The 113,757-nt window shown below is 64.9% G+C and carries 103 protein-coding genes and 2 tRNA genes (2 of these 105 only partly in view); 68 read left to right on the top strand and 37 right to left on the bottom strand.

Annotated elements, in window-relative coordinates:
• From minC to BLQ76_RS22060, 4 genes are all read left to right on the top strand, one after another.
• On the top strand, nt 1–11 hold the 3' portion of the coding sequence (gene minC / locus BLQ76_RS08235) for a septum site-determining protein MinC (protein WP_090672644.1). The gene continues 730 nt to the left of window position 1, outside the view; only the last 11 of its 741 coding nucleotides appear in the window; its start codon lies beyond the left edge, outside the window; the stop codon is at nt 9–11.
• A gap of 78 nt (nt 12–89) precedes the next feature.
• The gene (gene minD / locus BLQ76_RS08240; protein WP_090672647.1) at nt 90–908 is read left to right on the top strand and encodes a septum site-determining protein MinD; all 819 of its coding nucleotides are present in this window, start codon (nt 90–92) and stop codon (nt 906–908) included.
• The gene (minE, locus tag BLQ76_RS08245) at nt 905–1,183 is read left to right on the top strand and encodes a cell division topological specificity factor MinE (protein ID WP_090671742.1); all 279 of its coding nucleotides are present in this window, start codon (nt 905–907) and stop codon (nt 1,181–1,183) included. Before minD ends, minE begins: the two co-directional genes overlap by 4 nt.
• Before the next feature lie 83 nt (nt 1,184–1,266).
• Nucleotides 1,267–1,431: a hypothetical protein gene (locus BLQ76_RS22060; RefSeq protein WP_170842519.1), complete on the top strand. Its 165-nt coding sequence runs from the start codon at nt 1,267–1,269 to the stop codon at nt 1,429–1,431.
• A gap of 76 nt (nt 1,432–1,507) precedes the next feature.
• On the opposite strand, the gene osmF is transcribed toward BLQ76_RS22060, so the two are convergent.
• Complete coding sequence (osmF, locus tag BLQ76_RS08250; RefSeq protein ID WP_342028252.1) at nt 1,508–2,389, bottom strand: glycine betaine ABC transporter substrate-binding protein OsmF; 882 nt, start codon at nt 2,387–2,389, stop codon at nt 1,508–1,510.
• Between the two features lie 255 nt (nt 2,390–2,644).
• Between osmF and BLQ76_RS22065 the strand changes: the two genes are divergently transcribed.
• The 6 genes from BLQ76_RS22065 (at nt 2,645) to BLQ76_RS08275 (ending at nt 7,639) form a co-directional block, all read left to right on the top strand.
• Nucleotides 2,645–2,821, top strand: a complete 177-nt coding sequence (locus BLQ76_RS22065) for a hypothetical protein (RefSeq protein ID WP_170842520.1) — start codon at nt 2,645–2,647, stop codon at nt 2,819–2,821.
• A gap of 100 nt (nt 2,822–2,921) precedes the next feature.
• The gene (locus tag BLQ76_RS08255) at nt 2,922–3,656 is read left to right on the top strand and encodes a pyridoxine 5'-phosphate synthase (RefSeq protein WP_090671748.1); all 735 of its coding nucleotides are present in this window, start codon (nt 2,922–2,924) and stop codon (nt 3,654–3,656) included.
• Nucleotides 3,657–3,949: 293 nt separating this feature from the next.
• Complete coding sequence (cysC, locus tag BLQ76_RS22340; RefSeq protein WP_244519531.1) at nt 3,950–5,131, top strand: adenylyl-sulfate kinase; 1,182 nt, start codon at nt 3,950–3,952, stop codon at nt 5,129–5,131.
• Between the two features lie 74 nt (nt 5,132–5,205).
• Nucleotides 5,206–6,072, top strand: a complete 867-nt coding sequence (rfbA, locus tag BLQ76_RS08265; protein ID WP_090671755.1) for a glucose-1-phosphate thymidylyltransferase RfbA — start codon at nt 5,206–5,208, stop codon at nt 6,070–6,072.
• Nucleotides 6,073–6,074: 2 nt separating this feature from the next.
• Nucleotides 6,075–6,872, top strand: coding sequence for an ABC transporter permease (locus BLQ76_RS08270; RefSeq protein ID WP_090671758.1), 798 nt, complete (start codon nt 6,075–6,077; stop codon nt 6,870–6,872).
• Between the two features lie 5 nt (nt 6,873–6,877).
• The gene (locus BLQ76_RS08275; RefSeq protein WP_090671761.1) at nt 6,878–7,639 is read left to right on the top strand and encodes an ABC transporter ATP-binding protein; all 762 of its coding nucleotides are present in this window, start codon (nt 6,878–6,880) and stop codon (nt 7,637–7,639) included.
• Nucleotides 7,640–7,762: 123 nt separating this feature from the next.
• Here the strand turns inward: BLQ76_RS08275 and BLQ76_RS08280 are convergent.
• Both BLQ76_RS08280 and BLQ76_RS08285 read right to left on the bottom strand, forming a co-directional pair.
• Nucleotides 7,763–7,837, bottom strand: a tRNA-Val gene (locus BLQ76_RS08280).
• Between the two features lie 64 nt (nt 7,838–7,901).
• Nucleotides 7,902–8,570: an HAD-IA family hydrolase gene (locus BLQ76_RS08285; RefSeq protein ID WP_170842521.1), complete on the bottom strand. Its 669-nt coding sequence runs from the start codon at nt 8,568–8,570 to the stop codon at nt 7,902–7,904.
• A 273-nt stretch (nt 8,571–8,843) separates the two neighbouring features.
• Between BLQ76_RS08285 and rpiA the strand changes: the two genes are divergently transcribed.
• From rpiA to BLQ76_RS08305, 4 genes are all read left to right on the top strand, one after another.
• Nucleotides 8,844–9,542 (top strand): ribose-5-phosphate isomerase RpiA, encoded by a 699-nt coding sequence (gene rpiA, locus BLQ76_RS08290; protein WP_090671767.1) that lies wholly within the window; start codon nt 8,844–8,846, stop codon nt 9,540–9,542.
• A gap of 84 nt (nt 9,543–9,626) precedes the next feature.
• A complete protein-coding gene (locus BLQ76_RS08295; RefSeq protein ID WP_090671770.1) occupies nt 9,627–10,148 on the top strand; it encodes a DUF2059 domain-containing protein in 522 nt (173 codons plus the stop codon).
• Nucleotides 10,149–10,222: 74 nt separating this feature from the next.
• Nucleotides 10,223–11,623 carry a glutathione-disulfide reductase gene (gene gor, locus BLQ76_RS08300; protein ID WP_090671772.1) on the top strand — a complete coding sequence of 467 codons (1,401 nt, stop codon included), beginning with the start codon at nt 10,223–10,225 and terminating at the stop codon, nt 11,621–11,623.
• 137 nt (nt 11,624–11,760) lie between these two features.
• Nucleotides 11,761–13,140, top strand: coding sequence for a class II 3-deoxy-7-phosphoheptulonate synthase (locus BLQ76_RS08305; protein WP_090671774.1), 1,380 nt, complete (start codon nt 11,761–11,763; stop codon nt 13,138–13,140).
• A gap of 80 nt (nt 13,141–13,220) precedes the next feature.
• On the opposite strand, the gene BLQ76_RS08310 is transcribed toward BLQ76_RS08305, so the two are convergent.
• Nucleotides 13,221–13,865 carry a DedA family protein gene (locus BLQ76_RS08310; protein ID WP_090671777.1) on the bottom strand — a complete coding sequence of 215 codons (645 nt, stop codon included), beginning with the start codon at nt 13,863–13,865 and terminating at the stop codon, nt 13,221–13,223.
• Nucleotides 13,866–14,012: 147 nt separating this feature from the next.
• Entirely contained in the window at nt 14,013–14,579 is a 567-nt protein-coding gene (locus BLQ76_RS08315) for a DUF1003 domain-containing protein (RefSeq protein ID WP_090671780.1), read from the bottom strand.
• A 168-nt stretch (nt 14,580–14,747) separates the two neighbouring features.
• Between BLQ76_RS08315 and BLQ76_RS08320 the strand changes: the two genes are divergently transcribed.
• The 3 genes from BLQ76_RS08320 to gltX are packed head-to-tail and all read left to right on the top strand — an operon-like array spanning nt 14,748 to nt 17,787.
• Nucleotides 14,748–15,086, top strand: a complete 339-nt coding sequence (locus tag BLQ76_RS08320) for a hypothetical protein (protein ID WP_090671783.1) — start codon at nt 14,748–14,750, stop codon at nt 15,084–15,086.
• Complete coding sequence (locus tag BLQ76_RS08325; RefSeq protein WP_090672649.1) at nt 15,083–16,378, top strand: MFS transporter; 1,296 nt, start codon at nt 15,083–15,085, stop codon at nt 16,376–16,378. Before BLQ76_RS08320 ends, BLQ76_RS08325 begins: the two co-directional genes overlap by 4 nt.
• A gap of 35 nt (nt 16,379–16,413) precedes the next feature.
• Nucleotides 16,414–17,787 (top strand): glutamate--tRNA ligase, encoded by a 1,374-nt coding sequence (gene gltX / locus BLQ76_RS08330; RefSeq protein ID WP_090671786.1) that lies wholly within the window; start codon nt 16,414–16,416, stop codon nt 17,785–17,787.
• Here the strand turns inward: gltX and BLQ76_RS08335 are convergent.
• The gene (locus tag BLQ76_RS08335) at nt 17,784–20,108 is read right to left on the bottom strand and encodes an NADP-dependent malic enzyme (protein ID WP_090671788.1); all 2,325 of its coding nucleotides are present in this window, start codon (nt 20,106–20,108) and stop codon (nt 17,784–17,786) included. The genes gltX and BLQ76_RS08335 overlap by 4 nt on opposite strands.
• A gap of 148 nt (nt 20,109–20,256) precedes the next feature.
• Between BLQ76_RS08335 and BLQ76_RS08340 the strand changes: the two genes are divergently transcribed.
• Nucleotides 20,257–21,120, top strand: coding sequence for a UDP-2,3-diacylglucosamine diphosphatase (locus tag BLQ76_RS08340; protein ID WP_090671791.1), 864 nt, complete (start codon nt 20,257–20,259; stop codon nt 21,118–21,120).
• Complete coding sequence (locus tag BLQ76_RS08345; RefSeq protein ID WP_090671794.1) at nt 21,108–22,145, top strand: glycosyltransferase family 4 protein; 1,038 nt, start codon at nt 21,108–21,110, stop codon at nt 22,143–22,145. Before BLQ76_RS08340 ends, BLQ76_RS08345 begins: the two co-directional genes overlap by 13 nt.
• A gap of 3 nt (nt 22,146–22,148) precedes the next feature.
• Here the strand turns inward: BLQ76_RS08345 and dgcA are convergent, their stop codons facing one another.
• The gene (gene dgcA, locus BLQ76_RS08350; protein WP_090671796.1) at nt 22,149–23,138 is read right to left on the bottom strand and encodes an N-acetyl-D-Glu racemase DgcA; all 990 of its coding nucleotides are present in this window, start codon (nt 23,136–23,138) and stop codon (nt 22,149–22,151) included.
• A 151-nt stretch (nt 23,139–23,289) separates the two neighbouring features.
• Between dgcA and BLQ76_RS08355 the strand changes: the two genes are divergently transcribed.
• The 4 genes from BLQ76_RS08355 (at nt 23,290) to BLQ76_RS08370 (ending at nt 27,632) form a co-directional block, all read left to right on the top strand.
• A complete protein-coding gene (locus BLQ76_RS08355) occupies nt 23,290–24,471 on the top strand; it encodes an ABC transporter permease (RefSeq protein WP_090671801.1) in 1,182 nt (393 codons plus the stop codon).
• Nucleotides 24,452–25,288 (top strand): ABC transporter ATP-binding protein, encoded by an 837-nt coding sequence (locus tag BLQ76_RS08360; protein ID WP_090671804.1) that lies wholly within the window; start codon nt 24,452–24,454, stop codon nt 25,286–25,288. Before BLQ76_RS08355 ends, BLQ76_RS08360 begins: the two co-directional genes overlap by 20 nt.
• Nucleotides 25,288–26,961 carry an MCE family protein gene (locus BLQ76_RS08365; RefSeq protein WP_090671807.1) on the top strand — a complete coding sequence of 558 codons (1,674 nt, stop codon included), beginning with the start codon at nt 25,288–25,290 and terminating at the stop codon, nt 26,959–26,961. Before BLQ76_RS08360 ends, BLQ76_RS08365 begins: the two co-directional genes overlap by 1 nt.
• A gap of 74 nt (nt 26,962–27,035) precedes the next feature.
• Nucleotides 27,036–27,632 carry an ABC-type transport auxiliary lipoprotein family protein gene (locus BLQ76_RS08370; protein ID WP_090671809.1) on the top strand — a complete coding sequence of 199 codons (597 nt, stop codon included), beginning with the start codon at nt 27,036–27,038 and terminating at the stop codon, nt 27,630–27,632.
• A 292-nt stretch (nt 27,633–27,924) separates the two neighbouring features.
• On the opposite strand, the gene BLQ76_RS08375 is transcribed toward BLQ76_RS08370, so the two are convergent.
• Nucleotides 27,925–35,055, bottom strand: coding sequence for an apolipoprotein A-IV repeat region-like domain-containing protein (locus tag BLQ76_RS08375; RefSeq protein ID WP_090671812.1), 7,131 nt, complete (start codon nt 35,053–35,055; stop codon nt 27,925–27,927).
• Nucleotides 35,056–35,559: 504 nt separating this feature from the next.
• Between BLQ76_RS08375 and BLQ76_RS08380 the strand changes: the two genes are divergently transcribed.
• Both BLQ76_RS08380 and BLQ76_RS08385 read left to right on the top strand, forming a co-directional pair.
• Nucleotides 35,560–35,826 (top strand): Hpt domain-containing protein, encoded by a 267-nt coding sequence (locus BLQ76_RS08380; RefSeq protein WP_244519533.1) that lies wholly within the window; start codon nt 35,560–35,562, stop codon nt 35,824–35,826.
• A gap of 9 nt (nt 35,827–35,835) precedes the next feature.
• Nucleotides 35,836–36,156, top strand: coding sequence for a 2Fe-2S iron-sulfur cluster-binding protein (locus tag BLQ76_RS08385; RefSeq protein ID WP_090671815.1), 321 nt, complete (start codon nt 35,836–35,838; stop codon nt 36,154–36,156).
• Between the two features lie 5 nt (nt 36,157–36,161).
• Here the strand turns inward: BLQ76_RS08385 and BLQ76_RS08390 are convergent, their stop codons facing one another.
• Nucleotides 36,162–36,764, bottom strand: a complete 603-nt coding sequence (locus BLQ76_RS08390) for a DUF922 domain-containing Zn-dependent protease (protein WP_090671818.1) — start codon at nt 36,762–36,764, stop codon at nt 36,162–36,164.
• A gap of 88 nt (nt 36,765–36,852) precedes the next feature.
• On the opposite strand from BLQ76_RS08390, the gene folP reads away from it, so the two are divergent.
• Nucleotides 36,853–37,740 (top strand): dihydropteroate synthase, encoded by an 888-nt coding sequence (gene folP, locus BLQ76_RS08395; protein ID WP_090671821.1) that lies wholly within the window; start codon nt 36,853–36,855, stop codon nt 37,738–37,740.
• Nucleotides 37,737–38,237 (top strand): 2-amino-4-hydroxy-6-hydroxymethyldihydropteridine diphosphokinase, encoded by a 501-nt coding sequence (gene folK, locus BLQ76_RS08400; RefSeq protein WP_090671824.1) that lies wholly within the window; start codon nt 37,737–37,739, stop codon nt 38,235–38,237. Before folP ends, folK begins: the two co-directional genes overlap by 4 nt.
• Here folK and BLQ76_RS08405 read toward each other — a convergent pair.
• The 4 genes from BLQ76_RS08405 to BLQ76_RS08420 all read right to left on the bottom strand — a co-directional run bounded on the left by BLQ76_RS08405 (nt 38,234) and on the right by BLQ76_RS08420 (nt 41,919).
• The gene (locus BLQ76_RS08405; RefSeq protein WP_090671826.1) at nt 38,234–38,767 is read right to left on the bottom strand and encodes a hypothetical protein; all 534 of its coding nucleotides are present in this window, start codon (nt 38,765–38,767) and stop codon (nt 38,234–38,236) included. The two genes, folK and BLQ76_RS08405, sit on opposite strands and share 4 nt — an antisense overlap.
• Before the next feature lie 80 nt (nt 38,768–38,847).
• Nucleotides 38,848–39,912 (bottom strand): YcjF family protein, encoded by a 1,065-nt coding sequence (locus tag BLQ76_RS08410; protein WP_090671829.1) that lies wholly within the window; start codon nt 39,910–39,912, stop codon nt 38,848–38,850.
• On the bottom strand, nt 39,909–41,363 hold the full coding sequence (locus BLQ76_RS08415; protein ID WP_090671832.1) for a YcjX family GTP-binding protein: 1,455 nt from the start codon (nt 41,361–41,363) through the stop codon (nt 39,909–39,911). Before BLQ76_RS08415 ends, BLQ76_RS08410 begins: the two co-directional genes overlap by 4 nt.
• Nucleotides 41,364–41,430: 67 nt before the next feature.
• Nucleotides 41,431–41,919 carry a SixA phosphatase family protein gene (locus BLQ76_RS08420; protein ID WP_090671835.1) on the bottom strand — a complete coding sequence of 163 codons (489 nt, stop codon included), beginning with the start codon at nt 41,917–41,919 and terminating at the stop codon, nt 41,431–41,433.
• A 328-nt stretch (nt 41,920–42,247) separates the two neighbouring features.
• On the opposite strand from BLQ76_RS08420, the gene dksA reads away from it, so the two are divergent.
• Both dksA and cckA read left to right on the top strand, forming a co-directional pair.
• A complete protein-coding gene (dksA, locus tag BLQ76_RS08425) occupies nt 42,248–42,664 on the top strand; it encodes an RNA polymerase-binding protein DksA (RefSeq protein ID WP_090671839.1) in 417 nt (138 codons plus the stop codon).
• 1,774 nt (nt 42,665–44,438) lie between these two features.
• Complete coding sequence (gene cckA / locus BLQ76_RS08435) at nt 44,439–46,982, top strand: cell cycle histidine kinase CckA (protein WP_425285148.1); 2,544 nt, start codon at nt 44,439–44,441, stop codon at nt 46,980–46,982.
• A 6-nt stretch (nt 46,983–46,988) separates the two neighbouring features.
• Here cckA and BLQ76_RS08440 read toward each other — a convergent pair whose 3' ends face one another.
• Both BLQ76_RS08440 and BLQ76_RS08445 read right to left on the bottom strand, forming a co-directional pair.
• Nucleotides 46,989–47,900: a pseudouridine-5'-phosphate glycosidase gene (locus tag BLQ76_RS08440; protein WP_090671848.1), complete on the bottom strand. Its 912-nt coding sequence runs from the start codon at nt 47,898–47,900 to the stop codon at nt 46,989–46,991.
• A complete protein-coding gene (locus tag BLQ76_RS08445; RefSeq protein WP_244519534.1) occupies nt 47,897–48,775 on the bottom strand; it encodes a PfkB family carbohydrate kinase in 879 nt (292 codons plus the stop codon). Before BLQ76_RS08445 ends, BLQ76_RS08440 begins: the two co-directional genes overlap by 4 nt.
• Nucleotides 48,776–49,000: 225 nt before the next feature.
• Between BLQ76_RS08445 and recA the strand changes: the two genes are divergently transcribed.
• Nucleotides 49,001–50,071 carry a recombinase RecA gene (gene recA / locus BLQ76_RS08450; protein ID WP_090671854.1) on the top strand — a complete coding sequence of 357 codons (1,071 nt, stop codon included), beginning with the start codon at nt 49,001–49,003 and terminating at the stop codon, nt 50,069–50,071.
• A gap of 262 nt (nt 50,072–50,333) precedes the next feature.
• The gene (alaS, locus tag BLQ76_RS08455) at nt 50,334–52,988 is read left to right on the top strand and encodes an alanine--tRNA ligase (RefSeq protein ID WP_090671857.1); all 2,655 of its coding nucleotides are present in this window, start codon (nt 50,334–50,336) and stop codon (nt 52,986–52,988) included.
• Between the two features lie 97 nt (nt 52,989–53,085).
• Here alaS and BLQ76_RS08460 read toward each other — a convergent pair whose 3' ends face one another.
• Both BLQ76_RS08460 and BLQ76_RS08465 read right to left on the bottom strand, forming a co-directional pair.
• A complete protein-coding gene (locus tag BLQ76_RS08460) occupies nt 53,086–53,454 on the bottom strand; it encodes a hypothetical protein (RefSeq protein ID WP_090671860.1) in 369 nt (122 codons plus the stop codon).
• Between the two features lie 134 nt (nt 53,455–53,588).
• On the bottom strand, nt 53,589–54,803 hold the full coding sequence (locus BLQ76_RS08465) for an NADP-dependent isocitrate dehydrogenase (RefSeq protein ID WP_090671863.1): 1,215 nt from the start codon (nt 54,801–54,803) through the stop codon (nt 53,589–53,591).
• Nucleotides 54,804–55,114: 311 nt separating this feature from the next.
• Here BLQ76_RS08465 and BLQ76_RS08470 point away from each other — a divergent pair, with 311 nt between their 5' ends.
• Nucleotides 55,115–55,261, top strand: coding sequence for a hypothetical protein (locus BLQ76_RS08470; protein WP_244519535.1), 147 nt, complete (start codon nt 55,115–55,117; stop codon nt 55,259–55,261).
• A gap of 104 nt (nt 55,262–55,365) precedes the next feature.
• Here the strand turns inward: BLQ76_RS08470 and BLQ76_RS08475 are convergent, their stop codons facing one another.
• Together BLQ76_RS08475 and BLQ76_RS08480 are read right to left on the bottom strand one after the other, a co-directional pair.
• Nucleotides 55,366–56,748 carry a sensor histidine kinase gene (locus BLQ76_RS08475; protein ID WP_090671868.1) on the bottom strand — a complete coding sequence of 461 codons (1,383 nt, stop codon included), beginning with the start codon at nt 56,746–56,748 and terminating at the stop codon, nt 55,366–55,368.
• The gene (locus BLQ76_RS08480) at nt 56,745–57,410 is read right to left on the bottom strand and encodes a response regulator transcription factor (RefSeq protein WP_090671871.1); all 666 of its coding nucleotides are present in this window, start codon (nt 57,408–57,410) and stop codon (nt 56,745–56,747) included. The genes BLQ76_RS08475 and BLQ76_RS08480 overlap by 4 nt, the downstream gene beginning before the upstream one ends.
• Nucleotides 57,411–57,568: 158 nt before the next feature.
• Between BLQ76_RS08480 and BLQ76_RS08485 the strand changes: the two genes are divergently transcribed.
• On the top strand, nt 57,569–58,417 hold the full coding sequence (locus BLQ76_RS08485) for a hypothetical protein (RefSeq protein WP_090671874.1): 849 nt from the start codon (nt 57,569–57,571) through the stop codon (nt 58,415–58,417).
• Between the two features lie 83 nt (nt 58,418–58,500).
• Here the strand turns inward: BLQ76_RS08485 and BLQ76_RS08490 are convergent.
• A tRNA-Gln gene (locus BLQ76_RS08490) sits at nt 58,501–58,574 on the bottom strand.
• Nucleotides 58,575–58,841: 267 nt separating this feature from the next.
• On the opposite strand from BLQ76_RS08490, the gene BLQ76_RS08495 reads away from it, so the two are divergent.
• The 3 genes from BLQ76_RS08495 to BLQ76_RS08505 all read left to right on the top strand — a co-directional run bounded on the left by BLQ76_RS08495 (nt 58,842) and on the right by BLQ76_RS08505 (nt 61,389).
• A complete protein-coding gene (locus BLQ76_RS08495; protein ID WP_425285155.1) occupies nt 58,842–60,227 on the top strand; it encodes a Ppx/GppA phosphatase family protein in 1,386 nt (461 codons plus the stop codon).
• A complete protein-coding gene (locus tag BLQ76_RS08500) occupies nt 60,224–60,928 on the top strand; it encodes an RlmE family RNA methyltransferase (protein WP_090671879.1) in 705 nt (234 codons plus the stop codon). Before BLQ76_RS08495 ends, BLQ76_RS08500 begins: the two co-directional genes overlap by 4 nt.
• Before the next feature lie 113 nt (nt 60,929–61,041).
• A complete protein-coding gene (locus BLQ76_RS08505) occupies nt 61,042–61,389 on the top strand; it encodes a GNAT family N-acetyltransferase (protein ID WP_170842524.1) in 348 nt (115 codons plus the stop codon).
• A 10-nt stretch (nt 61,390–61,399) separates the two neighbouring features.
• On the opposite strand, the gene BLQ76_RS08510 is transcribed toward BLQ76_RS08505, so the two are convergent.
• Nucleotides 61,400–62,788 carry an MFS transporter gene (locus BLQ76_RS08510; RefSeq protein ID WP_090671885.1) on the bottom strand — a complete coding sequence of 463 codons (1,389 nt, stop codon included), beginning with the start codon at nt 62,786–62,788 and terminating at the stop codon, nt 61,400–61,402.
• Between the two features lie 219 nt (nt 62,789–63,007).
• Here BLQ76_RS08510 and BLQ76_RS08515 point away from each other — a divergent pair, with 219 nt between their 5' ends.
• Nucleotides 63,008–63,967 carry an MBL fold metallo-hydrolase gene (locus tag BLQ76_RS08515; protein WP_244519536.1) on the top strand — a complete coding sequence of 320 codons (960 nt, stop codon included), beginning with the start codon at nt 63,008–63,010 and terminating at the stop codon, nt 63,965–63,967.
• Nucleotides 63,968–64,086: 119 nt separating this feature from the next.
• A complete protein-coding gene (gene guaB, locus BLQ76_RS08520) occupies nt 64,087–65,592 on the top strand; it encodes an IMP dehydrogenase (protein ID WP_090672655.1) in 1,506 nt (501 codons plus the stop codon).
• Here the strand turns inward: guaB and BLQ76_RS08525 are convergent.
• Nucleotides 65,571–66,614 carry a hydrogen peroxide-inducible genes activator gene (locus tag BLQ76_RS08525; RefSeq protein WP_244519537.1) on the bottom strand — a complete coding sequence of 348 codons (1,044 nt, stop codon included), beginning with the start codon at nt 66,612–66,614 and terminating at the stop codon, nt 65,571–65,573. The two genes, guaB and BLQ76_RS08525, sit on opposite strands and share 22 nt — an antisense overlap.
• Here BLQ76_RS08525 and BLQ76_RS08530 point away from each other — a divergent pair.
• The 4 genes from BLQ76_RS08530 (at nt 66,589) to BLQ76_RS08545 (ending at nt 70,647) form a co-directional block, all read left to right on the top strand.
• Nucleotides 66,589–68,097, top strand: coding sequence for a catalase (locus BLQ76_RS08530; RefSeq protein ID WP_090671893.1), 1,509 nt, complete (start codon nt 66,589–66,591; stop codon nt 68,095–68,097). The genes BLQ76_RS08525 and BLQ76_RS08530 overlap by 26 nt on opposite strands.
• A 362-nt stretch (nt 68,098–68,459) precedes the next feature.
• Entirely contained in the window at nt 68,460–69,569 is a 1,110-nt protein-coding gene (locus BLQ76_RS08535) for an RsmB/NOP family class I SAM-dependent RNA methyltransferase (protein WP_342028247.1), read from the top strand.
• On the top strand, nt 69,566–70,015 hold the full coding sequence (locus BLQ76_RS08540) for a TspO/MBR family protein (protein WP_090671895.1): 450 nt from the start codon (nt 69,566–69,568) through the stop codon (nt 70,013–70,015). Before BLQ76_RS08535 ends, BLQ76_RS08540 begins: the two co-directional genes overlap by 4 nt.
• Nucleotides 70,003–70,647 (top strand): 5'-methylthioadenosine/S-adenosylhomocysteine nucleosidase, encoded by a 645-nt coding sequence (locus tag BLQ76_RS08545; RefSeq protein WP_090671899.1) that lies wholly within the window; start codon nt 70,003–70,005, stop codon nt 70,645–70,647. Before BLQ76_RS08540 ends, BLQ76_RS08545 begins: the two co-directional genes overlap by 13 nt.
• Before the next feature lie 19 nt (nt 70,648–70,666).
• Here the strand turns inward: BLQ76_RS08545 and BLQ76_RS08550 are convergent, their stop codons facing one another.
• A complete protein-coding gene (locus tag BLQ76_RS08550; RefSeq protein ID WP_090671902.1) occupies nt 70,667–72,025 on the bottom strand; it encodes an esterase-like activity of phytase family protein in 1,359 nt (452 codons plus the stop codon).
• Nucleotides 72,026–72,184: 159 nt separating this feature from the next.
• On the opposite strand from BLQ76_RS08550, the gene guaA reads away from it, so the two are divergent.
• The 9 genes from guaA (at nt 72,185) to BLQ76_RS08595 (ending at nt 80,017) form a co-directional block, all read left to right on the top strand.
• Nucleotides 72,185–73,741, top strand: coding sequence for a glutamine-hydrolyzing GMP synthase (gene guaA, locus BLQ76_RS08555; RefSeq protein ID WP_090671905.1), 1,557 nt, complete (start codon nt 72,185–72,187; stop codon nt 73,739–73,741).
• 118 nt (nt 73,742–73,859) lie between these two features.
• The gene (locus BLQ76_RS08560) at nt 73,860–74,627 is read left to right on the top strand and encodes a tetratricopeptide repeat protein (protein ID WP_090671908.1); all 768 of its coding nucleotides are present in this window, start codon (nt 73,860–73,862) and stop codon (nt 74,625–74,627) included.
• Nucleotides 74,624–76,045 carry a ribosome biogenesis GTPase Der gene (gene der / locus BLQ76_RS08565; protein WP_090671911.1) on the top strand — a complete coding sequence of 474 codons (1,422 nt, stop codon included), beginning with the start codon at nt 74,624–74,626 and terminating at the stop codon, nt 76,043–76,045. The genes BLQ76_RS08560 and der overlap by 4 nt, the downstream gene beginning before the upstream one ends.
• Before the next feature lie 118 nt (nt 76,046–76,163).
• Nucleotides 76,164–77,261 (top strand): cell wall hydrolase, encoded by a 1,098-nt coding sequence (locus tag BLQ76_RS08570; protein WP_244519538.1) that lies wholly within the window; start codon nt 76,164–76,166, stop codon nt 77,259–77,261.
• 66 nt (nt 77,262–77,327) lie between these two features.
• Entirely contained in the window at nt 77,328–77,657 is a 330-nt protein-coding gene (locus tag BLQ76_RS08575; RefSeq protein WP_090671914.1) for an AtpZ/AtpI family protein, read from the top strand.
• A 124-nt stretch (nt 77,658–77,781) separates the two neighbouring features.
• Nucleotides 77,782–78,531, top strand: coding sequence for a F0F1 ATP synthase subunit A (locus tag BLQ76_RS08580; protein ID WP_090671917.1), 750 nt, complete (start codon nt 77,782–77,784; stop codon nt 78,529–78,531).
• A gap of 71 nt (nt 78,532–78,602) precedes the next feature.
• On the top strand, nt 78,603–78,830 hold the full coding sequence (locus BLQ76_RS08585; RefSeq protein WP_062011335.1) for a F0F1 ATP synthase subunit C: 228 nt from the start codon (nt 78,603–78,605) through the stop codon (nt 78,828–78,830).
• A gap of 79 nt (nt 78,831–78,909) precedes the next feature.
• A complete protein-coding gene (locus BLQ76_RS08590) occupies nt 78,910–79,524 on the top strand; it encodes a F0F1 ATP synthase subunit B (RefSeq protein ID WP_090671920.1) in 615 nt (204 codons plus the stop codon).
• Between the two features lie 10 nt (nt 79,525–79,534).
• Complete coding sequence (locus tag BLQ76_RS08595; protein ID WP_090671923.1) at nt 79,535–80,017, top strand: F0F1 ATP synthase subunit B; 483 nt, start codon at nt 79,535–79,537, stop codon at nt 80,015–80,017.
• 62 nt (nt 80,018–80,079) lie between these two features.
• Here the strand turns inward: BLQ76_RS08595 and BLQ76_RS08600 are convergent, their stop codons facing one another.
• Both BLQ76_RS08600 and BLQ76_RS08605 read right to left on the bottom strand, forming a co-directional pair.
• Nucleotides 80,080–80,712: a ribonuclease HII gene (locus tag BLQ76_RS08600; protein ID WP_090671926.1), complete on the bottom strand. Its 633-nt coding sequence runs from the start codon at nt 80,710–80,712 to the stop codon at nt 80,080–80,082.
• 59 nt (nt 80,713–80,771) lie between these two features.
• Complete coding sequence (locus BLQ76_RS08605) at nt 80,772–81,920, bottom strand: PA0069 family radical SAM protein (protein ID WP_090671929.1); 1,149 nt, start codon at nt 81,918–81,920, stop codon at nt 80,772–80,774.
• A 119-nt stretch (nt 81,921–82,039) separates the two neighbouring features.
• Here BLQ76_RS08605 and BLQ76_RS21680 point away from each other — a divergent pair, with 119 nt between their 5' ends.
• On the top strand, nt 82,040–82,522 hold the full coding sequence (locus BLQ76_RS21680; RefSeq protein ID WP_139183962.1) for a glycosyltransferase family protein: 483 nt from the start codon (nt 82,040–82,042) through the stop codon (nt 82,520–82,522).
• A 17-nt stretch (nt 82,523–82,539) separates the two neighbouring features.
• Here the strand turns inward: BLQ76_RS21680 and moaB are convergent, their stop codons facing one another.
• From moaB to BLQ76_RS08630, 4 genes are all read right to left on the bottom strand, one after another.
• Complete coding sequence (gene moaB, locus BLQ76_RS08615) at nt 82,540–83,085, bottom strand: molybdenum cofactor biosynthesis protein B (protein ID WP_090671935.1); 546 nt, start codon at nt 83,083–83,085, stop codon at nt 82,540–82,542.
• Complete coding sequence (locus tag BLQ76_RS08620; RefSeq protein ID WP_210184156.1) at nt 83,075–83,980, bottom strand: 4-(cytidine 5'-diphospho)-2-C-methyl-D-erythritol kinase; 906 nt, start codon at nt 83,978–83,980, stop codon at nt 83,075–83,077. Before BLQ76_RS08620 ends, moaB begins: the two co-directional genes overlap by 11 nt.
• A 5-nt stretch (nt 83,981–83,985) precedes the next feature.
• Complete coding sequence (locus tag BLQ76_RS08625) at nt 83,986–85,815, bottom strand: tetratricopeptide repeat protein (protein WP_090671938.1); 1,830 nt, start codon at nt 85,813–85,815, stop codon at nt 83,986–83,988.
• Nucleotides 85,816–85,953: 138 nt separating this feature from the next.
• Nucleotides 85,954–86,967 (bottom strand): polyprenyl synthetase family protein, encoded by a 1,014-nt coding sequence (locus BLQ76_RS08630; RefSeq protein ID WP_244519540.1) that lies wholly within the window; start codon nt 86,965–86,967, stop codon nt 85,954–85,956.
• Between the two features lie 141 nt (nt 86,968–87,108).
• Between BLQ76_RS08630 and BLQ76_RS08635 the strand changes: the two genes are divergently transcribed.
• The 12 genes from BLQ76_RS08635 to BLQ76_RS08690 all read left to right on the top strand — a co-directional run bounded on the left by BLQ76_RS08635 (nt 87,109) and on the right by BLQ76_RS08690 (nt 99,635).
• Entirely contained in the window at nt 87,109–87,336 is a 228-nt protein-coding gene (locus tag BLQ76_RS08635) for a putative signal transducing protein (RefSeq protein WP_090671941.1), read from the top strand.
• On the top strand, nt 87,326–88,084 hold the full coding sequence (locus BLQ76_RS08640) for a tRNA1(Val) (adenine(37)-N6)-methyltransferase (RefSeq protein WP_170842526.1): 759 nt from the start codon (nt 87,326–87,328) through the stop codon (nt 88,082–88,084). Before BLQ76_RS08635 ends, BLQ76_RS08640 begins: the two co-directional genes overlap by 11 nt.
• Before the next feature lie 79 nt (nt 88,085–88,163).
• A complete protein-coding gene (locus tag BLQ76_RS08645) occupies nt 88,164–89,021 on the top strand; it encodes a S49 family peptidase (RefSeq protein ID WP_090671946.1) in 858 nt (285 codons plus the stop codon).
• Between the two features lie 62 nt (nt 89,022–89,083).
• Nucleotides 89,084–89,266: a hypothetical protein gene (locus BLQ76_RS08650; RefSeq protein WP_244519542.1), complete on the top strand. Its 183-nt coding sequence runs from the start codon at nt 89,084–89,086 to the stop codon at nt 89,264–89,266.
• A gap of 95 nt (nt 89,267–89,361) precedes the next feature.
• A complete protein-coding gene (locus BLQ76_RS08655; protein WP_170842527.1) occupies nt 89,362–90,300 on the top strand; it encodes a glycine--tRNA ligase subunit alpha in 939 nt (312 codons plus the stop codon).
• 95 nt (nt 90,301–90,395) lie between these two features.
• Nucleotides 90,396–91,301, top strand: coding sequence for a KPN_02809 family neutral zinc metallopeptidase (gene ypfJ, locus BLQ76_RS08660; RefSeq protein WP_090671956.1), 906 nt, complete (start codon nt 90,396–90,398; stop codon nt 91,299–91,301).
• Between the two features lie 86 nt (nt 91,302–91,387).
• The gene (gene glyS / locus BLQ76_RS08665) at nt 91,388–93,517 is read left to right on the top strand and encodes a glycine--tRNA ligase subunit beta (RefSeq protein WP_090671959.1); all 2,130 of its coding nucleotides are present in this window, start codon (nt 91,388–91,390) and stop codon (nt 93,515–93,517) included.
• A gap of 13 nt (nt 93,518–93,530) precedes the next feature.
• Nucleotides 93,531–94,610, top strand: coding sequence for an acyltransferase family protein (locus BLQ76_RS08670; protein WP_090671962.1), 1,080 nt, complete (start codon nt 93,531–93,533; stop codon nt 94,608–94,610).
• Nucleotides 94,611–94,901: 291 nt separating this feature from the next.
• Complete coding sequence (locus BLQ76_RS22735; protein WP_342028249.1) at nt 94,902–96,353, top strand: GH25 family lysozyme; 1,452 nt, start codon at nt 94,902–94,904, stop codon at nt 96,351–96,353.
• A gap of 93 nt (nt 96,354–96,446) precedes the next feature.
• A complete protein-coding gene (locus tag BLQ76_RS08680; protein WP_090671965.1) occupies nt 96,447–97,415 on the top strand; it encodes an L-threonylcarbamoyladenylate synthase in 969 nt (322 codons plus the stop codon).
• Between the two features lie 37 nt (nt 97,416–97,452).
• On the top strand, nt 97,453–98,883 hold the full coding sequence (locus BLQ76_RS08685) for an FAD-binding oxidoreductase (protein WP_090671968.1): 1,431 nt from the start codon (nt 97,453–97,455) through the stop codon (nt 98,881–98,883).
• Nucleotides 98,884–99,059: 176 nt separating this feature from the next.
• The gene (locus tag BLQ76_RS08690) at nt 99,060–99,635 is read left to right on the top strand and encodes a DUF6101 family protein (RefSeq protein ID WP_090671972.1); all 576 of its coding nucleotides are present in this window, start codon (nt 99,060–99,062) and stop codon (nt 99,633–99,635) included.
• A 6-nt stretch (nt 99,636–99,641) separates the two neighbouring features.
• Here BLQ76_RS08690 and ubiA read toward each other — a convergent pair whose 3' ends face one another.
• Nucleotides 99,642–100,637, bottom strand: a complete 996-nt coding sequence (gene ubiA, locus BLQ76_RS08695) for a 4-hydroxybenzoate octaprenyltransferase (RefSeq protein WP_090671976.1) — start codon at nt 100,635–100,637, stop codon at nt 99,642–99,644.
• A 133-nt stretch (nt 100,638–100,770) separates the two neighbouring features.
• Between ubiA and purD the strand changes: the two genes are divergently transcribed.
• From purD to BLQ76_RS08715, 4 genes are all read left to right on the top strand, one after another.
• A complete protein-coding gene (gene purD, locus BLQ76_RS08700; protein WP_090671979.1) occupies nt 100,771–102,021 on the top strand; it encodes a phosphoribosylamine--glycine ligase in 1,251 nt (416 codons plus the stop codon).
• Between the two features lie 84 nt (nt 102,022–102,105).
• Nucleotides 102,106–104,361 (top strand): acyl-CoA dehydrogenase, encoded by a 2,256-nt coding sequence (locus BLQ76_RS08705; protein ID WP_090671982.1) that lies wholly within the window; start codon nt 102,106–102,108, stop codon nt 104,359–104,361.
• 76 nt (nt 104,362–104,437) lie between these two features.
• Nucleotides 104,438–106,228 carry an acyl-CoA dehydrogenase family protein gene (locus BLQ76_RS08710; RefSeq protein WP_090671985.1) on the top strand — a complete coding sequence of 597 codons (1,791 nt, stop codon included), beginning with the start codon at nt 104,438–104,440 and terminating at the stop codon, nt 106,226–106,228.
• Entirely contained in the window at nt 106,228–106,971 is a 744-nt protein-coding gene (locus tag BLQ76_RS08715) for a crotonase/enoyl-CoA hydratase family protein (RefSeq protein WP_090671990.1), read from the top strand. The genes BLQ76_RS08710 and BLQ76_RS08715 overlap by 1 nt, the downstream gene beginning before the upstream one ends.
• Here BLQ76_RS08715 and BLQ76_RS08720 read toward each other — a convergent pair.
• The 7 genes from BLQ76_RS08720 to aroC all read right to left on the bottom strand — a co-directional run.
• Nucleotides 106,930–107,586 (bottom strand): DedA family protein, encoded by a 657-nt coding sequence (locus BLQ76_RS08720; protein WP_090671993.1) that lies wholly within the window; start codon nt 107,584–107,586, stop codon nt 106,930–106,932. The two genes, BLQ76_RS08715 and BLQ76_RS08720, sit on opposite strands and share 42 nt — an antisense overlap.
• 8 nt (nt 107,587–107,594) lie before the next feature.
• On the bottom strand, nt 107,595–108,821 hold the full coding sequence (locus tag BLQ76_RS08725; protein WP_090671995.1) for a class I SAM-dependent RNA methyltransferase: 1,227 nt from the start codon (nt 108,819–108,821) through the stop codon (nt 107,595–107,597).
• Complete coding sequence (locus BLQ76_RS08730; RefSeq protein WP_090671998.1) at nt 108,818–109,579, bottom strand: TlyA family RNA methyltransferase; 762 nt, start codon at nt 109,577–109,579, stop codon at nt 108,818–108,820. Before BLQ76_RS08730 ends, BLQ76_RS08725 begins: the two co-directional genes overlap by 4 nt.
• Nucleotides 109,576–111,483 carry a 1-deoxy-D-xylulose-5-phosphate synthase gene (gene dxs / locus BLQ76_RS08735; RefSeq protein WP_090672002.1) on the bottom strand — a complete coding sequence of 636 codons (1,908 nt, stop codon included), beginning with the start codon at nt 111,481–111,483 and terminating at the stop codon, nt 109,576–109,578. The genes BLQ76_RS08730 and dxs overlap by 4 nt, the downstream gene beginning before the upstream one ends.
• A gap of 112 nt (nt 111,484–111,595) precedes the next feature.
• On the bottom strand, nt 111,596–111,865 hold the full coding sequence (locus BLQ76_RS08740; RefSeq protein ID WP_062011279.1) for an exodeoxyribonuclease VII small subunit: 270 nt from the start codon (nt 111,863–111,865) through the stop codon (nt 111,596–111,598).
• A 19-nt stretch (nt 111,866–111,884) separates the two neighbouring features.
• A complete protein-coding gene (locus BLQ76_RS08745) occupies nt 111,885–112,811 on the bottom strand; it encodes a histone deacetylase family protein (RefSeq protein ID WP_090672005.1) in 927 nt (308 codons plus the stop codon).
• Between the two features lie 43 nt (nt 112,812–112,854).
• On the bottom strand, nt 112,855–113,757 hold the 3' portion of the coding sequence (aroC, locus tag BLQ76_RS08750; RefSeq protein ID WP_090672008.1) for a chorismate synthase. Its footprint extends 192 nt past the window's final position; only the last 903 of its 1,095 coding nucleotides appear in the window; its start codon lies beyond the right edge, outside the window; it ends in the stop codon at nt 112,855–112,857.

The following is a 113,757-nucleotide window of genomic DNA, read 5'->3' on the forward strand; positions in this document are numbered from 1 at the left end:
TGCCCGCATGATGCGGCGGAGGATACGCGGCGTGCAACTCAGGCAGCCCGAGCGTCTGGGCCTCGACAACAAGGGAAGGAATGGCCTCCATGGCTGAAGTGATGGTTGTGACATCGGGCAAGGGAGGCGTCGGCAAGACGACCTCGACCGCAGCATTGGGTGCGGCGTTGGCCCAGGCCGGCCAGAAGGTCGTCGTGGTCGACTTTGACGTCGGACTGCGCAATCTCGACCTCGTCATGGGTGCCGAGCGTCGCGTCGTGTATGACCTCATCAACGTCGTGCAGGGCGATGCCAATCTGAATCAGGCGCTGATCCGCGACAAGCGCGTCGACACGCTGTGCCTGCTGCCGGCCTCCCAGACCCGCGACAAGGACAACCTCACGCAGGACGGCGTCGACCGTGTGATGGATCAACTCCGCGCGCAGTTCGACTGGGTCATCTGCGACAGCCCGGCCGGGATCGAGCGCGGTGCGACTCTCGCCATGCGCCACGCCGATCTCGCGGTTGTCGTCACCAACCCGGAGGTCTCCTCCGTGCGCGACTCGGACCGCATCATCGGCCTGCTCGACTCGAAGACTCTGCGTGCCGAAAGCGGCAACCGTATCGAGAAGCACCTGCTTCTCACACGCTACGACGCCGCGCGGGCCGAGCGTGGCGACATGCTGAAGATCGACGACGTTCTCGAGATCCTGTCGATCCCGCTGCTCGGGATCGTCCCGGAGAGCCCGGAAGTGCTGCGCGCGTCGAACCTGGGGACGCCGGTGACCCTGAGCGACGCGCAGAGCGCGCCCGCACGTGCCTATGCCGACGCAGCCCGCCGTCTGATGGGTCAGACCATTCCGATGACCGTGCCGGCCGATCGCAGCAAGGGACTCCTTAACAAGTTCTTCGGCCGGAGGGCTGCATGAACCTTTTCAACCTTTTCCAGAAGCGGTCCGCCGCTTCGTCCAGTGCGCCGGCAGCGCGCGAACGCCTTCAGGTACTGCTCGCCCATGAACGAGCGGAGATCGGTCAGGCGGATCTCGTATCGGTCCTGCGCGAGGAGATCCTCGCGGTCATCGCCAAGCACGTTCCCGTGAATCGGGACAAGGTGAAGGTGAAGATGGATCGCGGCGATCAGATCTCGATGCTCGAGGTCGATATCGAGCTGCCGCAGATCGCAGGCGCGGCTCTCGCCCATTAGCCATCGGCGGCGTCTTGACGCCGCCGTCGTCGTGCCGCTTGGGCGATCTCCCACCCGGCGGCGCCTTTCCCAAGGAGAAGCATATGAGCCGAGCCGAACTCCTGGTCCGCCTTCAGCGCGTGCAGGACATGCCGCAGATGCAGGGTCGCAACATTCGCTCCGTCGCGGCCATCCTGTCGATCGACGCGCTTCAGAAGCATGTCGAAGTCTGCGAGGCGCAAGCCGAGAAGGCGGCCCTCAAGCAGTAGGAAACCCAGACCCCGTGAGAAGGGCCGCCGCTTCCCGGCAGGAAGCGGCGGCCCTTTTTGATGAAGCGTCGACGCTTTAGCGCAAAAGGTTGTTGCTGGTCAGGAAGTCCTCCGCGACCGCCCGCGCGGGTTCACCGCCCACCTGCACGCGACCGTTCAGATCTTGCAGCGTTTCAAGATCCAGCTTCTCGAAGATCGGCTTCAAGACGTCGGCGATCTTCGGGTTGGCCTGCAGAACCGCTTCGCGCACGATCGGGGTCGGCTGGTAGATCGGCTGAACGTTCTTGTCGTCATCGAGGACCTTAAGGCCGGATGGCGCGATGCCGCCGTCGGTCCCATAGACCATAGCGGTGTTGACACCGCTCGTTCCTTGCGCCGCCGCAGCGATGGTCGCCGCCGTGTCGCCGCCTGACAGCGTCAGCAGCTGCTCGGGCTTCAGCGTGAACTGGTAGGTCGTCTGGAATGCGGGCAGAGCGGAGGGCGAGTTGACGAACTCGGCTGAGGCAGCGAGCTTGGCGTCGCCCCCACCTGCGACCCAGCGCCCGAAATCGCTCAGCGACGTCAGCTTGTTCGCTGTCGCGACGTCGTCGCGAACCGCCATGCCCCAGGTGTTGTTGGCGCTTGCGGGCGTCAACCAGACGATCTTGTTGGCCTCGTAGTCGAGCTTCTTGGCTTCTTCATAAGCGGCCGCCGCGTCCTTCCAGATCGGAGCGTCCGCCTTGTTGAAAAAGAATGCCGCGTTGCCCGTGTACTCGGGATAGATATCGATTTCACCGGCCGTGATCGCCTGACGCATCACGGGCGTGCCGCCGAGTTGCAGGCGGTCCGTTGTCTCGATTCCGGCGTTCTGGAGGGCCAGCAACATGATGTTGCCGATGACGCCGCCTTCCGTATCAATCTTCGAGGAAACGACCACAGGCGCCGCGAATGCGGACCCAGCGAGCAGGACGCCCGTCAGGGCGGCTGAGAGGAAGGTTGGCAAACGCGGCACGAGCGATCTCCTGAGATTGAATCGACGCTATGATGTCGATCCAGAGGCGGCAATCCTGCGTTAATCCACTAATTTCGCAAGGCGTTTTTGCCGATTCGACGCGTGCGGCGACAGGACGTGGAAGGCGAAACGTCGAATTCGTTAAATTTCTTTGAACTTCAAGGGAACCAACTTCACGTTCGTTCGTATCACGAGCTTGCGGCAACAAGCTGGGGGACGGTGATGACCGCTTCCGAAATCGTGACGGCCTTCGAGGCTGGCTTCATCACGGAAAACGAGGCTACGGAGCAGGGGATGGTGGAGACGCTCGACGATCTCTACTCGCGTCTCTCGCGCGAGCGGACCTACCGTTCGCATGCCTCCAGCCGACATGGCGATCTGCAGCGCCGCCACGGCTAGGTTTCACGGCAGGGTCGCGTTGCTGGCGGCTTGATCGAGCGCGGCGTTACTCATAACCACGGCATCAGGAATTTCCTCCCGTGCCGGATTGTGGGCCTGTATGACCGTCTTGTCCGTCAATGTGAATGCGGTGGCGATGCTGCGCAATCGTCGCGATTTGCCATGGCCCGACCTCACCCATATCGGTCGCCTTGCCTTGCAGGCAGGGGCTGGAGGACTGACGGTTCATCCTCGGCCTGATCAGCGTCACGTGCGTTTCACGGACCTTCCGATGCTGCGCGAACTCATCGACGAGTTTCCGGGCGCGGAGTTCAACATCGAAGGTTATCCGACCGAGCAGTTCCTGCTGTTGTGCGAGGATGCGCGGGCGGATCAGGTCACGCTGGTCCCGGACGATCCATCGCAGGCCACATCGGATCACGGCTGGGATTTTGCAGCGTCGCGTTCCTTGCTGGCGCCGATCATTGATCGCCTGCGTGCTCGAGGCATCCGAGTTTCGCTGTTCGCTGATCCTTCGCCCATCGGCCTTGATCTGATCGCGGATTTGGGAGCTGAGCGGATCGAGCTTTATACCGGCCCGTACGGCGCGACCTATGCGAATGCCGAGGCGCGACGTCGCGAGCTCGAGCGGCTTCGCGAAACCGCCGAACGGGCGTTCGCGCTCGGACTGGATACGAACGCTGGCCACGACCTGACTGTCGAAAATCTGCCCGCTTTGAAGCAGGCCGTGCCGCGTCTCGCAGAAGTCTCGATAGGCCACGCCTTGACGGCCGACGCGCTGGAGTTCGGCATGGAGGAGACGGTTCGTCGCTTCCACGCGGCCTTGGCGTCGTGACCCAAGCTCGACGCCTGCATGTCACCGTCGTCGGCGACGGGCGGGGGATTGAGAGCGCCCTTGACGCCTGTGTCGTGGTACCAGCCTCCGAGGTAAACGAGGACCGTACGGCTGATTGCGTCATCCTCCTCTCGCCGACGCTCCCGGACATCGCGGCAGCGCGGCGGCTGGCATCGTCCGGAGCGCCGACCGCGGTGCTCATCGACGATGCAGCAGCCAGTAGGAATCAGGACTTAGCTGGCTTGGGGTTCCGGGACGTCCGATATGCGACGGTTGCGTCGCTGCCGACCATATTGGCGCAGATCGCGGCAGCCAACACGTCCGGACGCCTGCGTGCGATCGTTCGAGCGGCTGACTCCGGAACGCAGTTCGAGGTCGTCGTGGCGAGCGGAAGCGTGCGGCAAGACGATCTGATCTGCGAAGCACGAGATGGCCTTGAGGCTCGCGTCGAGAGCGTGGTTGATCTGGGCGAGGGCTCTGTGCGGATCCAACTCGACCGCGCGATCCGCTGTGACGTCGGCGATCTTCTCTGCCACCCATCCGAGCGACCCGAGGTTGCCGATCAGTTCTCGGCGCGGCTGACCTGGCATGACGGGCATCCGCTGATCGCGGGCCGCTCCTACCGGTTCGTGGTCGGCGAAAAGATCGTGGCCGGCAGCGTCACCACGATCAAGCACCGCATCGAACCCGACATGGCGGGACCGCTTGCCGCCCGCACCCTGCAAAGGGGTGAAACCGGATCCGTGAACATCTCGCTGCGCCGACCAGTCGCGTTCGACCTGTCCGAGGGTAGCGGACAGCTGCGCCGCCTTCGTGTGCTGGACGCAGTGAACGATCTGAAGCTCGGTACCGGTACGCTCAGTTTCGCGTTGCGACGGGCGTCCAACATCCATTGGCAAAGTGTCACGGTCTCCAAGACGCAGCGTGCTGCGATCAAGCAACAGAAGCCCGTGCTGGTGTGGTTCACCGGATTGTCCGGATCGGGCAAGTCGACCATCGCCAATCTGCTCGAGTCCCGCCTGCTGGCGGAGGGCTGCCACACCTACCTTCTCGATGGTGACAACGTCAGGCACGGTCTCAACCGGGATCTCGGGTTCACCGACGCCGACCGCGTCGAGAACATCCGGCGTGTCGGTGAGATCGCGAAGTTGATGGTGGATGCGGGATTGATCGTTCTAGCATCGTTCATCTCTCCGTTCGAGGCCGAACGAGCGCTGGCACGGGAACTGCTCGGCGAGGGGGAGTTCGTCGAGGTGTTCGTCGATGCGCCGCTCGCCGTCGCCGAGGAGCGGGATCCCAAGGGGCTCTATCGACGGGCTCGTCGTGGCGAGTTGCGCAACTTCACGGGCATCGACAGCCCCTACGAGCGTCCCGGCAACCCTGAGATCCGGCTCGATACCGCGACGACACCGGCCGAAGCGCTGGCACAGCAAGTCTTCGACTACCTGGCGAAACGCGGGCATCTCGCGTTGTAGGCGCCGGTAGCGCATTCCGGCGGCTGCCGATATAAGCCGACCGAACCGCAATCGGATCAGGAAGCGTCGGAGACATGAAGGGTATCGTACTGGCCGGTGGCAGCGGGACGCGGTTGCATCCCATGACCTTGACCGCGTCGAAGCAACTGCTGCCGGTCTACGACAAGCCGATGATCTACTATCCGCTGACGACGCTCATGCTCGCCGGTGTTCGCGACATCCTGATCATTTCCACCCCTCACGACCTCCCGCGCTTCCGGGACCTTCTGGGTTCGGGCGAAGATTGGGGCGTTCGCTTCACCTATGCCGAGCAGCCAAGCCCCGATGGCCTGGCACAGGCCTACCTGATCGGCGAAGAGTTCGTTGCGGGCGAGAGTTCCGTGCTGATCCTCGGCGACAACCTGTTCTACGGTCACGGTCTGCCGGAGCTTCTGTCGCGAGCCGCGGATCGTCCGACTGGTGCCAGCGTCTTCGCCTACCATGTCGCCGATCCGGAGCGTTACGGCATCGTCGCCTTCGACAAGGATGGACGCGCGCTGTCGATCGAGGAGAAGCCTGAGAAGCCGGCCTCGAGCTGGGCGGTTACAGGGCTCTACTTCTATGACGGTCGGGCCTCGACCCTGGCCCGGAGCCTCAAGCCATCGCCTCGCGGCGAGCTCGAGATCACGGATCTGAACCGTATCTATCTCGAAGAAGGCAGCCTCAACGTCGAGACGATGGGCCGAGGCTTCGCCTGGCTCGACACGGGAACGCCCGACTCCCTTCTCGAGGCTGCGGAGTTCGTGCGGACGCTGGAACACCGCCAGGGTTTCAAGATCGCCTGTCCCGAGGAGGTCGCGTTCCAGAAGGGTTTCATCGACGCTCAGCAGCTTCTGTTGCTCGGCAAGCGTTTGGGGAAGAGCACCTACGGCCGCTACCTCCAGCGGATCGCGGAGAACTGACAATGAATCGGCGTGCCCGGCTCGCAGCCGGTTTGGCGGACCTGCGAGCCGGTGTCCGGCGGCGCGAGCTCTGGCTCTATCTCGGCTGGCGCGACGTCCAGAAGCATTATCGTCGTTCGGTGCTGGGTCCGTTCTGGCTGACGCTGTCCATGGGCATCATGGTGGCGGGGCTCGGGGTCCTTTATTCGCAGATCTTCAACATGGAGATCGCGACGTATTTGCCCTTCCTGGCCCTCGGATTCATCCTTTGGGGACTGATCGGAACATCGATCACCAACGCCTGTACGGTGTTCACGTCCGCAGCGAGTTCTGTCCGGCAGATCCATATGCCGCTGAGCATCTACGTGTTCCAGTTCGCCTGGTCGCAGCTGATCACCTTCGCCCATAATTTCGTCATCTATATCGCGGTCGCGCTCATCTTCTCGATCAAGCCGTCGTGGACGACGCTTCTGGTGTTTCCGGCAATCGCCCTGTTCACGCTGAACGCGATCTTCTGCGCCATGATCCTCGGACCGCTCTGCGCAAGGTTCCGCGACATTCCGCTGATCGTCGCCAGCTTGATCCAGGTCGCGTTCTTCATGACGCCGGTTCTTTGGAGCGCGGAGCAGATCCCGCAGCGCGCTCACTTCGTGAACCTCAACCCGTTCTATCATTTCATCGAGATCGCCCGCGAACCGCTTCTTGGCGAGCCGATCAGCCTCCTGCACTGGCTCGTGGCGCTCGTCCTGACCGCGAGCCTCGGAACGGTTTCTTTCCTCTTCTACGCGCGCTTTCGCTCGCGCGTTGCCTATTGGGCCTGACGAGCATGGCAAGCGTTCTCTTCGAGGATGTCGTCGTCGATATCCCGATCTTCGACGCGAGCAGCCGTTCGCTGAAGAACAATGTCCTGGCAGCCGCGACAGGGGGGCAGATCCGACCGCGGGAAGGGCGTGGCAAGGTGTCGATCCGGGCCATAGACCGCATGTCGCTGCAGTTCGACCACGGCGAGCGGATCGGTTTGATCGGGCATAACGGTGCCGGAAAGTCGACGATTCTACGCGTCATCTCGGGCATCTACGAGCCGACAGGCGGACGCGTGAGCGTCGAGGGCGATGTCGCGGCCATGTTCGACATCGGGTTCGGCATGGATCCGGAGGCGACCGGATGGGAGAACATCACCCTACGGGGGATGCTTCTGGGTTATTCGCGCCGTGAGATCGAGCGGCGGGCTCCGCAGATCGCGGCCGAGACGGGGCTCGGCGAGTTCCTCGACATGCCGCTGCGAACCTATAGCGCCGGCATGGCGACCCGCCTGGCCTTTGCGGTCTCGACGTCGATTCGTCCCGAGATCCTTCTGATCGATGAGGGCATCGGCGCCGGCGATGCGGCCTTCATCGAGCAGGCTCAGCAACGCCTGCGAACCTTCATCGGTGAAGCCGGGCTTCTCGTCATGGCGTCGCATTCCAACTCGTTGCTGCGCGAATGGTGCCGGACCGGGCTCTGGTTGGAGCATGGGCGCATTCGTATGCGCGGTGCCATATCCGAGGTCATCTCGGCCTATGAGGCGCACGTCGCCGCATCCGCTTGAACCATTCGGGAACGAGACATGGCGGGCGCCTAGCGATGCGGGAGCCCGCAGCGTCTAATGAACGATCGGGGACTTCGCCCTCGTTCCTTTGTCCGCTGCAAGAGTCTGGAAGTTGTCAGAGAATGGTGGGCGCGACAGGGATCGAACCTGTGACCCCCTCGGTGTGAACGAGGTGCTCTCCCGCTGAGCTACGCGCCCTTGCGACCGGTGCGCCGTGGCGCCCGTCGGGTAGAAGGGTGTTTAGGCAAAAGGCCGCGTCCCGTCAATCGGCCGACACGGTTTCGATAAGACGCAAGAGCGTAGAAGCGTCGATCTCGCTGAAGCGGGAAACGACGAGGTCCGCCTTTTCATGGGCCGCCGGACACGGATCGTATCCGAAATCGACGAGTACGGACCGCAGACCGGCACGACGGGCGGCTTCCATGTCCGTATCCGTGTCACCGACCATGATGCTGACAGGCGCAGATCCACCCGCAAGCGAGACCGTCCCGAGAAGGTGCACGGGATCGGGCTTGCGTCCAGCGAACGTATCGCTGCCACAGATCGCCGAAAAATAACCTGCGATCTGCAGCTCGACCAGGAGGCGCCGAGCCAGCGCTTCCATCTTGTTGGTGCAGATGGCAAGTTTGAAGCCGGCCCCGCGCAGCCGCTCCAGTGCGTCCACCGCTCCGGAAAACGGCATGGACGCGTCCGCGATATGGGCGTTGTAGCGGTCGAGAAAGCGCGGCAACTGGTTAGTGAGGCAGGTCTCGTCCGCCGTGATGCCAGCCGCGCTGAAGCCGAGCTGCAAGATGGCGCGCGCGCCCCGCCCGGCATGTGGACGAACCGCATCAACGTCCAAGCTCGGTAGTCCTGCCTCCGCCAGACAGTAGTTGAGCGCGCCCGTCAGATCCGGCGCCGTATCGACGAGCGTGCCATCGAGATCAAACACGACAAGGGGTGTCGCATCCCGTGGGATCGGATCGAAGGTGGCGGAATGGATCCGGGGAGGCTGAGCGTTCATCTAGGGCGACTTTGGCCGGGACGGTCGACGAATCAAGCCGCTGCAGGCACAGCCGTCCCCATTCCGGTTCGAGCGACGCAACAGGGCAACACGGGACCGGATGGTGCCGCGTGAATGGTTTCCAAGCCGTTTCGAGCGTCGCCGTTTCCTTCTGTCCGAAGGCGTCGTAAGGGCGGGGTGCCGGATAGGGAGGTTGGGTTGATGGATGCGGCGGAAGGAAAGCGGCGGGCGGCGGCGGCGGCGCTGGCAGAGGTCCAGGCGGGCATGCGCCTCGGCATCGGTACCGGATCGACCGCGGAAGCTTTCATCCACCTGCTTGCGGTTCGCGTCAGAGACGAGGGACTGCGCGTTGTGGGCGTGCCGACCTCCGAGCGGACCGCTGCGTTGTGTCGCGACCTCGGCGTGCCGCTGACGACGCTCGACGAACTGCCGGAACTCGATCTCACGATCGACGGCGCCGACGAGATCGACGGTGCGTTGCGTCTCGTCAAAGGCGGCGGAGGAGCCCTGCTGCGCGAAAAGATCGTCGCGGCTAGTTCGGCCCGTATGATCGTGATCGCCGACGGCAGCAAGACCGTCGAGGCCCTTGGCGCATTCCCGTTGCCGATCGAGATCAATCCGTTCGGTGCGGTCGCCACGCGTCTGCAGATCGAAAAGGCGGCCTCGCGCCTCGGTCTCAACGGGCCGTTGGCGTTGCGCAGGCGTGACGATCGTCCCTTCGTGACGGACGGTGGCCACCACATTTTGGACGCATCATTTGGCCGTATTCCCGATCCAGAAGCGCTGTCCGCGTCCCTGCATGCCGTTCCTGGCGTCGTCGAGCACGGGCTATTCATCGGAATGGCCACGGCGGCCGTGATCGCGCGCGGCGAGGACATCGAAGTTCGAGGGGCGCTGTAGCGTCCGGGGCTTGCGACGACGCGCGGAGTTTGGCACCTGCAGCCCGAACGACCGCCGGTCGGTTTGAACGAGGAAGAGATCTCAATGGTCAGCACTAGCTTGCGTCGTGGGATGCTTCCCATCGCCGCCGCCGTTCTTTGGTTCGCGACGCCTGCGATGGCTCAGGACATCAGTCCCGCCCATCTGGCGGCGGCCCGCGAGGCGGTCGATGCGATCGACGCCACGGAGCAGTTCGATCAGATCCTTCTGAACGCCGCGACGCAGATCAAGGCCGAACTGATCGTCAACAACCCGAACCTCCAGAACGAAATCTCCAACATGGTGGACGAGAACGCCCTGGCGCTCGCCCCGCGGCGCGGCGATCTGGAGAACGAGGTGGCTCGCATCTATGCCAAGCTCTTCACCGAGCAGGAACTGCGCGAGATCGGGCAGTTCTATCAGTCCGAGGCGGGCCGCAAGCTGATCTCGCAGGGACCCGCGGCCTCGCGCGACATGATGCAGGCGGCCGACGTCTGGTCGAACGGCATCGTCCGCGATCTGCGCAACAGCGCTCAGCAGGGCATGCGGCGTTTGGCGCCCCCGGCCGAGGCCAGCAGCGCACAGTGACGATGGGCGGTTACGCTCTATAGATACAGAGGCGGCCGCAACGGCCGCCTTTTTCGTGTTGGGGACTGAAAACCGTGGCGTCGAGCGAATACGACTACGATTTTTTCGTGATCGGTGGTGGTTCGGGCGGTGTCAGGGCCGCCCGGCGCGCCGCCGCGCTCGGCCTGCGAGTCGGCATCACGGAGGAGTATCGCTATGGCGGCACGTGCGTCATTCGCGGATGCGTACCCAAGAAGATCATGGTCTACGCCTCTCGCTTCTCGGAGGAGTTCGAGGACGCGTCGTCCTTCGGATGGAGCGTCGGCGAGACCCGTTTCGACTGGTCGGCGCTGATCGCTGCGAAGGACAAGGAGATCGCACGGCTGGAGTCCATCTACCGTGCAAACCTGGAGAAGGCGGGCGCCGAGGTCCTGGAGGGGCGAGCCGTTCTGGAAGGCGCGAACCGCGTTCGACTTCTGGCACAGGACCGCGTCGTTACCGCGGAGCGCATCCTCCTTGCGGTCGGAGGACGCGCCGATGCCTTCGCCACCATGCCCGGTGCCGAGCATTGCATCACGTCGAACGAGGCCTTCCACCTGGAGGCGCTCCCGCAGGACATTGCCATTCTCGGCGGCGGATACATCGCGGTCGAGTTCGCCAATATCTTCCACGGTCTCGGGTCCAAGGTGACCTTGGTGATGCGGGGAGACAAGCTTCTCAAAGGCTTCGAGGAGGATCTTCGAACCGAACTGCAAGAGCAGATGATCGCCAAGGGCATCACGGTGAGGACGAGTGACACGTTCACCGCAGTCACGATGGCCGAGAACGGGCGAATGGCGGTTGCCTTGCAGAGCGGCGAGCAACTCATCGTCGACCAGGCCATGCTGGCCGTGGGCCGGAAGCCCAACACGATCGATCTCGGCTGCGACCAAGCAGGCGTCGAACTGGACGACAAGGGCGCAATCCGGATCGACGACTACTCGCGCACGACAGCCTCCGGCGTCTTCGCTATCGGCGATTGCACGGATCGTCTGCAGCTGACGCCGGTCGCGATCCACGAGGCGATGTGCCTCATAGATACCGAGTTCATGAATCGTCCGACGAAGCCGGACCTCGACTTCGTGCCAACCGCCGTCTTCTCGCAACCGGAACTTGGAACGGTCGGTTTGACGGAAGCGGAAGCTATCAAGCGCTTCGGGGACATCGACGTCTTCCGAGCCCGCTTCAAGCCGCTCAAGCATACGGTGACGGGGCGTGAGGAGCGCACCCTGATGAAGCTCGTCGTCGCAGCCGATGGTGGACGCGTCGTGGGCGCCCACGTCCTCGGGGGAGACGCGGGTGAGTTGGCGCAGATACTGGGGATCTGTGTGAAGGCCGAGCTGACCAAGGATGCCTTCGATCGAACCATGGCCGTGCACCCGACGGCTGCGGAGGAACTGGTCACGCTTTACGAGCCGAGCTACCGCATTCGAGGTGGGCAGCGGGTCGAGGGTTGACGCCGGCTCGCGCGCTCGGGTGACAAGCTACGGACTTCCTGCTTATAAGCCGCGCATCGTTCGCTCCGACGGGCGGCCGGGCCATTCCTTCGCCGGTCGAACGTCCGGAGGCCGCATGGCGCGGCGAAGGAGGTCACATGGTCAAGGATTGGAATCCCACAAGCTGGCGCGCGAAGCCTATCCAGCAGGTTCCGGCCTATCCTGATCTCAATGCGTTGGCCGAAACCGAAAGGCGTCTTGCGTCCTTTCCGCCGCTGGTATTTGCAGGTGAGGCGCGCAAGCTGAAGCGGGCGCTTGGTGATGTTGCGGAAGGACGCGGCTTCCTTCTGCAAGGCGGCGACTGCGCGGAGAGCTTCGCCGAGCACGGTGCCGACAACATCCGCGACTTCTTCCGCGCCTTCCTTCAGATGGCCGTGGTTCTGACGTTCGCCGCGTCCTCGCCGGTGGTGAAGGTCGGTCGTATCGCCGGCCAGTTCGCCAAGCCGCGCTCGTCTGGCGACGAGACCAAGAACGGCGTGATCTTGCCGTCCTACCGGGGCGACATCATCAACGGCATCGAGTTCGACGAGGCGTCGCGCATTCCCGCACCCGAGCGGCAGGAGATGGCGTATCGCCAGTCGGCGGCGACGCTCAACCTGTTGCGGGCCTTCGCGCAGGGCGGCTATGCGAACCTCGATAATGTCCACCAGTGGATGCTCGGCTTCGTGTCCGGCAGTCCGCAGGCCGAGCGCTACGGCCAGCTCGCCGATCGCATCTCCGAGACCATGAACTTCATGCGTGCGATCGGCATCAACTCCGAGTCGCATCCGTCGCTCCGCGAGACCGACTTCTTCACGAGCCACGAGGCGCTTCTCCTGGGTTACGAGGAGGCTTTGACGCGCGTCGATTCCACAAGCGGTGAATGGTACGCGACGTCCGGACACATGATCTGGATCGGCGATCGAACCCGTCAGATCGACCACGCTCACGTCGAGTACTGTCGCGGCATTCGCAACCCGATCGGCCTGAAGTGCGGGCCGTCGCTGGCTGGGGATGACCTTCTGCGGCTGATCGATGTGCTCAACCCCTCGAACGAGGCGGGACGCCTGACGCTGATCACGCGGTTCGGCCACGAGAAGGCGGGCGAGCATCTGCCACGTCTCGTGCGAGCCGTGGAGCGGGAGGGGCGCAAGGTCGTCTGGTCGTGCGATCCGATGCACGGCAATACGATCACCGTGAACGACTACAAGACCCGTCCTTTCGAGCGCATTCTTGCAGAGGTCGAGACCTTCTTTGACGTGCACCGGGCCGAGGGCACCCACGCGGGCGGCATTCACATCGAGATGACCGGCAAGGACGTCACGGAGTGCACGGGCGGTGCGCGTCCCGTTTTGGCCGAAGACTTGTCGGATCGCTATCACACGCATTGCGACCCCCGGCTGAATGCCAATCAGGCGTTGGAACTCGCGTTCCTTGTCGCCGAGCGCATCAAGAAGGAGCAGGAAGCCCGGCCGCCGCGGCAGGTCGTGAACTTCTAGAACACAACAGCCAGCTGCGATGTCGGAGAGGGGCGGGCCATTGCGGCTCCGCCCTTTCCCGTTTTCGGGCGGGCGACCGCTTACTCGCCGCCGCGCTTGCCCGGCTGACGGGACGGCGCGAGGTCCTCGTCGCACCGGTCGCGTCGGAACAGCCGATCGCGTAGCAACGATCCGCCCTGCTGCCACATGATGAAGGCGACGAGCAGGACGAGCAGCACGCCGACGATCACCATCACCCAGTGCTCCATTTGCTCGAGTCGCGCGAAGACGCCGGTGATGGAATACCCGAACACGTAGCCGATCGTCGTGAACAGGCCCGCCCAGATAAAGGCGCCGATCGCATTCAGGACGAGGAAGCGACGAACGCTGATCGACGACAGTCCGAGAGCGATGAGGCCTGGGACGCGCAGACCGTAAACATAGCGGTTCACGATCACGAAGTAGGCCTGGAAGCGGTCCACGAGGCGTAGCGCCTTCGCGAACTTGGGCTTCTTCGTCCAGCGCCGGACCCAGCGGCTATCGGAGAAGTATCGCGAGAACAGAAAGACCGCGAGATCGCCGCAGAACGATCCGATCAACGCCAGCGTGGCCATCAACTGCCACGGATAGGTGCCGCGATAGGCCAGGAATCCGCCGATGATCGCGAAGACCTCGCCCTCGAAGAACGTTCCGATGAAGACGATGATCGGACCGAACCGGTCGATCAGGCCGAGAATTTCATACACGCGCGACTCCAAAAAGCGCTGCCCCGGATGGAGCGCACCTGGCGCACGCTATGTCGGGCTTGCGAATGAATTTGCAAACCCAAAAGGTTTCCCGGGACGATTGCGCCCATCTCTGTTGCGATCAAACGTCGCCTGCGTTGGATGCGCTCAAGCACTGGGATGTCGCAGGCCCGTCTCGATGCGGGCCAAGCGTGTCTCGATTGCGAGAAGCGTGTCGCGCAACGCCCCATCCATCGCCTCTCGCCGCATGTCGTCGAGCTTTTCGTGCAACGCCATGATCTCGATCTCGGCCTTCAGGTTCACCTCGTAGTCGAGGCTCGCATCCAGCCGATCGCGCTTGGCCGCCCGGTTCTGCGACATCATGATGATCGGCGCCTGAATGGCCGCAATCATCGACAGGACGAGGTTCAGGAAGATGTACGGATAGGGGTCGAACGCCTCCCGAACGAGAAGGACGGAGTTCAGGAGCACCCATACCGCCAGAAACAGCAGGAACGCGAGAATGAAGGACCACGACCCGCCGACTCGTGCGATCGAATCGGCCAATCGATCGCCGAACGTCGACTCGTCCTGAACCTTGTCGTTGACGTCGCTGGAGATCGGATGCCCCTGGCTCGAACTCTCCAGGACGCGTCGTTCGACCGGCTTCAAACGCTCGAGTGGGCGTCCAAAGATACGCAGGGCCAGGCTACGGCCGTTCCGAATCGGGTCCATCGTTCGCCTCCAAACCTGGTTGAGGGTCGTGCCGCACGTTTCACGCTTCGGTGCGGATCGTGCTATCGCCGAAGATAACGCGCCTGCGAACACCGTCCGCCGTGCGCTCCCATTAAGAATCGGAAAGCTCGCACGGGATCTCGGTGCCGGCAGCTATGAGCGTATGCCATGCGGAACGAACTCCCCGCGCTTGCGGATCTGGCGGCGGCTGCGTTGACGGTCGGCGTACTCTTCGTAGCCCGTTTCGCCTTTGCGCTTCGCCGGTTGCGTATGGGTGGCGAGGGTCCTGGTGGCACCATCCGCAACGCGTGGGGCGTTCGCACGGCCGGCTACTTCGGCGACGACCGGGAGCCGGAGCGGCGTCACGCGTCTTGGCAACTCACGATCGGTTTTGCTTTGCTGGCCGTCGCCATCGCGTTGTACGGCTGGCTCGTCTCGGCATCGGTGCTCGAGCCGTTCTTGGCGCAGGGAGGGCTCGCCTGGCTCGGATGGGAGTGGTCGGCATGACTGGCTTCCTGGATTTCGCGCGCCGCAATGCTCGTTGGCTCGGCGGTGCCTTTCTCCTGTGCTTCGGTTCGTCGTTCGGGCAAACCTTCTTCATCTCCCTGTCGGGTGGTGAGATCCGGCGTGAACTCGCCCTATCGAACGGGGCCTTCGGGTTCATCTACATGGTCGCGACGCTGGGCAGCGCCGCGACGCTTCCCTTTGCCGGACGCTTGCTGGATCGTTTCTCGACACGCCAGGTCGCCGCCGTGGTGATCCTGGGTCTGGCGCTGGCATGCCTCTTGATGGCGAGCGTTCAGAACGTCGCGATGCTCGTCATCGCCATCTACCTGCTGCGATTCTTCGGGCAGGGGATGATGTCCCAGATCGCCTTCACCGCCGTCGGGCGCTGGTTCATCGCCAATCGCGGGAGAGCCGTGTCGATCGCGACGATCGGCAATCAGGCGGGTGAGGCGATCTTTCCGCTATCCTTCGTGACGCTCGCCACGTGGCTGGGTTGGCGCGGCAACTGGATCGCATCGGCCGCGATCCTTGCTCTCGTCGCGCTTCCCGCCATCACGACGTTGGTGCGTCTTGAGCGGGATCCGTCATCGGGGCAGCGTACCGCTCTGCGGCCGGCAGCGCGAGACTGGACCATCGGCGAGGTCCTGCGCTCGTGGGCATTCTACGTGCTGTGCCTGGGCGTCCTTGCTCCGCCCTTCATTGCCACCAGCATCTTCTTCCATCAGGTCTTCCTGACCGAGGAGCGCGGCTGGCCGCTCGAACTGTTCGCTTCATCGTTCATCGTCATGTCGGCCGTTACGGCAGGCTTTGCCCTTGTCTGCGGCTGGATGATCGATCGCTTCACGGCGTTGCGGATCCTGCCGTTCTTTCTGGTTCCGATGACGCTGGCCTGCCTCGTGATCGCCAACGCGACCGAGATCGGCTTCGTTTTCCTGTTCATGGCGCTGCTCGGCATCTCCAACGGCTTTTCCGCGACGCTGTTCGGGGCCCTGTGGCCGGAAGTCTACGGTACGAAGCACCTGGGACAGTTGCGATCCGTCGTCCTGGCGGCCATCGTCTTCGGGTCCGCGCTGGGGCCAGGCCTCACAGGCGTCCTGATCGATCGGGGCGTGCCGCTCTCGTCGCAGATCAATGCCATGGCGCTTTATTGCCTCGTGGCGACCATCCTCATGACGTTCGTTTCGCTCCGTCTGCGCGGAAGCGCTCATCTGCGTCCGCTCGATCCGCCGCTGCCGGAGCCCATCGTCGACCGGATCGACCCCGATCCGGAGATGTCCCGGCCGCGAGCATGATTGCGCGGTCGCGGCGCGCGGTCTAAGCGCGACGTATGGCTCCCATCGTCCGCTTCGCCCCGTCGCCTACCGGCTACCTTCATATCGGCAACCTACGCCCCGCGCTCTTCAACTGGCTGTTCGCCCAGCGGGAGGGTGGGCGCTTCATCCTGCGCTACGACGACACGGATCTGGAGCGATCGAAGCGCGAGTATGCCGACGCCGTGCTCGAAGACATCGCTTGGATCGGCATTCATCCCGACGAGATCGTCCGGCAGTCGGACCGTCTCGACCGATATGACGCAGCCTTCGAACGGTTGCGTGCGTCGGGGGCGATCTACCCGTGCTTCGAGACGCCTGACGAACTGGAGCGCGCGCGTCGTCGTCGGCTCGCCCGCGGTCTTTCGCCGGTCTATACACGCGACGCGCTTCGGCTCGGCGACGAGGAGCGGAGCCGACTGGCAGGCGAGGGACGCCAGCCCTACTGGCGTTTCCGTCTTCCCAATGCGCCCGCCGGCTCGCTCGATCCGGTTCGTACGGAGATCCGCTGGACGGACCTTGTCCGGGGCGAGGAGGTCGTCGATCTTTCGTCGCTATCCGATCCCGTGGTGCGGCGCGAGGACGGAACCTACCTCTACACGTTCACCTCGGTCGTCGACGATGCCGACATGGGGGTCACGCATATCCTGCGCGGCGACGACCACGTCACCAACACCGGCGTCCAGATCGCGATGTTCGAGGCGCTCGGGGTCCAGGTCCCTCGCTTCGGGCACTTCAACCTTCTGACCACGATCGACGGCGAAGGTCTATCGAAGCGAAGCGGGGCGCTGTCGCTTCGCACGCTGCGGAGCGAAGGCTACGAGCCGATGGCAATTGCGTCGCTCGCGGTCCTCACCGGCCTGTCGGGATCGATCGAGGCCGTGCCGGACCTCGAATCGCTCGCACGACGGCTCGACTTCGACGCCGTTTCCCTGTCGAGCGCCAAGTTCGATCCGGCAAACCTCCTGCGCCTCAACGCGGAGCTGGTTCACGCCAAGCCGACGAGCGACGTGGCTTCCGCGCTGGCCGACATGGGCGTCCCGTCCGAACAGACCGACGCTTTCTGGCTCGCGGTTCGCGGCAATTGCGAGCGCGTGTCGGACGCGCGAGACTGGGCGGACATCGTATGGCGACAGCCGGCAGGCGATGCCCTCTTGCAGGAGGGTGACCGTGCCTTCGTCCGCGAGGCTCTGGATTTGCTTCCGTCGGACCCCTTCGAAGAGGCGACGTGGAAGCGATGGACGGACACCGTGAAGGCGCGGACGGAACGCAAGGGACGAGCTCTGTTCCTGCCGCTTCGGGTCGCTCTGACAGGGCGTGAGCACGGACCCGACATGTCCGCGCTTCTTCCCCTCATCGGCCGCCAGCGGGCGTTGGAGCGACGCCCTTAAGGAGTTGGCGAGCGCCCTTCCTCCTTCTGGACTGCCTCGGCTACCGCGATGGCGGCCATGTTCACGACGCCGCGGGACGTTACCGACGGCGTCAGGATATGGGCCGGGCGCGCGGTGCCAAGGAGGATCGGCCCGACATGAAGCGCGTCGGTCGTGACCTTCACGACATTCATCGTGATGTTGGCGGCGTCCAGCGTCGGGAAGAGAAGCAGGTTCGCATCGCCCTTGAGCGAGGTTTCCGGCATCACACGGCGGCGCAGTTCTTCGGACAGGGCGGCGTCGCCATGCATCTCGCCGTCGATCTCCATGTCGATGCCGCTTTCCTGAACCAAGGCCAGCGCCCGTCGCAGCTTGCCCGCGTCCTCCATGTCGCTCGTTCCAAAGTTGGACGAGGACAGGAGGGCCGCGCGCGGCTTGATGCCGAAGCGGTGGATCTCAACCGAGGCCAGCTTGGCGATCTCGGCCAGGCATTCCGCCGAAGGGCTCTCCTGAACGTAGGTGTCGGCGAAGAAGAGCGTTCGCTCAGACGAGATCAGGAGACTGAGCGCCGACAGATTGCGCACGCCGGGCGCCTTGCCGATGACCTGTCGAATGTCACGGATGTGGCGTGAGAAGCGTCCGCCCAGTCCGCAGATCATCACGTCCGCATCGCCCCGCGAGACCGAGACGGCCGCGATCACGGTTGTGTTGGTGCGAACCAGCGCGCGGGCGGTGTCGGGGTTCACGCCCAGACGGCCGACCTTTGCGAAATAGTGGTCGACATAGTCGCGATACCGCGGATCGTCTTCCGGGTTCACGACCTCGAAGTCCGTTCCCGGGCGAATGCGCAGACCGAAGCGCTCCAGACGCGACTCCAGGACGCTGGGACGCCCGACAAGGATCGGGACGCCGATCCGCTCTTCCAGCATGACCTGCGCGGCGCGCAGGACCCGCTCGTCCTCGCCGTCCGCGAAGATCACACGCTTGCCGGAATCGCGGCCGATCGCGAAGATCGGCTTCATCACGAGACCCGAGCGGAACACGAAGCGGTTCAGGCGATCGAGGTAGGCGTCCCAGTCCGTGACCGGGCGCGCGGCAACGCCGGTCGCCTCGGCGGCCCGTGCCACGGCGGGTGCGATCTTGAGAATCAAGCGCGGATCGAAGGGCGACGGTATGAGATACTCGGGGCCGAAGATCGGCGTTTCCGACCCGTAGGCCTTCGCCGCGACCTCGGACACCTCCTCGCGGGCGAGCGCTGCGATCGCATCGACGGCGGCGACCTTCATCGCCTCGTTGATGGCGGTGGCGCCGCAATCCAGTGCGCCGCGGAAGATATACGGGAAGCAGAGGACGTTGTTGACCTGGTTCGGGAAATCCGATCGGCCGGTGCAGATCATCGCATCCGACCGCACCGCACGGGCAAGTTCCGGCATGATCTCGGGTGTCGGGTTGGCAAGAGCGAGGATCAACGGGCGCGGCGCCATCTTCTCCAAGAGCTCCGGCTTGAGCACGCCGCCCGCCGAAAGCCCCAGGAAGATATCGGCGCCGTCGATCACCTCGGCCAACGAACGGGCCTCGGTCTTGCGCGCATAGACCGCGAGCCAGCGATCCATGCGCCCGGGCCGACCTTCGTAGACGACGCCGTCGATATCGGTACAGGTGATGTTCTCAGGCTTCGCGCCGAGCGAGACCAGAAGGTTCAGGCACGCCAGAGCCGCCGCCCCCGCGCCCGACGTGACGATCCGGACGTCTTCGATCCGCTTGTCGGAGAGCAAGAGAGCATTCCGCACCGCCGCCGCCACGATGATCGCGGTGCCGTGCTGGTCGTCGTGAAACACCGGGATCCCCATGCGGGCCCGCAGCTTCTCCTCGACCTCGAAACACTCGGGCGCCTTGATGTCCTCAAGATTGATGCCGCCGAACGTCGGCTCCAGCGCTGCCACGACATCGACGAGGCGGTCGATCTCGACGGCGTCGACCTCGATGTCGAAGACGTCGATGTCGGCGAACTTCTTGAAGAGGACCGCCTTGCCTTCCATCACCGGCTTCGAGGCGAGCGGACCGATGTTCCCAAGGCCGAGCACCGCCGTGCCGTTGGATACGACCGCCACGAGATTGGCCCGTCCCGTGTAGTCGGCCGCAAGACTCGGATCCCGTTCGATCTCGAGGCAGGGCGCGGCAACACCCGGCGAATAGGCGAGGGCGAGATCGCGCTGGTTGCCGAGCGGCTTGGTCGCTTGAACGCCGAGCTTACCGGGCTTGGGATGCCGGTGATAGAAGAGCGCTTGGGCATCGAGGTCGTTGCGCGCCGGGCCGGGTCGAGGGGAATCGTGATCGGCCATGGGGCGGCTCCGTTCGAACGCTGTTGTCGCATGCCTCCTAAAGCACAAGCTCCGGCAGGGGCAACGCGTGAATGCACGGTCGTCATACGCATGCAACGCGACTCGGGCAGGAACTGGCGCACCAGAGGCATTTCGATGGTGCATGCCCATGACACATCATGCCCCGATCCCGATGTACCGGACGCTGTTCCTGTCGGACGTGCATCTTGGCTCTCGCGCCGCACAGGCCGAGCTGCTGATCGACTTTCTCGACCGGCATGATGCGGAAACGATCTATCTGGTCGGTGACATCGTGGACGGCTGGCGCCTGAAGCGGTCCTGGCATTGGCCCCCGTCCCACAACGATGTGGTGCGCAAGATCCTTGGCAAGGCGCGCAAGGGTACGCGGGTCATCTACGTGCCCGGCAACCACGACGAATTCGCGCGCGACTTCCTGGGACGGCACTTCGGAGACATCGAGGTCAAGCTCAACGACGTCCACGAAACCGCGGATGGACGCCGTTTCCTGGTCATGCACGGCGACGAGTTCGACGTCGTGGTGCGCAACGCGAGGCTGCTCGCGTATCTCGGAGACTTTGGCTACGACGCCGCCATTGCGATCAACCATGTCCTGAACATGGTCCGGCGACGGATCGGCTTCGGCTACTGGTCCTTCTCGTCCTGGGTCAAATTCAAGGTCAAGAACGCCGTCGCCTTCATCGGCGCCTTCGAGACCGCTCTGGCGAACGAAGCAAGCCGCTGGAACTGCGATGGCGTCATCTGCGGGCATATCCATCACCCGCAGATCGCGATGCGGGGCGGCATCGAATACGTCAATACGGGCGATTGGGTGGAAAGCTGTTCCGCTGTTGCGGAGCGGCATGACGGACAGCTCGAACTCATCCGCTGGACCCATGTCGGAGACGCACGCAGACCGGACCTTGCGATGCCGCCATCGGGTCGTCGAATGTCGCCGTCGACCGAACCGGACCTCGTTTCGATCGCTGCGGAGCGTGTCCGTTGCGCATCCTGATCGGAACCGATGCCTGGCTGCCGCAGGTCAACGGCGTCGTTCGAACGCTCGCCAACCTCGCCGCCGAGTTGAGGGCGATGGGCCACGAGGTCGACCTTGTGACGCCGGCCGAGTTTCGTACGATCGCCTGCCCGACCTATCCGGAAATCCGCTTGGCATGGGCTCGGAGGCAGGCCTTGCACGAGCGTCTGCGCCGGTTCGATCCCGATATCGTCCACCTTGCGACCGAGGGGCCGATCGGCGTTCAGTTGCGCGCGGTCTGCCTCGCCTCGGGAACCCGCTTCACGACGAGCTTCCATACGCGCTTCCCGGAATACGTCCGGAGCCGCGCGCCGGTGCCGCTGGGTTTGTCCTACGCTCTCCTGCGCCGTTTCCATGCGCCGGCAACGACCTGTCTCGTGACAACCGGCGCGATGCGAAACGACCTCCTGGCTCGAGGCTTCGGTCGGCTGACCACATGGAGTCGCGGTGTCGATCTCGCGCAGTTCCGCCCGGTCGAGCCGGTCGCGCTAGACCTGCCTCGTCCTGTCTTCGTTACCGTGTCGCGGTTGGCGCCGGAGAAGAACATCGAGGGCTTTTTGAACCTTGATTTGCCGGGATCGAAGCTCGTCGTCGGCGACGGCCCGGCGCTGGTGTCGTTGCGGCGACGGTATCCGAAGGTTCATTTCGCCGGAGCGCGGACGGGCGACGATCTCGTACGCCACTATGCGGCAGGCGATGTCTTCGTGTTTCCATCGCGGACCGACACGTTCGGGATCGTCCTGATCGAAGCGCTCGCCTGCGGGCTCCCGTTCGCGGCGTTTCCGGAACCAGGCCCGGTCGAGATCGCGGGCGTCAGCGGAGCGGGCGTGATCTCGACCGACCTGCGCGCGGCCTGCCTGGCAGCGCTGCGCATCGATCCGGCGCGCGCCGTGGAACGTGCCCGCGACTTCACGTGGCGTGCCTGCGCGGAAGGGTTCCTGGCGGCCGCAGAAAGCTGCCGCAGGACCCGTCCGCTCCCGGAGATGGCCGTGCTGGCCGCTTGAGCGTCAGCCCCACAGCGCGGGATCTGGCGGAAAGACGCGCGAGGCCTTGTAGCGCAGTCCCGGCTCACGATCCCGCGCCAGAAGAAGGGGGCCGTCCAGATCGACATAGTCCGCCTCCTGAGCCAGCAAAAGCGCCGGTGCCATCGACAGCGATGTCCCCACCATACAACCCACCATCACACCGAACCCGCGCGCCTGCGCCTCGCGCAGGAAGCGCAGTCCCTCGGTGAGACCTCCGGTCTTGTCGAGCTTGAGATTGAGGTAGTCGTAGCGACCGGTCAGCGCTGCAATACTATCCGCTCCATGGACGCTCTCGTCCGCACAGACCGGAACCGGATGCGGCAGTCGAGCCAGCGATCCGTCCTCGGCCGCCGGAAGCGGCTGCTCGACGACGACCGCCCGTATGCGCGCCGCCTCGCGCAGGCTCGCGACGATCGTGTCCTCGCGCCAGCCCTCGTTGGCATCGATCAGCAGTCTTGCGTTCGGGGCCGCAGCACGCACCGCCCGCATCCGCTCACCGTCGTACCCATCGCCGGCCCCTAGCTTGATCTTCAGCACAGGGCGCGTTGCCGCAATCCGCGTCGCTTCCGCCATGGCGTTCGGGCTCGCTAGCGAGATCGTGAACGCCGTCTCGACCGCGCCAGGCTCCTTAAGGCCGGCCAGCTTCCAGACGGGCGTGCCCGTCAGCTTCGCCTCCAGGTCCCACAGCGCGCAATCGACCGCATTGCGAGCCGCGCCGGGCGGCAGCCGCGATTGCAGTTCCGTTCGCCCCAGTCCGGCCTCGAGCGACGCGCGCATCGTCTCGATCAACTCCACTACGCGCTCCGGCGTTTCGCCATAGCGAAGGTAGGGAACACATTCCCCTTGGCCGGAAGCGCCGTCTTCATCGATCTGGCAGCGGACCACGACGGCTTCCGTTTTCGACCCCCTAGAAATCGTGAAGGCGGCTGCCAGGGGCCAGCGTTCCACTGTGACCGAAAGACGACGGCGCATGATAATCCTTCACGATCGATCAACGACTCTATGCCCGCCCCGTGGCGTCCACTAGGTCTACGACCAGCGAGCCGCTCCGTTCGGCAGCAGGTGCCTGCCCGCAACCTACGCTCCGAACGGCCCCCGAAAGCAAGGATCCCGACCCTCCCGCATGCTCGACGTGCCGCAATCCGAACAGCGTCAGCCCGGCCGTGAGGCTGCCGCTCCGACGATCGACGCCGACAAGGACGGCGGCGGTCTGACGTTGCGGTTGGGCGGCGATTGGCTGGCTCGCACCGTGGGTGGCATCGAGAGCAAGGTCGAGGAAACTGGGAAGGCCGATCTCGGCAAGACGGTCACGATCGATTGCTCCGGGGTCGGACGGTTCGATACGTCGGGCGCCTACCTCGTGGAGCGACTGGCGCGGCGTCTGGGCGGCAACGGTGGCAACGTCGACTTCCAGGGAATCGCGGACACCGACCAGACGCTATTCGACGCTGTGCGCAAGGCGCTCGACGTCAAGCGGCCGGAACCCAAGAAGGCTGCCAAGACGCCGCTGACGGACTTTTTCGCCGCGATCGGTGCGAACGTCTTCGCGGTCGGGCGCGAAAGCCTGTCGGGATTGAATATCGTCGGCGCCGCGCTGTACGGCGCCGGACGCCGGCTGACGGGGCAGACGCGCTGGCGGCCGGCCGCCATCGTCAATCAGATGGATCGCATGGGCGTGCGCGCCGTGCCGATCATCGCGCTGATGAGCTTTCTGATCGGCGCGGTCATCGCGCAGCAGGGCGCTTTCCAGCTTCGCAACTTCGGCGCCGAGATCTTCGTGGTCGATCTCGTCGGCATCCTCCAGCTCCGCGAGATCGGCGTTCTCTTAACGGCGATCATGATCGCCGGCCGTTCCGGCTCCGCGATCACCGCCGAGATCGGCTCGATGAAGATGCGCGAAGAGGTCGACGCCCTTCACGTGATCGGCCTCAATCCGATCGGCGTGCTCGTATTCCCGCGTCTCGTGGCCCTGATCATCGTCCTGCCGCTGCTCGCGTTCATCGCCGATATCGCGGGCCTCCTCGGCGCGATCGCCATCACGTGGATCTATTCCGGCATTCCGCCCGAGGCCTTCATCACGCGCATGCGCGCCGCCGTGACCGTCGGGACGGTTTTTGCGGGCCTTCTCAAGGCGCCGTTCATGGCCATCCTGATCGGCGTCGTCGCATCCATGGAGGGGCTGAAGGTCGGCGGTAGCGCCGAGAGCCTCGGTCAACACGTGACCGCCTCCGTTGTGAAGTCCATCTTTCTCGTGATTTTCCTCGATGCCGTCTTCGCGATCTTCTATGCCGCCATCGGATACTGAAACGTCCCGACCGAGGTCCGGCGGCACAGACGACGTGATCATCCGCGCGAGCGACGTCACGGTCCGGTTCGGGTCGAAGACGATTCTCGACGGGCTCTCCCTGGACGTACGCCGTGGCGAGATCCTCGGTTTCGTCGGAGCGTCGGGGACCGGCAAGTCGGTTCTGTTGCGCACGATTCTCGGCCTGAACGCCAAGCAGGGCGGGACGATCGAGGTCTTCGGCATCGATTACGAGCGCGCTCCCGAGGAGCAGCGCTTGTCGGTGGAGCAGCGTTGGGGCGTCCTCTTTCAGCAAGGCGCGCTGTTCTCGTCGCTAACGGTGCTGGAAAACATCCAGGTACCGATGCGGGAGTATCTCGACCTGTCGCCGCCGCTCATGGACGAGCTGGCCCGGCTCAAGATCGATCTCGTCGGCCTCGCGCCGGATGCGGCGGAGAAGTACCCCTCGGAACTCTCCGGCGGCATGATCAAGCGCGCGGCTCTAGCCCGGGCGCTGTCGCTCGATCCGGACATCGTGTTTCTCGACGAACCGACCTCGGGTCTCGATCCGATCGGCGCCGCCGAGTTCGACGAGCTCATCATGACGCTGCGCGACACGCTCGGTCTGACGGTCTACATGGTGACCCACGATCTCGACAGCCTTTACCAGGCCTGTGACCGCATTGCGGTGCTCGGCAAGAAGAAGGTCCTCGTCGAAGGGCCGCTCCAGACCATGCTCGACAACGACGACCCCTGGGTCCGATCCTATTTCCACGGCAAGCGCGCCCGGGCCATCGTGGTCCCGGACGACGACACAAATACCGACGAGAAGCACTGATGGAAAACCGGGCCAACTACGTTCTCGTCGGCATCTTCACGGTCGTCGTTCTCTTGGCGAGCTTCGGTTTCGTCTACTGGACCGCCAACGTATCGGACCGCGACACGCGCACGACGCTGCTTGTCCGCATCGAGGGCTCGGTCTCCGGTTTGAGCCAGGGCAGTCAGGTGCTCTTCAACGGCCTGGCCGTCGGGTCGGTCACGAACCTGCGCATCGATCCCAACAACCCCCGGGTCGTGATCGCGACGACGCAGATCGATCGCACCACGCCGGTGACGACCTCGACCACGGCCTCGCTCGGCTCCCAGGGCCTGACCGGCATCAGCTTCATCGGCCTGTCGGGCGGCAACGTGAACGATCGCAACATCATCGCATCGGCGGCGGAGCAGGGCGCCGTTCCCGTAATCGTCGCCAATCCGTCCGACGTCACCGATATTCTGGCGACGGCCCGCGATATCGCGGAACGCGCCAACAACATCCTCAGCCAGTTCGAAAGCATCGTCCAGGCGGTTGGCCCGGCCGTCCTGACCACGGCGCAGAACGTCAGCCGCACCTCCGAGAACGTCCAGACGTTCACCGCGAGCCTGGCCGCGAACGCCGACCAGATCGACGATTTCCTCGGCAGCCTTGGCCGCTTGTCGGAAAGCGCAAACAACGTCGCCTTGCGTTTGCCTCCCATCCTCGATCAGGTCGGCAACTTCGTGGGCGCACTCGATGTCGCCTCCGTCAACCAGTCGATCCAGAACGTCGCGGCGATCACGCAAGCCGTTCGCGACGAGACGGGCGACATCGTGGCCGCGATCGACTCGATCACATCGACCGCCCGCAGCTTCGGTGGCGTCGGGCAGACGATCAACGACAGCCTGCCTAGCGTTCAGGCCTTCCTCGGACGCCTTGGACCCCTGTCGGAGACGGCGACCAGCGTCGCCTCGCGCCTCGACACGACCCTGGCCGACGTGAAGGAGATCACAGCTGCCGTCGATCCCCAACAGATCCGGCGAACGGTCGACGGCGTGAGCAGCTTCGCCGGGGCGCTGGACGCGCAGTCGGATCGCGTGGGCTCCGTGATCGCCGGCGCCGACACGGCTCTCGCAACGCTGAACGGAGCCTTGTCCGGCTTGAACGGCACGCGTGCGCGTGTCGACGAGATCCTGGCGGGTATCGATCCGGCCGATGTCGGCGACGCCATCAACAACGTGTCCTCGGCGACCACCAACATCGCTGCTGCAGCGGACTCCGTTCGAGGCGTCGCCGACGACATCGGCAACCGTCGCGAGGACATCAACCAGTTCATCACCAATGCCCGGGACACGAGCGCCAATCTGCGGGTGGCGTCGGCTCAGGTCCAGGGCCTGATCCGCTCCGTCGACGGGCTCGTGAACAGCCCGGACGGACAAGGCCTGACGGCGGAGGCTCGGACGACGCTGCAATCGATCCGGCAGACCGCCGAGACGATCCAGCGCTCGGTCGGGCCGATCACGGCCAACATTCAGAATTTCTCGGGTCAGGGCCTGCAGGAAGTCCGCAACCTGATCCGAACGACAACGGAAGCCGTCCGCCGCGTCGAGACCGCCATCGTCGATCTGACGAACGACCCCAGTCGCGTTCTGTTCGGTGGAAGCGGTAGCGGTTCCGGTCAGGTTCGCGAGTACGACGGCCGGGTGCGCCGTTGACGACGGACGGGAAGAAGACTGTCGGCAAATGCGGGTGTGTGCCCGCTTCGCCATTCGACTGCGTTGAGGGGACCATGCCGCGTTTCGCCATATCGAAGTTTCTCGTTCTCGGCGCCGCGGCGGCGGTTCTGGCAGCCTGCGGTTCGACCCGGCAGCCGCCCGCCACCTTCGAGCTTTCGCCGCCGCCACCCGCCCAGACGAGACGGGCTTCGACACGCGCGCAAATCCTGATACCCGAGCCGACGGCGACCAAGACGCTCGACAGCCAGCAGATCGTGGTCAAACCGACTGCGCAGACCGTCGAATACCTGGGCGACAGCCAATGGACCGATCGCCTGCCGCGCCTCGTTCAGTTGCGCTTGTTGCAGGGTTTCCAGAATACCGGACGCGTCGGTGCGGCCGGCGTTCCCGGGCAGGGATTGGCGATCGATTATCAGGTCGTCATGGAAGTTCGCCGCTTCGAGATGGCGCTGACGCCGAGCCCGACCGCGATCGTGGAGATTTCCGCTAAGGTCCTGAATGACCGGACCGGTCAGGTGCGAGCAACGCGCATCTTCCGTGGTGAGCAAGCGGCGCGTGGCACCGGCAACGCAGCCTATGTCGAGGCAATCGACGACGCCTTCGGCTCCGTGGCGGACGAAATCGTAGCGTGGACAATCGGCCTCGTCTGAACGGTCGGCGACGGACGTTCATAAAAAGGCCCGCCTGTCCCAGGCGGGCCTTTCTCGTTTCAGGGTTGGTGCGCCGCGGTTTGCCGGACGTCGCTTGACGGGTTGGGCGAACTCTTGCTGCGACTGAGCGACAGCTTTCTGTGAAGCGTTTTGTTCGAGGCAAAGGCCGGCGCGCACAGCCTTGGTTTCCGTAGCGGACCTACTGTGACTGACTGTTGGGGAGGCCTCGGCAACGAAAACGGGCCGACCCCTGGGGAGTCGGCCCGTTTCGATCAACCGGAAGACGAACGGATCAGTCGAAGCGACCGGAGGCGTGCGCGAGCATCGTATAGACCTTGCCGGTGTCGGAGGTCAGATACCCCTTGGACCGTGTGTTGTCCGGATCCTTGCGGGCCGCATCCGCCAACAACAGTTCGAAGTCCGCGATGTAACGATCCACCGCCTTCCGGAACTCCGTGTCGCGCTGATACTTGCGCCGGATCTCGTCGAAGGTCTGCTGCCCCTTCATCGTGTAGAGCCGGCGCGTGAACACGTTGCGCTCGCCAGCCCGGTATCGGTCCCACAACTCCACCGAGGCGTTGTGGTCGATGGCCCGTGCGATATCCACCGACAGCGAGTTCAGCGAGTCGACCACGTGAGCCTGGCTGCGCTCGGCTTGCATCGGACGCCGCTCGCCTTCCGCCTCGCGGGCAGGGGCGGCCTCGTCCTCGTCTTCCGAAGCGCGACGCAGAAGGTCGGATACCCATCCACCCTGCCGTTCGGCCTGCGCCGCCGGTACCGCTGCTGGCGTCGCCGGACGCAAGGTAGAAGCCGCGCGCGCCGGGGCCGACTGAACCGGCGGCGTGGCCGGACGAGTCTCGGAGCGCGCCGCAACCGAGTAATCGGTGTTGCGCATGTCACGCGCCAGGTTGCCTTCGGCCGCCAGGTTGCCGGCCAACCGGTTCTCGATCTCCTCGTCGGTGATCGTTGCGGCGCGAGGTGCGGCGGCAACCCGTTGCGGCTGCGCGTCGACCTGCACGCTGCGGCGAACGGACTGCGGGACCTGCGCGTCGAGGGCACGTCCCGACTGGGACACGATCTCGCTCAGCTCGCGCAGGGCACGGATCTGATCCGACACCGCGCGCCGCATGGCGCGGGTGCTTTCGCGTGTCTCGTCTGGCAGTTCGAATACGCCGCGACGGATTTCGCCGCGTGCGTTCTCGAGTTCCTCGCGAATGTCCTGTGCCGCGCGACGCAGATCGCCGGTCGCCGACGAGAAACGCTCGGTCGCTTCCTCGATCACGCTTTGAACCGACTCGCGTACGTGCTCCGACGCCTCCTGCGACCGGCGTTCGGTCTCTTCGAGCTGGCGTCCGGTCTCGGACAACGTCGCAGACAGGCCGTCCGTGAGCGATTGCGTCAACCGCGAGCTGCGCGCCTCGACATCGGAGAACAGGCCTCCGACCACGCCTTCGAACGAGCGAAGCATGCCGTTGATCTCGCCGGAGCGTTGCGTCAGACCTTGGGCAAGGGTGTCGAGCGCCTCGCGCCGTTCGTCGAGCGTCAGCTGCAGGTTTGATTGCGTCGAGTCCAGGAGGCTAGCGACCTCACCAAGGGTGCGACCGTGCTGATCGAAGCGATCGAGCAGGGCGGAAAGACGCTCTGCGGAACCGCTGGTCGCCTGGCCGAGCTGCGTGACGTTCCTCTCGAGTCTGTCGGAGGACGCTGCGATCTCGTCGCCAAGACGCTCGGCCTGTTCGCGGAAGCGACCGCCGGTGTCGTGCAGCGTGCTCTCTGCCCGCCCCAGGCTCCCGTTGGCCTCCTCCAGCAGTTCCTGAAGCGCTGCGTTGCCCGACGCAAGCCGATCCACCAGCTGAGCAACCTCGCTCACGAGGATGGACCGGGTACCCTCGATGGCACCCGTCGCATCGTCGGTCTTGCGGCCGATCGCCTCGACCAGTTCCTGAGCCGAGCGGCCCAGTTGCAGGATCGTTTCCTGTGCGCGGGCCGAGAAGGCCTCCGCGGCCTGCGCGTTCTCGTCGCGGATACGGGCCGCAACCTCGCGCGATGCGGTTTCCAGGGCGCGGACCGCTTCCGATCCACTCGCGCCCAGTCGGTCGACGATCGGGCGGGTTTCCTCCTCGATCAGACGCGCAATCTCGGCGTTGCGCTCTCCGAGCAGGTCGGACAGCGCGCGGGTCCGTTCGTCCATGCGCTGCCCGACGTCGTCCGCCCGTAGCGACAGGATGCGGTCCGCACCCTCGACCTGCCGTTCGATCTCCTGCCCAAAGGTCGACGTGTCGGCCAGCAGGCGCTCGCGAGCCTGCTCGGCCTCGATCCGGATCGCATGGGCCGCGTCGGCAAGGCGTTGCGCGATCTGCGAGCCTTCCTCGACCATGGATCGGCGCGTCGCCTCCGCGTTGCGCAAGATGTTGCCCGATACCTCGCCGCTTTCCTCGCGGATCGCGACGGCGATGCCGGCAAAATCGTTACGGATGCCGGCGGCGGCGGCGTCGACCTCGCTGCGCAACTGGCTGGCCGCTGCCGCCAGTTCGTCCCGCATCCCGCCGTTCGCACCCGACAAGGCGTCGCCGATCAAAGACGACAGGCCCGAGAGTTCCTCGACAAACCGCGTCGCCCGCGTTTCGAGGGCCTCATGACCACGATCGGTCTCGGCCGCGACGGTTTCTGCGGCCTCCCGCACCTTCAACGCGAACGCTTCAGCATCGGCGTTGATGCGGGTGCGGGCTTCCTCGGCCTGTTGGCCCAGCGCGGCGGATGCAGCAGCCAAGCTCTCGACCAGACGCCCGGTGTCGCCACCGATGCGCTCATGCGCGTCTTCGGTGGCGGACTGGAGGAGGGCGGTTGCCTCCTGCATGCCGGTCACGACCCGCTGCGCATGCGCCTCGATCTCGCGCTTGGCGACGTCGGTCTCGCCGCGCATCGCGAGCGCCAGATTGCCGACGTCGGTCGCGATGCGCCCGGCATCCTCGCGGATGAGGCGACGAGCCAGATCGCCCGCCTCGCGGAGGCGGTCGTTTGCGCTCGTGAAGTCGGTCACGAGAGCGTTCGTATGCTCGCCCACCTCGCGACGCATGGCATCCGCCTGATCGCGCATGCCAATCGACGCTGCCGCCATTTCCTCGCGAATCTGCGCCGCATCGGTCACGAAGCGCTCGCGAGATTGATCTCCGACGATCCGCAGGCGCTCGCCCGCGGCATCGACCTCACCCGCGAGAACCACCGCTTGGTCTGCCACCTTCTGACGGGCGGCGTCGGCCTCCTCGCGTAGCCGCTCCGCCATGGCTTCCAGGCTGCCCGCGAACTCGCCGGCGACCTCGGCCAAGCGTTCGCGCGCTGCTTCCGCCTCGCTGCGCATGGCCAACGACGCGCCGCCGATCTGAGTGGTGAAGGCGTCGCCTTCCAGGGCCAGCGCCTCGCGCAGTTCCTCCGTGTCACCCTTCATGCGGGCCGTGACATCCGCCACGTTGCGGCCCAACGCTTCGACTTCCTGCGTGAAGCGCTTCCGCGACTCCTCGCCGGCGGCGCGAATCGCTTCCGCCGAGGCCGCGATGTCGCGAGCGACACGCTCGGCTTCGCCGGTCAGGGTCTGGCGAGCCGTCTCGGACGTCTCGGCAACGGATGCCTGGACGTTGAGGAGGCGCTCCTCGAAGCGGGCCGCTTCATCAGCGAAGCGCGCTCGTGCCTCCTCCGACGATGTCTGGAACGCGCGGCCGATGTCGCCGACGATCACCGAGAACCGCTCGGTCTCGCCCTGCAATCCGGTGCGGGCACGGTCGGCCTCCTCGCCGAGATTGGCGGTCGCGGCGACGATCGATTCGCGCAACGTATCGGCAATCAGCGATGCTCGGCCGTTCAGCGTGCGCTCGATGTTGGCAAGGCCGCGATCCAGCGTCGCCGAGATCGTCTCGGTCCGCTGATCGACCGCCTGGGCGAGCGCCGTGGCGCCGCCTTGCAACGCCGTTTCGATCTCGGTCCGCTTTTCCTCGAGGGACTGGGTGACGAGACCTGCGCTCTGTTCCAGCGCGCGGCGCACGTCGTCGGCACGGTCGCCTAGGGTCGCGGCCAGCGAGCTGGCCACATCCTCGATCGCCGAGGTGAGGTTGTCGCGGCGCTCGTCCATGGCGGTCGCCAGCTGCCCATCGGACTCGATGAGCGCTGCGCGAAGGGCTTCCAAGCGACCGTCGAACGTCGTCAGGATGCCGCTGCGGCCCCGGTCGAGTTCGGTCGCAAGCTTCTCGGTTCGAGCATCGAGGTCCGTCAGAAGCGACGTGCCGGTGCTGTCGGACAGGTTGCGTAGCGCATCGATCCGCTGTTCGAGGCCGTCGAAGATCGCAGCGCGGGCCGCTTCGACGTTGTCGCGCAGGGTCGAGCCGCGCGACTCCAGGCCTTGGGTGAGAAGTTCCGACGCGCTCTCGATGGCGGCCAGAACTGCCGAGGCACCGATGCCGAGCTCGGTCGAAAGCTCCCCGGTGCGCTCGTCGATCAGCGAGGCGATCGAGCTACCGGACGATTCGAGCTGGCCCCGCAATTCCGTGACCCGTGCGTTCAGCGTTTCCGCGACCTGACGGACCGCGGCCTCGAAGGCGTTCTCGATCACGGCTGTCTGACCGCCGAGCCGTTCAACGAACTCTTCGCGACGTGTTTCGTCGGCCAAGAGCACGGCTTCGAGGCGCGCGATGACGTCACCATCGAGTCGCGACGTGTAGTGTTCCAGCGTCGTGGCGAGGCGGTCGCCGCTCTCGCGCATCAACGTTTCTCCGGACGCGAGGCGATCCGCGACGTTCGTCGAAAGCGCACGACTGCGATCGTCCAGATCCGCCAGGAAGCGGCCGGTTCGTCCATCCAGGGTTCGCGTCAGTTCACCGCGCTGCAGTTCGATCGCTTCGCCGATCGCGCGCGATTGGCCCTCCAGCGAGACGTTGATCGCCGAGGAACGCTCGGCCAGAAGCGCGTTGATGCGCTCCAGACGGTCGGCGAAGACACCGCCGAGGGTTTCCTGACGCGCGTCCATGACTCCCGTCAATCGCTCGACGCCTTGGTCGAGAACGATACGCATCGCCTCGGTCTTCGCGGCCACGCCCGCAGCCAGGCGGCCATCGGCCCCATCGAGAGCAGCCTCGATACGAGCAGTGTTCCCGTCCAGGGTTTCGGTTATGGCCTGGGCGCGCTCCTCCAGCGAAGCCAGAAGGTTTTGCTGGGCAAAAGCCAGCGACGTATCGATCTCGGCGGCGCTATCGCTCAGAACCGAACCGAGCGAACCGATGCGTGCGTCGAAGAGGGCGCGCAACTGATCGCCCTGGCCGACGAGGATTTCATCCACGCGACCGACCGCAGCCGATGCCGTGCTCTCGATATGCGACTGTCCGGAAGCAAAGGTCGCAGCAATCACGGCGGTACGCTCCGCGAGCATGCGGTCGAACTCACCGGCCCGATTGCGCAGCGTGGCGTCGGCCTCGTCGACCGAGCGCTCTAGCGCCGCACCGCGCTCGCCAAGCGTCTCGACAATGGCACCGGCACGAACGCCGACCAGCGTCTCCAGCGTCGCCAGGCGCGCATCCAGAGCCCGCAGGACTTCTCCATTGCGCTCGCCGAGAAGCGAATGGGCGCGCTCGATCCGTTCGCCGAGGTTCTGATCCAAACGGTCGATGAAGCGGTCGCCGTCGCCGGTAAGGCGTTGCGTACGCTCATCGAGTGCGGAGGTTAGACGCGCGACGAGAGCCTCGCCATCCGCCGTCGCGCGTTGAGTACGCTCGTCAAAGACCGCAGCCAGATTGCGGTCGAAGGTATCCGTTCCATGGGTGAGAAGCGCGGCACGCGTCTCGAGAAGCTCGGAAAGGGTGGCATTCGACGCCCGGACACGCTCGTCCGCTTCCGTACCGGCAACCGCGAGACGCTCGACCATGGCATCGGTTCGCGCCTGCAGTTCGGCAGCCTGCCGCTCCATCGTCTCCGCCAAGTCGCGCGACGCCGCCTCGAACTGCCCCGTCGTTTCTCCGGCGGCGCGTGCGATGCGCTCCAGAACATCCTGACTCGATTGTTGGAGCGCGCCGTCGACCTCGCGGCTTCGCGCATCCAGGCGGCCTGCCAGGTCCTGGCTGCGCTCGTCGTAGGCCGCCGACAGCGCGCGGCTTCGCTCGTCCATCAGCGTGTGCAGTCGGGCCGTGGCATCCTCGATCTGCGCGAGAATGCGCGTGGACGCTCCGTCGACGTCGTGAACGAGGCGCTCATGCGACCCGATCACCGATGTGCGCAGATGCTCGGCGTGTTGCAGCATGGCTTCACGCTCGGTCGCCAGATCGGCGACGAGCGCACGGATCTTGACCTCGTTGTCGGCATAGGCGCGTTCCAGCGACGAAACCTCGGTCTGCACCAAGCCTTCCAGTTCGCCCATTCGGCCCAGTGCTCGCTCGACGCCTTCACCCAGCGCCGAAACCTCGCGCCGGATTGCCTGCGCAACGCTTGCGACACGCTCCGAGGCGATGGACTCCGGCTCCGCGAGACGCAAGGCGACCTCGGCGAGCGAACGGCTCATCAAGCGAAGATCGGCAGAACGGCGCATCATCAGCGCGAAGGCGACGATCAGCAGTGCCGGGAGGGCGACAGCCACCGCTGCCATGGTGAGCGAAAGACTGGACCGGCTGAGTGAGAACCCGCCGGCCTGATCGTTGAGCATGGCGACAACCGCAGCACCGGACAGCGCGACCCAGGCCAGGGCGACGACGCTGCCGATCACCACCGTGCGTCGGGAGGCACGTCGACTGAGCAGCGCATCGGCCATCACAGCCGCCGAGCGTTTCTCGTCGTTCGCGACGCGGGAGCGAACGGTGTCGACCACAGGCTCCGACTTGGCCGAGGACCGACGGGGCGTTTCGAGCCTGTCCGTGGCGGTTGCGGTCGAGGCGGCAGGCGTGACCACTTCGCGTTCGTCGCCCGTGCGCTCGGCGCGCAATCGGGAGGAGGCCAGCTGAGCGGCCGTGAAACCCGCCGCTGCGCCTGCGGCAGCCGCGCCGGGAACATCGGATGCGGGCGGGATGTCGGAAACGAGCGCGACCGGTGGCTCTACGGCGGGAACCGCCGACGACGGAGGATCCAGAAGGTCTTCGTCGGTCAGCGAGAACTCCGGGAGTTCGTCCGCCTCGTCCGTCACAAGCTCGCCGGCTTCGGGCGAGGCCACAGCCTCGACCTCCGGCTCGTCGCGATGGGCGTTGGTCGCTTCCTCGACGCTTCGTTCGAACTCGCTGAGCGCGAAGTCGATCGACACGTCCTCGGCCTTGAGTTCAGCCTCTTCGACATGACCGGCGGCAAGTCCCGCGGTCGTCACCTGATCCGGGTCGCCCAGAAGGTCCGTGTCCTGCAACGCGGCTTCCAACTCGTTGACCGCCTCGTCGGAAAGCTGTTCGGCCGTCTTGATGTTCGACATGGTTTGCCGCGCCTCGTACTCGTTACCTGGATCCTGACGCCGACAGCCGCGTCGTCGCCGATCCCGATCCGCCCGAACTCATCCGTCGTGCAACACGGAAAGGCGGAATTTCGCTGCGATAAATGGTAGATAGCGCGTGGAGTTTAGGAAACCTCAAATCCGCGGACTGCCTACAAGTTTAAACATTTGGTTAACGCTGATTCATGTTCAGAACGCGCTGAACCGCAGTTCGAAACACCAGCCCGTTCAGAAACGGGTCATGTTTCACCCAGCATGATGTGGGGACAAGCCGACGATCGGTAGGGCAAGCCCGCACTGCGGAAGACTTGTCCCCGCCTTTTGCACCCGGCACCTCTCGATGGATGCTCGTCTCACGCAATGACTGCGACCCACATGCAAGCCGATCTGTCACGATGCCCTTCGAGGGGGCGGCCGATCGATCTCGTTCATCTGGCTCGTCAGACAGGGGGCAGTCAGTCTCTCGAACTCGAGGTTCTCGGCATCATGGCCCGCCAGATCGGGGATGCCCTGACCGTATCGGACCACCCTGACGCGCGGACCGATCTTCGCTCCCTAGCGCACGGCGTGTGCGGAGCGGCACGCAACCTCGGCGCCTTTCCTTTGGCGCAGGCGGCCCGTGATCTGGAAGCGAACCCGTCGGACCGGAACGCGCTGGTCGGGTTTCGACACGAGTTGCACCGGGCACTCGTTTTCATCCGCGCGCTGACGGTGATGGAAGATCACGTTGACGCTCGCCGACGCGCCCACTAACTGCGCGGCATGACCACGATCGCCTTTATCGCTCCGGACGGAACCCGTTACGACATCGACGCGCCGAATAACTCCAGCGCCATGGAGAACGCGATCCGTCACGACGTGCCGGGCATCGACGCCGACTGCGGAGGTTCCTGCGCCTGCGCCACCTGTCACGTCTACGTCGATAGCGCGTATGTTTCGCGCCTCGCCGCGCCCGAGGCGATGGAAGAGGACATGTTGGACTTCGCGCTCGACGTTCGTCCCGAGTCGCGTCTGTCCTGCCAGATCCGGATCCGTCCGGACTTGGAGGGGCTCGTCCTCCGCGTGCCGGAGCGTCAAGCCTGAGGGGATCAGCGGTCGGCTGATGCCAAGTTGCGACGCAGCTCGCGGGCCAGCCGCGCGTCGATCGCACGCGACTCCGATCGATCGAAGGCCAACTGGTCTCGGTCGTGTCGTTGGATGATGGAGCGAACGGCGGCGTTCACCTTCGACTCCATCTGAGCGCAGTCCGCCATCGGTGGGAGTTCCCGGACGGTATCCTCGATCCGCTTCAGAGCCGACTTGGCGATCGTCGAGTGTTGGTTCTCGTGGGTCACGACATCGTCGCGGAAGGTCTTCCAAAGGACCTTCGTTCTGGCGTCGGCACCTTTCGGAGCGTTCCAACGCGGAAGCGTCTGATGCAGGGACAAGCGGTAGCTCGCCCGATCGACGGCACAGCGTCCATTGACCGTCCGATAAGTGGCATTGCCGTCGAACGACACTTCGGTCGAGCCGGCATGACGCTCGCCACCGCTTCGAAGCTGCGGCCCCTGCATGCCCATCGCGTGTTCGAGTTCATCGAACGTGGACCCGCGAACCATGAAGTAGGTGGTGCGCTCCTTGACCTGACCGGCCATCGCAGGCACCGCCACGCTCATGGCGACGATCGAGGTCATGACGACCGCAAACTTCATGCATCTCTCCCGGGACACTTGAAAGGTTCGGCTCCAACGCTAACGAATCGAGCGTGCCGCACAAGGGGGCTTGAATGAAATTCGTGCAATGTTGGTCGTAGCTGAAGAAATCCGCAGCTTGCCTGACGATCGGCAGGCTATCGAATGGCGGGTCGGACGCGGCCGAGTTCTACGCCTTGGCGATACTGGAACCCTGATGGGGATCCTGAACTGCACTCCGGACAGCTTTTCGGACGGAGGCCGTTACGGAGAGAACGTCGACGACGCCGTCGCTGCAGGGCTGCGCATGGTCGCCGACGGTGCGTCGATCATCGATGTCGGCGGTGAGTCGACCCGCCCCGGCGCAGACCCTGTTTCGGCGGAGGTCGAACAGGCCCGTATCCTTCCGGTGATCAGTGCGCTCGCTTGTGCTTCCGACTGTCTGATATCGGTCGATACCTACCGAGCGCAAACGGCGCAGCGAGCCGTCGCGGCTGGCGCGCATATCGTCAACGATGTCTGGGGTGCCCAGCGTGAACCTCTGATCGCCGAGGTCGCGGCGCGAACGGGCGCGGGGTTATGCCTGATGCACACGGGGCGCGAGCGCGAAACGGATAGCGATCCGATCCGTGATCAGTTCGCGTTTCTCCGTCGCTCGCTCGACATCGCCCGTGCGGCGGGCGTCGCGGACGAGGCGATCGTGCTTGATCCGGGTTTTGGATTTGCGAAGGACGCTGCGACCAACTTCGCGTTGATGAGGCGCTTCCGGGAGTTGCGCGCTCTTGGACGCCCGTTTCTGGTCGGCACCTCGCGCAAGCGTTTCGTTCGCGCGGCAGTCGGCGAGGCCGGCGACCAGGATCGGGCGACCGCTGCGACAACCGCGCTCCTGCGCGTGGCTGGCGCTTCGATCTTCCGCGTGCATGACGTGGCCGCCAACCGCGAAGCTCTTCGTATCGCGGATGCCACGATGCGATCCGACACAGGAAGTCAGGGATGAGGGCCCTACTTGGGTTGGGCGGCAATATCGGCAATCCGCGCGTCGCCATGGCGGGAGCGTTGGTCCAGCTCGATGAATGGGCTGGCCGCGTCGTTTGCGTCTCGCGCCTGTACCGCACGCCACCTTGGGGGCTGACGGACCAGCCCGATTTCCTGAACTGCTGCGCGTTGATCGATGCGGCGCTCTCGCCGGAGTCCTTGCTGCAGTGTTGCCTCGGTATCGAGCAGGGCCTGCAGCGCGTCCGCGACATCCGCTGGGGACCGAGGACGATCGATATCGATCTGGTCGACATGGAGGGCGAGCGGCGGGATACGGCAGCGTTGACGCTTCCGCATCCGCAGGCGCACCGCAGGGCGTTCGTGCTTGTTCCGCTCGTCGAGATCGCACCCAGGACCCAGCTTTCCGGTCGGGATGCGACGGCTTGGCTGCGAGAACTGGATGTCTCGGCGATCCGAGCCGAGACGACCGACGGGAACTGGTGGCGCGAGACCGCCTAGCGCTCGTTGGAGGCCTTGCGCACGCTGCCGTCGCGCTTCAGCGTCATGCCGATAACCGGGACGAGCTCACCGGCAACCTGAACGGAGATCGTGACCGCAAGCTTGTCGGCGTTGTCGAGTCGAGCGACCATGGCGCCCTTCAGTTGCTTGCGGTCGAGGCCGACCACGACGCGATTACCGTCGACATTGCCCGAGATGATGTCGAGCCCCTTGCCTTGCGAGCCGTCCAGGAAGGCACCCTTGTAAGACGACCCACCGCGCACGAAGCGAGCGCTCATCGGCTGAGAGAACAGGCCGACGCGGCACGTTCCGTCAAGCGACATGCCAACCTCGCGGTCGGGCCGTGCACCGGCCAGATCGCAGGTGAACTTGGTGCCCTTGTACTTTCCGGCAACGATCTCGCCCGGCCCGGTCCAACGTCCGAAGACTTGGTCGAAGAACACGGCGTCCGGGTCGGCTGCCGAGGCAGGCGCCTGAGCCAGCAGCGACGCGGTGAGACAGATTCCGGCAGCAAGAGCGCGGCGGAGCATGGGCGACCATCCGAGAAAGGCGACAAGTGCGTCTCCCTCGTTTATCGCCGCGAACGGTTAATCGATCCTTGCCGGACCGCTCATCCGGTCGCGTCCGTGTTCGCATCGCCGCGTGCCAGATCACCCAGGAAGTCCCCAGCCTTCGGCCGCTGGATTGTCAGAAACGGGAGGGGACGGCACAGATCCATGGCCGCAAGCCCAATCCTGGCCGTAAGAAGACCGTTGACGACGCCTTCGCCGAGGCGAGCCGACAAGCGTGCTGCGACACCGTGCCCAACAACCTGTCCGATCAGACTATCCCCAACCGAGATCGTGCCGGTGACCGCGAGGTGCGCGAGTACGTCGCTGGTCAGACGTGCGAGGCCGATCGCGCCGGGCCGCGCGCCGTAGAGTTCCGACATGGCACGGATCAACCGCACGGTCTCGAACAGCACGAAGGCCAGATCGACAATCGCTCGTGGACTGACCGCCGTGACGACGGAGACGCGTTTCGAAGACGCCGCCACGAGCGCGCGGGCGCGGGCGTCGAGCGGCAGTAGCAGCTCGCGTTCCGCCAGCGCGACGAGATCGCGTCCGTCGATGACATCGTCTCGCAGTTCGGCGAGTCGTGCACGGCCGCGCGCCGTTTCGCTGCGATCAGCAAGCAGCGTCCGCAGTCGTGCAACCACGGCGGTGGCCGCCGCGGCGTCGTTCGCTTCGAACGCCCTCCGGCCATCACGGCGCTCGCGCTCGACCGTATCGAGGCGCATCAAGCCCAGCACCTCGCGCAGCACGATGCCGCCGACGCCCACCAGAAGCAGGATGGTCAGCCCGATCGCCAGCCAGCCGAGCCAGTCCGCGCGCGCGAACAGTTCGGAGATCAGGCGATCGACCGACAGCGCCAGGGCCAAAGAGGCTAGCGAGCTGAGGGCGATGGTCGCCAGTTTGCCGAAGGATAGGCGGCGACGCGACGGCTGACGGCGAGCGGGTTCCGCATCGAGGGCCTCCAGCGCCTCGCGCTCGAGAGTGTCGTCGGCTTCGATTTCGACGCGCGTCATGTCCGCCACGGCGCGCGGTGCGCGAGGCGCGGAGATCTTCTGTTGGGCCGGTTGGGACGAGGGAAGATCATAGGCACCGGGGCGACGACCGGTCGGGCGCTCGCTCATGCCAGCTTGTCTCCGATCAGAAACTGAAGCGCCCGGTCGAGGCGGATGTGCGGGAGCGAGAGCTTCAGGCCGGCCTCGTTGCGCTCGAGGCGGGGCGGACGAAAGCGGACGAACGTGAGCGGGTCGAGTCGGTCGCCGCTTTCGTCGGCTTTGAGGAGCCGCGAAACGTCCTCCGGTAGGTCGCCCGGGAAGACGGCGGTTTCGGTCTCGCCGTCGAAGCGTTGGCCGCCGATGGTCTCGCCGGCGATGGGTGTGCCGACGATCACGGGCAGACGGTCAGCTCCTTCCGTCACGCTCGCCTCGCGCGTCGCCCGAATGGCCGCCATGGCGACGACTTCGGTACGCGCACCCGAGAATTGCGCACGCTCGATCGCGTCGTCCACCAGACGCCGCACCACAGCTTCGAGCCGCCCGTGACTGTCCCGGTGCAGGTGGTCGGCCTTCGTCGCGGCCACGAGGAGGCGATCGATCCGGCGGGTCACCAGCGAGCCCAGCCACGACGAGCGCCCCGGCCGGAAGCAGGACAGGATGTCGGTCAACGCCGCTTCGAGATCCACAACCGCTTCCGGACCGGCGTTGATCGCCTGCAGTGCGTCCACCAAGAGGATCTGTCGGTCGAGCCGGGCGAAGTGCTCGCGGAAGAACGGCTTGACGACGATCGTCTTGTAGGCCTCGAACCGGCGGCCATGAATGCCGGCGAGACTGTCTCGATCGTACGCGCGGTCGGGTTCCAACGGCAGGGGGGCGAAGGTAAGCGCCGGGGAGCCTTCGAGGTCGCCCGGCATAAGAAACCGTCCGGGGGGCAAGGTCGAGAGAGCCGTCCGGTCCTCGCGACAGGCGCGCAGATACGCGGCGAATGCCGCGCTCAACCGCTGACTGGTCGGCTCGTCGGCCGGGCGCGACACGTCCAGTCCAGCGAGCAACGCAAGAAACGGCTCGGCCATCTTGGCGCGCGAGGGGAGACGCGCCCGCTCCAAGGCTTCACGGCTGAACGTGGCGTAGTCTTTTTCCAGAAGCGGTAGATCCAGCAGCCATTCGCCGGGGTAATCGACGATGTCGAGGCTGAGGCGACCCGGCGCAAACAAGCGCGACCAGCCGGACGCGGACTGGTATTCGATCGTGAGTCGCAGTTCCGATATGGCGCGCGTCGATTGCGGCCAAAGCCGATCTTCCAGAACGGTACGGATGTGCTCCTCGTATTGGAAGCGCGGGACGCCAGCGTCCGGCTGCTCCTGAAGGTACGAGCGCGCGATTCGTCCGCCGCTTTGCGCATCGAAGAGCGGTAGCCTCCCACCGTGAAGAAGGTTGTGCACGAGCGACGTAATGAAGACCGTCTTGCCGGCGCGCGACAGGCCGGCCACCCCAAGGCGTAGGGTCGGGTTGAAGAGGTGGGCACCACGATCGGCAAGGTTGTCGAGTGCGATCCGCGCTTCGTCGGCAAGGGTCGTCATGGGTTCCGATCGGCTGTCGTGGCCACGGCTATATAAGGTCGTGGGGTCCTGAACGACAGGCGCGTGGTCAGGTCGGCGCGATCAAGGTCACGAGTCGGCCCGGCCCAAGACGACCGCCGGGATCAACGCCCAGCCGCAAGGTGATCCAGGTCGCAGGCTTGATGCCGGTTCGAAACGCGTCTCCCTCCTGCAAGGCGTAGCGGGCTACGAAGGATGCGATCGTCGGGTTGTGTCCGACGACCAGGACGGGGGATGCCGCGCCATCTGCGACGCAAGCTGCCTCGTACGCTTCCAACCCAGCAGCATAGAGGTGATCGTCATATCGCAGCGGTACCTCACCCAGCACGGGAAGCAGCGACTCGAGGGTCAAGCGAGCCCGCCGCGCGGTCGAGCATCGAATCCGCACGATCCCGACCGGCTGCCGGAGCAGGCGCAGGCGGATGGCCTCGACCTCCGCATGGCCGCGCTCGTCGAGACCCCGATGGTGATCGCGCTCGCCTGGGATCGCATGCGACGAATGGGCATGGCGCAACAGATGAACGGTGATCTCGGCCATGAAGCGCAGCTTCTCCCATGTCGTAGAAGCGAGACGTTCGCACGCTATCGGCGTTCCACCACGAACGCGTCCAGCCATGGGAAAGGCGTCCACGCTAGTTGTTGCGTTGAAACTGCGGGATGTGAGGAAGAGGGTTTGCACTCGCGCCGCGCGCATGGCCCGGACGTTCGGTCGCGTCCCGTTCAGACACGGTGCACAAGCAAATCCAGCGCATTATCAGGCGGTTGTGAGTGATATGATCTCGGTGCGACCTGTCGATCCCGTAACTTGTTCCCCTCTGCGTGCATCGCTATAAGCACGCGCAACCGCCGCCTTCGGAGAATGCGACATGAGCGAAACCCTTCCCCTCGGTCAGGGCCTCCCCGAGGACGGGCCGTTCATGAACGACCGTCAGAAGGAATACTTCCGCAAGAAGCTTCTGGCCTGGAAGTCGGAGATTCTCCGTGAGGCCAAGGAAACGCTTGAGGCCCTGGCAAGCGACAACGCGAACCAGGCCGATGCCGCCGACCGAGCTTCGTCGGAGACCGATCGGGCGATCGAACTGCGTGCTCGCGATCGTCAGCGCAAGCTGATCTCGAAGATCGACGCAGCGATCGAGCGCATCGACGACGGAACCTACGGTTATTGTGAGGAAACCGGCGAACCCATCAGCTTGAAGCGTCTGGATGCCCGCCCGATCGCGACCTTGTCGCTCGAGGCACAGGAGCGGCATGAGCGGCGTGAGAAGGTGTATCGCGACGAATAAGCGAAACGCTGTTTCTGGAATGAGGAAGGGCCGCAAGATGCGGCCCTTTTTGGTTTCAGCGACGATCGGATACGTCGAGCGTAAAGTCGTGAAGGAGACGTTCCATCTCCTCTTCAAGGGTCAGCGTTCGAGCCGCTGGCGCCTTGGAAGCTGGCTCTGCCGTCGCCGGAGCGGGGCCCGTTGGGGCATCGTCGGATCCTGGCGTCGACGAGTTCGGCGTCGTGTCGGTCGGAACCGCAGGCGTGCGTGCTTGTGCGGGACCGGCGTCCGGACGAACAGGCGCTCGCTCGATCATCGGCTCAGCTGTGATCGTCGGGGATGCGGGTGCCGCAGGCGGGGCAAGCGGCGTTGCACGGCGAGCCTGAATCGTTGTCGCGAAGCTGCGAACCGAAAGCGGTTGCCGCTCACCGGCAGCTGGAGCGTCGTCCGATGCGTCCTTCGGGGTGTGGACGTCATCATCATCCGCGCGAACGGGAGGCGACGACCGCATTGGAGGAACGATCGGCGGGATCGGGTCACTGGTCTGTGTCGGGCTCGTGTCCTGATACGGCGACCGCACGGGCTGCGGTGCCGCGCGATGCGGCAGGAGCGCTTCGTCCTCGAGCCGGAATGGCTCGGGGGTCGCTGACGCTTCCGGCTCGCTCGGCCTTGGTGGGATGACCACCGCAGGCGGAAGGGTCGGGGTGGCCATCGAACGTGGTTGCGCGATCGGAGCGGCGCTGGCTGGTGGCGGCGGGTTATCGCTCGGTTGCGTCATCCCTCGCTGGCCCTCCGACCCGGAACGGGCACTTGGCGCCGCCGGCGTAGGCGCAGTCTGAGGCCGGACAACCGGTTGCGGGCGACTGGCCATGACGCCCAGAAATGCCGGGAGCGCAGGCGCGGAGGCCTCGGGCGGCGGCGAACCGCGATCCTCGCTCGGAGCCCGAGCGGGAAGAGGACGCTCGCCCGTGCGATCACTTGCCGTCTCTTGGGACAGCGCCCGGGTCGCTGCGGGTGTGATGCTCAGGTCGGCCGGTTCGGTCGATGCGTCTCGAACCGGGTTCGCAACGGGACGGCGCGCGGGGACCTGCACCTCACGAGATGCCGGAACCGGCGGCTCGACTAGGGTCTCCTGCGGAGGCGTCCGTCGCTGGGGCAACGGCGCCCGAGGCTCGGGCGCAACCTCGGGCTCCGTCCGGACGGCCGACGGCCCATCCACTCGCCGGGTGCGAACGCGCTGGATGCCGCTCTCCACCACCAGATCGTTCTGTCCGCCAATCAGAAGCAGGTGCTCGGTATCGTCTCGTCGTACGAGAACAAGCTTTCGCTTCGGATCGACCGGCGACACGTCCAGAATCGCAAGACGCGGAGCTCTGGAGCGGCCGCCCATGCCGCCCGTCCCGGCGAAGACGCGCTTGGCAAGACCGATGATCACCAGCGCAAGCAGGATCACGATCGCGGTCGAAACCACGACGCTCACGACGGGGGCCAGACTGTCGCCAACCAGGCCGGCAAGCCACTCACGCATATGCTCTTCCTTCGAATGGGACCGGGGGCCGCATGGCGGGTTCCGCGGGGCCATGACTGTTGCCGACGAGACGGACGCGACTCGAACGCCGCAAGGTCCGCGTCAGCCTCGATCTTCACCTCCCGTGTATCATGCAGAAGCCGACGGGTTGGCGCAAATTCGACGAAATTGCATGCGCATGGCGCCGTCTGCTCGTAAACCGCTCGGTGATGGCCCCGCATGGCCGATCTGGGCAGATGGAGCGAGTCCTTGGAACAGCCGAGCCCCGTGGCTTCGACACGAGACGAGAAGCCCTTGATCGACCGTGATTCCACGCCTGGCGGATTGCGGCGGCTCCTCTTCCTGGCGGGCTTTCTGTTCGTGCTTGCAGCCGCCCTTGCGCTGTCGCGTCACGCCTATGGCGCACCGGCCCTGGTGGCGATCTTCGGGCTGCTCGCCATGGTCGGGATCGCGTCGGTCTTTGCCCTGGCGCTTGGTGTCATCCGGTTCGGCGATGTCGATCGTACGAGCGGTATCGGCAAGGATTTCCTGGACGACCTTCCGACCGGGACCCTGATCACCGATCGGAAGGGCCGGATTATCTACGCCAATCGCGCGTATGGCGAACAAACGGGCGCCGTCAGTTCGACGGAGGTGCGTACGCTCGAGCGTCTCCTGTCGCGCGAGCCCGAAGCGTCCGAAGCGATCTACCGCTTGGCGAATCTGGCGCGGGAGCGAATGTCAGGCGAAGAAGAGTTTCGCCTGAGCCGCGACCTGCGGCATGGCGTGACGCCAAGTCCTCGGTGGTACCGCGCCACGGTGCGTGCGTTAGGTCGAACGGGCGAGCCCCTGCTGGCGTGGACGATCGCCGACATCACGAACGAACGCGAACAGCAGGAAACGTTCTTTCGCGATCTGCAGCACGCCATCGACTACCTGGATCACGCGCCGGCCGGTTTCTTCGCGTCCGATGAAGACGGCCGCATCACCTATCTGAACGCGACGCTGGCGGCATGGCTCGGCGTCGATCTAACCGAGTTCCGCCCGCAGACGCGATCGATCAGCGAGTTCCTGACCGAAGAGGGACGTCTGATTCTGTTGAGAACGCAGGCCGGCTCGACGAACAGCGATGTCGTAACGCTGGACCTCGACCTCGTGACGGCCGGCGGCCAGCGCCTGCCGGTGCGCCTTCTCCGCAATTCCAGCCGACGGGTCGACGGGCGCAGCAAGCTGACCCGCACCCTTGTCCTGAATCAGCGGCCGAGCGGCGAGGGAGATCCGGCCCGGGCAGCGGAAGTGCGATTCGTCCGCTTCTTCAACTCGTCGCCGATGGCGATTGCGGCTCTCGACGCGATGGGACGTGTGCTGCGCGCCAACGCGGCCTTCACGAAGCTTTTCGGAGATGCGGCGGCGCTAGGCGGTGTCATGATCACCGACTGCGTGCGGGATCAGAATCGGGAAACGATTCGGCAGGCGCTTCTGGCCGCCGTGCGTGGCCAGGCCGGCATTCCCGCGCTGGATGTGCAGCTCGCCGGCGAGGCCGCGCGCGCCGCCCGTTTGTACGTCAGTGCGAACTCCGACATCCACGACGGTTCCGGCGAGGTCGCGATCCTCTACGGCGTCGACATCACGGAACAGCGCGCGCTGGAAGAGCAGTTCGCGCAAAGCCAGAAGATGCAGGCGATCGGCAACCTGGCTGGCGGCATCGCGCACGACTTCAACAACGTCCTGACCATCATCACGGCGTCTGTCGACTTCCTGCTTCTGAATCATCCGACCGGCGATCCGTCATTCCAGGATCTCATCCTCATCAAGCAAAGTGCGAACCGCGCCGCGTCGCTGGTCCGGCAGTTGCTGGCCTACTCGCGCCGTCAGACGATGCGCCCGAAGATGCTGAGCCTCACCGATGTGATCGCCGACATGCATCTTTTGCTAAAGCGCATCTCCGGCGACCTCGTGAAGCTCGAACGCCGACATGCTCGCGACCTTTGGCCGGTCATGGCCGATATCGGACAGTTCGAGCAGGTCATCACCAATCTCGTCCAGAACGCGCGCGACGCCATGCGGGAGAGCGGGACCGTGACGATCAGTACCCGTAACGTCGAGGCGGCCGAGACGGCGGGCTTCGGATACGCGGAGTTGATCCCGGCCGACTACGTGCTGGTCGAGGTCGCCGATACCGGGTCGGGCATGCCGCCGGAGGTCGCGGAGCGCATCTTCGAGCCGTTCTTCACGACCAAGGAGATCGGCAAGGGAACGGGTCTCGGGCTTTCCATGGCCTACGGCATCATCAAGCAGTCGGGCGGGTTCATCTTCGTCGACTCGGTGATGGGCGAGGGGACGACCTTCCGCATCTTCCTGCCGCGCCATGTGCCGACGGAGGCGCCGATCTCGCTCGAGGTGTCGGCGGGCAGTTCGGGTCAGTCTTCGGCCTCGGCCGCAAAGGATCTGTCGGGCACGTCGTCTATCCTTCTCGTGGAGGACGAGGACAACGTTCGCTCCGGCAACGTGCGCGCTCTCAAGATGCGCGGTTACGAGGTGCATGAGGCGTCGAGCGGCCTTGAGGCGCTCGATGTCATCGACGAGATCGAGGCCGAGGGCGGGCACATCGACCTCGTGGTTTCCGACGTCGTCATGCCGGAAATGGACGGTCCAACGCTCCTGCGGGAGATGCGCAAGCGCCGGCCCGACCTGAAGTTCATCTTCGTGTCGGGCTACGCCGAGGATGCCTTCGCAAAGAACCTGCCCGATGGCGAGAAGTTCGGCTTCCTGCCGAAACCCTTCTCGCTTCGGGAACTGGCGGTCGCCGTGAAGACGGCACTCGACGAGTAGGCGCCGTCAGCGCGACGCGAGAGCGACCGCGATCGCGGAGGCCAGACGCGCGTTGGAGCGCACGAGCTCGATGTTGCTCGCGAGCGAGCGGCCCTGGCTCAACTCGAAGATGCGCTTCAACAGGTAAGGCGTTGCAGCCTTTCCGGAGATGGCGTTGCTCGACGCGTCGGCCAACGCCTGACCGATCCAGCTGCCGATCGTCGCGCTATCGATCTCGTGTTCCTGCGGCAGCGGATTGGCGACTAGCATACCGCCGTCGATGCCCAGCGCCTCGCGCGTCGCTTGAAACCGCGCGATCGCTTCGGGGCTGTCGAGGCGGATCGGCGTCGCGATCCCGGAGTCGCGCGACCAGAAGGCCGGAAGTTCGTCGCATCCATACCCGACGACGGGAACACCCTTTGTTTCAAGGACTTCGAACGTCTTTTTGAGATCGAGGATGGCCTTTGCGCCCGCCGATACGACGATCACCGGCGTTCGTGCGAGTTCGTCGAGGTCTGCCGAGATATCGAAGCTCGTCTCGGCGTCGCGGTGAACGCCGCCGATCCCTCCGGTCGCGAACACGCGAATACCGGCAAGGTGTGCGCCGATCATCGTTGCGGCAACGGTTGTGGAGCCGGTCCGACCCGAGCTGACGCCATAGGCCAGATCTGCGCGCGACAGTTTGAGTACATCGCGAGCTTGAGCGAGCTTCTCGAGGTCGCCGTCATCGAGGCCGACCCGCACTTCCCCGTCCATCACCACGATCGTGGCCGGCTCGGCACCGTTCTCGCGAACGAGCGATTCGACACCGCGCGCCATGGCGAGATTGTCCGGCCAAGGCATACCGTGCGTGATGATGGTCGATTCAAGAGCGACCACCGGGCGGCTTTCGGCAAGCGCGGCGGCAACCGCCGGAGACGGGCGAACGATGGGGGTCATGCAACGGTGTCCTTGCTCAGTCGGGTGGGAGGAGGCAGGGCGAGGGCCATATGCTCGACCCGCCAAGGGCTGTGTTGGTCGAGGCCGTCCGTGATGCGTAGCGCTGCGGCAGCCAGGCCGAGGCATATCGCATGCTGGAGAGGCTGTCCGGCGACATGGGCGAGGAAGGTCACGGCCGCGACGGTATCGCCGGCACCGGTCACGTCCTGCAGATTCGCGATCGAAGCCGGCTGCTGTTGAAACGCACTATCACCATCGATCACCGTGACCGCCCGGGGACCATCCGTGACGACGGCGCGGCGCGTCCCTAGTTCTCGCAACGCGTGGGCGATCTTGAGGATCGAGCCGTTGCAATCGGTCAAAGCGCGGGCTTCCGCAAGCGACAGGAAGACGACGTCCAGCCGATCCAACACAGGGCGCAATCGCGCGACCTTCGCCTGCGATACGGCGATCGCCGCGCGGAATCCCTTAGCGTATGTGCAGACGGTTTCCAGCGCGGGCGTCGAGAGGTTCGCGTCCATCAGGACCGCCGGTGCTGCCGCAAGCCGTTCGCGCACATGTTGGCGCGACAGCGCACGCGCAGTAAGCATGTCGTAGATCGCCATGTCCGCGACGGCGGCGACGAGTTCGCCGGTCTCATCTAGAACGGCCGTGTAGCTGGCCGTTGCGCGATCCAGCCAGACGATCGCATCGTCATCAATGCCATGGTGCGCAAGCTCGTCGATCACAGCCAGCGCGCCCGGGTCGCCGCCGCGTGCCGATATGAGGCGGACGCGGGCGCCGAAGCTGCGAAGTGCGACAGCGGCGTTCAGGCAGGCTCCGCCAACGCCCTGACGCAGCACCCCCGGGTTCGATGCACCCTGACGAAACGGCACGCTCGAGCGCGCGATCCGGTCGACATGCGCCGCACCGACGAGAACGAGTTCGGGTTGCGTCGCTCCGGGCGTAGGAGCGGCTCGCGTCACAACCGCTGGTCCATGCGAAATAGCACTCCGACGTTCTCGTCACGCCTTGCAGAATGAGAACAAAACGTGTACATATTCGTCATCGCCGGCGTGATTGCGCCCTGCTTCTCCGCGTGAAATAAGGTCTCTTGCCCCATGGCACAGAACTCGCTTCGGCTCGTTGAGGAAACATCCGTGGATAAGAACAAGGCGCTCGACGCAGCGCTTTCGCAGATTGAGCGCGCCTTCGGCAAGGGCTCGATCATGCGTCTCGGCGCGACCGAGAAGCTCGACATCGACACGGTGTCCACGGGCTCGCTTGGCCTCGACATCGCACTCGGGATCGGCGGCCTGCCCAAGGGCCGCATCGTCGAGGTGTATGGGCCTGAGTCGTCCGGTAAGACGACGCTTGCGCTCCATACGGTCGCCGAGGCTCAGAAGGCCGGCGGCATCTGCGCCTTCGTGGATGCGGAGCATGCGCTCGATCCCGTCTACGCCCGCAAGCTCGGCGTCGATCTCGACAACCTCCTGATCTCGCAGCCCGACACGGGCGAGCAGGCGCTGGAGATCGTCGATACGCTGGTCCGCTCCGGCGCGATCGACGTCCTCGTCATCGACTCGGTCGCCGCGCTCACGCCGCGCGCCGAGATCGAGGGTGAGATGGGCGAGTCGTTGCCGGGCATGCAGGCGCGTCTGATGAGCCAGGCCTTGCGCAAGCTGACCGGCTCGATCTCGCGCTCGAAGTGCATGGTGATCTTCATCAACCAGATCCGCATGAAGATCGGCGTGATGTACGGTTCGCCCGAGACCACCACGGGCGGCAACGCGCTGAAGTTCTATGCCTCGGTTCGCCTCGACATCCGCCGCATCGGCGCGATCAAGGAGCGCGAGGAGGTCAAGGGCAACCAGACCCGCGTCAAGGTCGTGAAGAACAAGCTCGCGCCGCCGTTCAAGCAGGTCGAGTTCGACATCATGTACGGCGAGGGCGTGTCCAAGATGGGCGAGCTTATCGACCTGGGCGTGAAGTCCGGCATCGTCGAGAAGTCGGGCGCGTGGTTCTCCTACAACTCCCAGCGTCTCGGCCAAGGACGCGAGAACGCCAAGCAGACGCTGCGCGACAACAAGGATCTCGCGCAGGAGATCGAGGCCGCGATCCGTCAGAACATGGGCTTGATCGCGGAGCAGCTGCTGGAAGGCGGCCCGGAAGACAGCGATGGCGAGGTCTGAGCACCAACCGCCGAGTGATGGGACTGATCGAGGCGTCCGCGCATGCGGGCGCCTTCTTCATGTGAAGCGGGCATTTGTTGTCGAGAGCGTCTGTCCCGCTCCGTCCTTGCGGGAGGCCCATCCAGTGAGGTCGAACGGCCCGTCGCGGTGCCGCTCCCGTGTCATGGACAGACCCGGTTTGCCTCGTTAAAAACCGGCGCTCGGACGGTTCCGGCGCCCTGCGCCGTCTCAACGCCGTCCGGTTCTCGAAGAGGTTGAGCGGATGAGTGGCGTCAACGAAATCCGGCGGACGTTCCTGGACTACTTTGCGGCGAACGGTCACGAGCCGGTCGCTTCCTCGCCGCTCGTGCCCCGCAACGACCCGACCCTGATGTTCACGAACGCCGGCATGGTGCAGTTCAAGAACGTCTTCACCGGCCTTGAGAAGCGTCCCTATAGCCGCGCGACCACGGCACAGAAGGTCGTGCGGGCTGGCGGCAAGCACAACGATCTCGACAATGTCGGCTACACCGCGCGCCACCACACCTTCTTCGAGATGCTCGGCAATTTCTCGTTCGGCGACTACTTCAAGGAGGAGGCGATCAGCCTCGCCTGGAACCTCGTCACGAAGGAGTACGCTCTCGACAAGTCGCGGCTGCTCGTCACCGTGTATTCCGAGGACGAGGAGGCAGCCCGGCTTTGGCGCTCGATCGCCGGTTTCTCCGACGACCGGATCATCCGCATCCCGACCTCGGACAACTTCTGGACGATGGGCGAGACCGGGCCATGCGGACCATGCTCGGAAATTTTCTATGATCAGGGCGAAAGCGTCTTTGGTGGACCGCCGGGATCGCCGGACGAGGACGGCGACCGCTTCCTTGAATTCTGGAACCTCGTGTTCATGCAGTTCGAGCAGGTCTCTCCAGGCGAACGCCTGAACCTTCCGAGGCCGTCGATCGACACCGGCATGGGTCTCGAGCGCATGGCCGCGATCCTGCAGGGCGTGCATTCGAACTACGAGACGGACCTGTTTCGTCGGCTGATCGGCGCGGTCGCCGAGGCGATCGGCTCGCGTCCCGAGGGAGACGCCCTTGCGTCGCACCGCGTCATCGCGGATCACCTTCGAGCGACGGCCTTCCTGATCGCGGACGGCGTGTTGCCATCGAACGAGGGGCGCGGCTACGTGCTCCGCCGCATCATGCGCCGTGCGATGCGTCATGCGAAGCTTCTCGGCGCACGCGAACCCGTCATCTACAAGGTCCTGCCGACGCTCGTCTCCGAGATGGGCCGGGCCTATCCCGAGCTCGTGCGCGCGGAGGCCTTGATCTCGGAAACGCTGAAGCTCGAGGAAAAGCGCTTCCTGGCAACCCTGGATCGCGGTCTGGTTCTCCTGAACGACGCCACCGATGGCATGGGGCAGGGCGATAAGCTCGACGGCGAGGTCGCATTCAAGCTCTACGACACCTACGGCTTCCCGCTGGATCTGACGCAGGACGCCCTGCGCGCCCGCGGCGTCTCGGTCGACCTTGCATCCTTTCAGGCTGCCATGGAGCATCAGAAGGCTGAGGCTCGCGCGAGCTGGGTCGGCTCCGGCGAGGCTGCGGACGAGAGCGTCTGGTTCGCGATCCGCGAACGCGAGGGCGCGACGGAGTTTCTAGGCTACGACACCGAGCGAGCCGAGGGTGTGGTGCGTGCGATCGTACGCGGGAAGGACGAGGTTCGCAGCGCTGCGGCGGGCGAAGAGGTCTCGGTCGTTCTCAACCAAACCCCGTTCTACGGCGAGTCCGGTGGGCAGGTCGGAGACACCGGCCTTCTGAGCGGCGAGGGTGTCCGCTTCCGTGTCACGGACACGCAGAAGGTTGCCGGCGGTGTGTTCGTTCATCGCGGGCGGGTCGAGGACGGCACGTTGCGGATCGATGCGCCGCTGGAGCTCGTGGTCGATCATGAGCGCCGCACCCGTATCCGAGCCAACCATTCCGCCACGCACCTTCTGCACGAGGGTTTGCGCGAGATCCTAGGCACCCACGTCGCGCAGAAGGGCTCGCAGGTTTCCCCTGATCGACTTCGCTTCGACTTCTCGCATCCAAAGCCGGTGGATCCGGCAGAGGTCGCGCAGGTCGAGGCGCTGGCCAACAGGGTGATTCTCGAGAACGCCCCGATCGAAACCCGCCTGATGGCTGTGGACGACGCCATTGCGCTCGGCGCGATGGCGCTGTTCGGCGAGAAGTACGGCGACGAGGTTCGCGTCGTTTCCATGGGGCGCCCGGACGAAGGGTCGAACCGGGCCGCCTATTCGATCGAACTGTGCGGCGGCACCCATGCGCGCGCGACCGGCGACATCGGTCTCGTCCATGTCATCTCGGAGACCGCGGTCGGCGCCGGTGTGCGCCGGGTCGAGGCGCTGACCGGTCAGGCGGCCCGCGACTATCTGCTGGAGCAGGACGCGCGCGTCCGTCGCATCGCTTCCGCACTGAAGGTCGGGCCTGCCGAAATCGGTGATCGGGTCGAACAACTCGTCGACGAGCGCCGCCGTCTTGAGCGCGAGTTGAACGACGCCAAGAAGCGCCTCGCGATGGCTAGCGAAGGCGGTGGTGCGGCGTCCGCTCCGCGCGAGGTCGGGGGTATTTCGTTCCTAGGCCGCGTGCTGGACGGTATCTCCGCCAAGGACCTCAAGGGACTTGTGGACGAGGCCAAGGCTTCGCTCGGTTCGGGCGTCGTAGCGTTCGTGGGAGTGGCGGACGGGAAGGCCAGTGTCGTGGTCGGCGTCACGTCCGACCTGACGGGACGCTACAACGCGGTCGATCTCGTGCGTGTGGCCTCGGAAGCGATCGGCGGAAAGGGTGGCGGTGGCCGGCCCGACATGGCCCAGGCCGGAGGCCCGGAAGCCGAGAAAGCGGAGGACGCGATCGGCGCCATCGAAGCGAAGCTGGCCGCCTGAAACCCAGGTGGGTCGCCTCGCGCGGGCTTAGACTTCGCGATCCTTCCGAAACCAAATAGCAGAAGGGGCGCCGGACGGCGCCCCTTCTCGTTTCGGCTTAGCTCCCGTAGTTCGGGAACGATGCGACCTCCGCCGCCGAGGTCTTGAGCGTCAGGCGATTGCCGTCCGGCGTGAAGCGATCGATCGGGATCACCTTGTTGCCGGTGAAGCCCGTGGTCGAGCCTTCGAAGTCGACCACGAGTGCAACGGGCGTGTTCGCGTCGCTACCAAGCACTTCCTCAATCTCGCCCAACTCGACACCGTCGCCGTCCTTGAGAACCTTGGCGTCTTCGATCTCGCCGGCCGACTTGTTCCAGGGCATCAACATCACGTTGTCGCCGACCTCAACGAGTGCGGCATTCTGCGCCTGGACGGCGGCGCCGGACATGAGAAGCGCGGTGGTGGCGGCAAGAAACAGGCGGTTCATTCGAGACTCTCCATCAGGATTGATGGGTCGCTAACGAAAGCTTTGCGAACGAGGTTCCCGCCGGCGAGCTGGACCTGACACGAATAAACCCGGCCGCAAGGGCCGGGTCCGCTCATTCGCAGTCGGCGAATGGATTAAGCCGCCATCGCCTTCTTCAGGTTCTCGTCGATCTTGTCGAGGAAGCCAGTGGTCGACAGCCACGGCTGGTCGGGGCCGATCAGCAGCGCGAGATCCTTGGTCATGTGGCCAGCCTCGACGGTATCGATGCAGACCTGCTCCAGCGTCTCGGAGAAGCGCTTCAGTTCATCGTTGCCGTCGAGCTTGGCGCGATGGGCCAAGCCTCGGGTCCAAGCGAAGATCGACGCGATGGAGTTGGTCGACGTTTCCTGACCCTTCTGGTGCTGTCGATAGTGGCGGGTCACAGTGCCATGGGCGGCCTCGGCCTCGACGGTCTGACCGTCCGGAGAGAGGAGAACCGAGGTCATGAGACCGAGCGAACCGAAGCCCTGGGCGACGATATCGGATTGTACGTCACCGTCGTAGTTCTTGCAGGCCCACACGTATCCACCCGACCACTTCAGCGCCGAGGCGACCATGTCGTCGATCAGGCGGTGCTCGTAAGTCAGCTTGCGCTTGTCGAATTCGGCCTTGAACTCCGCGTCGAACACCTCCTGGAAGATGTCCTTGAAGCGACCGTCGTAGGCCTTCAGAATCGTGTTCTTGGTCGACAGGTAGACCGGGAAGTTCCGGATCAGGCCGTAGTTGAACGAGGCGCGTGCGAACTCGCGGATCGAGTCATCCAGGTTGTACATGGCGAGCGCCACGCCCGAGGAGGGGGCCTGGAACACCTCGTGCTCGATGGTCTGGCCGTCCTCGCCGACGAACTTGATCGTCAGCGTTCCCTTGCCCGGGAACAGGAAGTCGGTCGCGCGATACTGGTCGCCGAACGCGTGGCGACCGACGACGATCGGCTGCGTCCAGCCGGGCACCAGGCGTGGCACGTTCTTCATGATGATCGGTTCGCGGAAGATCACGCCGCCCAGGATGTTGCGGATCGTACCGTTCGGCGACTTCCACATCTTCTTGAGCTTGAACTCCTCGACGCGCTGCTCGTCGGGGGTGATCGTCGCGCACTTCACGCCCACGCCATGCTTCTTGATCGCATGGGCCGAGTCGATCGTGACCTGATCGTTGGTCGCGTCCCGGTTCTCGACCGAGAGGTCGTAGTACTCGAGATCGACGTCGAGATAGGGGTGGATCAGCTTGTCCTTGATGAGCTGCCAGATGATCCGGGTCATCTCGTCGCCGTCGAGTTCCACGACCGGGTTTGCGACCTTGATCTTCGCCATCGCGCTGGAATTCCTTTGGAGTTGGCAGCCCGACGAAAGGACGGGCGTCGGCGGCGTAGCGCCCCGAAGGGACGCCGGCCTGCGCGGCCTATATCATCCGCGTCCCAACGCGCAAAGCCGACGGTCGCCATCGTCCTCGTCGACATGGAAGCGCGGCTCGCGATAGCCGGACCGGCACTCCGTATGCCGCACCGTGCGACAGTCCGCACCACGCACGCGTTGAACCTCCCGGCATCTGCACCGTTTGGGTGAAGACGCAACAAGCGAAGGAGCAAGTCATGTCCGGAGGACAGTCCAGCGGAACCGGGGCCATGACGGATCTCGACGACGAGAAGGTCCGCAAGAACGATATTCTGACGAATCGCGACAAGAGCCAGCGCGATCCGGAGTACGGTCTCGACGGCCGGGGCGTTCAGGCCGACGAAGAGAAGGACAGCGTCGGTAATCGGCAGCACTAGCCGACTCGGCGACGCAGCGGGCGGCCGTCTCGGTCGCCTGCTGTCCGGTCGCTTCTCCCTTCCCGGGAGGAAGCACGCGTGGAGCCGCTACAGGCTTCGTCGCGTCACAGATCCGGCGGTGCCGGTAGCATCAGTTCCGCCAGAAGGCCCCCGGTGTCGTTGCGCCGGAGCCGAAGCGACCCACCGTAGAGTTCGGCGATCTCGGACGTGATGGGAAGGCCGAAGCCGTGACCGGGGAGTGTTTCGTCGAGCCGCGCCCCTGGCTTCAACACACGGTCTATCTCTTCCGGACCGAGACCGGGTCCGTCGTCGGCAATCGTGATCCGCACGAAGCGCTCACTGCGCGAGGCCACGACCTCGATCGTCGTCTTGGCGTGACGACACCCATTGTCGAGAAGATTGCCGAGCATCTCGTCGAGGTCGTCTCCGTCCACGGCGACCGCAAGTCCGTCCGGGATTGCGCGGGAGATCGTCAGCCTCGATCCGGCACCGAACTTCTCCAGCATGGCCGCCAAGTCGTCCACGTGCGGTTTCACGACTGTACGCTGCCGCGCTGGACCGCCCTGCGCGACACTCCGGGCGCGGCGGAGGTGATGCCGGATGCGTCGGTCCATGAGCTCCGTAAGCGATTGCCATTCGCGCTTCATCGGTCCGTCCGGCAAGCGCGCCGCCTGGGCACTTAACGTCGCCAAAGGTGTCTTGAGCCCATGTCCGAGGTTCGCCACGTGGCGTCTCGCTTGGCGCAAAACCTCCGCATCGTGTGCGATCAACGCGTTCAATTCATCGGTGAGAGCTTGGAGTTCGACCGGCTGGGGCTCGTCGATTCGCTCGCGTCGACCGGCTCGAACCTCGGCCAGCGTCCCGCGCAGCCGATCCAGCGGGCTGAGTGCGAAGCGAACCTGGAGAGCGATGGCGGCACCCAATCCGACCCCGAGCAGTCCGAGGGTCAGTGCTATCGTGAGCGCGGCATCGCGGAGCGGAGCCTCGATCGCAGTTGCGGGTGCGGTCGCGACGACGAGACGCGCGCTTGGACCCGGCAGGGCTCGCGTCCGGACGACCAAGCGTTGCTCCTTCGGGCCAACCAGATCGATCAACCGGTCCGGGGGGCCGCGCCTCCCGGCATCTGGCGAGAGGCGGGGAAGCACCTCGTTGCCGAGATTGGGAGACGTTGCGACGACCCGTCCGTCTTCTTCGATCTGCCAATACCAACCGCTCGCTTCCCGCTCGTCCGGTGGCCCCTCGGCGCCCGGGCGCCGAGGCGGTCCGGCGTCCGCATCCCGCTGCCTCGGCGGGGCTGGCGCATCACCGACCAGCCTCGCGATGCGCAGATCCAAGCGGTTGGCGACGTCGGCTCGCACGAACCGATCGAGGAGATCGTTCATCACGAAGCCGATGGCGACGATGGCCAAGACGATGAAAATTGCAGCCGATGCCAGAAGCCGTGCGCGCAGAGAGCGTCCGGCGAAGGGCAGGTTCGCTGGTCTCATAGTTCTGGAGCCCGTAGTCGGTAGCCGAGACCTCGCGACGTCTCGATCATCTCATGTCCGATCTTCCGGCGCAGGCGCGCGATGATGACCTCCAGGGAGTTGCTGTCGACGTCGACGTCACCTTCATAGACCCGTTCGGCCAGATCCGTTCGCGTGACGACGACGCCCTTGCGGAGCATGAGGCAGGACAGGACGCGCCATTCCAGGCCGGTCAGCTTCAAGGGCAGGCCGTCCTTCTCGAACGATCCGATCTGGGCGTCGAAGGTGAGCGGTCCGCAACTGATTCGGGTGTCGGCATGGCCTCGCGAGCGCCGGACGAGCGCGCGAAGCCGCATCACCAGTTCCTCGATGCGAAACGGCTTGACGAGGTAGTCGTCGGCGCCGGCCTTGAATCCCTGGACCTTGTCCCCCCAACCGTCGCGAGCCGTCAGGATCAGAACCGGCAGCGTCCGCCCGGCGCTTCGCCAGGCCTGCAACACGTCGATGCCGGGAAGGGTCGGAAGTCCCAGATCGAGGACGGCAGCATCGTAGTTTTCGGTATCGCCGAGGTGCCAGCCGTCTTCGCCGTCGCGCGCATGATCGACCGCGAAGTTCTCGGCTCGCAAGGCCAGCAGGATTTCGGTTGAAAGAGCGGGGTCGTCTTCGACGAGGAGTACGCGCATCGTCTGGTCGGTCCTCTCCTGAAACGACGCCGTTCGGGGTTGCGATGGGAGGTGTCCGCTAGGCCCGGCGGCTGAACGGAAGCTGAACAGCGCGGTTCAGAATCGGTTTCAGCGCCGCGACTAAACCCCGTCCATCGCTTCAGGAAAGGAAAGACGCGATGACGAACTCACTCAAAAAGCGGTTGGCGCTTGCGGTCCTGGCTGCACCTCTTCTCATGGGAACGGCGGCCGCCGTTGCGCAGACGCCAGCATCGGCGCCTGCGATCGCCGCAACGCCGATCGGCGAACTGCGGGACATGAGCGCGATCACCCTGCAGGGGCGGGTCACCGAGATCTTCGGCAACAGCTTCGTGATCGAGGACGCGACCGGACGCGCCCTTGTCGATACGGGACCGCAGGGCGACCGCCAGCGGTTGGTGGCGGTCGGTGATACGGTTTCGGTGAAGGGCCGGTTCGATCGCGGGAAGCTTCATGCCGAGAACCTGACGGGTGCAGATGGTCGGACGATGCAGATCGAGCGCCCGCGCCCCGAACGCGATGGGCCTCCCGGTCCGCGCGGGCCGGGTCGCCGGGGCGGTCCTGATGGTCCTGGCGGATCGGGCGGCGATCGCGCCGAACGCCCCGAAGGTCCCCTGGATTGGCTGACGGGCAGCGGTATCGACGAGACGGCTGCGAAGACCGCGCTCGAAACGGCCGGCTATACCGACGTCACCTTGACCGACACGAAGAAGCACCATGCCGTATTCACGGCGAAGGACCCGCAGGGCGCCGTCTGGCAACTGCGCGTCGACGACGACAACCGCATCGCCGAACGCCGTCCGTTCGTCGCCCCGCTGGCCGAAGATGCGGCCAAGGCGGCGGCGGGACGCCTCGGCTACACCGACCCGTCCGACTACGCGGTTCGCGGCGACCATATCGAGTTGGATGCCAAGGATGCGACCGGGCGCTCCGTGCGTATCGAACTGAATGCCGACGGCTCGCTTCGCAAGGAACGCTTCGACAGCTGACGGTCGGCCAACCGGCCGGCGGTGGAGACGATCGCCGGCCATCCGGCGTTGCCGATGAGCGCTTGTCGGAAAGGAGATGGAAGTGGCTGGGGGACCTGGATTCGAACCAAGACTAACGGAGTCAGAGTCCGCTGTTCTACCCTTAAACTATCCCCCAGCAGGGATCAGGCTTTCGGTCTCTCAACCGTACCCGGCGGCGACAAACGCGTCGTCGCTGCGGGAGGTGACTTAGTCGACACGCTCGTTCGCGTCAACCGGTTCATCGGACGCAGAGGCGCGGAAGAAGGAGAAAGGCTCTTTCAAGGCGACCTGTGGGTCCGGCAACCCGTCTCTTGTGCATCGTTGTTCAATTGCTACACTCCGCATCAACGACATGACCGCTTCGCGGTCGCAGGAGCGCCCTTCGGGCCGGCTCCGGAGACAGATTGTGATCCATGACACGCAGCAGAGCCGCCGCGACGCACAGCCCCTGAACGCCAGCAACGATGTCGTCGTCCCGGTCGCGGCGGGTACGACGGACCTGGAACGTCTGCCGGAAACCGACCGCGGCGCCGACGAAAAGCGCCGTAACAAGCGGAATCGCCGGCGGCGTGGCCGAAAGGCGGGGCCTGGTTTGGTCGCTCCGGCCGTTCAGGGCGCCAGGGCCCTTCCTCCTTCTCTCGATGCCAAACTGCGGCAGGCCGAGCGTGCGATCCAAATGCGCCAGCAGGAGGAACGTTCGGCAGCGAGTCCGCCAACGGCACCGGCCCCGATCGAGATCCGCATGCCGAGTGCCGATGCGGTCGGCGGCGCGCCGCGTATGCCGGCCTATGCGGCCTTGGATCTGGGAACCAACAACTGCCGCCTGCTGGTCGCGGTGCCGACGCGGCCCGGCCAGTTCAGGGTCATCGACGCGTTCTCGCGCATCGTCCGCTTGGGCGAGGGCCTTGGGCGAACGGGAAGCCTCGCGGCGACGGCGATGGATCGGGCGGTCGCGGCCCTGGAGATCTGCGCGCAGAAGCTGTCCGCGCGCGAAATCTCGGGTGCGCGCCTCATCGCGACCGAGGCTTGTCGATCGGCCGCCAATGGTGCGGAGTTCATCGAGCGGGTTCGCTGTGAAACCGGATTGCGTCTCGAGATCGTCAGTCGCGAAACCGAGGCTCGCCTGGCGGTCTCGGGCTGCGGGTCGCTGGTCGACCGCAATGCCAGGGGCGCCGTTCTCTTCGACATCGGAGGTGGGTCGTCCGAGATCGCGCTTCTCGACCTGCGCGGTGGTGCGAGCCGCCGCCTGTCGAACCATATCGTCGCCTGGACGTCGCTGCCGGTCGGCGTTGTTTCGCTTGCGGAGCGCCACGGTGGCCGCGACGTCACGCCAGCCCTCTTCGAGCGCATGGTCGAGGAGGTCGTCGGTTTGATCCAGGCGTTCCCGGGGCGCGACCGTCTTGCGGCTCTGGTTGGACGTGACGGGTTCCATCTTCTGGGCACCTCCGGAACGGTGACCACGCTGGCCGGTGTCCAGCTGCGGCTCGAACGCTACGATCGACGGCAGGTCGACGGTCTCTGGCTTACGGATGCTGAGGTCGAGGAACTCATCGATCGCATCCGGGGCTGGAGCTTCGAGGAGCGCGTGGCCAATCCTTGCATTGGTTCGGATCGCGCCGACCTGGTTCTGGCCGGTTGCGCGATTCTAGAGGGTATCCGCCGGATCTGGCCCGCGCGGATGCTGCGCGTCGCCGATCGGGGCCTGCGGGAAGGCCTCCTGACGGAAATGATGGTGGCGGACGGCGTTTGGCGTCGTTCGAGCGCCAATGGAATACGGGCAACGGCATGACGGGACGGGGTGACGATCGAGGACTGCAGGTCCGGGTCAAGAAGAAGCGCGGGTTGACCGCCTCATCGCGGCGGTGGCTGGAGCGGCAGCTCAACGATCCCTATGTGCGGCGCTCCAAGGCCGATGGCTATCGCTCGCGCGCCGCCTACAAGCTGATCGAGATCGACGATCGCTACCACCTTCTGAAGCCCGGCCAGCGGGTGGTGGATCTCGGTGCGGCACCCGGCGGTTGGTGTCAGGTCGCGGTCGCTCGCTGTTTGTCCGGCGGCGAGGGTGCGGTTGTCGGTATCGACTATCTTCCGGTCGATCCGGTGCCCGGCGCGACGATTCTGGAACTCGACTTCCTCGACGAAACGGCGCCCGGACGCTTGATCGACTCCCTGGGCGGCAGTCCGGATATCGTTCTGTCGGACATGGCAGCGCCAACCACCGGTCATCGTCGGACGGACCATCTGCGCACCATGCATCTTTGCGAGGTTGCGGCAGACTTCGCCGTACGCACCCTCAAGCCGGGCGGTCACTTCCTGACGAAGACATTCCAGGGCGGGACCGAAGGCGACCTTCTGACGATGCTGAAGCGGGAGTTCCGTTCGGTTCACCACGTCAAGCCACCCGCCTCGCGCGATGGCTCGGTCGAACTTTACCTCCTCGCCAAGGAATTTCGTGGTGCCGGACGGCGTGACGAGGAGAGCGAAGGCTGAGCAACGACCCCATCCGCCTGAGACTGTCTTTGGACGAGCCGAGGGTGGTGAATTGGCCGAGCGGGGTGGTTCTCGCCCCGTTTCGTCCTGATGACGCCTCCGAAGCCTTGCGTGTGCTGATCGATGCCTATCACGACGGCTATGCCGGAGAGTTCGAAGGCGGCGACGACTGGTACGCGACGGTTTCCGCCGACGACGAATGGGACCCGGCTCTCGTGCTTCTGGCGCGGGATGTCGAGACGCAACGTATCGTCGGAGTGTGCTACGGCTGGACCAGCGCGTTCCTGAAAGATGTCTGTGTCGCTCGCGTCGCGCGAGGGCAGGGTTTGGGCGAGGCCCTGGTGCTGGCCTTGGCGGAACGCTTTCGCGAACGCGGGTTCGGGGCGATGGATCTCAAAGTCCTGCCCGGCAACGCTCCCGCCCGCGGCCTGTATCGCAAGATCGGTTTCCGGGACGCCTGATGCGACCGGCCTACTCGGCCGGCACACGGCGTCCGGAGACTTCGGCTCCGGCCTCGTCAGGCAGGTGGCGGAACGGGAATGCCGCGAAGATCGTGACGAGCCCGACCGCGAAGAAGGCGACCTGAAAATCCCACAGGGTCGCGTGACCCGTTCCGTTCAGCAGGATTCCAGCCTCGAGGATTGCGCCAGCCATCGCGACACCACCGGCGATGGCCACCTGCTGGAAGGCTGCAACCATCGACGTCGCATCCCCCGTCCGCAGCGTCGGTACGTCCGCGAAGGCCAGGACATTCGTGCTCGTGAAGAAAAGCGAGCGAAAGAAGCCGCCGATCAGCAGCAGAACGATCAGGACAGGCACCGGCGTCGAGGGTTGATAGAAACCGATCGCGCCGATCAACGAACCGCCCATGATGGCCGCGCCCGTCAGGGTCATTCGGAACCCGAAGGTTCGCAGGATCGGACGGACGAGAACCTTCATGGTCATGGCGCCACCGATGGATACGGCGCTCAGAAGACCCGATTGGAACGGCGAATAGCCGAAACCGAGTTGCAGCATCAGGGGGAACAGGAACGGCACCGCGCCGGCACCGATGCGGAAGATGCCGCCACCGACAATCGCGGTGCGCAGGGTCTCCAGCTTCGCCAACTGCAGATCGAGCACGGGATGCGCCGTCTGACGTGCATGGCGGACGTAGAAGACGGCGAAGAGACCCCCCAGCACCGTCATGCCGATCCCGAGGAGCGGCGGTAACGCCGGCAGCGATACGACCGAAAGCCCGAAGACGATGCCGGAGCAGGCGAGGCCCGACAAGGCGAAGCCTGTCCAATCGAAGCGCACCTCGGGCATCGCCTCGATGCGCGGCAGGAACCGCTGGGCGAGCGCCATGCCTATGATGCCGATCGGCAAGTTGATGAAGAAGATCCAGCGCCAGTCCGCATAGGTCGCAATCGCGCCTCCGATCGGCGGTCCGATCAGCGGACCGATCAGAGCGGGAAAGGTAAACCATGCCATGGCGCTTACCAGGTCCGATTTCGGCACGGCCCGGATCAGAAGCAGGCGTCCGACCGGCGTCATCATCGCACCGCCCATGCCCTGCAGGAACCGCGCGGCCACGAAGCCTTCCAGCGACGACGCGAAACCGCAGGCCAGCGAACCCAGCATGAAGACCGCGATCGCCAGCTGGAATACGGGCTTGGCTCCGAAGCGATCGGCAATCCGGCCCGAGATCGGAATGAAAACGGCAAGAGACACGTAGTAGCTCGTCAACGCGAGCTTCAACGCGATAGGGCTTGCGCCGATGTCGTGCGCGATGGTGGCGAGCGAGGTCGCGATCACCGTCGAGTCGATGTTCTCCATGAACAGCGCGACGGCGAGGACAACCGGAACGATGCGTTTCAAGGTCGTTTGTCCGGTAGGGGAGTATGGTTAGGCTGTAAGCTCGACTTACCGCCCTCGCAAGAGCGTGAACGTGAAAGCGCCGTAAGGCCGGTGGTGTTCCGCGCCTCGCATATTGTCTCGTGAGTGGAACGCCTCATCTTGCAGGCGGCCCCAATTCATATCGTCATTCGGAGCGCATCGATGCCAGTCAGGACCGGAATCAACCGACGTCACGCTTTGATGCTAGCCGCTGGCGGCGTCGCGGCGGGTGCGCTGCCGGGGAATGCCTCGGCGCAGGAGGGAACCATGGAGATCGAGACGCTGATCGACGAGAACCCCGGCGCACCAGGCTGGCGACGCTTCACGGTCGGCGACGCGGTCGTCGTCCAGATCCTCGACGGCATCAGGCCGGGCGAGGGTCCTTTCCCGACCTTCGGCGAGAACCAGTCTGCCGAGGCGGTTGGCGACCTGATGGCGGCGAACGGCCTGCCGCGCGACCGCTTCGTCAATTTCTTCCAGCCGACGCTCATCGAACTCGGCGATCAACTCGTCCTGATCGATACGGGCATGGGCGAGGGCGGTCGCGCCAACGGCATGGGCCTTCTGCTGCAACGCATGGGCGCGGCCGGGTATGCACCCGAAGACGTCGACATCGTTGTCCTGACCCATCTACATGGCGACCATATCGGCGGGCTCATGGAAGGTGGATCGCCGGCCTTCCCGAACGCGCGCTACGCGATCGGCGAGCAGGAATTGGCGTTCTGGACTTCCGATGAGGCGATGGCCGGCGCGTCGTCGGGAAATGCCAAGATGGTCGTGCAGATGGTCGTGCCGCTGCGCGAGCGGGCGACAATGCTGAAGGACGGCGACGAAGTCCTGCCGGGACTGACCGCACGCGCAGCCTTCGGCCACACGCCCGGCATGTTGGCCTTCGAGCTCCGCTCCGGCGAACGCCGCATGATGTTCATGGCCGATACGTTCAGCCAGTTCGTGGTGTCGTTCCAGCACCCCGAGTGGCATGTCCGCTTCGACATGGACAAGCAAGCCGCCGTGGCGACGCGCCAGCGCTTCGCCGAGATGCTCGCGGGTGAGAACATCCTCTTTGCAGGCTACCACCTGCCATTCCCGGCGGTTGGTAGCGTCCTCAGGGATGGCGAGGCCTATCGCTTCCTGCCGGAGGCCTACGCCACGCTGCTCTAGCCTGCGCGGCGGTGCGTCTTCTTTTCTTCGCACCGCACACGTGCTACGAGCCCGTGCCAATCCCGATCCGCCGGCGCATCTCGCCTGAGAGCGCCGGCCTTGTTTTTGAGGACTGGCGCATGGCTCGCATCATCGAAACCGCCACCGGCGCGTTGGCTCTGACCTTCGACGACGTTTTGCTGCAGCCAGCCCATTCGATCGTGATGCCGGGCCAGGTCGATGTGCGCACGCGCATCACCCGGACGCTGAACCTCAATATCCCGATCATCTCGGCGGCCATGGATACCGTCACCGAAGCTCGCCTTGCCATCGCCATGGCGCAAGCCGGCGGTATCGGCGTCATCCACCGCAACCTCACGCCGACCGAACAGGCGGAAGAGGTGCGGCAGGTCAAGAAGTTCGAGTCCGGCATGGTGGTGAACCCCGTCACGATCGGTCCCGACGCGACGCTGGGCGATGCCCGCGCCCTGATGAACGCTCATCGCATCTCCGGCATCCCCGTGGTCGAGAATGCCGGGCGTGGCGGTCAGACGAAGGGACGCCTGGTCGGCATCCTCACGAACCGCGATGTTCGCTTCGCATCCGACGACCGCCAGAAGATCTTCGAGCTGATGACCCGTGAGAACCTGATCACGGTGCGCGAGAACGTCGAGCAGGACGAGGCCAAGCGGCTGCTTCACAAGCATCGCATCGAGAAGCTCCTCGTCGTGGATGGCGAGGGGCATTGCATCGGCCTCATCACGGTCAAGGACATCGAGAAGTCGCAACTCAACCCGAACGCGGCCAAGGACGAGCAAGGTCGCCTTCTCGCCGCCGCGGCGACCAGCGTCGGCGAGGATGGTTTCGAGCGCGCGGAACGCCTGATCGACGCGGGCGTGGATCTCATCGTGGTCGACACGGCGCACGGCCACTCGCAGCGCGTGCTCGACGCGGTTGGTCGCGTGAAGCGTCTGTCGAACCATACGCAGGTCATCGCCGGGAACGTCGCCACGCGCGACGGGACGCAGGCGCTGATCGATGCCGGCGCGGACGGCATCAAGATCGGTATCGGTCCCGGCTCGATCTGCACGACCCGCATCGTCGCGGGTGTCGGCGTGCCGCAGCTCTCCGCTATCATGGATGCGGTATCGGTAGCAGACGAGTCCGGTGTACCGGTTATCGCGGACGGCGGTATCAAGTATTCCGGCGATCTCGCAAAGGCGCTTGCAGCCGGCGCCTCGGCGGCGATGGTCGGATCGCTCCTGGCCGGGACCGAGGAAAGCCCGGGCGAAGTCTACCTGCATCAAGGACGATCGTTCAAAGCCTATCGCGGAATGGGCTCGGTCGGTGCCATGGCGCGGGGCTCGGCCGACCGCTACTTCCAGGCCGAGGTGCGCGATACGCTGAAGCTCGTGCCGGAAGGCATCGAAGGTCAGGTCGCCTACAAGGGCTCGGCTTCCGCTGTCCTGCATCAGCTGACGGGCGGTCTCCGCGCCGCGATGGGCTACACGGGGGCGGCGACGCTAGAGGACTTCCGGCGCAACTCGACCTTCGTGCGCATCACCAACGCCGGGCTCCGCGAGAGCCACGCCCATGACGTGACGATCACGCGCGAAAGCCCGAACTACCCTGGCGCGGTCGGCTGATCGTGCAGCAGGCATGACCGGATCAATTCGGCTAGCCGCTCGAAGTCCGTTCGCCGATGCGACGATGTTCGAAAGGTCAGGGCCAGCGTCCGTGAGGGCGCCGGTTCCTGGAACGGCAGGAAGGCGATGCCGCCGACCCGCCGTTCGGCACTCAGCGCGCTTTGCGGCACGAGCGTGATACCGAGCCCGCCAGCGACCATGCGCAGGAGCGTGGCAAGGCTCGTCGCGCCGAGCAGCGAGAGGTCGCGTCTGTTCGCCAGGCGGCACACGTCGAGCGCTTGGTCGCGTAGGCAATGTCCTTCCTGCAGGAGAATGAGGCGACGATGATCGAGCTCGGCGGCATCGACGGGCGATGCGATGCCCCGCGCCTCCGCCTCGGGGACTGCGAGCCAGAACCGGTCTTCGCCCAACAGGATCGCATCGATACCTCGCCGATCCACCGGTAGGGCCTGAACGAGGCAGTCGATCGTTCCATCCGCCAGATCGTCGAGCAGCGTCGCCGTTACGTTTTCGCGCACGCCTACGGCCAGACGCGGGTAGGAGCGGCGGAACTCCGACAGGAGGCTCGGCAGAAGGTAGGGGGCAAGGGACGCGATGATTCCGATCCGCAGCTGGCCGACCAGCAGCTCTCCCGTATCCTGACCCAGCGCCTCGAGATCCCGTAGCTCGGACATGATGCGTCGGACACGTGTCTGAACTTCAACGCCACGGGCCGTCAGGATCGGTCCGACGGGGCGGCGCTCGAACAACGCACAGCCGAACAGCTCCTCCATCTGGGCGATTTGGGCCGACAGCGCCGGCTGGCTGATGGAAAGCTGCTTCGCGGCACGCCCGAAATGCAGGGTCTCGGCAAGGGTCTCAAAGGATCTAAGTTGTCGGGTTGTGAGCATTCCGATCCAATAATCTGATCGTGATGGTTTGAAAATACGATTGGAAGTGATCGCGGGAATCTGTTGGAACAGCTCTAAACCATGATCCAGCAGGGAGACGTCCTCAATGTCCGACAGACCGAGGCTGACCACGACGGCGGGAGCACCGCTCTCCTCGAACCAGAATGCCAAGACGGTTGGCCCGCGTGGGCCGGTCCTTCTGGAGGATTACCAGCTCATCGAGAAGCTGGCCCACCAGAACCGCGAGCGCGTGCCGGAGCGCGTCGTGCACGCGAAGGGTTGGGGTGCCTACGGTACGCTCACCGTGACCGAGGACGTCACGCGCTACTCGCGCGCGAAGGTGTTCTCCGAGGTCGGCAAGAAGACCGAGATGCTGGCTCGCTTCTCGACCGTGGCCGGCGAGCAGGGCGCGGCCGACGCCGAGCGCGACGTTCGTGGCTTCTCGCTGAAGTTCTACACAGAAGAGGGCAACTGGGACGTCGTCGGCAACAACACGCCGGTCTTCTTCGTCGGCGACCCGTACAAGTTCCCGGACTTCATCCATACGCAGAAGCGCCATCCGCGCACGAACCTGCGCTCCGCCACCGCTATGTGGGACTTCTGGTCGCTGTGCCCGGAATCGCTGCATCAGGTCACGATCCTGATGTCGGATCGCGGCATTCCGGTCGATCCGAGCCGCATGAACGGCTACGGCAGCCACACCTTCTCGCTCTGGAACGCGGCCGGCGAGCGCTTCTGGGTCAAGTTCCACTTCAAGACGCGCCAAGGCCACAAGACCTTCACGAACGAGGAAGCGGAGAAGGTCATCGCGAAGTCGCGCGAGAGCTACCAGGAGGCGCTCTACGGCATGATCGAGGCGGGTGAGTTCCCGAAGTGGGACTTCTTCATCCAGGTCATGCCGGAGATGGAGGCCGAGGAGTTCGAGCAGAAGACCGGCTGGAGCGCGTTCGATCTCACCAAGGTCTGGCCGCACGGCATGTACCCCCTGATCAAGGTCGGCGAGTTCGAGCTCAACCGCAATCCGGACAACTACTTCACCGAGATCGAGCAGTCTGCCTTCAACCCGTCGAACGTCGTGCCGGGCATCGGTTTCTCGCCCGACAAGATGCTGCAGGGTCGGCTCTTCTCGTACCCGGACGCGCACCGCTACCGCATCGGCGTCCACTACGAGTCGCTCGAGGTCAACAAGCCCCGCTGCCCGGTCGCTCACTACAACCGCGACGGCTCGATGCCCTTCGGGCTTAAGACCAACCCCGACGCCTACTACGAGCCCAACTCGTTCGGCGGACCCGTCGAGGATCCGAGCGTCGAGGAGCCGCCGCATCGCTACTCCGGCCAGGTCGGCCGCTACGAGTTCCGAGGCGAGGCGGACCACTATTCGCAGCCGCGCGCTCTGTTCAAGCTGTTCGACGACGCGCACAAGCAGCGACTGTTCAAGACGCTGGCGGGTGCGATGCAGGGCGTGCCCGAGTTCATCGTGGAACGGCAGCTGGCCCATTTCGACAAGGTCGACGCGGCTTACGGCGCGGGAGTGCGCAAGGCTCTCGCGGAGCAGGGCCGTGACGATGCGCAGGCGAGCCTGACGACGAGTCATAGCGCCGAGGCGGCCGAGTAGGCCTGCACAACATAAGCAACTAGATAAGGGGCCGGCCGCGATGCCGGCCCCTTTTTCGTTGTTGCAAGCGTTTGTCGCAGTGCGACCGCGCGGTGTATGCGCGTCTTCCCTTCGTATCCAACACGGCGAGCCGGCATGATCGAGATTTCCAACCGCATCTCGCGAGCTTTTCGATGCGGCTAGGCGGCCGGATCGCGGCTGCGGCCGAAGTGCTGGACGATATGGCGGCACGACGTCGCCCTGTGGCGGACGCTTTGAAGGACTGGGGCCTTTCCCACCGGTTCGCCGGTTCGGGCGATCGATCGGCGATCGGGAACCTGGTTTACGACGTGCTGCGACGTCGCCGGTCCCTGGAAGCGCGGATGGGGAGCCACGTCCACGCCGATCTCGTTTACGGCGCGGTGCTCGACAGCGGAACAACGGCCGATGCGCTGACGGCCGCGGTCGAGGGCGACCGCTTCGCACCCCCGCTTCCGTCCGCTGACAGAATCGGGGCATTCCTAGCAGAAGTGCGGTCGCCGGATCACGAGCCGGCTGCGTTGGCCGACGTACCCGACTGGCTGGCCGCACCGCTCGAGGCGTCGCTTGGCAAGGACTGGATCGAGGAAGCGCGAGCTTTATCCGCGCGCCCTCCATTGGATCTGCGTGCCAATCTCCTGAAGGCATCGCGGGACGAGGTCGCTGCGGAACTGGCACCGCTTGGCGCGCAGCCGTCCCGGCTTTCGCCCTGGGGGCTGCGGATCGATCCGATACAAGGCGACGGCCGACATCCAAACGTCCAGGTCGAGCGCGGCTTCCAGACCGGGCTCTTCGAGATACAGGACGAGGGCTCGCAACTCGCCGCGCTCCTCGCGGGCGCCGAGCCCGGGCAGCGTATCCTCGACTACTGTGCGGGCGCCGGCGGCAAGACTCTCGCGCTCGCGGCGGCCAGCGGGAATCAGGCGGACATGCACGCCTTCGACGCCGATCGCCAGCGTCTTGCGCCGATCTGGGATCGGCTTGCCCGCGCGGGCGCGACCGCGATGGTCCATCAGCCGCGCGACGATCTGTCGGGATTGCTCGGCGCCATGGATCTCGTGGTCGTGGACGCTCCGTGCACGGGCTCCGGCACGTGGCGTCGCCGGCCCGACGCGAAATGGCGGCTGACCGAAGCGCAGCTTCGCAAGCGAATGGGCGAGCAGGACCATGTCCTCGAGCAAGCCTCCCGCTTCGTGGCGGGAGGGGGACGGCTGGCCTACATCACCTGTTCGGTTCTGCGCGAGGAGAACGCGGCGCGGATCGAGAGTTTCCTCGCCACGCGTTCCGGCTGGCGCGTTGTCGACGCCGAGGCAATCTGGAGCGAACGTCTTCCGGAAGCATCAAGGGCTTATCGTGCGGAACGCATCCAGAGCGGGTCGGTCCTGACCCTCACGCCGCGTTTGTCCGGAACGGATGGCTTCTTCTTCGCCCTCCTGACGCGAGACGCCACATGAGGCGCTGGTTGCAACTGATTGCGTTTCTGGCATTTTCGGTCGGCGGCGGTGCATTGATCGGCAGCCTCAATGCGCCCGATGACTGGTACCGTCATCTGGCCAAGCCATGGTTCACGCCTCCGGGTTGGTTGTTCGCTCCGGTCTGGACGGTCCTCTACGTGCTGATCGGCGTGGCGGGATGGCGAGCATGGCGCTCGGGTTCGACACCGCTGCTCACCGCATGGTTCATCCAGCTCGGCCTGAACTTCCTATGGCCGTCGATTTTCTTCTCCGCGCACTCGCCCTTGGTGGCTTTGGTCGTGATCGTCGGTCTGCTGGCGGCCGTGCTGGTATTCCTCGTGCGAGTCAAAGCGCGAGATCGTGTCGCGTTCTGGTGCTTCGTCCCCTATGCGGTCTGGGTCGCCTTCGCCGCCCTTTTGAACGGTTCGATCGTATGGCTGAACTGACGTCGGCTCCCTTTCCGGAAGACGGCGACGTCCTCTTCGTAATGGCGGCCGAAGTGGAGTACGGTCCGGCGCTGCGCCGAATGATCCGACCCGTCATGACGGGCATCGGCCCGATCGAGGCGGCCATCGAGACCTCACTCGCCCTGCAACGGCGACAGTACGCCGGTATCGCGACACGTTTGGTGGTGTCGCTTGGTTCCGCCGGATCCAACCGTCTGGAACAAGGCGGCATCTACCAGGCATCGAGCGTCTCGTGGCGCGACATCGACGCGTCAGCGCTCGGCTTCGCACGAGGCGTCACCCCCTTGGTCGATCACCCCGCCGAGGTGCCGCTGCCGACGCCCGTACCCGGTCTTCCCAGCGCCCGCCTATCGACGGGTGGAAACGTCGTGTCGGGCGCAGCCTATTCGGCCATCGACGCGGAGATGGTCGACATGGAAACCTTCGCGGTCTGGCGTGCCGCCAGCCGCCATGCGCTTCCTCTCGTGGCGATTCGCGGCATCTCGGATGGCGTTGACGAACTCCGCCGCTACTCCGACTGGACGGCGTTGTTGCCGGACATCGACCGCGGCCTGGCGGCAGCGGTCGATCGGCTTCTGGTGGAGTGGCGAGCGGGTCGCGTCGCGATATGACCGGACACGCCCCTGTGCGTCAGCGGGCGCGGAGGAAGTCGCCGACTTCGAGGCGCACGAACTCGTTGTCGTCCGCCCGGTCGAGTGCCCGGCCAGCCGAGAAGGGGTAGTTGTTGTCGTTGCCGACCACGATATGGTTCTCGTCGATCCGATCGACGTTCTCGATCGTGACGAAAGGCATGTCGTAGCGACCGTTCTCCGTGCCCTGGCGTGCTTTCCCGGTCGGATCGCGGATATCAAGAAGATCGATATAGCCGATCTTGCGCACGGCCTGACCCGCGTTCGCCTCGTTCATCTCGATCTTGTAGACGCGCTTCAGCTTGGCTGGTGCGGCGAAGCAGGCCGCGTCCGGCTCTCCGGAGCAGGCTTGCGCCACGCGGCCGGCGCCGTTGTCGCGCTCGATGACGAGTGCCGTCGTGTCGTCCAGAAGATTGAAGTCGCCGATCGCGACGCCGTTCTCGCTCAGCGGATAAAGCCAGGAGCGTCCGGTCCACTCGCGCTTCGCGGTGTCGAACTCGACGATGCGAAGAGCGGTCCGTCCGTCGGCAGTTTTCTCCGCAATGCCGTCCTTGTACACCGGACCCTCCAGAAGCCCGTAGACCCGCAATCCGTCCGGCGACTGAGCGAGACCTTCGAAACCGCCGGATCGCTTGAGATTGAAAGTGGGTAGGGGTTTGGTAGGGTCGGCCGGCAGCGAGAGCGCCGGGTGGTCCGGCGATCGGATCTCGGTCTCGCCCACGCGGGTCGCATGAACGGACGTCAAACGTCCCTCGCGATCGAAGTGCAGGAGATACGGTCCGAACTCCTCGCCGACCCAAAAGCCGTCCTCGACCGGCTGAAGGGATTCGATGTCGAAGTCCGCACCCGTCAGGTAGCGGGTTGTCGTCCCTTCCAGAGTGATCGGAAACGGCGCGACCTTATTCGGATCACTCAGAAACACCGTTTGTCTTTGTGTGAGCGCGCCCGCATTCCAGTCGAAACCGACACGATAGATCATCAACATGGCGTCGCTGGAGTTGCTCTTCGAGCCGAAGCCGTTGTCGGACAAGGTCCAGAACGTTCCATCCGGCATCGCCCGGATCCCCGAGAAGCCCTGTACGGCCTGCCCCTCCAGCGGCAGTCCGACGTTCGTCGGACGCTTTCCATCCATGCCGGGAACGGCGCCGAGCGTCACGGTGCGACGTCGATCCGGCGTCGTGAACTTACCAGCCTGGCGCACATGGTCCGGCGCGTCCTCCGGAGCGGTTTGGATCGTGTTCGAGGGTAGGACGACCTGGGCGTCAAGCGTCGCCGGATAGGCCTGGCCTTCCAGGGATTGCGCGGAAGCGGCGCTCGAAAGGAGCGCGACCAAGGGCAGGGTGGCGAGAATCGATTTCATGTCTGGCTCCGGCAGCGGTGGGCTGGCGAGCGCGAGAGACATGGGGACCATGACAGGACCGCTACGACACGACGACGAATCGATGAAACCTGCCGTGCCGAACTGCTTTCCTGAGCCGCTAGGCCTTGCCTTTCCGGACTTCTTATCTAGAAGTCCGCCATGACCCAGCACCCAGACACCATCCTCATCGTCGACTTCGGCTCTCAGGTCACGCAGCTCATTGCGCGACGGGTGCGCGAGGCGGGCGTTTACTCCGAGATCGTGCCGTTTCAATCGGCGGAGGAGGGATTCGCGCGCCTGAAGCCGCGAGGCGTCATCCTTTCGGGCTCGCCGGCGTCGACCACGGAAACCGATTCGCCTCGCGCGCCGGACGCGATCTTCGGTGCGGGTGTTCCGGTTTTGGGGATCTGCTACGGCCAGCAGACCATGTGCGCGCAGCTCGGCGGGCGGATCGAAGGCGGCCTGCACCGCGAGTTCGGGCGCGCCTTCGTCGAGGTCCAGAAGCCGTCTCCGCTCTTCGACGGGATCTGGGCCGAAGGGACGCGTCATCAGGTCTGGATGAGCCACGGCGATCGCGTCACCGCGCTGCCGAAGGGCTTCGAGATCGTCGCGACATCGGCAGGCGCGCCCTTCGCGGCGATTGCCGACGAGGCGCGGCGCTTCTACGGCGTCCAGTTCCACCCCGAGGTCGCCCACACGCCGGACGGCGCGAAACTGATCTCCAACTTCGTCCATAAGATCGTCGGCGCGCCGGGCGACTGGACCATGGCCGCCTTCCGCGAGCAGGCGATCGAGGAGATCCGGGCCAAGGTCGGCCGCGAGAAGGTCATTTGTGGCCTGTCGGGCGGTGTCGACTCGTCGGTCGCCGCCGTGCTGCTGCATGAAGCCATCGGCGACCAGCTGACATGCATCTTCGTGGATCACGGACTGCTGCGCATGGGCGAAGCGGAGCAGGTCGTCACCATGTTCCGCGACCACTACAACATTCCTCTCGTTCACGTGCAGGCGCAGGATCTCTTCCTCGACGCGCTGGCCGGTGAGATGGACCCGGAGGTGAAGCGCAAGACGATCGGGCGTCTGTTCATCGAGACCTTCGAAGCGGAGGCGAAGAAGATCGGCGGCGCTTCGTTCCTGGCGCAGGGTACGCTCTACCCGGACGTCATCGAGTCGGTTTCCTTCACGGGCGGGCCATCGGTGACGATCAAGTCGCACCACAACGTCGGCGGCCTGCCCGAGCGCATGGACATGAAGCTCGTCGAGCCGTTGCGGGAGCTCTTCAAGGACGAGGTGCGCGTTCTGGGCCGCGAACTGGGCCTGCCCGAGCCCTTCGTCGGACGCCATCCGTTCCCCGGACCGGGCTTGGCGATCCGGTGCCCCGGCGGTGTCACGCGCGAGAAGATCGCGATCCTTCAACAAGCCGATGCGATCTATCTCGACGAAATCCGCAAGGCGGGTCTCTACGACGCGATCTGGCAGGCCTTCGCCGTACTTCTGCCAGTCCAGACGGTGGGCGTGATGGGCGATGGGCGGACCTACGAGTTCGTCTGCGCTCTGCGCGCGGTGACGTCGGTCGACGGGATGACCGCGGACTTCTACCCCTTCGACATGGAGTTCATGGGACAGGTCGCAACGCGCATCATCAACGAGGTCAAGGGCATCAACCGCGTGGTCTACGACATCACGTCGAAGCCACCGGGTACGATCGAGTGGGAGTGAGGCCCGTTTCGCGCACCGGTATCTCCCTTTCGCGAAACGGAAAATCCGTTAGAAGGCCCCCAGGAGCGACTACAAGGGGTCTCGCGCGACAGCGCTTGGCCGATGCAGGTGAGCAGCGATGACCAACGATACATTCATTCGCGAGGTGAACGAGGAGGTTCGCCGGGAACGGATGGAGCGCCTCGGCAAGCGTTATGGCCTGTTCGCCATCGCTGCGGCTGTGGTGATCGTGCTCGGCGTTGGCGGCTACGTGGCGTGGGAGCGATACCGCGAAGGTCTCGAGGCCGCTGACGGGACACGTTTCGTCGAAGCCGGTGCGTTGATCGAAGCCGGCAAGCCCGACGAGGCTCGATCCATCCTCGAAGCCATGGCATCCGACGGGGTGGCGACCTATCCGACGCTGGCCCGCCTGCGCTTGGCCGATGTCGCTCAGACCAACGACGCCGCTTCTGCCGTTCCATTGTTCGATGCTGTGGCGAACGACGGGTCTGCTCCGCAGAACCTGCGCGACGCAGCGGCCATCCGAGCAGCCTACATTCTCGTGGATACCGGAACGCTGGCGGACGTGCGGGCCCGTGTCGAACGGTTGACCGGCGAGGGCGAGCCCATGCGCTACGCGGCGCGCGAGGCGGTGGCGCTATCAGCCTTCAAGGCCGGCGATATCGAAACGGCGCGTCCGTTGTTTGCACAGCTTGCCGAGGATCTCGGGACGCCGCGAGGCATCAAGCAGCGTGCCGGCCTGATGGCGGAGACGATCGCCGCTTCGACGCCTGCGGCGGAGCCTGCCGCGCCGGCAACCAGCGAGCCATCAGCCGGCGCCGCCGCGCCGACGGACGGTGCTACCCCCGCAACGCCCGCTCCCGCCGCCGGGCAGCCGCCCGCATGACGCGCCCTGTCACGATCGCTCTCGTCGGCCGCCCGAACGTCGGCAAGTCGACCTTGTTCAACCGGTTGGTCGGTAAGCGCCTCGCACTGGTGGATGATCGCCCGGGCGTGACGCGCGATCGACGCGAGGGCGAGGCCAAGCTGCAGGACATCGAGTTCCGCGTCATCGATACCGCCGGTCTGGAGGAGGCAGGCGCCGAGACGTTGGAAGGGCGTATGCGAGCCCAGACCGAGGCGGCCATCGATCAGGCCGACCTCTCGCTCTTCATCGTGGATGCGAAGGAAGGCTTGGCACCTCACGACGAGATTTTCGCGGAGCTTCTGCGTCGTCGCAACAAGCCGGTCGTGCTGGTGGCCAACAAGTCCGAGGCGCGAGGCTCCGATGCGGGCTTCTACGACGCGTATTCGCTGGGTCTGGGAGAGCCGTGCCCGATCTCGGCCGAGCATGGCGAGGGTATGAGCGACCTGCGCGATGCGATCGTGGAGGCGCTAGGCTACGAGGTCTTCGCCGACGACGAAGATGATTCCGCCGCGGATACCGCCGTGGATGTGGAATTGGACGAGAACGGCGAGCCCGTCGAGCGTTACGATGCCACCAAACCTCTCAACATCGCGATTGTCGGGCGACCGAATGCCGGCAAGTCGACCCTGGTCAACCGGTTCCTCGGCTCCGACCGTCTCCTGACGGGACCGGAAGCCGGCATTACGCGCGATTCCATTTCCGTCGAATGGGAATGGCGCGGTCGCCGTATTAAGATGTTCGACACGGCCGGATTGCGCCGTAAGGCACGCATCCAGGAGAAGCTGGAAAAGCTGTCAGTCGCCGATGCTTTGCGAGCCATCAAGTTCGCCGAGGTCGTGATTGTCGTGTTCGACGTGACCGTGCCGTTCGAGAAGCAGGACCTCTCGATCGCGGATCTCATCGCGCGCGAGGGGCGCGCGCCGGTTCTCGCGTTCAACAAATGGGATCTCGTGAACGATCGGCAGGAGGTTCTGGCCGACCTGCACGAGAAGACGGAGCGGCTGCTGCCGCAGTTGCGCGGCGTACGCACGGCGACGGTTTCGGGCGAGACGGGTGAGGGCCTCGATCGTCTGATGCAGGGCGTCGTTCAGGCACATGAAACGTGGAATCGCCGAATCTCGACCGCCAAGCTCAACCAGTGGCTTGAGCGCATGGTCGCGCATCATCCGCCTCCGGCGGTCGCCGGGCGGCGCGTGAACGTCAAGTACATGACGCAGATCAAGACCCGGCCGCCGACCTTCGTCATGTCGACGACCCGACCGGAAGCGATCACGCCTGCGTATCAGCGCTACCTGATCAACGGGTTGCGCGATCATTTCCAGCTAACCGGCGTTCCCGTGCGCATCCACATGCGCAAGCCCGACAATCCCTATGCGGGCTCGCGCAAGCGCTCGTGATTGCGGCGGGTTGGGGCGTTAATGTCTCGCTAAGGTTAATAGGAGATGTTCAGGCCTCGACCGCAACGATCGAGGCCGGGACATGCCGATCATTTCCAGGACTGCCGATCGTCGTGCCGTGCGATCGCTCCGCCGCCGTTTGCTGCGGAATGCGGCGGGTGTCGCCGCCTTCGGAACGGCGATGCTCGTCGCGCCGGCCCATCACGAAGGGCTCCTTGCCGGCGTCGAGACGGAGCTCGCGTCCCTTTCCGCTCTCGCGGACGTTCCCGACTTCGGCGATGAGCCGGATATCGCTTCTCCCAGCGCACCTGCCGCTCTTTACGTGGTGGACAACGGTCGTTCCTTGATGGCCGAGCGGGGCGGACGCGTCGCGCCGCGCCGCTTGGCACCGGTGCAGCCGCGCTTTGCTGCCGGCAGCCTGGGAGCCGTGTCGGGCCTCCTGCGCGCAGGAATGGCGCTCGGTGACAACGAGATGCGAACCGCGCTCGCAGGTCCGCAGCCGTTCAGCGAGCGGATGCAACTCGCCGCTCAGTTCCGAGATCCATCGCAATCGACACTTATGGCTGAGGTCGCTCGAGCAAGCGGCCCGGTGCCGATCCTGCACGACGTCGCGGTCGCAGAACGGGTCGACGCGTCGCCGGCCTCGCTGGCCGCTATGGCCGCCTATGCGCCGAGCCAGGAAACGGGTACCGCGAGCCTGTTCGACAAGGTGCTCGCACCCAAACCGGAGGGCGGAGCCTTCGTGCCGCCGATCGGCGGCAAGGACCATGCCTGGGCCGCGGCTACGCTTCCGCCGTCGGTCTTCAGCGCAACCGAACAGAAATGCCTGGCGACAGGCATCTACTTCGAGGCGCGTGGCGAGTCCGAGCAGGGGCAGGCGGCCGTCGGACAGGTCATCCTCAACCGCGTTCGCAATCCGACCTATCCCAAGACGATCTGCGGTGTGGTCTACCAGAATGCCAACTGGCGGAACCGCTGCCAGTTCTCGTTCGCCTGCGATGGCATCAAGGACGTGATCTGGAATCGCCGCGCCTACCAGACCGCGGAACGGATCGCGGACGACGTGACGCGCGGCAAGACGTGGATCCCTGAAGTCGGTTCAGCGACGCATTACCATGCCACTTACGTCAAGCCGCGTTGGGCTCGAGCCATGGAGAAGGTCGACAAGATCGGTCTCCATATCTTCTACCGTACCTTTAACGGCGGTTGGAACTAGGTCGCCGGGCCTCTATCATTCCCTGCATCATGACCCCGATCCGGCGGTCGCGACCGCAGGACCGATATGAGCGATCCCGAGCCCCACGATTCGCGCAGCGATGCCGAGCTAGCGCGCGATCGCGCCTCGCTTCAGGCCAGATTGGATGCGCTCAAGTCCAGTCGCGCAGCGGAGGAGGGCCCGGAACCGTCGCGTGCGGCGAAGGGTATGGCCGAGGGCTTCAAGATTGCGAGCGAGTTCATTGCGGGCATCGTCGTCGGTGCGGTGATCGGTTACGGCATCGATCAACTGTTCGGCACCACGCCATTCGGCCTGATCGTGTTTCTCCTGTTTGGCTTCGCCGCCGGGGTTCTGAATGTCGTCCGGACGGCGGGACGCAAGCCGACCGCACCTTGAACGAGGCAACCGGAGCGAAGTCTCTCCAACATCATCCAAATCGCCCGGTGGAGGTTGCGAAGCAAGGATCGTGACGCTATGGCAGTGGCGCCCGGAACGGGCTCCGCATTAAAAGGGTGAGACGTTGGCGAACGATCCGCTTCATCAGTTCCAGATTTCTCGGATCGTTCCGATCGAGATCGGCGGCCTCGACTTTTCCTTCACGAATTCTTCACTGTTTATGGTCGCGACGGTCGCCGTGACCACCGGCTTTCTCTACTGGTCGACCCGCAATCGCGGTCTGGTGCCCAACCGCTCCCAGTCGGTATCGGAACTGTCCTACGAGTTCATCGCCAAGATGCTGCGCGATGCGACGGGTTCGGCGGGGATGCAGTTCTTCCCGCTCGTGTTCTCGCTGTTCAGCTTCATTCTGGTCGCGAACCTGATCGGAATGTTCCCATACTTCTTCACGGTCACCAGCCATATCATCGTGACGTTCGCGCTGGCGATTCTCGTGATTGGCACGGTCGTTTACTTCGGTATCAAGAAGAACGGCACGGGCTGGTTCGGCATCTTCGTGCCGTCAGGCGTTCCGGGCGTCATTCTGCCCTTCGTCGTGCTGATCGAGATCATCTCGTTCCTGTCGCGTCCGATCTCGCTTTCGGTTCGTCTCTTCGCCAACATGCTGGCGGGTCACATCACGCTCAAGGTCTTCGCAGGCTTCGTGGTGTCGCTCAGCAGCCTCGGCGCCTTCGGCGTCCTTGGCTCCATCCTGCCTCTCGTCATGACGGTCGCCATCACCGCGCTCGAATTCCTCGTGGCCTTCCTTCAGGCCTACGTCTTTGCGGTCCTGACCTGCATGTACCTGAACGACGCGGTCCACGCTCACCACTGACCGCGCCCGCCATTCGCGACCGGCCGGTCGCGGATCACCGATCCCGCACGATCCAATCAAAGGAGTATCCCATGGACGCGGAAGCTGCACGTTACATCGGCGCTGGTCTGGCCTGCTTCGGCATGGCGGGAACCGCTCTCGGCCTCGGCAACATGTTCGCCCAGTTCCTGTCGGGCGCGCTGCGCAATCCCTCGGCTGCTGACGGTCAGTTTGGCCGTCTGATCTTCGGCTTCGCCGTCACCGAGGCTCTCGGCATCTTCTCGCTGCTGATCGCCCTTCTGCTGCTGTTCGCCGTCTAAGACTGCGACTGGCAGGGATTGTGCCGCCCGGCCGCGCCCGATCCGGGGCGCGGCCGGTCCCATATGATCGAGGATCGAGATGTTCGTGACGCAAGCGCTTGCGCAAGACCATGCAACCGGCACCGACCATTCGGCGCCCCCGAACGCCGTTCCCGTGATGCCGACCAATGCCGAGACCGTCGCTCACGAGGGCGGTCACGATGCGGCGCCATTCCCGCCGATGAACCCGGAATATTTCGCGTCCCAGCTCCTGTGGCTCGCGATCACGTTCGGTGTCTTCTACTACGTTCTTTCGAAGATCATTCTCCCGCGTCTGGGAGAGATCATCGAGAACCGTCAGGCTCGTATCACGACCGACCTGTCCGCCGCCGAGCGTATGCGGGCTGACGCGGACGAAGCGCAGGCGGCCTATGAGCAGGAACTCGCTTCGGCCCGCGAAAACTCGCACCGCATCGCGATCGAGGCACGCGATGCGGCCCGCACCGATGCGGACGCCCAGCGCAAGCGCATCGAAGCGGAACTCGATGGTCGTCTCGAGTCCGCGCAAGCTCGTATCGAGGATATCAAATCGAAGGCTTTGGCTGATGTCGATGCGATCGCCGAGGAGGCGACCGACGCCATCATGACCGAGCTGACCGGTCAGCAGGTGCCGCGCGAGGACGTCTCCCGCGCCGTGCGTTCCGTTCGGGCCTGAGAGGACACCCATGGCGTTCGACAACAGTTTCTGGGCCCTGATCGGCCTCATCCTTTTCTTCGTCCTGGTCGCCTATCTCAAGGCGCCGTCGAAGCTGACGCAGACCCTCGACCGTCGCGCCCAGCGCATCCGTAACGAACTGGCGGAAGCGCAGGCGTTGAAGGAAGAGTCCAAGCGTCAGCTGGCGGAGTATCAGCGCCGCCGTCGCGAGGCCGAAACCGAGGCGCGCGACATCGTCGCGGCCGCCCAGCGCGAGGCTGCCGCGCTCGTCGACGAAGCCCGACAGAAGAGCGAGGACTACGTGGCGCGCCGTACGCAGATCGCCGAGCAGAAGATCGCTCAGGCGGAGGCAGACGCCATCGCCGAAGTCCGCTCGACCGCGGTCGACATCGCAGTGAACGCGGCGACCCGGATCATCGCGGAGCGCAACGTCGGTGGCGATACGCGGCTGCTCGACCAGTCGATCGAGGATGTCCGCCGCCGCTTGAACTGAGCAGCGACGTTTAGGAATGGATCAAGAGCCGGTCGCGAAACTCCGCGACCGGCTCTTTGCGTTCAGGGACCACCGTTGGCGCGCCAGGACTTGAGCGGGCCGAAGGTCATCCGGTGGTATGGCGATGGACCGTGACGCTCCAGCGCCAGACGATGCTCCACCGTCGGATACCCCATATGACGGGCGAAGCCGTAGCGCCCATCCTGGCGATCGATCTCCCGCATCACCCGATCGCGCATGACCTTTGCGACGATCGAAGCTGCACCGATCGACAGGGACAGGGCATCGCCACCCACCACGGCACGTGCTGGCTGCATCAGGCCTGGCGGCGTATCGCGCCCATCGACCAGAACCATGGCAGGCCTCCGGGGCAGGGCTGCAACCGCGCGACGCATCGCCAGCAGGGTCGCCCGCCGAATGTTTAACCTGTCGATCTCGGAGGCGGAGACGTACGCGAAGCCGACCTCCGCATGCCGGAGGATGTCGCGAAAGACGGCTTCCCGCTGCGATGCCGTCAGCGTCTTCGAGTCTCCGATCCCGTCGGGAACGATCTGGCGGTCCAGAATTACCGCCGCTGCCACGACCGGTCCGGCTAGAGGACCGCGACCCGCTTCATCGACGCCACAGACCGGTGATGGTCCTGCGTCTTCGATCTCGAAGCTGGGGGAGATGATGGTTCGGGCAAGGCGCGGCATCGGCCAGGCATGCCGGACCAGAGGCTCCGACTCAAGAGGCCGGGACGTCGCTCCGTCGTCTACAGAAGCGCCAACTGGACGCCGGCACCGCGCGGAGCGCGGAACAGATCGGTGCGCAGCTTCGTCCGCTCGAGGTTGAGATCCAGCCGCTTGGCCGCGATCTCGAAACGACGTCGGATCTGCATTGCATAGGGTCCCTTGCCGGACATGCGGCGACCCCACTCGGCATCGTAGTCCTTGCCGTCCCGCATGGAACGTAGCAGGGCCATCACGTGCCTGTAGCGGTTCGGATAATGCTGCTGCAGCCAGTCGTGAAACAACGGTGCGACCTCCAGCGGGAGCCGCAGGAGGACGTAGCCGACCTCCTTTGCACCCGCGGTCGCAGCCGCTTCCAGGAGGCGTTCGATCTCGGCATCCGTCAGCCCCGGAATGATGGGAGCCGTCATCACCATGGTCGGAACGCCCGCCTCGTTCAGTTGGCGAACCGTGTCCAGACGGCGCGCAGGTGTTGCGGCTCGCGGCTCCAGCAGACGCGCCATCGTGCGATCGAGGGTCGTGATCGACAGGGCGACCTTGGCAAGACCCTTCGACGCCATGCGCGTCAGAATATCGAGGTCACGCAGGACGAGTGCGGACTTGGTGACGATGCCGACCGGGTGGTTGGCAGCTTCCAGGACCTCGAGAATCTCACGCATGATCCGCTCGCGCTTCTCGATCGGCTGATACGGATCCGTATTGGCGCCGATCGCAAGAGCCTTGGGCTGGTAACCGGGTTTCGAGATCTCGGCTTCCAAGAGTTCAGCGGCATTGCGCTTGGCAAAGAGCTTCGATTCGAAATCGACGCCGGCCGACAGGCCCATGTAGGCATGGGTCGGACGCGCGAAGCAGTAGACGCAACCGTGCTCGCAACCCCGATAGGGATTGACGGATTGCTCGAACGAGATGTCCGGAGAGTCATTGCGGCTGATGATCGTACGCGCGGACTCACCTTGAACCTCTGTGCGGAAGGCCGGGAGATCTTCCAATGAGTTCCAGCCATCGTCGAACGCCGAACGCGAGAACGGCTCGAAACGCCCCGACGGGTTGAGGCCGGCGCCGCGACCGCGCCGTCGTTCGAACCCGACCCGTAACCCAGCGTCCGACAAGAGACGCTGGGCCAGATCGGTTGAACCGGTCACGCTCGGCAAGCTGGTCGCGAATTCCGGCATAGGGCTGCAATCCTGATCGTCTACGGTTCTGCAGGTGGAATCTACGATCGGATGGAGAACAATACAAGAACAAACTGATTCGCTGGCTTTCGTCGGTTTGAACGGCTAAGCGGCAGACCATGCTGACCGCTATCGTCTGGGGCGTTTCCTCACCGCGTCCGTTCGCCGCCACCCTGGCTGACCTCGTACCTGCGGCTGTCGACGGCGCGTTGCGGGACGTTGTTGTCGTGGGCCTTCGCGACGAAGGAACGTGCCGTGCCATTGCGGATCAGGCGGGCTGTCGTTTGCTCGCAGACAGTGCGCCAGCAGTGCACAGCTCGTCGCTCAAAGGGCGCTGGATACTTCTGTTGCAAAGCGGAGATCGTCTGCCTGTCGACTGGCTCAGTGCCATCGACCGGCACATGAGCGATCAAGACGGGGCGGCGCGTCTCGTCGTCGAGCGATCGCACTGGCCGGCATGGAAGCGCCTCATCGGTCGCCATCCGGTGGCGCCGTTGATTGCGCGCAATGAGATCGCGCGCAGTCAGGCCCGCAGTTGGCTGGAGCTCGCATCAGCGTCGCACGGCCCTCGGCTTCGCGCCGGACGACCGCATCGCGACTAGTCATCCGAGCATTCGGATCAGGCGCTTGCGCCACCACGTCGAAGATGCTCGTCGAGCCTCGGCATGATCTCGACGAAGTTGCAGGGCTTGTGTCGGTAGTCGAGTTGCGCGGCGAGGATGTGGTCCCAGGCATCCCGGCAAGCACCTGGGGAACCCGGCAGCACGAACACAAACGTCGCGTTGACGACACCTCCCGTCGCGCGGCTCTGTATCGTCGATACACCTATCTTTTCGAACGAGACCCGGTGGAAGACCGCCGAAAAACCGTCCATTCTCTTTTCGAAGATCGGCTCCAAGGCGTCTGGCGTCACGTCGCGACCGGTGAAGCCGGTTCCTCCCGTCGTAATGACGACATCCACCGCCGGGTCCCGCGACCATGCGAGAACCGTGTCACGAATATCCAAGCGCTCATCGCCGACGATCCTACGATCCGCGAGATGATGACCGGCTGCTGCGATGCGCTCGACCAGCGTGTCGCCCGATCGGTCGTCGGAAAGGGTGCGCGTATCGGAAACGGTGAGAACCGCAATGCGGAGTGGAACGAAACGACGGTCAGACATCATGAATACCCGTCGAAACGGCGGTTGCGTGGACCCACCACGAAGGGTGCAGGTGCGCGATACGCTCCGCCGCAAGACGACAGGCGTCTGGGTCCTCGAAGAGCCCGAAGACCGTGGCACCCGAGCCCGACATGCGAGCAACGAGCGGCGCGGCGCGCTCGACGGCCTCGAGTGCGGTTCCGATCGAGGGAGCGATATTGATGGCTGGAGCCATCAAGTCGTTGCGGCAGCATTGGAGATAGGTAGCCAACGACGATGCTGAGCTAAAACCGCCGGAAGGTGGTTCGGGAAGCGGTTCGTTGTCCCGGTGTCGTAAAGCGGAAAACACAGCAGGTGTGGACACTTCAACGCGCGGGTTCACAAGCAGTAAGAACATTGAAGCGGCGATCCGAAGATCGGTGCTCGCCTCGCCGACACCCCGCACGCGGGCATTCACGCCATCCAGGCACATCGGCACATCCGCGCCGAGGCGCAGAGCCGCGATGCGAAGGTCGGGCAGGCTCGTGGGATAGCGATCGGCAATCAGCCGGAGCAGTGCGGCCGCGTCGGCGGAGCCGCCACCTATGCCGGACGCCGGCGGAAGGTGCTTCGTCAACCGCATCGCCTGCGGCGGGAGGTCATGCCCCGCCACGGCCAGGACGTCGCGGGCCGAGCGCAACGCCTTCACGACGATGTTCTCGACACCCGTGGGGAGCAGGTGGCCGAACGGGCCCGCTATTTCCAACTGATCACGGTCGCCTGAGACGACCTGAAGCTGGTCTGCGATGCGCGCGAATACGACGAGGCTATCGAGTTCGTGATACCCGTCGGGCCGTCGTCCCACGACATGGAGGGCGAGGTTGATCTTCGCTCTCGCCAATACCTCGACCGGTCTGGTCGCGGCCAGTACCTCGCCCACGAGGCTCAGTTTGGCTGGGACGGAGCGGATGAGCGAACATCGTTCGATGCGCGATCACCTGTCGGGGCGGCATCGGGAGCCGTCGCCTTCACGGGGACGGTCCCCGCTTCCAATCCGTTCGCGACCTTCTGCTTGATGCGCTCGACATCTGCAGCTTCCGGAGCCGGCTGCCCCGCCAACGCCCTGTTCCACTGGAAGCGGGCCTCACGCGTTCGTCCGACCCGCCAGTAGGCGTCTCCGAGATGATCGTTGATGGTCGGATCGGCAGGCGTGATCAGGACGGCCCGCTCCAGCTGCTCGACGGCATCCTCGAAGCGACCGAGGCGGTAATAGGCCCAGCCTAGAGAGTCGATGATGTAGCCGTCGTTCGGCCGCAGATCGACGGCGGTCCGGATCATCTCCAGACCCTCGTCGAGGTTGCGATTCATGTCGACCCATGAGTAGCCGAGATAATTCAGAACCTGCGGTTGATCCGGCGAGAGCTCGAGTGCCTTCTTGAAGTCGAGTTCCGCCTTTTCCCACTGCTTCAACCGCTCGAAGGCGATGCCGCGCTGATAGTGGATGTTCCACAGCGTCGGGCTGTCGGTCGGCGCAAGCGATAGCGCCTTGTCGAGCATCTCGACCGCTTCGCCGTAGTTCTTGTCCGCCGAGAGAACGTCGGCGAGAGCCAGCCGGGCCTGCAGGTCGTCGGGATAACGCTCGACGGCCGTGCGCAGATGTTCGGTCGCCTCCGGCTTGCGCTCGGCCTGCCAGAGATCGAGACCCATCTGCAGTTCCGCGGTTCGGCGGTAGGGGGAGCCGTCGGGAATCTGCTCGTAATAGGAGATCGCGAGATCGACCTGCTGCGAACGGTCCGCGATCCCCGCCAGCGCTGTCAGAAGCTTGTCGTCGGGACGATCGGCGACCGCTTTCGCGAACTGGAAGTACAGGAGGGCGACATCCTGACCGTCACCGCGGTTGATGGCCTGACCGAGGATATAGAGCGCTTCCGCGGCACCGTTGCGGGCACTCGCATAAGGAGCATCGACCGGTTTGCCGTCGTCGATCTGCTTGCGCAACTGCGTCAGGGGCTCATAGCTCGGCGCCAAGGCCAGACCCTTGTCGACCGCCGCCAACGCCTCGGGCTTGCGCTTGGCGCGCGCCTCGATCCGACCGAGCGCTTCTGCGCCCGCCAGATAGGCATCCACCGATGTCTGGGCCGAGCCGTCGTCATCGAGCAAAGCGTTCAGCGACTTGCGGGCGCGTGGCAGATCGTTGCCAAGCGCAGCGATCAGTCCGGTCTGATACTGGTTGAAGGCTGCGAACCATGTCGCACCTTGAAGCTTGTCAAGACGGGCGAGGGCGGCCTTGGTTCGTCCGGCACCCACGTCGGCCCACGAGGCGAGCTGAGCGAGAAGCAGGGTGTCGAGGTCGCTCGTATCGCCGATCTGCCATTCTTCGATCGCGGCGTCGAACCGACCCTGGCGCAGAGCATCGAGACCGAGCGCGATCCGCGCGACCTTGCCGACGTCCGCGTTGTCGGTGAGCTTGCCCGCCAACGCCACGCCACGGTCGAACCGGCCGTCCGCCAGATAGGCGAACATCGCTTCCTGCTGGAGAACCTCGGAGTCCGGATCGAGCGCCAGCGCGCGATCGTAGTATTGGGCCGCGATGTCTGGTTGCCGGTTCTCGCGCGCCTGCTTGGCCGCCAGATAGGCGCCTGACAGCGTTTGGACGGCGGACGGCGCCATCTCCGGCTTCGCGGCGTCTTGGGCGTATGCCACGTGGAGGGGCATGATGAGGACGCCCGCGAGCGCAGCGTGTCGGGCGATCCGCGTGATGCGCGTTTTATCCACGTCGAATTTCCTCCGGCTGACGGCTCGGCGATGCCACGCTGCGAGCGCGCCATCTAACGGTGGTGCCCGGCACACGCCAAGACCGCGAGCGTCCGGTTTGCTGCGGCAGAATGTTTATTTTGCGACCGATGCCGCGCGTCAGGAGATGCGGTCGATGCAGAAATCGACGACGGCGATCAAAGCGTCTCGGCTGGTACCGGCGGGAACCTGTCGCGCCGCTTCCAGGGCCTTGGCCCCATGCTGACGAGCCCGCTCGCGGGTCGCCTGCAGCGCGCCATGCTGGTCGAGGAGCGCGCGGGCTCGCTCCAGCGCTTCGTCGTCGTTGCGGCCGTTCTCGAGAGCGTCGCGCCAGAAGGCCCTGTCTGCCTCGTTCGCCGAGCGATGGGCAAGGATGACCGGAAGCGTGATCTTCCCTTCGCGGAAGTCGTCGCCGACATTCTTGCCGAGCTCTCCGGCGGAACCGCCGTAGTCGAGAACATCGTCCACAAGCTGGAACGCCAGTCCCAGGTGCAGTCCATAATCACGCATCGCTGCCTGCGACGTTTCATCGGCGCCAGCGATGACGGGGCCGACCTCGGCTGCGGCCGCAAATAGGGCGGCGGTCTTCGCGCCGATCACGGCTGCGTAGTCCTCCTCCGTTGTCGCCAGACTCTTGGCTGCGGAGAGCTGCCAGACTTCGCCTTCCGCGATGACCGCGGACGCGTTCGACAGGATCGCGAGGGCCCGCATCGAACCCACCTCGACCATCATCTTGAAGGCCTGACCCAGAAGATAGTCGCCGACGAGAACGCTTGCCTGGTTGCCCCAGATCGTTCGTGCCGTCTTTCGGCCGCGGCGAAGATTGCTCTCGTCCACGACGTCGTCATGCAACAGGGTCGCGGTATGGAGGAACTCGACACTGGCGGCGAGCTTGACGTGTCCGTCGCCGCGGTAGCCGAAGGCCAGCGCGGATGCGATCGTCAGCATCGGACGTAGCCGTTTCCCGCCTGACCCGATCAGGTGTTCGGCGATTTCGGGAATGAGCTCGACGTTCGAGCCGGCCATCGACAGGATCAGATCGTTGACACGCTGCATGTCGTCGCGCGTCAAAGCCACGATAGGGTCGATCGAGGCAGCGGGCGAGGCGCGGCCAACCGGGCTAGCGAGGCTCAATGGACTTCTCCGTTCGTTGCGCGGGCAATAGCTGCCGGCGCTCGCAGCGGCAAGGAGCAAGATGGCGTTCGTAACCCGGAGAGGAAGCCTGACTGCGGGTCCTCGCTTGCTCCGCTGGCCGAATGGGGGCAAGTCGCCGGCATGCTCGAATTGATCCGTACGAACGATCCGGTTCTCCTGTCCTTTGCGCAATCGCTCCTGAAGGACGCGGGGATCGCCCATTTCTTGGCCGATGCCCACATGAGCGTCCTGGACGGTTCGATAGGCGTGCTGCCACGCCGCCTTCTGGTGGACCGCAATGAGATCGATCGTGCGCGTCGTCTGCTGCGCGATGCCGAGCTGGGACACGAACTGGCCGATGGCCGCTGAAACGTCAGAGCCGTCCCTGGACGCCTTTCTGAATGGGCGGTTCCACCTTTGGCAATCAGCAACGGGATTGCGGGCAGGTCACGACGCGCTCCTGGTCGCGGCTGCCGTGCCGGCGGAAGCTGCGGGCAGGGCGATCGACATGGGGGCTGGCACCGGGGCTGTCGGCTTTGCGTCAGCGCTCCGAGCGCCGGCGCTGCATGTCGTGCTGGCTGAGCGCGAGCCAACCCTCCTGCACCTGTTGCGTCGTTCCGTCGACACGGCACCCGAGCCGCTGGGGGCGCGTCTCAGCGTCGCGGAGATCGACCTCCTGTCCCGCCGACCGGAGCGGGAAGAAGCGGGCTTGTGCGACGGGGCCTTCGACTGGGTGGTCACCAACCCGCCGTTTCATCCGGCGAACGGACGTCTATCGCCGGACGCCATGCGCGCTCGCGCGCTGACGATGCCGGACCCCGCATTCCTCAGCCGCTGGGTCGCCGTTGCCGCCACGCTGCTCCGGTCAGGGGGGCGGTTCATCGCGCTCGGGCGGCCTGAGAACCTCCCTGTGGTCTTGGCAGCAGCCGACAACCGGTTGGGGTCAATGGCCATTTTGCCTATCCACAACGAGGGTCGGCGGGCCCATCGCGTTCTGGTGACGGCCGTGCGCGGGTCGCGTGCGCCGCTTCGCATTCTGCCGTCATTCCAGCTCGATGACAGTGCACGTCGCCAACTGTCGGCCGGAGATGCGCTTCCCGTTCCCGTGCTCGAGTAGGGTCGCGCCATTTGCTGGCGGTCGAGCCCGTGCCTACATGCGAAACGATCGTCTATCGCAAGCAAGGCAAACCGTTTCCGTGGCTCGCTTCCTTCGCCGTCTTCTTCCCAAGCGTTTCCGTTCGCAGGACATCGTGGTGCCGTTGGTGCGGCTCAACGGCGCGATCATGTCGAGCGGAGGTCCGCTGCGGCCGACGCTGTCGCTTGCTGCCGTCGCACCTCTTCTTGAACGCGCCTTCGCCCAGAAGGACGCGCCGGCGGTCGCGATCAGCGTCAATTCGCCGGGCGGTTCGCCCGTGCAGGCACGATTGATCTATCAACGCATTCGCGATCTGGCGCGGGAGAAGAACAAGCACGTGATCGTCGGCTGCGAGGATCTGGCGGCGTCAGGCGGTTACATGATCGCTTGCGCGGGAGACGAGATCGTCGCGGACCCATCCAGCGTGGTCGGGTCGATCGGCGTCGTGTCCGGCGGGTTCGGCTTCGTGGACCTGATCGGCAAGCTCGGCATCGAACGCCGGGTCCATACGGCCGGACAAAACAAGGCGACGCTTGATCCCTTCCGTCCCGAGCGACCTGAAGACGTCGAGCACCTGAAGGCGCTTCAGCTCGACGTCCATGCGACGTTCATCGATCTCGTCAAGGCGCGGCGGGGAACCAAGCTCGCCGATGATCCGAACCTGTTCACGGGGCTCTTCTGGTCGGGCGTTCGCGGTCTGGAACTCGGTCTCGTCGATCGGCTCGGCGACCTGCGGACGGTCGTGCGCGAGCGCTACGGCGACAAGGCCAAGCTGGGTCTCGTTCACCAAAGGCGGGGTCTCTTCGCATTCCGCGCCGGGACGCCGGGTGTAGAGTCCGGTTTCGATCCCGGCAGGATCGGGGCTGGGCTCATAGAGGCGGCCGAAGAGAGGGCGTTGTGGGCGCGATACGGCTTGTGACGAGCCTTCACATCGCCGCGCTCGGGTCGCATAGTCCCGCTGTATGACCCATGGCGGAACTGATGCCTCCCTTGATCCTCTTCGGCCTCGTCGGGGCCGCAGCCTATTACGGCTACCAGCGTCTGCAGCGCGAAGCGACGCGTGTCGTCGAACGTAACCGTCGATCCGAAGCGGAATTGCGGACGGGCGCGCAGGGGACGCTGAAGCGGGGCGAGGACGGGGTATATCGGCTGCACAAGGACTGATCGCGCCGTCCGTCATGCAGGCTTGACCCCTCGGGGAGGTGCATGGCAACTCGCCCGGATGCGGCGTTCGTCGCGTCCGACCCAAGGTCCGTTTGATGTCCGAACTTCCGCCCCACATGCGCCCCGAGCGTTCCTTTCAGGGCCTTATCCTTGCGCTTCATCGGTACTGGGCCGACTACGGTTGCGTGGTGCTCCAGCCCTACGACATGGAGGTCGGCGCCGGCACGTTCCACCCGGCGACCACCCTGCGGGCGTTAGGTCCCAGGAGCTGGAACGCCGCCTATGTCCAGCCGTCGCGCCGTCCCAAGGATGGCCGCTACGGCGAGAACCCGAACCGTCTGCAGCACTACTACCAGTATCAGGTCATCCTGAAGCCGAACCCGCCTAACCTTCAGGAACTCTACCTCGGATCGCTCAAGGCGATCGGCATCGACATGGCGCTCCACGACATCCGGTTCGTTGAGGACGATTGGGAGTCGCCGACGCTCGGTGCCTGGGGGCTCGGCTGGGAATGCTGGTGCGATGGCATGGAGGTGTCGCAGTTCACCTACTTCCAGCAGGTCTGCGGCATCGAATGCGCGCCGGTTGCGGGTGAACTGACCTATGGTCTCGAACGGTTGGCGATGTACGTCCAGAACGTCGACAACGTCTACGACCTGAACTTCAACGGACGCGAAGGCGACGAGAAGGTCACCTATGGCGACGTGTTCCTGCAGGCCGAGCAGGAGTACTCGCGGTACAACTTCGAGCATGCCGATACCGGGATGCTCCTGCGCCACTTCGAGGACGCGGAGCGGGAATGCCGCGCGCTCCTGGACGCCGGCGCGGACGAAGCGGGACTTCACCGCTGCGTTCTGCCCGCCTACGATCAGGCGATCAAAGCCAGCCACGCCTTCAACCTCCTCGATGCGAGAGGTGTGATCTCCGTGACTGAACGCCAGAGCTTCATTCTGCGCGTCCGCACCCTAGCCAAGAGCTGCGGAGAGGCCTTCCTTCGCACCGAAGCGGGCGGGGCTTCGAAGGTCGCGGCGTAGCATCGACGATCGTTTGGGTGCATGACTTCATTCCCACCGGAGGTCATGCGCCTATCTGTCGCTCGCAGGGATGTGATGCGACCAGGAGATGGGCGATGGAATGGCGTGGTCGACGCGAGAGCTCGAATATCGAGGACCGGCGCGGAAGCGGAGGTCTGGGCGGTGGTCTCGGTCGGGGCGGCGGCGGGCTGCGCATTCCGATCCGGGCCGGAGGCGGTGGCGGCATCGGCCTCATCATCATCCTGGCCATTCTGTGGATCGGCTTCGGCATCAACCCGCTTTCGGTGATCGGTCTCGACGACGGATCCCAGCAGACGACCTCGCGGACCGCGTCCAATAATGGGCCGGGGGTCGGCGGTACGGCGGACGAGACCGACAACTTCGTAGCGGTTGTCCTCGGCGACACCGAAACGGTCTGGGGCAATCGCTTCCAGCAGATGGGCCAGACCTATCGCAACCCGACCCTGGTATTGTTCACGGGACAGGTCTCGTCGGGTTGTGGCAATGCCTCGGCGGCGACGGGCCCATTCTACTGTCCGCTTGATCAGAAGCTCTATCTCGACACCCGCTTCTTCGACCAGTTGCGCAGCGATTTGCAGGCTCCCGGCGACTTCGCGCAGGCTTATGTCATCGCGCACGAGGTCGGGCATCATGTTCAGAATCTCGAGGGGACCCTCGAGCGTACGACGCAGCAGCGCCAACAGGTCTCGGAAGCGGAAGCGAACGCCATTTCGGTCCGGGTCGAGCTGCAGGCAGACTGCTACGCCGGCATCTGGGCGCACGACACGCAGCAGGCCGGATATCTCGAAGACGGCGATGTCGAGGAGGCGCTGAATGCTGCGAGCCGCATCGGCGATGACACGTTGCAACGGCAGAGTCAGGGCACGGTGGTCCCCGACAGCTTTACCCACGGAACGTCCGCTCAACGCGTGAGCTGGTTTCGCCGTGGAGCGTCGAGCGGCGACATGGCCCAGTGCGACACATTCAGCGGTCAGCTTTAGCGGGAAGCGGTCCGCTCGCTTGCAATCGGCGGGGCGGCATGGTGTGAGGCGGGTCGATTGCCGACCCGTCCGGACCTGACCGCCCCATGCCCGATCTTCTTCTTGAGCTTCGTTCCGAGGAAATCCCCGCGCGCATGCAGCGCAAGGCCGCGGGTGACCTGCGCCGTATGGTGACCGATGCGATGGTCGAGGCGGGGCTGACCTACGAGGGCGCGCGCGAGTACTGGACGCCGCGTCGCCTGACGCTCGACATCCGCGGTGTGGACGCCCGTTCCAAGGACGTTCGGGAGGAACGGAAAGGGCCGCGGACGGATGCCCCCGAGCGGGCGATCGAGGGTTTCCTGCGCGGTGCCGGCCTCTCCGGCATCGAACAGGCGGAGCGGCGAAGCGACGGCAAGAAGGGGGAGTTCTTCGTCGCCGTCGTCGAGCGTCCCGGTCGTCCGGCCGAAGATATAGTGGCGGAAATCGTGCCGCGGGTCGTGCAGGATTTCCCGTGGCCGAAGTCGATGCGCTGGGGTGCCGCCTCCCGGGAGCCGGGATCCCTGCGGTGGGTGCGTCCGCTTCAGTCGATTCTTTGCGTGTTTGGTCCTGAAAACGGCGAGACGGTCGTTGTCGATTTCGAAGTGAGCGGGATCCGCTCCGGTGATCGGACGGTGGGGCACCGCTTCCATGCTCCGGCCGAGTTCACGGTTCGGCGCTTCGACGACTACGTTCGGAAGCTCGAGGCGGCCAAGGTCGTGCTCGACGCTGACCGTCGCAAGGACATCATTCGGACCGATGCCGAGCACCTCGCGTTCGCGCAACGCCTGGAGATCGTGCCGGACGACGGTCTTCTCGAGGAAGTGTCGGGTCTCGTCGAGTGGCCGGTGGTGCTGATGGGGGAGTTCGAGGAAAGCTTCCTCGCCATTCCCGCCGAAATGATCCAGTTGACGATCCGTACCAACCAGAAGTGCTTCGTATGCCGGCGCTCCGGCCATGATGGTTTGAGCAACCGCTTCGTGCTGGTCTCCAATATCGAGGCCGCGGACGGCGGTGCCGAGATCGCGAGAGGCAACGGCAAGGTCGTGCGGGCTCGCCTGTCGGACGCGTTGTACTTCTGGCAGACGGATCAGGCCGCGCTACCGGATCTATCCAGCCTACAGGATGCGGCATCCGGATTGGCGCTCGATCTCGCCAAGCCGTTGGACCAGCGGATGGCCAAGCTCGATGCACTCGGCGTGACGTTCCACGCCAAGCTCGGCACGCAAGGTCAGCGTGTCGCGCGCATTCGCGATCTCGCCATGGTCCTGGCACCGATGGTCGGCGCCGATCCGCAGGCCACTGGCCGCGCCGCGGTTCTGGCCAAAGCCGATCTGACAACCGAGGCGGTTGGAGAGTTTCCGGAGCTCCAGGGTTTCATGGGGCGTCGGTATGCGGCCCTCCAGGGCGAGCCGGCGTCGGTTCAGGCCGCGATCGAAGATCACTACAAGCCGCAGGGACCTGGCGACCGCGTGCCGAGCGACCCGGTAGCGATCGCGGTGGCGCTGGCGGATAAACTCGACACGCTCCTGGGTTTTTGGGCGATCGACGAGAAGCCGACAGGTTCAAAGGATCCTTATGCGTTGCGTCGCGCGGCGCTCGGCGTGATCCGTATCGTGCTCGACAACGAACTGCGGCTTCCGTTCGATCATTTCCTGACATCCGGCGATCTGCTCGCCTTCCTGCACGAGCGTCTGAAGGTCCAGTTGCGCGAGGCGGGCGCACGCCATGATCTTGTCGATGCCGTTCTTGCCGGAAGCGGAGAGGGCGCACGTCGCGACGATCTGCTGGATGTCTCGCGCCGCGTCGCAGAGCTAGGACGTCTCCTCGACAGTCCGGATGGCGCGAACCTTCTGGCAGCCTACCGTCGAGCGGCCAATATTCTGGCGGCCGAGGAGAAGAAGGGCACTTCCATCGCGGAGACGGTGAACTCGGCTCTCTTCGAGGACGATGCGGAACGCAAACTCTCGGCAGCGATCGACGAGGCCGAGGCGAAGCTGGCAGAAGTGCTGGCAGCCGAGGACTACAGCGCGGCGACTGCGGCGCTGGCGCATCTGCGCGAACCTGCCGATCTCTTCTTCGAGCGGGTGCTGGTGAACGCGCCGGACACGGCGCTTCGCGCGAACCGCCTGGCCCTGCTCGCACGGATTCGCGCCGCGACAGACAAACTCGCGGATTTTTCGCGCATCGCCGGCTAGGGGCGTCCCGCATTTGAGCGAGACCGTGCCCGTTCGCCTTCCGGCGATCCAGGCCGTGCGAGCCGCCGCCGCGCTGATGGTGGTAGCTGCTCATGTGAAGATCGCGATCGAGATCGAGCTGTTTCGCATCCCGATTCCGGACCTTCCACTCAGCCCGTTTCCGTTGGTCGCGGGCGTCGACGTCTTCTTCGTCGTCTCCGGCTTCGTGATGGCCTACGCCTCCGGAAGCCTGTTCGGTCAACAGGGTGCCTGGAAGCGCTTCCTGTGGCGTCGCCTCGTGCGCATCGTGCCACTCTACTGGCTCATCACGATCGCCTTGCTTGCGCTGATGTTCGCTATCCGGTCGCCGATCTTGGATCATACGACGGCCTGGCAAATCGCCGCGTCGTTCCTGTTCGTGCCAGCGCTCAATCCGGACGGCTTCCCCGTGCCGTTGCTCGATGTCGGCTGGACGTTGAACTACGAGATGGCGTTCTACGTCGTCTTCGCGCTCTTTATCGGCTGGCGAAGACCGCTTGCCCTCGCGGCTACGGCGTGCGCGCTTCTGCTGCTGGTCGCCATTCGCCCCTTCGTCGATCCGTCGGCCACCGCGCTTCGTTTCTGGTCCGATCCGATCGTCATTGAATTCCTGGGCGGCATCCTCCTCCAACTCTTGGTCCGGCGCGGCCTCATCCTATCGCCTTGGACCCGCTTGCTGATGATCGGCACAGCCGTCGTCATTTTGGCGACCTTTCCCGCCCTCGACCAGCCATGGCGGTGGCTGCAGTGGGGTGGTCCGGCGCTATTGGTCGTCGCTGCAGCCGTCTGTGGTCCGGTCGCGTTCGGTCGGTGGACGACAACGGTCGAGCGTCTCGGTGATCTCTCCTACGCTCTGTATCTCGTGCACTTCTTCGCCATCCGAGCGGTCGCACAGGTCGCCAGACACCTGGAGTGGACGGCTGCGCCGACGACGGTCGGTGCGTTTGCCATCGCCACCACTGCGATAGCCCTGCTTTTGGCTTGGGTTCTCCACGTGGGCTTCGAGCGGCCGGTGCTGCAGCGATTGAGACGCTACGATCGCGTTCGCACGCCCCCGGTCGTCCCGACTTCGTGATGCAACTGAGTCCTCGCGGGATCACCCCGCGAGGTAGGGGCAAGTCTCGGCAGGCGTAATAAGCCTCAGTTGCCAGAAACGTAATAATTCGTGATCGGCGACGCCCGGAACCCGCCGGAATGGTGAACGAGAGAGGCGGGGAACGGCGAGCAGGGCCAGATGCGGCCCCGCTCAGACTTGGACAGTTGGAGGGGCGGCCCGTTTGGGCCGTGTCGACAAATCACCGGTCTGCCCGGGCTGAGAAAGCCAACGGGTGGGGACGGCGACGAGGGGACATTCCGAATGCCGAAGATGAGCGCCGTGACCGCGGCGGCCCTGCGATGGTTTTGCATGCTCGGCGTGACGGCGACGATGATCGGCGCCGCGCCAGCCAAAGCCGAGTGGGATCGCCCATGGCGCGATGCGGACCGGGCGCTTGTCATCGACGCCTACGAGTTCAATCCGATCAACTGGAAGGAGATGACCGGCGACAAGCGGATTGCCGGTTTCATCAACAAGGCTTCCGACGGTCTCCCACCGGATTGGTCCTGCAAGGGCCTCCAGGGGGACGATGAAAAGCTCTGCAAGAACCGTTGGTGGAAGTACACGGTCACGCAGGAGCTCTATCTCACGCGCCGCGAGATGGCGAAAACGCTTGGGCTGAAGTGGGGGGCCTACCATCTCGCCCGGCCAGGCAATCCGCGCGAGCAGGCCGACCATTTCATCGACTTCGCGCAGCCTGAAGCGGACGATCTGATCGCCCTCGATATCGAGGACAACACGTCCGAATGGATGTCTCTCGAGGATGCGGAGACCTTCGCCCGCCAGGTCTTCATCCGTATCGGACGATATCCGGTACTCTACACGAACGGCAACACGGCATCCTACATCGCGAAGAACCGTGAGACCTACCCACTGCTGTCGCGTTTGCAGCTTTGGTACGCGCGGTACCGCGAGGACCTGACGGGCGTGTTTCCGCAGGGGAATTGGGACCAGTATGCACTCTGGCAGTTCTCGTCGATGCACAACTGCAACGCGCGCAAATGCCCCTACCGCGTCGCGGGAGCGCGCAACGACATCGACGTCAACGTTTCACCGCTCAGCGTCGCGGAATTGCAGAAGGCATGGCCATTCGACGGTCTCGTGGGACCCGATCCTGTCGTGGTCGACCCGGGTAGTCTGATCGCGAAGGTCGACCGAAACGCGAAGGACCTCGTCGAGGAGGTCGGTCGTGAGGTCGCCGAACTCGCGCTACCCGACGCGCCGGTCTCGGACGCGGACAAGCCCGTCGCCGATACCTTGGCCGCGGCCTATGGCCCGTCCCGCCATGCGCCGGTCGATCCGTTGCAACTGCTGAACGAGGCAACGCGGCAGGAACATGCGGCGACTCCGGCCCCCGTTCTCTCCGCGCTGTCACAGGGACCGAAGACCGATCCGACGCCGGGCCAGACGCCGCTGACGTTCCCCGGCAACCTCGAGCGGATGCGGGACGAGATGAGCATCGTCCGGTCCGTCGTGGGTGTCCCGACGACCGCCGCGGCGACGCAGGTCGAGAGCGCGCTCGCCAAGCCGACCGGTGCGACGCTGCGATCCCGCATTGCGGAGATCATGCGTGCGGCAGCCGAGACGATCGAGGGCAAGCCGCCCGAACCGGCGGGCACGCTTGAGCGTCGGTCCGACCTCGTACGCGGCGACTGGATGGTCGTCGCGCACCTTGCGCCGATCGATCGGCGCATTACGAAGGCCTTCCGCACGACGAGGTGAACCTGCGCCACCCTTGGTGATCGCACATGAGTCTCTCACGTCGTCGCTGTCGCGAAGCTTTCGCCTCGACAACGGTCGTCCTATGAACCGCCGGTGACCCAGACCACCCGACGCCTACCGCTCGACGAGCCCGGAGCTTTGGATGAAGCCGTCCGCATCTTGCGCGGTGGCGGCCTCGTCGCGGCACACACGGAAACGGTCTACGGACTCTGCGGAGACGCGACCAACGGCGAGGCCGTTGCCGGCATCTTCGAGGCAAAGGGCCGCCCCAGCTTCAACCCGCTGATCTGTCATGTGGCGTCGTTGGAGATGGCGGGGCGCATCGCCGTCTTGTCGCCTGAGGCTCTCATATTGGCCGAGCGTTTCTGGCCGGGTCCGCTGACGCTCGTTCTGCCGATGCGTCCGGAGGCGTCGCTGCACCCGCTTGTCACCGCCGGACTGCCGACCGTCGCGGTTCGCGTTCCGCGTGGGCCGTTGCGCGAACTGGCGGACCGGATGGACCGACCTATCGCGGCACCCAGTGCGAACCGATCCGGTCGTATCAGTCCAACGACGGCGGAGCATGTTCTCCGCACGCTCGATTCGCGTATCGCGCTCGTTCTCGACGGCGGGGCGACGTCTCATGGGTTGGAGTCCGCGATTGTCGGCTTCGGACCTGAAGGGCCGGTGCTGTTGCGGCCGGGTCCGATCGAGGTCGAGAAATTGAGCGCCGTTTTGGGCTGCGAGATCCGGGGGCGAGTTTCGAACGCCGTTCTCAATGCACCGGGACAGATGACGTCGCACTATGCGCCACATGGCGCAGTGCGACTCGACGCCGAGCGACCGCAGAGCGACGAGTGTTGGATCGGCTTCGGCCCCGATCCCGTCGAGGCTGCGGCCTGCGCCAGCGCGACGAATCTGAGCCCGCGTGGTGACCTTCGCGAGGCAGCCGCCAACCTGTTCGCCGCATTGAATCGCTTCGACGACCCGGACATCCCGCGCATCGCGGTCGCCTCCATTCCGCATGTCGGTCTCGGCCATGCCATCAACGATCGCCTGCGCCGAGCGGCGGCGGATCGCTGATCTCGACCGCATCGCGGTTCCATTCTAACGTCCGGGCATGGACACGATCGCTCCCACACCGCTTACCGACGACCTCCGCACCCGCTTTGCTGCACTGCTGCCCGCGGGACGTGCGTTAACCGAAGCGGAGGCGATTGCACCCTATCTTCGGGAACAGCGCGACCTCTACGAAGGCCGCAGTCGGCTCGTCCTGCGGCCCAGTTCCGTCGATGAGGTCTCCGCGATCCTCAAGCTGGCGAACGAGACACGCACGCCGGTCGTGCCGCAGGGCGGCAATACGGGTCTGGTCGGCGGGCAGGTACCGCGTTCGGAGCAGGAGATCGTGCTTTCGCTCTCGCTGATGAACCGAATTCGGGACGTCGATCCGATCGGACGTACGATGACGGTCGACGCGGGCGTCGTCCTGCAACGCGTTCAGGAGGCGGCCGATGAGGCGAACCTGTTTTTTCCGTTGTCCCTGGGCTCCGAGGGGTCCTGCCAAATCGGCGGCAATTTGTCGTCGAACGCGGGTGGCACAGGCGTACTGGCCTACGGTAACAGCCGCGATCTTTGCCTCGGCCTCGAGGCGGTTTTGCCGGGCGGCGCGATCTTCCATGGTCTGCGGCGGCTGAAGAAGGATAATCGCGGCTACGACATACGTGACCTCTTGATCGGTGCTGAAGGCACGCTTGGCGTCATCACCGGCGCGGTTCTGAAGCTCTTCCCAAAACCGGCTGCGCGCGAGGTCGCCTATGTCGGTCTGGAAACGCCGGAGCACGCGATTCAGCTCCTACGCCGAGCAGAAGCGATCGCGGGCTCGCAGCTGACCGCCTTCGAGCTCATGCCGAGGATCGGCATCGAGTTCACCGTCCGTCACACGCAGGGTGCGCGCGACCCGCTTGCGTCTCCTCATGCCTGGTATGTGCTTCTCGAAATTTCGTCGGCGCGCTCGGAAGACGACGCACGCTCCGTGCTGGAGCATACGCTGGAAGGCGCCTTCGAGGCCGGCGAGGTCCAGGATGCGGCGATTGCTCAATCCTTGTCCGACGCCCGCATGTTCTGGCGCATGCGAGAGGAGATGAGCTGGGCGCAGAAGCCGGAAGGCGGATCCATCAAGCACGACGTATCCGTGCCGGTCGCTCTGGTTCCCGAGTTCCTCCGGCGCGCCGACGAAGCCGTGCTCGAGGCGATCCCGGATGCTCGCATCGTGTCGTTCGGCCATCTTGGGGACGGTAACATCCACTACAACATCTCGCAGCCGGTCGGCGCAGACACTCAGGTCTTTCTCGGGCGCTGGCACGAGATCAATCGCCTAGTGCACGCGATCGTCGCCGACTTGAACGGTAGCTTCGCCGCCGAACACGGCATCGGGCAGCTCAAACGCATCGAACTCGCCGAAACGAAGCCGCCCATGGAGATGGACCTGATGCGAGGCATTAAGACGGTGTTTGACCCTTATGGGATCATGAACCCCGGCAAGCTTCTTTAAAGTTTTGTTCTAAGTTACAAATCGAAAACCCTGTTTCAGGTCACAACACCTTAACTGCGTTCCTTAGGCGCCGGGCAATATGGCGCGATTAGTCTTCCAGTATCAAAGGCCGGGACACATCGGCCCCCAGTCGGATCGGTCAGGTCCGGCGAACAGGAAGGCAAAGAGGAACCGCGATGACCGTCCTCAAGAACCCCCAGGCCGCGAAGCCCGAATGGGCCAACGACCCCATCCGCCTCGATCCGGCTCTGGCCGACCGCAAGCAGACGTTGGAGATGCTGGATGGGGGCGAGGTCGTCTCCTACCGTGTCGACCGACGTGGCGCTGTCGTCCGCCGCAAGCTCGAACAAAGCGGCATTCCTGTCGCAGTGGCCCTCTCGCCGCGCGCCTTCAAGGGGGTCGCTGCCCGGGCGATGGAAGATGGCGACGGCCGTGTGACCGTGACGCTCGAACTGCATCACGAGAACCCGAAGCTTTCGGTACCGCTTCTGGTGGCGAGCGATCTGTATGATGTCGCAGCCGACTGGCGGGGCTGGGCCGAGATGTTCGCCTTGCCGATGCTGATGGTCGAGGCGGATGGCTCGGTCACCGCGCTGGAGGAGAGCTTTGGTCAGCTCCGTACAGGCAACGCGAACCGTCGACGCGGGAACAGCCATCGCGGCCGTCGTCCGCGCTTTCTCGCGCGCCGCAAGCCTGGCGGTCTGGGTATGCGTCTGATCGTTTCGGGCGAGGAGATCATCGCCCGCAACTGAACCGGGTCAGGCCGGGAAGGACAGCGTCCAAAGGCCCGAGAAGAGCAGGCCGAGGAAGACGATCCAGCCGAAGAGTGAATTCGACTTGAAGAGTTTCAGGCATTCCTCGCCGTTCTCGATGTCGAGCGTCCAGATCTGCCAGACCATCTGGGCACCGCCGACGATCAGGGCAGCATAGGCTGGCCAAGCCGGGCCTGTGGCACCTGTGCCGGTCGCGATGAAGGCTAGACAAAAGAACAGGAGTGTCAGGCCGTACAGGACGACGAGGGCCCGGCGCGTATGGTTGCCGAACAGGCGGGCCGTGGAACGCACCCCGACAAGGGCGTCGTCTTCCCGGTCCTGATGCGCATAGATCGTATCGTAACCGACCGTCCACGCTACGGATCCCGCGTAGAGCAGGATGGGCGCTGCATCGAGCGTACCCCAGTAGGCCGCCCAGCCCATGAGGGCGCCCCAAGAGAAGGCGAAGCCCAGGCCGAGCTGCGGCCAGTCCGTAAAACGCTTCAGGAACGGATAGAGCGCGACGACGGCAAGCGATGCAATCCCGAGCAGCACGGCGAACAGGTTAAATTGGATCAGGACGAAGAAACCGACCAGAGCCTGACAGACAAGGAACACCTTGGCTTGAAACGGGGTGACGCGACCGGAGGGCAACGGGCGAGAGCGCGTTCGGGCCACTCGATCGTCGATGTCCCGGTCCACAAGATCGTTGTACGTGCAGCCCGCGCCCCGCATCGCAATCGAGCCGATCACGAACAGGGCCATGTGCCAGATGTCGGGCAGACCCGTATGGACCGCCGAAGGAGCCGCCCATTGCGGCGCCAGGGCCGCAGACCAAAGGCAGGGCCATAGTAGAAGCTGCCAGCCGATCGGTCGATCCCAGCGTGCCAGCTGGGCAAATGGCCACAATCTCCGCGGCAGTATGCGGTAGGACCAGTTGTCGGACGGTGCGTCGGCAACGCGATCCGTTGCGGTCCAGGACGAGGGGTCGGGGCGCGGCATTGCGTTTGTTGAGCGTGCGCCGTGCATGGCGTCAAGTCGTATCGCGTCCGATCCTGCACTTGACCGGCGGATCGCCATCCCACAAAGCCGCAGAAGGTCGCGTCGCGGCCGGCAGGCAATGGTGGAGTATCCCATGGCGACCGATGTTCTCTTGATCGGTTCGGGCGGACGTGAGCACGCGTTGGCCTGGAAGCTGGCGCAGTCCCCGGAGCTCGGTCGCCTTTATGCTGCGCCGGGCAATCCCGGCATCGCGCAACACGCCGAAGTCGTTTCCCTCGACGTGACGGACCATGCGGCCGTGATCAGGTTCTGCGAAACCGCTCGGATCGGGCTCGTCGTCGTCGGACCGGAGGTTCCGCTGGTTGCGGGTCTCGCGGACGCGTTGCGCGCGTCAGACGTTGTGGTCTTCGGCCCCTCTGCCGCGGCTGCGCGCCTGGAGGGATCGAAGGGATTCACCAAGGACCTTTGCACCCGCCAGTCCATACCGACGGCCCGTTATCGGCGCTTCACGGATGCTGTCGCCGCGCGCGACTACGTGAGGGAACAGGGAGCACCAATCGTCATCAAGGCGGACGGACTCGCGGCCGGGAAGGGGGTGACGGTCGCTCAGCACGTCGACGAGGCGCTCGCCGCCGTCGACGCATGCTTTGCCGATGGCGTGGGCGCCGAGGTCGTCGTCGAGGAGTGCATGACCGGCCCCGAAGTGTCGCTTTTCTGTCTCTGCGATGGCGAACGCGCGATACCGTTTGGGACCGCGCAAGACCACAAGCGGGCATTCGATGGGGATCAGGGACCCAACACCGGTGGCATGGGCGCCTTTTCGCCATCGCCTCTGATGGACGATGCGTTGCTGGAGCGCGTCATGCGCGAGATCATTCGCCCGACGCTCGCGGACATGCGCGAGATGGGATCACCCTTCGCCGGCGTCCTTTATGCCGGTCTCATGTTGACGCCCGAGGGGCCCAAACTCGTGGAGTACAACGTTCGTTTCGGCGATCCTGAATGCCAGGTCCTCATGCCCCGGTTGGCGAGTGACCTCCTGCCGATTCTCCGAGCGGCGGCGGAAGGGGCGCTCGACGGCGTGGATGTCCAGTGGACGGACAATGCTGCGGTGACTGTGGTGCTCGCGTCGCGTGGGTATCCCGGCGGTTTCGAAAGCGGCACCGTGGTGCGCGTTGCATCCGGCGACCTTCCCGGAACGATTCTGTTCCATGCCGGCACGCGACTGGTCGACGACGAACTGCTAGCCGTCGGCGGACGGGTGCTGGCTGCAACCGGCGTCGCCGCCACGATCCCCGCTGCCGCAGGGCGAGCCTACGAACTGGCGGCCAGCGTCGAATGGCCGAACGGCTTCTACCGTCGCGACATCGCAGCGAGCGTTTGAGAGGCGCGGCGATCACGAAGCCTTTGAATGGGAAGGGCAGGCGATCGCGTTAGATATGGTTCGTGACTGTCTGGGAGTACCGTCATGTCGTTTCGCCGGGATCGCCTGACCCGACCCATCTATCGTTGGGCCAAATCCGTTCTGCCCGCCATATCGGCGACCGAGGCGAAGGCCATCGAGGCCGGCACAGTGTGGTGGGACGGTGAACTTTTCAGCGGGCAACCGGACTGGGCGAAACTCATCGCGATGCCCGAGGCGACCCTGACCGAGGACGAGCGCGCGTTCCTCGATGGTCCGACGGAAGAGTTCTGCCGGTTGGTCGACGACTGGAAGATGACGTGGCACGACCGTGACCTCTCGGCCGATGCCTGGGCCTATCTGAAGGAGCATCGCTTCTTCGGTATGGTGATCCCCAAGGCGTATGGGGGGCTCGGCTTCTCCAATGCCGCCCACTCCGAGGTGGTGCGCAAGATCTCGTCGGCCAGCGTCGCGGCAGGGGTGACCGTCATGGTTCCCAACTCGTTGGGGCCTGGCGAACTGATGCTGCACTTCGGCACCGAGGAGCAACGACAACATTGGTTGCCGAGGCTGGCGGATGGCCGAGAGATCCCATGTTTTGCGCTGACCTCGCTCGAGGCCGGTTCGGATGCCGGCGCTATGACCGACCGGGGAACGGTCGTCTGGGGAGAGCATGAAGGCCGGCGGACGCTCGGCATCCGGCTGACCTTCTCCAAGCGCTACATCACGCTGGCCCCGGTCGCGACCGTCATGGGATTGGCCTTCAAGCTGTTCGACCCGGACCGTCTGCTGGGTGGCGCAGCCGAGCGCGGTATCACGGTCGCGCTCGTTTCCATGTCGACACCGGGCGTCCGGCGCGGCCCACGCCACATCGCGCAGTTCACCTTCTTCCAGAACGGTCCGGTCGAGGGAGAGGACGTCTTCATCCCGCTCGCATGGGTGCTGGGGGGGCAGGAGCGGATCGGCGAGGGCTGGTCGATGCTGATGACCGCATTGGCGTCGGGTCGCGGCATCTCGCTTCCGTCCCAGGCAGCGGCGGCTGCCGCGTATTCTGCGCGCGTGACAGGTGCTTACGCGCGCGTGCGAACGCAATTCGGCATCTCTATCGGTCAGTTCGAAGGCATTCAGGAAGCGCTGGCGGAACTGGCTGCCAATGCCTACCAGATCGACGCGGCTCGGCGTCTGACCGTTGCGGCGCTGGACGAGGGGCACCGCCCCTCGGTCATTTCCGCCATCATGAAAAGCAATGCGACGGAGCGTATGCGTGGGTCCGTCAACCTCTCGATGGATGTTCTCGGCGGCAAGGCCGTAATCGACGGCCCGTCCAACCCGATCGCCGGGCACTACCGCGCGATACCCATCGGCATTACCGTCGAGGGGGCCAATATCCTGACCCGAAACCTGATGATCTTCGGGCAGGGCGTCATCCGCGCTCATCCCTATATGCTGCGCGAGATGCAGGCACTCGCAGACCCCGATGAGCAACGCGGACTGGATGCCTTCGACCGGGCCTTCTGGCCCCATATCGGACATGCCCTCGGCGTCGGCGTGCTGACCCTGCTGACGGGATGGACCGGCGGCTTGGCGGCACCGAGACCGGAGGGCGCGGCCTTCTCCAGCCACTGGCGGCAGATGTCGCGGTTTTGCGCGGCGTTCGCATTCCTGACCGACCTCTGCCTGGTCACGATGGGCGGAACGTTGAAGCGCCGCGAACTCATCTCCGCACGTATGGGCGACGTTCTGTCCGAACTCTATCTCCTGGGCGCGACGTTGCGACGCTTCGAGAAGGATGGTCGACCCGAAGCCGACCGTCCGTTGATCGAGTACGTGATGCAGCGCGGGTTCAATCGCATCGGCCATGCCTTCAACGGTGCCATCAGCAACCTGCCGTCACGCTGGGCTGCGATGCTGGCACGTGTCGTCACCTTTCCGCTCGGTGTGCCGATGCGGGCGCCATCCGACGACCTGGTTCGCGAGGTTGCCCTGATCCTCCTAGAGCCGTCCTCCCAGCGCGATCGCATTCTGCCGGACCTGTATCTGGGAGCCGGCCGACCCGATCACCCCGTCGCTCTGCTGGAGGAAGCGTTGGAACTCGTTGCCGATGCGGCCGTGATCGATCGCCGCCTGAAACAAACTGGCCAAAGCCTCGAGGCAGCACGAGAGGCCGGGATCATCGACGAGAGGGACATCGCGAAACTTGCCCGGCGCGACGATGCCGTCCGCCGCGTTCTCGCGGTCGATGCCTTCGATCCGGCTGACGTTTCCGCCCTTTTCGCACAGCATCGCGGTGTAAGCGACGACCGAAAGGAGGCGGCGGAGTAGCCGCACGGACTTTGACGTTTACGTCAAAATCCTCTACCTCCTGACCCGATCATACGATCGCGGGGAGGACGCAGCGATGTACCGAGCACCGGTCGCAGATATCAGGCATTCGCTGCTACACGCTGCCGATCTGGGCAAGGCGATCGAGAACGGTCGAGCAGGCGATCTGACGATAGATCTTCTGGATGCGATCCTTGCGGAAGCGGCACGGTTCGCCGAGGGCGAGATCGTACCGCTCTCATATCCCGGCGAGACGAGCGGTGCTCTGTTCGAGCGCGGTCGCGTGACGATGCCGGATGGCTGGCGGGATCTCTACACGCGTTGGCGCGAGAACGGCTGGAACGCACTGACCGGTCCGGTCAAATATGGCGGGCAGGAGCTTCCGACCTCGTTGTCCGCTGCCGTCTGCGAGATGTGGAACGGCGCGTCGATGGCGTTCGGCATCGGACAGACCCTGACGATCGGAGCGGTCGACGCCATCTCTGCGCACGGATCGCAAGCGTTGAAGGACATTTACCTCTCGAAGCTTGTCAGCGGCGAGTGGATGGGCACGATGAACCTTACCGAGCCGCAGGCGGGATCCGATCTGTCGGACCTGCGCACGCGAGCGGAGCGTCGCGGCGACGGCATCTATCGGATCTTCGGACAGAAGATCTACATCACGTTCGGCGAGCACGACCTGACCGACAACATCGTCCATCTCGTGCTTGCACGCTTGCCGGATGCGCCGGCAGGTGTGAAGGGCATATCGCTATTCCTCGTGCCGAAGTTCTTGCCGGACGAGGAGGGCAGACCGGGGCGTCGTAACGACGTCGTGTGTCACGCCATCGAACACAAGCTTGGCATCCATGCCTCGCCGACCTGCACGATGATCTATGGCGACGGCGTTGGTGAAACGGGAGAGCCGGGTGCCATCGGCTGGCTCATCGGCGAGGAGAATCGCGGTCTCGCCTGCATGTTCACCATGATGAACTCCGCGCGGCTCTATGTGGGCGTGCAGGGCCTGGGCGTGGCCGAAGCTGCCTTTCAGAAAGCGCTCGATTACGCACGCGAGCGTCGTCAGGGTCGATCGACGCTTCTAGCCAAGGATCGCGCCGAGCCGAATGCGTCGGCGCAGGTTCCGATCATCGAACACCCTGACGTGGCTTTGATGCTGTTGCGCATGAAGGTCCTGGTCGGCGCGGCACGGGCCATCGTGCACAACTGCGCGCACGCGCTCGATCGCGCCGAGACGGATGAGAACGAACGCTGGTGGTCCGAGCGGGCCAACCTGCTGACGCCTCTCGCGAAGTCCTTCCCGACCGATATCGGCGTCGAGGTCGCCTCGCTCGGTATCCAGGTACATGGAGGAATGGGTTACGTCGAGGAGACGGGCGCCGCCCGACTTCTGCGTGACGCACGAATCGCGCCGATCTACGAGGGGACCAACGGCATTCAGGCGATCGATCTTGTTTCCCGGAAGCTTCCGCTTTCGAACGGTGACGCGTTGCGAGACTACCTTGCCGAACTTGACGCCATCGCAGAGCAAGTTGCGGCGTCGAACCGTGAGGCGTTCGGCGAGACTGCGGCCCGCCTTCGCGAGGCGTTGCAGGGATTGAAGGAAACCAGCGAACACCTGATGAATCTGGTGCGGAGCGGCGCGCTATCGCAGGCTCTGTCCGGCGCAACATCCTATCAGCGCCAGTTCGCGTTGACGGCCGGCGCCTGCTACCTGACCAAGGCTGCTCTTGCGGACGCTGCATCCGATACGCGTGCGACTTTGGCACGATTCATGGCCGACAACGTCCTGCCGGAGACGGAGGCGCTGCGGCGGCAGGTTCTCGGCGGCAGCGAGAGCCTCGTTGCGGCTCGCGAAGCGCTGAATTGATGTCGGGGGCTTCGCCCGAAAACATCGGGGTCGTGCAACAGGGCTCGGTTCTGACGATCCGCCTGCAGCGACCCGAAAAGAAGAATGCCATCGACCGCGCGATGTACGCCGCCATGACCCGTTGCCTGCGCGCGGCGACGGCAGACGACACGGTTCGCTGCGTGCGGTTTGCCGGGGGGCCAGGATCGTTCTCGGCGGGCAATGACATCGCCGACTTCCTGGGGGTTGGCGAGGCCGGTACGCTCGATGAAGTGCAGGCTTTTCTCGATACGGTCGTCGACTTCCCGAAACCAATCGTAGCGGCAGTCGATGGCATCGCCATCGGCATCGGCACGACGCTGTTGTTTCATTGCGATCAGGTCGTCGCGTCGCCACGCTCCGTCTTCCGCACGCCCTTTTCGGATCTCGGGCTCGTACCGGAAGCGGGTTCCAGCCTGCTCGCGCCTCGTTTGATGGGCGAGCGTGAGGCCTTCGCTCTCCTTGCCATGGGCGAGACCTTCGATGCGAACCGTGCCCTACGGACCGGCATCGTCACCCAACTGGCCGATGATGTCGATGGCGCATCGCTGCACGTCGCCGAGCAATTGGCCGGCAAGCCATCAGAGGCGCTGGCCATCACTCGAACGCTGCTACGCCCGGATCGCGAACAGTTGCGGGAGCGTATCGGAGTCGAGTCGCGCTTCTTCGCCGAATGCCTGCGCTCACCGGAGGCTCGGACCGCCTTCGCCGCCTTCCTCAGATAAAGGTAGTTCGCCCTCGTCGGGAAGGTTCTTCAGGCCGCGCCGAAAGCGAAGGATGGTAGCGACCGTCAGACCGAGAAAGACGACTGCGAGTGCCACGTAGGCCCACGGGTTCCCATGCAGCAGACGGTCGACCTGATTGCCGAACAGGTAGGCACCATAGGTGTAGGTGCCTGACCAGAGCGCGGCACCGAGGGCGTTGAAGAACAGGAATCGCCACCACGGGAACCGAAGTGTCCCGGCCGCGGCTCCGCACAATTGTCGCAGGATCAGGATGAACCGAGCGACCAGCACGATGGGCGGACCCCAGCGCCGGAACTCGCGTTCCACATAGGCATACTTGGCCGGCGTGATACCCAGCCGGCGACCATATCTGAGAATGAAACGATGACCGAAGCGATGCCCGAGGTAGTAACCGCAGTTGTCGCCTAGGGTGCCCGCGATCCAGGACGCCAGAAAGATCAGATGCACGTCCAGCTGACCGTGGCCTGCCATGATGCCGGCCGCAATCAGGATGCTTTCCCCGGGAAAGGGCAGGCCCGTCGATTCCAGGAAGATGGAAACGAAGACGAGACCGTAGCCGTACTGTTGCAGGAAGCCGATGAGCTGTTCGGTCACACGTGACCTCAGCGTTCAAATAGCGCGACGACCTCGACGTGGTGCGTCCATAGGAACTGATCGATCGGTACGATACGCTTGAGCCGATAGCCGCCGTCGATCAGCAGGCGGGCGTCGCGCGCCAGCGTCGTCGGGTTGCAGGATACGGCCGCGACGAGCGGGACCTCGGATTGACTGAGTTCGCGCGATACCGCCTCGGCCCCGGCGCGCGGAGGATCGAATACGACACCACCGAAGCGGTTCAGTTCCCTGATCGTCAGCGGCCGCCGGAAGAGATCGCGCCTCTCAATCGTAATCGCCTTCAATCCCTGCGGTGTTCTTTGAGCGCGATCGAGGCTGGTGAGCGCAGCAGCGTCGCTCTCGACAGCGTGGACCGCATGGTCGCGGGCCAGCCGCGCCGCGAAGGTGCCTACACCACTGAAGAGATCCGCGACGGCACGGGCGGGTCGCAGGTGCTCTACAACGAGCCTTGCCATGGCCGCTTCCGATTCCGCCACAGCCTGAAGAAACGCCCCGGGCGGTGGCTCGACAGCAATTCCGTCAAAGAGGATCTGCGGCGGCGCCGATTGAACCGCGATTTCGCCGTCGATCGTGAGGCGTGTCCAGCCGGCTGCGACGGCGTGCTCGATGGCACTCAACCGATTGCGTGCGTTGAGATCGGCGGCGGCCTCGACCGCAACGTCCAAGCCGTTCTCTGCGGCTGTCACCGTCAGCCGTAGTTCTCGCTTGCGGTCGATGAGGATCGGAGCGAGCGTGGCGAGCTCAGGCAAGGCACGGACGATGGCAGGGACGGCGATCAGGCAGGTCTCGATTGGAGCGACACGGTTGCTGTTGGCTTCATGGAAACCGAAGAGCACGCGTGGACCGGCTCGGACCGCCGAGAACACGGCGCGACGCCGTGAGCCCCTTGGGCATCTGACCAGATCTTCGACGTCGAGTGTCAAACCTTCACGGCGAAATGCCGTGACGACACGATCTCGCTTGAAGGCCGCATAGAGGCGGTCATCGGCGTGCTGCAGTTCGCAGCCGCCGCAACGGCCAAAATGGGGGCAGGGCGCGTCTACGCGATCCGGCGACCGCTCGACGAGTTCGACAAGTCGCCCGCGTGAGCCCTTGGTATCCGCCCGAATACGCTCGCCGGGCAGCGTGAGCGGAACATGAACCGGTCCCGCTTCCGTGCGCGCAAACCCGTCGCCCTGTTGGCCGAGCGACTCGATCGTCAGAACTGCACTCAAGGCTTGCGGGCCCGAAGCAGGAACTCCTGGTTGCCGTCACCGCCGGGTAGCGGCGAGGGGATCAGGGCGAGCGAACGCCACGCGGTTTCACGATCGAGCCAATCCGCAAGGCCTTGCGCGACCGTCGGCGCGCTTGCGGGATCGCGAAGCAGACCGCCGCGCCCGATCGCCTCTCGGCCTGCCTCGAACTGCGGCTTGACGAGAATGACGGCATCGGCTCCGGACGCGATGAGGTCGAGTGCCGGCGGTAAGGCCAGCCGAACCGAAATGAAGCTGACGTCACAAACCAGGAGATCGATCACCCGACCATCTAGATGCTCGGCCCGCAACTCGCGGGCGTTCACGCCTTCGAATGCCGTGAGGCGGGGCTCCTCGCGTAGGGATGCGTGAAGCTGGTCACGGCCGACGTCGATGCCCACGACATGGCGCGCACCGCGTCGAAGGAGAAGCTGGGAGAAGCCACCGGTCGACAGGCCGACATCCAGACAATCGCGTCCCGCGGGATCGATGCCGAAGGCGTCGAGGCCGGCGGCCAGCTTCAAAGCCGAGCGGGCTACGAAATCCTGTGCGGGGTCGGTCACCTCGATAGTGGCGTCAATTCGGACCGGCTGGCTCGGTTTCGAGGCGACTTGTCCGTCGATACGAACATGGCCGCGCAGGACGGCGTCGCGCGCCCGCGCGCGCGAGTCGACGACGCCGCGTTCCGCCATCAGAAGGTCGAGGCGTTGACGCTCTCGCGGGGCGTTCGCGGCGCTCATGCCTGCATCACACGTCGAGCGCCGTCGCCGAGTGCGCGGAACACCGTCTCCACGATGCCGGCCTTGTCGATACCCGACGCACGCAACATCGTCTCCGGCGCGGCGTGATCGACGAAGCGATCCGGCATCGTGATGGGGCGAACCTTGAGGCCGCGATCGAGCCAGCCACGACGAGCCAGAAGCTCCAGAACCTGAGCCGCGAAGCCGCCAGAGGCCCCTTCCTCGAGAAGGATCAGCACCTCGTGGTTCTGCGCCAACCGGCGTACGAGATCCTCGTCGAGCGGCTTGGCAAACCGAGCGTCTGCGACCGTCGTAGACAGACCGAACCCTTCGAGATCCTCGGAGGCGCCGATCGCGTCCGCCAGGCGTGCGCCGAACGAGAGAATGGCGACCTTCGTCCCCTCGCGGACGATCCGTCCGCGACCGATCTCCAATGCCTGGCCGCGCTCCGGCAACTCGACGCCCGTCCCGTTGCCGCGCGGATAGCGAAACGAGATCGGGCCATCGTCGTAGATCGCTGCAGTTCGCACCATGTGGCGTAGTTCCGCCTCGTCGGCTGCCGCCATGACGACCATGCCCGGCAGCGGTACGAGAAACCCGGTGTCGAACGATCCGGCATGGGTCGGACCATCCGCGCCGACGAAGCCGGCCCGGTCTATCGCAAAACGGACCGGCAGGTGCTGAATCGCCACGTCATGGACGATCTGATCGTAGGCCCGCTGCAAGAAGGTCGAATAGATCGCAACGAACGGCTTATAGCCCTCGGTCGCCAGACCCGCCGCGAACGTGACGGCATGCTGTTCGGCGATACCGACATCGAAGGTGCGCTTGGGAAACGCTTGGCCGAACAGGTCGAGACCTGTGCCGTCCGGCATCGCAGCGTGAATGGCCACGATGCGTTCGTCCTCGCGGGCCTCCTGCAGGAGCGTTTCGGCGAAGATGCGCGTATAGCTCGGTGCATTCGCCTTCGGCTTCGACTGAGCACCGGTCACGACATCGAACTTCGCAACGCCGTGGTACTTGTCGGCACTGGCCTCGGCAGGCGGGTAGCCCTTGCCCTTCTTGGTCACCACATGAACGAGAACCGGGCCGTCGATCGTGTCCCGTACGTTCTGGAGCACCGGGAGGAGGTGATCCAGATCATGTCCATCGATCGGACCGACGTAGTGGAAACCGAGTTCCTCGAACAAGGTGCCACCGGTCAGAAGTCCACGTGCGAGCTCCTCCGTCCGCCGAGCCCCTTCCTGCAGGAAGGGCGGCAGGTGACGAGCAACGGCCTTCGCGCGGTCGCGCAGACCCTTGTAGGCCTTGCCCGACACCAGGCGCGCGAGATAGGCGCTCATCGCACCGGTCGGCGGGGCAATCGACATGTCGTTGTCGTTGAGGATCACGACCAAGCGAGCGTTCATCGCACCCGCGTTGTTCATCGCCTCGTAGGCCATGCCTGCGCTGATCGCGCCGTCTCCGATTACCGCAACGACGTTGCGCCGGTGTCCGGCCAAGTCGCTGGCGACCGCCATTCCGAGGCCGGCGGAAATCGAGGTCGAAGAATGCCCCGCACCGAACGGATCGTATTCGCTCTCGGTCCGCTTCGCGAAACCGGATAGGCCGTTCTCCTGGCGGACGGTCCGCATCGCATCGCGTCGGCCGGTGAGAATCTTGTGCGGATAGGCTTGATGGCCGACATCCCAGATCAGCCGATCGCGCGGCGTATCGAAGACATGATGAAGGGCGACCGTCAGTTCCACGACGCCGAGACCCGCACCCAGATGACCGCCGGTGCGCGACACCGCATCGATCAGATCGGCACGCAACTCGTTCGCAACTTGCCGGAGATCGCTCTCTGGCAGGCGGCGCAAATCGTCGGGCGACTGGATACGGTCGAGAAGAGGCGTGGACGACACGATAGGGTTGGCTCCGGAAGCGACGAGCTGACCGCGGCCGACAGGCTCTGCCGGATCAAGGCCTTGGGTTAGAAACGTTTCAATCCGACTTGTCCACCAGCCTGCAAACTGGTCACGCCGGATCGAGCGGCTCGGTTCCGCTCGGCTTCCCGGCACGGTTCAGCTTGATCTTCTCAACTTTGTCCTCGGCGGCGGAAAGCAGCCTGTCGCAATGGGACTTCAACTTCTCTCCGCGCTCATAGATGCGGATCGACAGTTCAAGCGGCACGTCGCCGCGTTCCAGATCCGAAACGATCTGCTCCAGAGCTCCAAGCGCTTCTTCGAAGCTCATGCGACGAATATCCGAATCGTCCGCCGGAATGGTCTGCGTAGCATCGGGCATTGCGGAAACTCCTGCGGAATCAGCCGACCATCAGTCGCTGTACGTGCGCGGCAACCGACTGGCCGAGACCGCGCAGGTCGTAGCCGCCTTCGAGAAGGCTGACCAGCCTCCCACCGGCGTGCCGATCGGCCACGTCGAGGAGCTTGCCCGTCGCCCAGTCGTAGTCCGCTTCGATCAGGTTGAGGTTCGCCAGCGGATCGCGGTGATGGGCGTCGAAGCCGGCCGAGATGATCACAAGGTCCGGACGAAACGTCTCGAGCGCCGGAAGCACGACGCTGGTGAACGCATCCCGAAATTCGTCCGATCCGTCGTCGGCTCGCAGCGGAGCGTTGCAGATGTTGCCGACGCCGGTCTCGCTGCGCGCACCGGTGCCGGGGAATAGGGGCATCTCGTGGGTGGAGGCGTAGAACACGCTGGGATCGTCCTGGAAGATGTCCTGCGTTCCGTTGCCGTGATGGACATCCCAATCGATGATCGCGATACGCTCGAGGCCGTGCACGGCCTGTGCGTGCCGGGCCGCAATCGCGGCTTGGTTGAAGAGGCAAAAACCCATCGCCGTGTCTCGTTCGGCGTGATGTCCCGGTGGGCGGGACGCCACGAAGACATTGCGAGCCGCTCCGATGACAACATCATCCACACCGGCGCAGGCCGCGCCGACGGAGTGCAACGCGGCCGAGAAGGACCGGGCACTGATGACCGTGTCTCCGTCGATCCGCGTCAGTCCCTCCTCCGGCGTCGCCTTGGCGATCCGTCGGACGAAGTCTGCAGGATGGCATCGATAGACGGCATCGAGCGATCCTTCCGGCGCGAGGACCCGATCGAGGTTTTGGAAGGCCTCGGCCTCCAACGCGCCAGCGACGGCCGCCATGCGTTCCGGCCGTTCCGGGTGCCCCGGGCCTGTCAGGTGCTCAGCGAAGATCGGGTGGTGATAGAGGCGCGTCAGCATCGATTCTGTCTCGGCGGCTGCCCAAACGGGTCAAGCTCGTGGGTCAGACGCGTCCCGTCTGTCCGCGGTGACGTAGGTAATGATCCGCGATTGCACAGGCCACCATCGCCTCGCCGATCGGCACGGCACGAATGCCGACGCAGGGATCATGACGCCCCTTCGTCATGACATCGACCTCGTTCCCATCGGCATCGACCGATCGGCGCGGGGTCAAAATCGAAGACGTCGGCTTCACGGCAAAGCGGGCGACGATCGGTTGCCCGGTGGCAATCCCGCCGAGGATGCCGCCCGCATGGTTCGACAGGAACTCGGGCCGGCCGTCCGCTCCCGTTCGGATCTCGTCCGCATTCTCCTCACCCGATAACGCGGCTGAGGCAAAACCATCGCCGATTTCGACGCCCTTCACGGCGTTGATCGACATCAGGTTAGCAGCGATGTCCGCGTCGAGCTTGCCATAGAGCGGTGCGCCGAGACCCGCCGGCACGCCTGTCGCTTCGATCTCCACGACGGCGCCGATGGACGAGCCGCGCTTGCGGACGGCATCCAGAAGTTCAGCCCAGTGTTCGGCCGTCCTGGGATCGGGGCAGAAGAAGGGATTACGGCGCGTCTCGTCCCAATCGAACCGCGCTCGATCGATCGCGACGTCGCCAATCTGCACGAGGGCGCCTTGTATGCGGACGCCCGGTACGACTTGACGCGCGATGGCCCCGGCGGCCACACGGGTCGCAGTTTCGCGAGCCGACGAACGCCCGCCACCACGGTAGTCGCGCACGCCGTACTTCATGTCGTAGGTAATGTCGGCATGACCCGGTCGGTAGCGACGAGCGATCTCGGAGTAGTCCTTCGACCTCTGATCGACGTTGCGGATCTCCAATGCGATCGGTGTACCGGTCGCGATCAGCTCGCTCTCGCTCTCACCCGGCATCGTCCCTGACAGAATATGGAC

The organism is Aureimonas jatrophae, assembly GCF_900104035.1.
In the GTDB taxonomy this organism is placed as follows: domain Bacteria; phylum Pseudomonadota; class Alphaproteobacteria; order Rhizobiales; family Rhizobiaceae; genus Aureimonas; species Aureimonas jatrophae.

Bases quoted from the DNA above. Each gene is read 5' to 3' on its own strand.
- BLQ76_RS08705 (WP_090671982.1), top strand. From the start codon at position 102,106: ATGTCGTTTCGCCGGGATCGCCTGACCCGACCCATCTATCGTTGGGCC.
- BLQ76_RS08255 (WP_090671748.1), top strand. From the start codon at position 2,922: ATGACCGTCTTGTCCGTCAATGTGAATGCGGTGGCGATGCTGCGCAAT.
- BLQ76_RS08535 (WP_342028247.1), top strand. From the start codon at position 68,460: ATGGGGAGCCACGTCCACGCCGATCTCGTTTACGGCGCGGTGCTCGAC.
- ypfJ (WP_090671956.1), top strand. From the start codon at position 90,396: ATGGAATGGCGTGGTCGACGCGAGAGCTCGAATATCGAGGACCGGCGC.
- BLQ76_RS08560 (WP_090671908.1), top strand. From the start codon at position 73,860: ATGACCAACGATACATTCATTCGCGAGGTGAACGAGGAGGTTCGCCGG.
- BLQ76_RS08635 (WP_090671941.1), top strand. From the start codon at position 87,109: ATGCTCGAATTGATCCGTACGAACGATCCGGTTCTCCTGTCCTTTGCG.
- BLQ76_RS08380 (WP_244519533.1), top strand. From the start codon at position 35,560: ATGGCCCGCCAGATCGGGGATGCCCTGACCGTATCGGACCACCCTGAC.
- BLQ76_RS08320 (WP_090671783.1), top strand. From the start codon at position 14,748: ATGCGGAACGAACTCCCCGCGCTTGCGGATCTGGCGGCGGCTGCGTTG.
- BLQ76_RS08730 (WP_090671998.1), bottom strand. From the start codon at position 109,579: ATGAGCGCCGCGAACGCCCCGCGAGAGCGTCAACGCCTCGACCTTCTG.
- BLQ76_RS08415 (WP_090671832.1), bottom strand. From the start codon at position 41,363: ATGACGACCCTTGCCGACGAAGCGCGGATCGCACTCGACAACCTTGCC.
- BLQ76_RS08590 (WP_090671920.1), top strand. From the start codon at position 78,910: ATGTTCGTGACGCAAGCGCTTGCGCAAGACCATGCAACCGGCACCGAC.
- BLQ76_RS08405 (WP_090671826.1), bottom strand. From the start codon at position 38,767: ATGCTCCGCCGCGCTCTTGCTGCCGGAATCTGTCTCACCGCGTCGCTG.
- BLQ76_RS08470 (WP_244519535.1), top strand. From the start codon at position 55,115: ATGACGGATCTCGACGACGAGAAGGTCCGCAAGAACGATATTCTGACG.
- BLQ76_RS22735 (WP_342028249.1), top strand. From the start codon at position 94,902: ATGAGCGCCGTGACCGCGGCGGCCCTGCGATGGTTTTGCATGCTCGGC.
- minE (WP_090671742.1), top strand. From the start codon at position 905: ATGAACCTTTTCAACCTTTTCCAGAAGCGGTCCGCCGCTTCGTCCAGT.
- folK (WP_090671824.1), top strand. From the start codon at position 37,737: ATGAGGGCCCTACTTGGGTTGGGCGGCAATATCGGCAATCCGCGCGTC.
- BLQ76_RS08540 (WP_090671895.1), top strand. From the start codon at position 69,566: ATGAGGCGCTGGTTGCAACTGATTGCGTTTCTGGCATTTTCGGTCGGC.
- BLQ76_RS08480 (WP_090671871.1), bottom strand. From the start codon at position 57,410: ATGCGCGTACTCCTCGTCGAAGACGACCCCGCTCTTTCAACCGAAATC.
- der (WP_090671911.1), top strand. From the start codon at position 74,624: ATGACGCGCCCTGTCACGATCGCTCTCGTCGGCCGCCCGAACGTCGGC.
- rpiA (WP_090671767.1), top strand. From the start codon at position 8,844: ATGGATGCGGCGGAAGGAAAGCGGCGGGCGGCGGCGGCGGCGCTGGCA.
- BLQ76_RS08515 (WP_244519536.1), top strand. From the start codon at position 63,008: ATGCTAGCCGCTGGCGGCGTCGCGGCGGGTGCGCTGCCGGGGAATGCC.
- BLQ76_RS08595 (WP_090671923.1), top strand. From the start codon at position 79,535: ATGGCGTTCGACAACAGTTTCTGGGCCCTGATCGGCCTCATCCTTTTC.
- BLQ76_RS08550 (WP_090671902.1), bottom strand. From the start codon at position 72,025: ATGAAATCGATTCTCGCCACCCTGCCCTTGGTCGCGCTCCTTTCGAGC.
- BLQ76_RS08715 (WP_090671990.1), top strand. From the start codon at position 106,228: ATGTCGGGGGCTTCGCCCGAAAACATCGGGGTCGTGCAACAGGGCTCG.
- BLQ76_RS08365 (WP_090671807.1), top strand. From the start codon at position 25,288: ATGGAAAACCGGGCCAACTACGTTCTCGTCGGCATCTTCACGGTCGTC.
- BLQ76_RS08585 (WP_062011335.1), top strand. From the start codon at position 78,603: ATGGACGCGGAAGCTGCACGTTACATCGGCGCTGGTCTGGCCTGCTTC.
- BLQ76_RS08690 (WP_090671972.1), top strand. From the start codon at position 99,060: ATGACCGTCCTCAAGAACCCCCAGGCCGCGAAGCCCGAATGGGCCAAC.
- BLQ76_RS08270 (WP_090671758.1), top strand. From the start codon at position 6,075: ATGAATCGGCGTGCCCGGCTCGCAGCCGGTTTGGCGGACCTGCGAGCC.
- BLQ76_RS08410 (WP_090671829.1), bottom strand. From the start codon at position 39,912: ATGAGCGAGCGCCCGACCGGTCGTCGCCCCGGTGCCTATGATCTTCCC.
- BLQ76_RS08385 (WP_090671815.1), top strand. From the start codon at position 35,836: ATGACCACGATCGCCTTTATCGCTCCGGACGGAACCCGTTACGACATC.
- BLQ76_RS08710 (WP_090671985.1), top strand. From the start codon at position 104,438: ATGTACCGAGCACCGGTCGCAGATATCAGGCATTCGCTGCTACACGCT.
- BLQ76_RS21680 (WP_139183962.1), top strand. From the start codon at position 82,040: ATGCTGACCGCTATCGTCTGGGGCGTTTCCTCACCGCGTCCGTTCGCC.
- dgcA (WP_090671796.1), bottom strand. From the start codon at position 23,138: ATGCGCCGTCGTCTTTCGGTCACAGTGGAACGCTGGCCCCTGGCAGCC.
- BLQ76_RS08640 (WP_170842526.1), top strand. From the start codon at position 87,326: ATGGCCGCTGAAACGTCAGAGCCGTCCCTGGACGCCTTTCTGAATGGG.
- alaS (WP_090671857.1), top strand. From the start codon at position 50,334: ATGAGTGGCGTCAACGAAATCCGGCGGACGTTCCTGGACTACTTTGCG.
- BLQ76_RS08315 (WP_090671780.1), bottom strand. From the start codon at position 14,579: ATGGACCCGATTCGGAACGGCCGTAGCCTGGCCCTGCGTATCTTTGGA.
- BLQ76_RS22065 (WP_170842520.1), top strand. From the start codon at position 2,645: ATGACCGCTTCCGAAATCGTGACGGCCTTCGAGGCTGGCTTCATCACG.
- BLQ76_RS08500 (WP_090671879.1), top strand. From the start codon at position 60,224: ATGACGGGACGGGGTGACGATCGAGGACTGCAGGTCCGGGTCAAGAAG.
- BLQ76_RS08485 (WP_090671874.1), top strand. From the start codon at position 57,569: ATGACGAACTCACTCAAAAAGCGGTTGGCGCTTGCGGTCCTGGCTGCA.
- BLQ76_RS08340 (WP_090671791.1), top strand. From the start codon at position 20,257: ATGACACATCATGCCCCGATCCCGATGTACCGGACGCTGTTCCTGTCG.
- BLQ76_RS08360 (WP_090671804.1), top strand. From the start codon at position 24,452: ATGCCGCCATCGGATACTGAAACGTCCCGACCGAGGTCCGGCGGCACA.
- BLQ76_RS08305 (WP_090671774.1), top strand. From the start codon at position 11,761: ATGGTCAAGGATTGGAATCCCACAAGCTGGCGCGCGAAGCCTATCCAG.
- BLQ76_RS08545 (WP_090671899.1), top strand. From the start codon at position 70,003: ATGGCTGAACTGACGTCGGCTCCCTTTCCGGAAGACGGCGACGTCCTC.
- rfbA (WP_090671755.1), top strand. From the start codon at position 5,206: ATGAAGGGTATCGTACTGGCCGGTGGCAGCGGGACGCGGTTGCATCCC.
- BLQ76_RS08275 (WP_090671761.1), top strand. From the start codon at position 6,878: ATGGCAAGCGTTCTCTTCGAGGATGTCGTCGTCGATATCCCGATCTTC.
- BLQ76_RS08685 (WP_090671968.1), top strand. From the start codon at position 97,453: ATGGACACGATCGCTCCCACACCGCTTACCGACGACCTCCGCACCCGC.
- moaB (WP_090671935.1), bottom strand. From the start codon at position 83,085: ATGATGTCTGACCGTCGTTTCGTTCCACTCCGCATTGCGGTTCTCACC.
- recA (WP_090671854.1), top strand. From the start codon at position 49,001: ATGGCACAGAACTCGCTTCGGCTCGTTGAGGAAACATCCGTGGATAAG.
- BLQ76_RS08600 (WP_090671926.1), bottom strand. From the start codon at position 80,712: ATGCCGCGCCTTGCCCGAACCATCATCTCCCCCAGCTTCGAGATCGAA.
- BLQ76_RS08745 (WP_090672005.1), bottom strand. From the start codon at position 112,811: ATGCTGACGCGCCTCTATCACCACCCGATCTTCGCTGAGCACCTGACA.
- BLQ76_RS08740 (WP_062011279.1), bottom strand. From the start codon at position 111,865: ATGCCCGATGCTACGCAGACCATTCCGGCGGACGATTCGGATATTCGT.
- folP (WP_090671821.1), top strand. From the start codon at position 36,853: ATGTTGGTCGTAGCTGAAGAAATCCGCAGCTTGCCTGACGATCGGCAG.
- BLQ76_RS08605 (WP_090671929.1), bottom strand. From the start codon at position 81,920: ATGCCGGAATTCGCGACCAGCTTGCCGAGCGTGACCGGTTCAACCGAT.
- purD (WP_090671979.1), top strand. From the start codon at position 100,771: ATGGCGACCGATGTTCTCTTGATCGGTTCGGGCGGACGTGAGCACGCG.
- BLQ76_RS08295 (WP_090671770.1), top strand. From the start codon at position 9,627: ATGGTCAGCACTAGCTTGCGTCGTGGGATGCTTCCCATCGCCGCCGCC.
- BLQ76_RS08460 (WP_090671860.1), bottom strand. From the start codon at position 53,454: ATGAACCGCCTGTTTCTTGCCGCCACCACCGCGCTTCTCATGTCCGGC.
- BLQ76_RS08465 (WP_090671863.1), bottom strand. From the start codon at position 54,803: ATGGCGAAGATCAAGGTCGCAAACCCGGTCGTGGAACTCGACGGCGAC.
- BLQ76_RS08335 (WP_090671788.1), bottom strand. From the start codon at position 20,108: ATGGCCGATCACGATTCCCCTCGACCCGGCCCGGCGCGCAACGACCTC.
- dksA (WP_090671839.1), top strand. From the start codon at position 42,248: ATGAGCGAAACCCTTCCCCTCGGTCAGGGCCTCCCCGAGGACGGGCCG.
- glyS (WP_090671959.1), top strand. From the start codon at position 91,388: ATGCCCGATCTTCTTCTTGAGCTTCGTTCCGAGGAAATCCCCGCGCGC.
- BLQ76_RS08325 (WP_090672649.1), top strand. From the start codon at position 15,083: ATGACTGGCTTCCTGGATTTCGCGCGCCGCAATGCTCGTTGGCTCGGC.
- BLQ76_RS08475 (WP_090671868.1), bottom strand. From the start codon at position 56,748: ATGAGACCAGCGAACCTGCCCTTCGCCGGACGCTCTCTGCGCGCACGG.
- BLQ76_RS08650 (WP_244519542.1), top strand. From the start codon at position 89,084: ATGCCTCCCTTGATCCTCTTCGGCCTCGTCGGGGCCGCAGCCTATTAC.
- BLQ76_RS08655 (WP_170842527.1), top strand. From the start codon at position 89,362: ATGTCCGAACTTCCGCCCCACATGCGCCCCGAGCGTTCCTTTCAGGGC.
- BLQ76_RS08420 (WP_090671835.1), bottom strand. From the start codon at position 41,919: ATGGCCGAGATCACCGTTCATCTGTTGCGCCATGCCCATTCGTCGCAT.
- BLQ76_RS08530 (WP_090671893.1), top strand. From the start codon at position 66,589: ATGTCCGACAGACCGAGGCTGACCACGACGGCGGGAGCACCGCTCTCC.
- guaA (WP_090671905.1), top strand. From the start codon at position 72,185: ATGACCCAGCACCCAGACACCATCCTCATCGTCGACTTCGGCTCTCAG.
- guaB (WP_090672655.1), top strand. From the start codon at position 64,087: ATGGCTCGCATCATCGAAACCGCCACCGGCGCGTTGGCTCTGACCTTC.
- minD (WP_090672647.1), top strand. From the start codon at position 90: ATGGCTGAAGTGATGGTTGTGACATCGGGCAAGGGAGGCGTCGGCAAG.
- gltX (WP_090671786.1), top strand. From the start codon at position 16,414: ATGGCTCCCATCGTCCGCTTCGCCCCGTCGCCTACCGGCTACCTTCAT.
- BLQ76_RS08575 (WP_090671914.1), top strand. From the start codon at position 77,328: ATGAGCGATCCCGAGCCCCACGATTCGCGCAGCGATGCCGAGCTAGCG.
- BLQ76_RS22060 (WP_170842519.1), top strand. From the start codon at position 1,267: ATGAGCCGAGCCGAACTCCTGGTCCGCCTTCAGCGCGTGCAGGACATG.
- BLQ76_RS08375 (WP_090671812.1), bottom strand. From the start codon at position 35,055: ATGTCGAACATCAAGACGGCCGAACAGCTTTCCGACGAGGCGGTCAAC.
- BLQ76_RS08440 (WP_090671848.1), bottom strand. From the start codon at position 47,900: ATGACCCCCATCGTTCGCCCGTCTCCGGCGGTTGCCGCCGCGCTTGCC.
- BLQ76_RS08355 (WP_090671801.1), top strand. From the start codon at position 23,290: ATGCTCGACGTGCCGCAATCCGAACAGCGTCAGCCCGGCCGTGAGGCT.
- ubiA (WP_090671976.1), bottom strand. From the start codon at position 100,637: ATGCCGCGCCCCGACCCCTCGTCCTGGACCGCAACGGATCGCGTTGCC.
- BLQ76_RS08370 (WP_090671809.1), top strand. From the start codon at position 27,036: ATGCCGCGTTTCGCCATATCGAAGTTTCTCGTTCTCGGCGCCGCGGCG.
- BLQ76_RS08390 (WP_090671818.1), bottom strand. From the start codon at position 36,764: ATGAAGTTTGCGGTCGTCATGACCTCGATCGTCGCCATGAGCGTGGCG.